Genomic DNA, 115,343 nt, shown 5'->3' with positions numbered 1-115,343 from the left:
TTTAACACCTTTGAGGCTTGGGATAGAGGCGACCGTTTCCAGGCACTCTTCCCTTGAAGCATAAGCGGTAGGCTTACGCTCTTGCGCGCACCCCTCGGCCGGGGTACACAGGGTCATTACAACTACAAACACGCTCATCATTTGCCAATACTCCTTTGCGAAGCCAAACGGCCTGATTAGGAAAACCGGCGCGATTCTGCACAGGTCGCTGTTAGCAAAACAATGGCACAAGGCTACCGCTTATCGGGAAGATGGCGAATTGCCTGTATCCAAATTTATACGAATGTAACCTGCTGTTTATAAAGCATTTTCCAAAGTGCCATTAGTTTAGGAAAGTTCCACACTGGCAGGTATTTTTTAATTTCTGTCGCCAAATTTTGGGCAGTGCCACCATGGCCAATTCATTACAAGAACAGCCTCTATCCCAGCCTGAAATGCAATAGACAATCTGTGAAACGCCTCGCAAATTCTATCAATCCCGCTGTTAGGCTTCTAAAACCAGCCGGCTTGCCAGTGCCTTGGCTTGGGCGGCTACGTCCGTTACGGCTGTGCTCTCCCACCATACGCCGCGCAACGGCGGGCCCAGGGCGAACAGCCTGGTCGAGGCCGTGCCTTGAGCGCTTATAACGGCGCCGCTCGGGCCAGCGCTGATCCCTAGCGCCAAGGGCCCCGGTACAACTAGGCCGCGTGTCAGCAGCTGCCTAGGTAAGGGTTTATCCACCTTGCGCCAGTCGTATTCGATACCGCTGGAGTTGATCAGCGCCGCGCCATGCACCTCGATGGCCCCCACTTGACCACGGGGGCGTAGGCGCAGCAACACGCCATCGTCACTGGCATAGGCGTTGAGCAAGGTAGCAGCGGTGACTTGCAAGCGCCCTGCCTCAATCAACCCGGCCAACAAGGCCGCGCCCTGAGGTGGGGAGCGGTGATGATGGCTTTCCCACCAGGGCCGCAAGTGGCGCACGAACTGCCGCCGCTGCCGGTCGTTAGCCTGGTGCCATAACCGCGCCACATGGGCACGGACCGTATCCAAGGGCGCTTGCCAATCTATGCCCTGAGCCTGGGCCAAGCGGCACTGCTTACGCAGGGCTCTGGCGCATTGCAAGGGCGTACGCGCCTGGCCGGTTGCAAGAAAGTCCGGCCAGGCCGGTGGTTGCCGGCGGGGCTGGGGCAATAGACCATGGCGGGAAATCACCTGGATGGGGCCGCGATGGCCAGCGCGCTCCAAAGACACCAGCGCATCGACCATGGTCAGCCCGGCACCCACTATCATCACCGACGCGTTGACAGGCAACTGCGCCATGGCGCTCACATCCCAAGGGTCCAGGCCCGTGAATTGACTGCCTTCAGGCGGGTCTCGGCGCCGGGTATGGGCCGCGGCGAACACCCCCGTGGCCAGCACAGCCTTGGGCGCCCACCAGCGCCCCGCGCCTTGAACCTCCACACACAGGCCGTTTTCCATGGGAAAAACATCAACGGCCTGGCCGCGAACGTGAATCAGAGCCGAGCCCGGCGCCGCCGCTTGGGCCTCAGCCAGCCGCTGCGCGGCATAGCCGCCAAACAGCCCCCGTGGCGGAAACAGCTGCGCTATGGGCACGTTTTGAGCCCAGGCTTGAGGCCAGCCGCCTGCGGCCAAATGCGCAGCCAACCAATGGGTAAGGTCGTCGGGCTGGTTTGGATCAACGCTCATGCGCGCGGCATTGGCGTTCAGGGTATGGCCCAGTTCGGTAGCACTATAGGCCTCCCCTCGGCCCAGTTCGGCCTGCGGCTCGATCACCCCGATACGGCGCGTACCGGGCAGGCGCAGCAACTGCATGGCCAGCAAGGCCCCGCTTAACCCACCGCCGATAATCAGTACATCGGCCTGGTTTACAGCCGGGCCTCGTTCAGTGGCATCAGTCATCGATAAAACGCCCTTGCGGTGGCCATGGGATCAAGCCCAGGCCGATCATGGAATCATTGCCATGGTACCCCCTCGTAGGCGCTGGCGGCAGCCAGCGAATAGGGTCTAGTGATAGGGCCGCAGGTTCGTCAGTTGGCACTGGCTGCTACAGGAGGGCGCCTTCAATGGGTATGCTTAGCCCTTTCAGTTAAAGGAAGGCGGCTATGTCCAACCTCGAGGCCCTGGCGGTGCTGGTCAATGTGCTGGGGGTATGGCTCACCGCCCGGCGTACGCCTTGGTGCTGGCCGGTGGGGGTGGTGGCGGTGCTGTTGTATGTGTGGATTTTCTACGAGGTGAAGCTGTACTCCGACATGCTGCTGCAGGTGGTATTTGCGCTGATGCAGGGCTACGGCTGGTGGCGTTGGCGCACTGGGCGGCTGGACCATGGTCGAGTGCGGGTGGAGCGCTTGCCCCTTACCCACGCGGTGGCCAGCCTGGGCCTGGCGGCGTTACTGGCCCTGTTGCTGGGTGCAGGCATGGCGCGCTTTACCGACGCTCAGGTGCCTTGGCTGGATGCAACCCTTACCGCCTACAGCCTGGTCGCCAGTTACTGGGCCGCTCGCAAGCACGTCGCCAGCTGGTGGCTGTGGATTGCGCTGGACGCTGTGTATGTGGGCCTGTATGCCTATAAGGAGCTGCCGCTGACCGCTGCCCTCTACGCAGGCTTTATCGCGCTGGCGATCTACGGGTTGCGCGCCTGGCGGCAGGACCTAACCGCTCAATCCAGCCAACCCGCCGCTGGGCACGCTTGAGCTTAGGCTTGGGGCATTGCCTGGGCTTGCCAAAGGGCTTCGAACAAGCCACCGCTGCGGCGCAGATGATCGGGGTGGCCGTCTTCGACAATGCACCCGGCCCGCATCACCAGCACCCGATCGAAGCTGGCGATGGTGGACAGCCGGTGCGCCACCGCAAGCACGGTGCGGCCTCGCATCAAATCCGTAAGCGCTGCCTGGATTACCGCTTCGGAGCGTGAATCCAAGGCAGCGGTGGCTTCGTCCAGAATCAGCACGGGGGCATCTTTCAAAAACGCCCGGGCAATGCCTAGCCGCTGCCGTTGCCCGCCGGAAAGCATCACGCCCCGCTCCCCTACCGGCGTGTCATAGCCCTTGGGTAACTGCTCTATAAAGTCATGGCAATAGGCGTTGCGCGCCGCGGCGTACACCTCTTCACGGGTAGCGTCGGGCCGGCCATAAAGGATGTTTTCATAGATGGTGCGGTTGAACAGCGCCGGTTCTTGAGGCACCACGGCGATTTGCCGGCGCAGGCTGTCCTGGCTCATTTGGCGAATGTCCCGGCCGTCGATACGGATCGCCCCGGTGGTCACGTCGTCTAGCCGTTGTAGCAGCCCGATCAAGGTTGTTTTGCCCGCTCCGGACGGGCCTACGATGCCTACTCGCTGCCCCGGCTCGATGTGCGCGTCCACCTCATCGAGCAGCCCCGCGCCACCGGGGTAGGCATAACTGACCTTGTCGATCTCGATGCCGCCCTGGCGCACCGGCCAATCCGCGTCGTGGTCGGGTAAGCCATGGGGCTGGGCGATGATGCCCAGGGTTTCGCCGATGGCGCCCAGGTGTTGGCTGGTATCCACCAACGCCAGGGCCAGGTCTCGCGAGCCATGCAAAATGCGGAACGTCAACGCGCTCACCAGCACCACGTCCCCGGCGGTAACCTCGCCCTGGGTCCACAGCCGGATCGCCCAGGCCAGCATGCCGCCAGCCATTACGGCCAGGCACAGGTCGTGGAACACCCGGGCTTTTTCCAAGTACAGCCAGCTACGCCGCTGCGCCAGGGCCTCGGCCTGGATTTTCTCATCCAGGCGCTCGCGTTCACGGGCACGGGCCGAGAACGCCTTGATGGTCCATACATTAGACACCAGGTCCACCAGTTCCCCACCTACGTTGGCCGCCTGGGCAGCAAAGCGTTGATGCTTGCCGCGCCCCCGTATGCCGAAGTAGGTGATGATCACCGCCACCAGCACCACGCAGGCCACCAGCGCCAAGGCCATCTCCGCGCCTACCGTGGCCAGTACAAGGATCGCGCCAACGAAGTCCACGCAGGGCGGGATGATTTTCCAGATAAACGCGCCATACACCGCCCCGGCGGCGCTACCGGTCGCGGAAATACGGCTACCCAGGGCGCCGGCGTAATGCTCGGCAAAGTAGCGCATGGGGTGGCCCGTCAGGTGGCTGAACAGGTCGACGCGCATATCGGCACAACTGGCGACCACGGCACGGCAGCCCAGCCAGCCCCCTAGACGCCAGAATACGTTTTCCAGGGCGATCAGGGCGATGAACAGGCAAAAGGGCAGCCACACTTGCGGGCTATGACGCCCTGCCTGGCTCATGGTGTCTACCAGCAGCTTCATGCCGTACTGCACGGCCACCGCACAACTGGCGCCGGCAACGATCAGCCCAACCAGGCTGGCATAGGACCACGGCCTTTGCCCCACGTAATGCCACAAGAAGCGCCCTGCGCCGCGAGATGGCATGGCCATGTTCATAGCGCTTGCAACTTCCGCTGCTCGTGCTGGCCGTAGGCAGGCCTGGCGCCATTAGGCGATGCAACGCCACAGCGCTGAGCCAGGCGCCGCAACGCCGCGGCGCTATCGGCATGCAGCGGCCGCTGTCCATGGCTGTCAGCAAACCCCAACAGCCCGGTTTCACAATGCCGGTCGTCGTCCCAGCCGGGGTAGTCGAGCACCGGGTACAGGCACACCCCCTCCAAGGGTACGCCCGCGGCCAATGCCTGGGCAGCCTGCTCGCCAATGTAATCCAGCCAAGGCGCGCGGTGCTCGCTCTCGTTGCCGGTTTCGGCAATGATCAAGGGCCTGCCATAGCGGGCGTGGGCCTCTCTGAGCATGCCAGCCAAGGGGCGAAAATGCCGGTCTCCCAGCGGAATCCGCGGGCCGTTAAGAAACCACTGGTTTTGCGGGTAAAAATTTATCCCCAAAATATCCAGGTACTCTGGGCGCCCACCCAGGCCTGGCCAAGCCTTGCCGCTAAGCAAGTCCCAGCCCTCGAATTGGGACAGCCGATACCGTTCAGCCGCTTCAGCATCGCCGGGCCTTCCTGGCATGGCCAGCACGTTGATCAAAGGGTCGGCCTGAACGAACCGCGCCCTGGGGTCCACCGCGCGAATGGCCTCAATCGCAGCGATGCTGGCCCGTACCAGTTGATGCTTGAGTTCCATCCCGCGGCCATTGCCACTGGGGCTGAAATACGCCACTTCCCCCCCTGCCCAGGCCCAGAACGAAATCTCGTTGATGGGGCAGTAATAGGGCACCGCGTCGCTGTGCTCGCGTACATGGGCCGCTACCGCCCCCGCCAGAGCGGCGAAGCGCTCAACGAAGGCCGGCCGCCACACGTCCAGGCCATCGGGGTAACCATAATGGCAAATGTCCCAGATGACCTGCATGCCGGTGGCCTGGGCAGCGCTTAATTGATGATCGAAACTCGCCCAGTCGAATACGCCTGGCCGTGGTTCCAGCAGGTGCCAGCGCAAGCCATCGCGCACCGTGTGAATGCCATGGGCGCGCAGGGCATGGTAATCCTGCGCGGCCCAGCGGTCGTGGCCAGTGCCGGCCAGCAAGTCGAGCCTTCGCCCGTCCCGCCTGCGGCAACTGGAACACTCGAAACCCCCCATCAGAAAACTGGAGAAGGTTTCAGGCCTGTGCATAGGCTTGCGCCCCTGCGTTCGCGTGACCGGGCTCGGCGGCTTCAAGCTTTTGGTACAAGGCCAAGGCCTGGCCAACCACTTGGTCCATGTTGTAGTACTTGTAAGTACCCAGCCGACCCAGGAAGGTCACGCCAGGGGTTTGGTCGCCCAAGGCTTTGTACTGTTGATACAGCTCGGCGTTTTCGGGCGCGGGTACCGGGTAGTAGGGGTCGCCCTCAGCGCTGGGGTATTCGTAGGTCAGGCTGGTGTGGGGGTGTTCCTGGCCGGTAAGATGCTTGTACTCGGTGATCCGGGTATAGGGCACCTCTTCGCTGGGGTAGTTGACCACCGAGACTGCCTGATACTGGGCCTGGGGCAGGGTCTTGTGCTCGAAACGCAGCGAGCGATACGGCAAGCGCCCCAGCTTAAAGCCGAAGTACTCATCCACCGGCCCGCAATACACCAAGTGCCCCCGTGGCAATTGCTGGTCAACCTCGGCAAAGTCCGTGCTCAGCAAAATGTCGATAGTGGGCTGATCGAGCATGCGCTCGAACATCTGGGTGTAGCCGTGCAGTGGCATGATCTGATGGGTATCGCCGAAATAACGGTCATCGGTATTGGTACGGGTAGGCACCCGCGCGGTAACCGAACGATCCAGCTCCGAAGGGTCACGCCCCCACTGCTTGCGGGTATAGCCGCGGAAGAACAGCTCGTACAACTCGCGCCCCACTTGGCCGACCACCACGTCCTCGGAGGTGCGTATTGGGTCCACCGACTCGGCCCGCTCGGCCAGGAAGGCCTGAGCGCCAGCTTCGTCAAGGTCCAGCCCATAGAGGGTGTTCAGGGTGGTGAGGTTGATCGGCACCGGCACCTGCTTGCCCCGCACTTCGGCCAGCACCCGGTGCTCATAGGGCCGCCACTCGGTGAAGTTGGACAGGTAATCGACGATGCGTTGGGCATTGGTATGGAAGATATGCGGCCCGTAGCGATGGACCATCACGCCAGCTTCATCCAAGTGATCGTAGGCGTTGCCGCCCACATGGTCACGGCGATCGACCAGCAACACGCGTTTGCCTAGCCCTACGGCCAGGCGTTCGGCCAGCACACTGCCGGCAAAGCCCGCGCCCACGATCACGTAGTCGTAAAACGGTTGATTGGTGTTGCCCGAGGCGGCATTGGCGCGGGCTTGGTCAAGGGTTATCCGAGGCATTGGATCTGCTCCATCATAGCGTTCCATGTATTGTCCCAGGACATTCCCTCAAGGGCGGCGTCGGCCTGCTGAAGCAGGCGCTGGGGGTTCTGGCGTTGGGCCAGGGCCTGTTCGACCCCGGCAATAAAGGCCTGAGGGTCGTCGGCGATGTGCACTACCTCGCTGTGCCCATAGGTACGCACCACGTCAGTAATGGACGTGGACACCACAGGGCAACCGCCAGCGAGGTATTCGGGGGTTTTGGTAGGGCTGATGAAGCGGGTAGCTTCGTTACGGGCGAAAGGCATGGTGGCCACGTCCCAACCGCCCAGATAGGCCGGCAACTGATCGTAGCTTTTGCCACCCAGGTAATGGATGTTCGGTAACTGGGGCAGCGAAGCGGGGTTGATCTTCACCACCGGCCCGAGGATCACCCACTGCCAATCTGGGCGTTGACGCGCGACCGCTTCCATCAAGGCAACATCGAAGCGCTCGTCGATCACACCAAAGAAGCCCAGCCGAGGGTGGGCGATACCCGCTTGGTCCTCGGGGTCGGCCAGGCCGGTGCGGGCCGTGCCGAAGTGCTGCACATCCACGCTGCTGGGCATGGCGTGGGCATTGGCGTGCTGGGTTTTCTTCGCTTCCCAGATACTTACGCCACCGGTGAACACCACATCGGCTTTCTTCAGTAGTTGTTTTTCACGGTCCATGAGTTCGGGTGGCGCGCCGTGGAAGGCCGAAAGCTCATCCATGCAGTCGTAGATGGTCACCTTCGGTTTAAGGTGCTCACTGAAGGTCAGGCTCATGGGGGTGAAATACCAGAGCAACAGCTCCGGATGGGGGTTGCTCTGAAGGTACTCGTTTAGCAGGCGGCGCAGCAACGCGTCCACCTGCGCAGGCTCAAGGCCTGCGGGCAAGCGTGGCGTGGCCACGATCACGCCGCTGGGTTGAGGAAACACATCCAGGGACGGTTCGGCGCCTTCAGCGGGCAAAGGTTCTTCGAAAAACAGTACGTCAAATGTACGCGCCATGCGTGACATCACATGCTGAGGGCGCTGATACACGAACCCCCACCGCAGGTGAGAAAGGCAAACCAATAGAGGGCGTGTGGCCTGGGCAGGCGCCAGGCCGGGGGCCTTTTCCTCGGCTACGGCGGCGTGTACGGGGAGTGGCTTCATTGTCATAAGCAGTATCCTAAAGAAGGGGCGCGATGTTGGCTCAGCAGCACGGCCCCTTCCCTGGCGCCTGACAGAACCGCGAAGGTTGCCGCCGTCGACATCCGTGCAGTGGATACCCTTACCTGTCCACTCGTTCATCTGGGTTTACAGCGAAGCGACGGATGACAACACCGTTCGCAAAGCCAAGGGAACTGTGGGCCCCATTCATCATTCCGTAACTATAGAAGCGACCTGTTGTTATCCCCCTGTAAGAAGCAGTGCTCGCCGACTCCTCTAATGTAAGCATCAAAGGGCGACATATGATTCTAGTTACGGGTGGGGCGGGCTACATCGGCGCTCACGCGGTTCTGGCACTGCTGGAAGCTGGTGAAGACGTGGTAGTACTGGATAACTTCTGCAATAGCAGCCGCGAAGCACTCAAGCGCATCGAGCGCCTGTGCGGGCGGCGCCCTGAGCTGGTGGTCGGCGACATCCGCGACCGCGCAGTGCTGGACAAACTCTTCGCCCGCTACCCCGTGGATGCGGTGATGCACTTTGCCGGCCTCAAAGCGGTGGGGGAAAGCGTTCGCGAGCCACTGCGTTATTACGATACCAACGTCAACGGCAGCATTACCTTGTGCCAGGCCATGGCCTTCGCGGGCGTATTCACCTTGGTGTTCAGTTCGTCGGCCACGGTGTATGGGGACTGTAAACAGATGCCCATCGACGAGCATACGCCTTGCGAATGCCCGACCAACCCCTACGGGCATTCAAAACTGATGACCGAACAGGTGCTGGGTAGCTTGGCGGCCTCCGACGAGCGCTGGCGCGTTGGCCTGTTGCGTTATTTCAACCCGGTTGGGGCGCACCCCTCAGGCCTGTTGGGTGAGTCTCCCCGGGCCATCCCCAACAACCTGCTGCCGTACCTGCTACGCGTGGCCAGTGGGCACCTGCCAGCGTTGCCGATTTTTGGCAACGACTACCCCACGCCCGACGGCACTGGGGTGCGGGACTATATCCACGTGGTAGACCTGGCCGCCGGCCACCTCAATACGTTGAATTACCTACGCCAGCACAGGGGCCTTCGCACTTGGAACCTGGGCACCGGCCTTGGGTATTCGGTGCTGGAGTTGGTGCATGCCTTCGAACGGGTCAGTGGTCAGCAGCTGGCGCTGGATATGCGTGAGCGTCGCCCTGGCGATGTGGCCCAATGCTGGGCCGACCCCTCCCGCGCGATGGCCGAACTGGGCTGGGCCGCCGAACGGGACCTGGACACCATGCTGGCCGATGCCTGGCGCTGGCAGCAGGCTAACCCCTTGGGTTATGTGGACGTGCCCCGTACCCAGCCGGTGGTTGCCCTGACCGACCTCGCCACTGGCCGCGCGGCCAGCTGAGGTTTTTGGCATTACTCCGCGCTTTCCAGTCCCAGGCGTTGCCTGGGACCTCAGGGCGTGCAACGTCTGCGGGTTATTCGACCAACGTCTCCAGCAGGCAACGCCGAACGTCTTCGGCCACCGATTGGGCCGCGGATGACACCCGAAGGCCTACCGCGAATTCAGGCAGCTCAGGAAGCCCGGCGTGATGGGAGAGCCTTATAAGGTCCTGGGGCACGGTCGAGGCCAGCCAGGCGGTGATTGAAAGACCCACGCGAACAGTAGAGGCGGTGGCCTCGAAGCTACCGTTTTCAAACAGTGTCCGCCATGGGATACCTGCATTCGCCAATGCCCCAAGCACGATCGGGTGCAAGACGCAGCGCTCGTCCACAAGCGACAAAGGCAGCGGCCTGGTTTGCCCTATATCGCTGGTACCGCTTCCTACCCATCGTTAAATTGCAGATACCGTCTTGGCCGTTACCTCGCAAGTGGAGCCATACCTCTCGTAGCAGCAGGCCTTGGCGCCAACCGCGCCGTTTCAATGCTTTGATGGCCGATGTGGTCATTTGCCCACCCTCCCAACCTACCCCTCCTCACCTTTGCCGTCGAGCATTCGGGCTTTGCAAGTGCCGCCAAACCTTTCACAATCTGGCCCCTTTTTTAACTGGGCCAGCGCTTGCCCGGCTTTATACGGGTAAGGCACGGCCTTGGATATGCCTTGCTGACGGAGTTGCCTATGAACAAGCAGGCCACGGGTGTGGATACACCTCAGGATACCGCGACAGTCGAAAGCCGTTGGGGGCAAGCAGACACTACTTGGATGCTAGGGCTATTCGGCACCGCCATAGGCGCCGGTACCTTGTTCTTGCCGATCAACGCAGGGGTGGGTGGCTTCTGGCCGCTTATGATACTGGCGGCATTGGCGTTCCCCATGACCTTTTACGCCCACCGGGGGCTGACTCGCTTTGTGCTATCCGGTCGCGAGGGCGCCGACATCACAGGCGTGGTGGAGCAGCACTTCGGCCGCCATGCCGGCGCGCTTATCACCCTGCTGTATTTCTTCGCCATTTTCCCGATTCTGCTGATCTACAGCGTGGCCCTGACCAATACCGTAGGCAGCTTCGTGGAACATCAACTGCACCTGAACCCACCCCCAAGGGCGGTGCTGGCGGCGCTGCTGATCGTCGGGCTGATGCTGGTGGTGCGCTGTGGCGAGGCAGCCATCGTCAAGGTGATGAGCCTGTTGGTTTACCCCTTTATCGCCGCTCTGGTACTGCTAGGGCTATTCTTGGTGCCCCACTGGACCGGTGGCATCTTGACCACCGCCAGCGTGGTGCCGCCTGCGTCTTCCCTGGTGCACACCCTGTGGCTGGCGATTCCGGTCATGGTGTTCTCGTTCAACCATTCCCCGATCATCTCGGCCTTCGCAGTGGACCGTAAGCGTGCCTGGGGCGCGAGCGCCGAGCCGCGTTGCAGCCGTATACTGGCCCGCGCCCACGGGTTAATGGTGATCACGGTGATGTTTTTCGTGTTCAGTTGCGTACTGGTGCTGTCCCCCGCGCAACTGGCCGAGGCCAAGGCGCAGAACCTGTCAATCCTCTCGTACCTGGCCAATCATTTCAGCAACCCCACCATCGCCTTTGCCGCGCCCATCATCGCCGTAGTGGCCATCGCCAAATCCTTCCTCGGCCACTATATCGGCGCCAATGAAGGGCTGCGCGGGCTGCTGGTCAAGGCCCGCGGGCAGGCCGGTGGCAAGGGGCAGGAGCGCATGATGGCACTGGCCATGGCGCTGGTGTGCTGGGGCGTGGCCACCCTGAACCCCAGCATCCTGGGCAATCGAGACCCTGGGCGGGCCGGTGATTGCGGCGATCCTGTTCCTGATGCCGATGTATGCCGTGCGGCGCGTGCCTGCTCTGCGCCAGTACGCCGGGCAGTGGTCCAACCTGTTCGTGGTGGTAGTAGGGCTGGTGGCGATTTCCGCGCTGGTGTATGCCTTGGTGTAACCTGATGTATCACCCCCTATGCAAGGAGCCCTACATGCAGGTTATACGCGCCGACTACACCGACCCTCGCCATGCCCGCGCCCTGGTTCAGGTACTGGACCTCTACGCCCAGGACCCCATGGGCGGCGGTCAGGCACTGCCGGCGCAAGTGCTGGCCGCGCTCCCCGGCGAATTGGCCAAGCGCCCGCAGGCGCTGAGTGTGCTGGCCTTTGATGGGGACACCCCGGTAGGGCTGGTGAATTGCTTTGAAGGGTTTTCCACCTTCGCCTGCCGCCCCTTGATGAACGTGCACGACGTGATGGTGATCGAGGGTTATCGGGGCCAGGGCATCAGCCACGCCATGCTTGAGCTTGCCGAAACCCTGGCCCGCGAGCGCGGCTGCTGCAAGATGACCTTGGAAGTGCTCGAAGGCAACACCCGGGCCCAGGCCGCCTACCGCAAGCTGGGCTACGGTGGCTATGAGCTGGTACCGGCCAATGGCAATGCGCTGTTCTGGCAGAAAACCCTGTAAAGGCAGGCCTGAAGGTTAAGCCGCTCGGAACGAACCGGCCAGATAAAGACCTCATACCTTGATACCTCAGCGGTAGCGGTCACTCTCACTCGACTGGATGGAGCCTCTTGCATGCGTTTCACCTATGCCCTTTCATTGCTTGCCGCCGGGGTGCTGGCCGCGGTGCCGGTTGCGCAGGGTTCGACCCTGATTTACTGCTCCGAAGCCAGCCCGGCCGGCTTCGACCCGGCCCAATACACCTCGGGCACGGAATTCGACGCCGCGGCAGAGACGGTCTTTAACCGCCTGGCGCAATTCAAGCGCGGCACTACCGAGTTGGAGCCTGGCCTGGCTACCCGTTGGGAGGTGAGCGCTGATGGCAAGACCTATACCTTCCACCTGCGCGAAGGGGTGAAGTTCCACACGACCGAGTACTTCACGCCCAGCCGGGACTTCAACGCCGATGACGTGCTGTTCACGTTTGAGCGAATGCTCGACAAGCAGCAGCCTTTCCGCCGGGCCTACCCCAGTGAGTTCCCGTACTTCACCGACATGGGGCTGGACCAGAACATCACCCAGGTGAAAAAAACCGACGACCATACCGTGGTGTTCATGCTCAAGGACACCGACGCAGCCTTCGTGGCGGACCTGGCCATGAGTTTTGCCTCCATCCAGTCGGCCGAGTACGCCGCGCAACTGCTCAAGGCGGGCCACCCCGAGCAACTGAACCTGCGCCCCATTGGCACCGGGCCGTTCGTGTTCGGCCGCTATCAGAAGGACGCGGTGATCCGCTACAAGGGCAACACTGCCTATTGGAAGCCCGAAGACGTAAAGCTCGATGAGCTGATCTTTGCCATTACCCCAGATGCCGCCACCCGCCTGCAAAAACTCAAGGCCGGCGAATGTCAGGTCAGCGGCTATGCGCGCCCGGCGGACCTGGTAGAGATGAAAAAAGACCCTAAGCTCCAGGTACTGGAGCAGCCTGGCTTCAACGTAGGCTTCCTGGCCTATAACACCCAACACCCACCGCTGGACAACCCCCAGGTGCGGCAGGCGTTGGACATGGCCATCAACAAGCAGGCCATCGTCAGCACCGTGTTCCAAGGCGCGGGCCAGGTCGCTCAGAACGTGATGCCGCCGACGCAATGGTCCTATGACGGCAGTATCAAGAGCGCACCCTACGACCCGGAAAAAGCCCGCCAGTTGCTAACCGCCGCCGGGGTCAAGCCGGGCACCGAGATTGCCCTCTGGGCCATGACCGTGCAGCGCGCCTCCAACCCCAACGCCCGTCAGTCCGCGCAAATGATCCAACAGGACTGGGCCAAGGTCGGCATCAAGGCGCGTATCGTCAGCTATGAATGGGGCGAGTACATCAAGCGCGCCAAGGCCGGTGAGCACGATGTGATGACCTATGGCTGGACTGGTGACAACGGCGACCCGGACAACTGGCTGGGCGTGCTCTATGGGTGCGGCGCCATCGGCGGCAGCAACTATGCGCGCTGGTGCAACAAAGACGTAGACGCCCTGCTGCACAAGGCCAAGGCCCTGAGCGATCGGGACCAACGCACCCAGCTGTACACCCGCGTGCAGCGGTTGATCCATGATCAGGTACCGGTCAGCCCCATGGCCCACTCCACCGTGGCCCAACCCATGAGTACCCAGGTGCATGGATTCAAAATCAACCCCTTCGGCGTCACTGGCTTCTATGGGGTAAGCCTGGACTGACTCACCCGGCATGGTGGCTTCGGCCAGCGTACGGGCGACGGGCTGTCAGGGTAAGGGCTCAACCCTGGCAGGCGCTGGCCGATAATAAAGCATTCGGCCAGCGCCCGGCCCTTCGCTTTATACGAGCCCTTCGATGCCAACGTTCAAGGCCCAAGCCGTTTCCCACCTGCAGATCACCCGCCGTACCGCCGGCTGGGTATGCCTGCTAGTAGGAGCCTTGTTCGCCATGGCGATCCTGACCTTGGTGGTCATCGCCAAGCGGGAGAACCTGCATCAGCAGGCGCACAGCGAATCCGACGCCCTGCGAGCGCTTAACGCAGACCTGGATTTGCTGAGCCGAGCCCTCAAAGACTACGCCTTCTGGAATGACGCCTACCTGCACCTGGGGCGTACGCCCCTGGACCTGGCCTGGGCATTCGAGGGTGATAACCTCGGGCCTTCCTTGTATGCCAACTACTCGTTGGAAGGTACCTTCGTATTGGGGCCGGCCTACGATCCGCGTTATGCGCTTATCCAGGGCCAGCTCAGCCAACAGTCGGCCCAGGACCTGGTCAGTGAAGACCTTCGCCCCTTGCTCGAACACGCCCGCCAGTTGGCCCAGAATGACAGCGTGGCCCATGGCTTTTATAGCGTCGGTGGCCAGCCCGCGGTGGTCTATGCCGCCGTGATCAAACCCAACCCCCTGCCCGCCCGCCTGACCCTGGCTGACTTGCCGCTGCTCGTGTTCGTAGATGTGTTGGACACCGCCAAACGCCAGCGCTGGGAGCACAATTATGGGCTGCATCGGTTACGCCTGGACCTGGGTAGCACCCGTGGCACCGGCCCACACCTGATGTTACAGGGAGACGCCGGTGGCCAGCTGCGGCTACGTTGGCAGGCGGAAAACCCAGGGGACAACTTTCTACACTCGATGCTGCCATTACTGGGCCTGACTGTCCTGGTGGTGGCGGCGTTTATCGGCTGGATGTACCGCTCCGCGCTCAAAGCCGCGACCTTGATCGACGCCAGCAAAACCCGCTTGGGCCTGAGTGAGGAACGCTTCCGGGCGGTAGCCGAAGCCAGCTCGGACTGGATCTGGGAAACCAACGCCGAGGGCCGGCTGGTGTACCTGTCGGAGCGGTTTTCTAGCCTGACCGGGTTTTGCATCCAACGCTGGCTCGGGCGGCCCCTGCATGAGTTGCTGGCGTTCGACGCCCACGCCTTCGAGGGCATGGCCTTGGAAGCGAGCGGCTCAGGCAATCGAAAACTCGAATGCACCCACCTCGACAGCCTTGGCCGGCAGCATTGGTGCAGTTTGTCCGCGCGAGCCATCCGCGATGGCGCACGCATCACTGGTTACCGCGGCACGGTTTCCGATGAGACCGCTGAAACCGAAGCCCGGGCGCATATCAAGCACCTGTCCCAACACGACGCCCTGACGGGCCTGGCCAACCGTAGCTACCTGCATGGGCATTTGCAGCAACGCCTGGGCAGCAGCTCTTCGCAGGAACACCCGCTGGTGGTACTGAGCCTGGACCTGGACCGCTTCAAGCCCATCAACGACACCCTAGGCCATGGTGCCGGCGACCAAGTGCTGCGGGAAATCGCCATGCGCTTGCGCCGAGCAGTGCGCGACGGCGACCTGGTCGCGCGCCTGGGTGGGGATGAGTTCGTGATCGTGTGCAGCGACCTGCCCACAGGCTTTGACGTGGAGCAGTTCTGCGCCCGCCTGTGTGACGCCGTGGCGCAACCGCTGGCGATAGAAAGCCACGAAGTGTGCGTGGGCATCAGCATCGGGGTGGTGATCGCGCCCGTGGAAGGCGCCCAGGCTAACGACTTGCTCCGCTATGCCGATATCGCGCTATACGAGGCCAAACATGCCGGCCGCAATAACTGGCAGTTGTATGCGGCCGAAATGAACCAGCGGGTGCTGGAGCGGCGCCAGGTTGAAACCGACCTTCGGCAGGCCCTGCGTGGCGATGAACTGTTCCTGGAGTACCAACCCCGTTACGACCTGGCCGCGGACCGCCTGGTGGCCGCCGAGGCCCTGGTACGTTGGCGCCACCCCCAGCGTGGCCTGTTGCCCCCCGCGCAGTTCATTCCGGTGGCCGAGGACTGCGGGCTGATCATTGCCCTGAGTGACTGGGTATTGAACAGTGCATGCCGGCAGGCAATGGCCTGGGCGCAGCCGTTGATGGTGTCGGTAAATCTTTCACCCGTGGAGTTTCAGCGCGGTGACCTGGTCGAGCGTGTACAGGCAGCGTTGATAGCTTCCGGCCTGCCAGCCTCTCGCCTGGAGTTGGAAATCACGGAGAGCACCTTGCTCGAAGATACCGACCAGGCCCTGCACACCCTGGAACGGCTTAAGGGCCTGGGCGTACGCCTGGCCATGGACGATTTCGGCACCGGTTATTCCTCCTTGAGCTACCTGCGGGCCTACCCTTTCGATGCCTTGAAAATCGACCGCAGTTTTATCCGCGACCTGGATGGGTCCGAACACAGCGGAGCGATCATCGAAGCTATCGTACGGCTCGGCAAGGCCCTGGGCATGACCGTCACTGCCGAGGGCATCGAAACCGCGGCGCAGTTGGAACAGCTGCGGCCCTTCTGCTGCGAGCAAGGCCAAGGGTTCCTGCTGGGCCGGCCGATGTCGTTGCAGTCTTTCACCGCGCTGGGCGCGGCGCCCGAGGTAGAGCATGCCAGCCCCAATCGACAGGTACCCTCCTACACCTGATCGCATAAGTATGGCCCGGCTCGGCTACTACGAGATAGTTGCGGCGGTAGTCAATTCGCTGGCTGGCGCCAGCTCCCACAGAGGGAAGTGGCGCCCGTCAATATCGCCTTGGCCCTGCCCACGCAAGCAGGGCATGCAAAAGGGCATAAGTCAGGCGACCACCTGTAACAAAATGCGCTACAGTTGTACGACGTCCGCTAACTGGCGACGATTACCACACACAACAATAAGGAACGCGGGTATGAATGCAGCGAAATGGCTTGGGGCTATGGCCTTTGTGTACGCAGGTGTCGTGAGCGCGGCCCAGCCGGCGCCCGAGCAAGCCGTGGCTAAAGCGGTGGACCAACTGACCCAAGCGATGTGGCATAAGGATATTGCCCAACTCAATGCCCTTACCGCCAGCAACCTCAGCTACGGCCACTCCAGCGGCAAGGTGCAAGATAAACAAGCCTTTATCGATGACATCGAAACCGGCCGCAGTGGCTTCAACCGGCTGGAGATGCAGAACCAGACCATTGTGATGTCCGGCGACACCGCCCTGGTGCGCAATCACTTTTCGGCCGAGGCGGTGAACAGCGGCAAGGTAGTGCCCACGGAGATTGAAAACTTCCAGGTGTGGCAAATGCAGCACGGTACGTGGCTGCTTATCGGTCGTCAGGCCTTTAAGTTCTAGATCCTTTACATATAGAGGCGGACGTATAGGTCGAACCTTGAAGTAGCGAGGCGCTCTGATCTTGCACTGCGGCCATCGCCGCCTCAAACGAGCACCTCGCCATGACCACAGCCACCGCGCCCACTGCCCTGCACAGGGTGATTACAACCCCGTTACTGATGCTGTTTATCTTGGGTGACGTATTAGGGGCCGGGGTGTACGCTCTGGCGGGTACCATCGCTGGGCGCGTGGGTGGGGCCATCTGGGCACCGTTGCTGATCGCCCTGTTCTTTGCACTGCTCACCGCCGCTTCCTATGCGGAGCTTGTGACCAAATACCCCCGGGCAGGTGGCGCGGCGGTATTCGCCGAGCGTGCCTTCGGCAAACCGATGTTGTCATTTTTGGTGGGCTTTTCCATGCTGGCCGCGGGCGTTACCAGCGCTGCCGGGTTGGCGGTGGCGTTTGGCGGCGATTACCTGGGCGCGTTCGTTCAGTGGCCGGCCAGTTGGGTCGCGGCAGGCTTTTTGGTCATTGTCGGGCTGCTCAATGCACGTGGAATCAAAGAATCCCTCAGCGCCAACCTGGTCATGACGCTTGTGGAACTCAGTGGCCTGCTGATGGTGGTCGCGGCGGCTGCCTGGTTCACCGTCGGTGGTCATGCGGTACCCGCCCGCTTGCTGGAGGTAGACGCCCAGGCACCAGCGGCGGCCATTCTCGGCGCCTCGCTATTGGCGTTTTATTCGTTCGTGGGCTTTGAAACCTCTGCCAACCTGGCCGAAGAAGTGCAGGACGTTAGCCGGGTCTACCCCAAGGCACTGTTCAGCGCGCTGCTGATCGCGGGGGTGATGTACCTGCTGGTGGGCGCTGGCGCGGCGCTGGTGTTGCCCGTTGACCAGCTCAAGGCGTCCAGCGCGCCCTTGATGGAAGTGATCAATGCGTCCGGCCTGGGTATTCCACCCCGCTGGTTCGCGGTGATCGCGCTGATCGCGGTGGCCAATGGCGCGCTGCTTACGATGATCATGGCCAGCCGCCTGGCCTATGGCATGGCCCGTGAGGGGTTGTTGCCGCGAGTACTTGGGCGCGTGATGCCACAGCGCGGTACCCCGGGCTGGGCCATTCTGGCCACTACCCTGGTTGCCATGGCCCTGACTTTTACCAGCACCCTGGAAATTCTTGCGCAAACCGTGGTGCTGTTGTTGCTGTTCGTGTTCCTCAGCACCAACGTGGCGGTATTGGTGCTCAAGCGCGATAAAGTAGCCACTGAGCATTTCAGCGTGCACTGGGTCTTCCCGGCCTTGGCGGTGCTGTCGTGCCTGCTGTTGTTGGCGCAGCAAACCCCGGCCACCTGGTTGCGGGCAGGTGTGATGTTAGCGGTGGGTTTGGTGTTGTATGGGGTCAGCCGTGGCGCAAGCAGGCCCGCAGCGTAACAAAGGGCTAAAAATCCACCTTTCCCCTACCCGCCTTGATACTGCCGCGCTTGCCCTTGGCATCCAGGCGGCGGGTTTTCGAGGCCCGGGTCGGCTTGGTAGGCCTCCGGGCCTTTTCCACATGGGTGGCCGAGAGAATCAACAGCCGTAATCGCTCCAGCGCATCCACCCGGTTTTGCTCCTGAGTGCGGTACTGCTGTGCCTTGATCACCACTACCCCGTCGCTGGTGATGCGGCTGTCGCGCAACGCGAGCAGGCGCTCCTTGAAAAAAGGCGGCAGTGACGAGGCCTGAATATCGAAGCGCAAGTGTACCGCGCTCGAGACCTTGTTCACGTTCTGCCCGCCCGCGCCCTGGGCACGGATAGCGTTAAGTTCGATTTCGCTGTCTGGCAATTGAACAGTATTTGAAATATCCAGCATGAGCCTGCCTGAGCTACGGCATAAGGGCCGCTACCTTACCTAAAGCCTGGCAGTTGACGCCAGCCGCGCCGTACCGGCCGCCTATCCCCTGTGTGAAACGCTGCTTGTCGGTTATACAACCGCTGATTCACCCCTTCTTAGGCTTATACACACTTTGCTCCATGGTTTGAGCATTTCCAAGCAAAGTGCATTGATTTAACGGAAGTTACGAATATGTGAGGTGTTTTCTTCCTTGTACACCCGGCAGAGCCCTAAGCAAAGAGGGGTTGATTCTGCTATACCTCATCCTGGGTCTCTTCGGATCCTATTTAGATGCCCGGCTATTTTCATTTAGGCCACTGGGTATCGCGCACGTCATCGGATGAAGGCAGGGGAGTAAATGGACAATATCGTAGTCGCCGACAAATCTACTTCCGAACTCACCGCGCGCGCGTGGGGGGATTTACAACTGCCACAGCCCGGGGTGGTGCAGATGCCCGTGGCGCCCGCGCAGGTAGCCAGCGTTTCTCGCAGTGGTCAGAACGCTATCGTCACGCTCAAGTCCGGTGAGCGGGTGACCGTTGGCAATTTCTTCAATGCCAGCGCCGAAGGCGTACGCAGCGACATGGTGTTCCAGGGCGAGGACGGTGTGCTGTGGCAAGCCCAGTACAGCGCCGAGGCCTTCAATGGGTTTAGCTTCACCCAACTTTCTGCCTTGGATGACCTGCTGGTAGGCGCCGGGGTTGTAGGCAGCGCCACGCCTGAATGGGCCATCGCCGGCCTGGGCGCCCTGGGGGCCGGGGGCGCAGGCGCGGCCGCGGCCAGTGGCTTGGCAGGTGGTGGCGGCGGTGGCGGCGGTGGTGCCGCACCCGCCGATACCACGGCCCCCGATGCCCCCAGCAATCTATTATTGGGCGGTGACGGCCTAGGCTTGACTGGGTTAGGTGAAGCTGGGGCCACGATCAATGTGTTCGATGCCTTCGATGCGGTACTGGCAACAGGTACGGTGGGGGCCGATGGTCGCTTTGCGGTCACGCTCAGCCGGGCCCAGCTCAATGGCCAGGCGCTGTCGGTGACGCAAACTGACGCCGCTGGCAATGCCTCACCGGCCGCTGGCTTGTTGGCCGCGGACGTAACCGCGCCTGATGCGCCTACGAGCGTGGTGATCGATGCCAGCGCACGTGTGCTCAGTGGCCGGGGTGAAGCTGGCGCGACGGTAAGCGTGCGCAGTGCCAGCGGCGCGCTGCTGGGTACGGCGGTGGTAGCAGCCGATGGTCAATTCACCGTTGCCCTCAGCAGTGCTCAACTCAATGGCGAAACGTTGGCCGTTGTTCAAACCGACGCTGCCGGCAACGCCTCCCCTGCCGCGAGCCTGATCGCCGCTGACGTGACTGCCCCCGCGGCGCCTATCAACCTCGCCCTGGACGCTACCGGCGGCGTGCTAAGCGGTAATGCCGAAGCCGGCGCCACCGTCACCGTGCGGGACGCCAATGGCACCGTATTGGGCACCGGTTTGGCCGCCGCTGACGGCACCTTTAGCCTCTCGCTGATCATCATTCCTGGCCCCGGTGCCAGCCTGGCGGTCAATGCCACGGACGCTGCCGGTAATGCCTCGGCCGATGCCAGTCTCAGTCTGCCCCTGGCACCTCTGGGCCCAGACGTTACCGCGCCAGCCATCGCTACCGATGTGGTCATCAGCGGCGATGGCATTTTGCTGAGCGGGCGTGGTGAGCCTGGCGCGCTAGTGACCCTGTTCGATGCCGCGGGCAATGTGCTGGTCACCGGCCAGGTGGCCGCCGACGGCACCTTCGACCTGCCTGTGATACCCGGTGTAATCAGCGGCCAAGTGTTGCAGCTTACCTTGACCGACGCCGCCGGCAATGTGTCGGCCAATCTGCCTATTCAAGCCCCGGACCTGAGCCAGCCGCCGGCACCCACCAATCTGGTGTTTAGTGCCGATGGCCTGAGCCTTAGCGGTTTCACCCGGCCCGGGGCGCGAATATTGATGCGCAACGCTGTTGGCCGAGTGGTGGGCGCGGGGCGTGCCGGCGCCGACGGCAACTTTACCTTGACGTTGGACGTGGCGTCTCTCGACGGCCAGGTATTCGACGTCACCGCCACCCTCGGCAACGGCAACAGTTCCTTGCAAGCCCTGGTCACCGCGCCAGACGTCACCCTGCCCTCTGCGCTCACCGACCTGGTGATCAGCAGCGACGGCCTGGCCCTGAGCGGCCAAGGCGAAGCCGGCGCCAGTGTTACCGTGGTCAACAGCGCGGGAGCCGTGATCGCCACCGGTACCGTAGCGGCCAATGGCACCTTCGTGGTAGCGCTCGCCCCGGCGGTAGCGGTTGGCGCCAGCGTGGGGGTGCGCCAGGCCGATGCTGCGGGGAACCTGTCAGTCGATAGCAGCGTGGCCGTGCCTGCCACCCTGCCCCCAGCCCCCGCCAGCTTGGCGCTAACCACCGATGGACTTAACCTGACCGGTACCGCCACCGCGGGGGCCACCGTGGAAGTGCGCAGCGCCGACGGTACGCTGCTGGGTAGCGTGACTGTCGCGGCCGACGGCACCTTCAGCGTGCCCCTGAGCAGCGCTCAGCTTAACGGCCAATTGTTGGACGTTACTGTACGCGGCGGCGCTAGCGGCACCTCCGTCACCGCCTTGGTTACAGCGGCGGACATCGTCGCCCCTGGCGGGGCCACGGGCCTTGCCATCAACCCCAACGGCGCGCTGCTCAGCGGCCGAGGCGAAGCCGGTGCCGCCGTTACGGTACGCGACCCCACTGGCACTGTAGTCGGTACCGGCACCGTGGGTGTCACGGGCAGCTTTGCGGTGCTGCTCAGCCCTGCCCAACTGAATGGCCAAGCCTTGCAGGTCAGCCTGGCAGACTCAGCAGGCAACACCGCCGTAGCCGCAAGCATCGGCGCGCCAGACCTGGACGGCCCGCTACTGCCGCAAAACCTGGCGCTGGATACCAGCGGCAGCCTGCTCACCGGCCTGGGTGAGGCCGGGGCCACCGTAACCGTACGCGATGCTACCGGTGTTGTGCTGGGCTCGGCAGTGGTAGACGCCGACAGTCGCTTCAGCGTGGCCCTCGCTACCCCGCAAGCCAATGGCCAGGCCCTGCAAGTGAGTGCGGTGGGCGCCACAGGCATTGCTTCATCCCTGGTGCCCTTCGTGGCGCCAGACGTGCAGCCGCCCGGCCCGGTCGCCAACCTGGCCATCGTCGGCCAGGGCCTGGTGCTGACCGGTACCGGCGAAGCAGGCGCCACGGTACGGGTGCTGGACGCCAGTGGTACAACCCTGGGCACCGGGCAAGTGGCCGCTGATGGCAGCTTTAGCGTGAGCCTGTCAGCGGCCCAAGTGCGCGCCGAGGCCTTGGAAGTACTGACCTCAGACGCCGCGGGTAACCTAAGCACGCCGGTGGCCTTTACCCCGCTGGACCTTACTGCACCGGCTCTACCGGGTGACCTGTCCATTTCCGCCAATGGCCGTATTGTCAGCGGCAGTGGCGAGCCGGGCGCCAGCGTGACCGTCAGCAATGCCGCAGGCGTTCCTATAGGGACGGGAAGTGTAGCGGCCAATGGCCGTTTCGATGTGACCTTGATCCAGGCGCAGGTCAACGGTCAGGCCTTAGGCGTAAGCCAGGCCGACGCCGCTGGCAACAGCACCACGGCCGCACCCTTGACCGCGCCAGACATTCTTGCCCCGGTCGCACCCACCGCGCTGGCAGTGGTCGACAACGGCAACACGCTGACCGGCGTGGGCGAGCCCCTTGCGCAACTGACCGTGCGTAGCCTGAACGGCACCGTGTTGGGTAGCGGTGCGGTCAACGCCGACGGCAGCTTTAGCGTTGCGCTCAGTGCGCCGCAGGTTAACGGCCAGGCCTTGCAAGTGGTGCAGGCCGATGGCCAAGGCAACCTCTCGCCCCTGGCCAGCGTCAGCGCCCCGGACACCAACGCACCGGCCACCGTGGGCGCGCTGGCGTTAAGCGGCAATGGCGCGATGCTTAGCGGAACCGGCGAGCCCGGCGCCACTGTCACCGTGCGCGATGCCACTGGCGCTGTAGTGGGCAGCGCCCCGGTAGACGTGAACGGCAATTTTAGCGTGGCCCTAACCCCCGCCCAGCTTAACGGCCAGGCCCTGAGCGTGGAACAGGCCGACCCCAGCGGTAACCTCTCCACGCCCGACACCCTCACCGCCAACGACCTGAGCGCCCCGGTAGCCCCCACGGTGCTCAGTTTGAGCGCCGACGGCCTGTCGGTTGTTGGGACCGCCGAAGCCAATAGCCGAGTGGACGTGCGCGACCTGGGCGGTAACCTGCTGGGCAGTGGCACCGCCAGCCCAACTGGTAGTTTTTCGGTCGACCTGAGCACCGCCCAACTCAATGGCCAAGGCCTGCAACTCACTGCGACCGACACTGCCGGTAACCGCTCGCAAACGCTTGCCACCAGCGCCCTGGACACTACGGCGCCGCCTGGCGTAACCAACCTGGTCATCAGCCCCGATGGCACGGCACTGTCAGGCCGGGGCGAAGCGGGCGCGCTGGTTACCGTGACCAACGCCGCCAACCTGGTGCTGGGCACAACCACGGTGGGCCCTGGCGGCGTATTCAGCTTGGCGCTTACACCGCCGGCGACCACCAATGACCTGCTCAGCGTGGTCGAAACCGACGCCGCCGGCAATTCCGCTTCACCGGCCACCCTCGCAGGGCCAGACGGCACTCAAGTGGTCACCCCTGGCAACCTGGTGCTGTCCTCGGACGGCTACACCCTGACCGGCACCGGGCTGGCAGGCACCACGGTCAACGCCACGGATGCCAGTGGCGGCACCCTGGGCACTGCCTTGGTGGGCAGCGGCGGCACCTTCCGCATGTTCCTGCGCTTCGCCCAGCTTAACGGCCAGTTGCTGCATGTGAGCGCGACCGATGCTGCCGGGCAAGGCTCGGTGGCCACAACCGTGCTGGCCAGCGACGTCACCGCGCCGGACGCGCCCCTGTCACTGGCCGTGATCAATGGTGGCGGTCTGGTTACGGGCCGCGGCGAGCCTGGGGCGAGCGTTACCGTCAGCGATGTCAATGCCACCGTGTTGGGTACAGCGATCGTGGGCAGCAATGGCAGCTTTACGTTGCCGCTCAACCCTGTCCAGCTCAACGGCCAGGCGCTCACCGCGGTGCAAACCGATGCCGCGGGCAATGTGTCCCAAGCCACCGCGTTCACCGCGCCAGACCTCCAAGGCCCGGCAGCGCCTACCGGCCTGGTCATCAACACCTACGGCACCGTGGTAGAGGGCTTGGGTGAAGCCGGGGCGACCGCTACCGTGCGCGACGCGGCGGGCACTGTTCTGGCAACCGCCACCGTGGACCAGAACGGCGCCTTCCAAGTGGTACTGCCCGTGGCCCAAAACACCGGCGCGGCGCTGTCGGTACAGCTGACCGATGCCGCGGGCAACGGATCGCCCAGCGCTACCGTCGGCACCCCGGACTTCACGCCCCCGGCCCCAGTAACGGGCCTGCTGATCAGCGCCGATGGCAGTAGCCTGTCAGGGCTTGGGGAGCCGGGCGCCCGGGTAAACATTATCAACGCCGCTGGCGCCCTGCTCGGCACCGCTGTGGTAGACCCCAATGGGGTATTCGCGGTAGCGCTGACGCCCCCTTCAACCAATGGCGAAACCCTGGGCGTTACCCAGGCCGATGCCAACGGCAACCCGTCGACAGCGGTCAACTTCGCCGCCCCGGACATCAGCCCACCGGCGGTGTTGAGCGCGGTGGTCATCAACGCCGATGGCGTGACCGTGACCGGCCAGGGCGAACCCGGCGCCACTGTGTTCGTGCGCGGCCTGGATGGAAGCGTGCTGGGCACTAGCCTGGTAGCCCGTGACGGTTCTTTCAGCGTGATCCTGACCAGCCCACAGGTGAACGCCCAGCCGTTGACCCTCAATCAGGAGGACCCACCCGGCAACGAGGGCCCCGCGGTAACCCTGCTGGCCCCGGATATTCAGGCCCCTGCCAGCCCCAGCGATCTGGTGATCAACGCCAGTGGCTTGCAGGTGGCGGGCCGCGCCGAGGCCGGTGCCTTGGTGACCCTGCGCGATGCGCAAGGCACGGTATTGGGCAACGCTCTGGTCAGTGCCGCGGGCAGCTTCGTGGCCACCCTGAACGCGCCCCAGCTCAATGGCCAAGTGCTCAACGTGATCGCCAGCGATGCGGCGGGCAACCTGTCGGCACCGGTCACGCTGACCGCCATTGACCTTACCCCACCCGCTGGCGCCAGCAGCCTGGCGGTCTCCGCTGACGGTGGCACCCTCACCGGGCTGGGCGAAGCGGGCTCCATCATCACCGCCAGCGCCGCCGACGGCACCCCGCTGGGTACCACGACCGTAGGCACCGATGGCCGCTTTAGCCTGGCGCTGGTGCCGGCCCCCGCGGCCGGTGATGCCTTGGCGGTGATTGCCAGTGATACCGCTGGCAATGCGTCAGCCGCGGCCCTGGTAATCGCCCCAGGTGCCCTGGCGCCAAGCACCGCCAGCAACCTGCTGTTAGGTAGTGATGGCCTTAACGTGACTGGGGTAGCCGATGCCGGGAACGTGGTGCGGGTGTACAACGCCACAGGCCAATTGCTTGGTACTGCCCTGGTAGGCAGTGACGGTACCTTTACCGCCCCCTTGCTGGCCGCCCAACTCAATGGCCAGGCGCTAACGGTGATCGCCACCTCCACCGATGGCATCGTGGCGCCAGCGGCTGCCTTGCTCGCTTCGGATGTAACCGCGCCCTTGCCAATCACCACCTTCAGCCTGGCCAGCGATGGCGCACGCCTCATCGGCTTCGGTGAAGCGGGCGCGACCTTGCGGGTTCTGGCCCAGGGTGGCTTGATTCTGGCCACCACCACGGTGAACGCAGACGGCGCCTTTGCCGCCACGCTGGTGCCGCCGCAACTGGCGGGCCAACCCTTGAGCCTTACCCTGGTGGATGCGGCAGGGAATGAATCCCTGGTTACCACCCTTACCGCGCCAGACCTGACCGCGCCCCCAACGGCTACCGGCCTTGGCCTGAGCCCGGACGGTGGCGTGCTTACGGGTAATGGGGAAGCCGGCGCAACGGTCGCGGTGCGAGACGCGACGGGCACCCTGCTGGGGACCGGCACGGTACGCCTGGACGGCACCTTCGAAGTGGCGATCATCCCTGCTCAGGCCAATGGGCAAACCTTGGCGGTCACCCTGGCCGACCCTGCGGGCAATACCTCGTTACCCGCCGCGGTCGTGGCCCTGGACACCACCGCGCCAGCGGCACTCACCGCCCTGGCCATAGGCGCGGACGGCGCCAGCATCACGGGCCGTGGCGAACCCGGCGCCCAGGTGACCATCACCGACGCCGCCGGTAACCCGGTAGGCACCGCCACGGTAGGCGGCACCGGGGCTTTTGCCGTGGTCTTGGGTACGCCCCTGCTCAATGCCGAAACCCTGACCTTTACCCAGCGGGACGGCGCGGGCAATGTGTCCCCGAGCGCGACGCTGATTACCCCAGACCTCACCCCGCCGGACCCACTGAGCAACGTGATCATCAATGACGCGGGGGCGGTAGTCAGCGGCAATGGCGAACCCGGGGCTACGGTCACTGTGCGCGATGGCGCCGGTACCTTGCTGGCCACCACACTGGTGCTGGCCGATGGCAGCTTCAGCGTGGCGCTGGCCACTGCGCAGATCAACCAGCAGGTGCTGAGCGTGCAACAGGCCGACCCGCCTGGGAACGTAAGCCCGCCGTTTGCCCTGCTCGCCCCAGACCTGACCCCGCCAGCGCCGCCAAGTAACCTGGCGATCAACGCAGCCGGTGATCAGCTCAGCGGCACGGGCGAACCTCTGGCGCAGGTACGGGTGACCCTGGCCGACGGCAGCCTGGTGGGCACCGGCAGCGTGGGTGCCACTGGCGCCTTCCAGATCACCTTCACCAACCCGGTGAACAATGGCCAGGCCCTGCTGGTGACGCTCACTGACAGCTCCGGCAACGTCTCGCCCATCGGCGCCTTGGGCGCGCCTGACAGCACCGCCCCGGCAGCGGTGACCGGCCTGGCCCTGGACACCGCTGGCAGCGTGCTTTCCGGCCTTGGCGAAGCGGGCACCCGCCTGGTGGTGACCAACGCCAATGGCGACCCCCTGGCGCTGGGAACCGTGGCCAGCGACGGCACCTTTGCCGTGGCCTTGAGTACGCCACAGCTCAATGGGCAAGTGCTACAGGTGGTGCAGCAAGACGCCACCGGCAACCCGTCGGTTGCCAGTCAACTGACCGCCCGTGACCTTACCCCACCCGCGGCCCCAGTCGTCACCGCACTGGCCAGCGATGGCCTAACCCTGACCGGCACCGGCGAAGCCAATGCCAGCGTACGGGTGCTGGGTGCCGATGGCTCAACCTTGAGCAACGCGACGGTAAACGCCGATGGCACCTGGGTCCTCAGGCTAAACAGCGTGCAGCTTAACGGCCAGGCCCTGACCCTCACTCAAGCCGATACCGCTGGCAACACCTCCGCCGCGGTGCCCTTCGTGGCCTCCGACACCACCGCGCCAGGCTTGGTGAATAACCTTGCGCTGAGTACCGATGGCCTGAGCCTGACCGGTACCGCCGAAGCCGGGGCCCTGGTAACAGTCACCGGCGCTAATGGCCTGCTCCTGGGCACGGTTCGCGCTGCGGTGGACAACACCTTCAGCCTGGTGTTGGGTAGCGCCCAGCTCAATGGCCAAACCCTGAACGTGGTGCAAACGGACTTGGCCAACAACACGTCTGGCAGCGCCAGCTTACAAGCCGCGGACCTTACGAGCCCGGTAGCGCCTACGGTCACCAGCCTGACCAACAGCGGCCTGCTGCTCAGTGGTACCGCCGAAGCGCTCAGCACGGTGACGGCGCGGGCCGCCGATGGTAGCCTGCTGGGCAGCGGCCAGGCAGGCAGTAACGGCCTCTACGCCATCACCCTGAACACCGCCCAGGCCAATGGTCAAGCCTTAAGCCTGGTGGCTCAGGACGTGGCGGGCAACCTGTCCGGCGTGCTGCCTTATACCGCCCCGGACACTACCGCGCCTGATGCAGTCACCGCCCTGGCGGTCAGCCGCGACTACACCACCCTGGCCGGCCGCGGCGAACCCGGCGCCCTGGTAACGGTGACCCTGGGTGCCCAAACCCTGGGCACCGCCACCGTGGGCGCCGACGGCACCTTTGTGATCACCCTGACCGGGCCTATCACGGCCAACGACACCCTAAGCGTGCGCCAGGCGGATGTGGCCGGAAACGCCTCGGTGGCTGAAACCCTGGTCGTTCCCCAGGTACCGCCACCCCTGGCGCCCACCGCGCTGGTACTCAGCGGCGATGGCCTAACCCTTAGCGGCAACGCTACCGCTGGCAGTACCGTGCGGGTGTACGGGACAGGGGGCTCGCTGTTGGGCAGCGCCGTAGCAGCCGCCAATGGCACGTTCAGCGTTGCGCTTTCCAGCGCGCAAACCAACGGCCAGGTACTGGACGCTACCGCCACCACCCAACCGGGTGGCGAGTCGGTGCCTACTGCCCTGGTGGCGCCAGACACCACTGCACCTGTCGCGCTCACCGACCTGGCCATCAACGGCACCGGCACCCTGGTGACTGCCCGCGGCGAGGTAGGCGCGACCGTGACCCTGCGCGCCCTGGACGGCAGCGTATTAAGTACAGCGGTGGTTGGCCCTTCGGGTAGCGTGAGCCTGACCCTCACCCCACCACAGGCCAATGGCCAAGGGCTGACGATCAGCCAGGCCGATGGCGCGGGCAATGCTTCGGCGGCCCAAAGCCTTACCGCGCCAGACATTACTCCACCCGCCGCGCCTACCCAGTTGGCCTTAAATGTGGCGGGGTTAGCCTTGACCGGCCGTGGTGAGGCAGGGGCAACCGCGCAAGTGCGCGACCCCACAGGCAACCTGCTGGGCAGCGCGGTGGTGGCGGGCGACGGTAGCTTCAGCGTGACCCTCAACAGCGCCCAGCTCAATGGCCAGGCATTGAGCGTTACCCTGACCGACCCGGCCAATAATGTGTCCCCTCCAGCCAACCTGGGCGCCGCCGACACCACGCCACCGGTTACCCTCAACAACCTGCAACTGAGCAGCAGTGGCCTGCAAGTGAGCGGCACTGGCGAAGCGGGCGCGACCATTACCATCAACAGCGCTGCCGGGGCGGTACTGGGCACGGGGGTGGTAGGGCCAACCGGTAGCTTTACCGTGCAACTGAGCGCCGCGCAGCTCAACGGCCAGGTACTGACGGTGCGGGAAACCGATGCGGCCGGCAACGCCCTGACCGGCAGCCTTACCGCGCCGGACGTGACCGCGCCTACCACGCCTCTGGACGTGGCTGTCGCCCCTGATGGCAGCGTGGTAACGGGTACTGGCGAGGTCGGCAGCCGCGCCAGTGTGTATGACGCCAATGGCACCCTGCTGGGCAGTGCCACGGTCGGCGCCAACGGGGCCTTTACGGTGGCCCTAAGCCTGGCGCAAGCCGATGGCCAGGCGCTGACGGTGCGCTTGACCGATGCCGCGGGCAATGGCTCGTCCTTGGCCAGCGTCACCGCGCCGGACATCACCCCACCGGCGGCCCCGGCCACGGCCGTGGTTAGCCCCAGCGGCACGCTGGTCAGTGGTACCGGCATTGCCGGGGCGCGGATTTTCGTGCGCAACGCCTTGGGAGTATTGCTAGGTACCGCCACGGTAGCGGCCAACGGCACCTGGGCGGCGACCTTGAGCCCAGCGCAGGTGGATAATCAGGCCTTGAGCGTGGTCCAAGCCGATGCCGCCGGCAACCTGTCCACGGCGCTGAGCGTGACCGCCCCGGACCTCACCCCTCCATCTGCGGCCACCGCCCTGGTGGTGGCCGCCGATGGCAACAGCCTTAGTGGCATCGGTGAAGCGGGCGCTACCGTCACGGTGCGCGGTGCCAGTGGCGCGGTACTGGGTACGGGGATCGTGGCCGCCAACGGCACCTTTACCCTGGCCCTCGGTAGCGCCCAGATCAACGGTGAGGCACTGAGCGTGGGCTTGGCCGATGCCCGTGGCAACCTGTCTGTGAGCAGCAGCGTTATTGCCCCGGATATCGACGCGAACCGCCCGGTGGTGGCCAGCGACAACTTGGCCACCGCCAGCGTAACCTTGGCCCCGGTGTTTACCACCCGCAACTACACCGACAGCTTTAGCACGGCGCTTACCGGCTTCAGCAAGGCCTTTACCTTCACGGTTGCCAGCGGCACCCGTGTGGACCCGCTACTGACGTTGACCACCGGCAGTGCCGCTGCCCTTTACAACGGCGCCACCTACACCTTGCAGGTGCAGGACGCCAGCGGCAACTGGGTGACCCTGGGCACGGCTCAAGGGGGCAGCCTGGTCAATGTATCGCTGCTGGCAGGCCAGGGGGTGCAGGTAGACATTGGCGCGCTGCTGGCAGGTAACTACCGGCTGGTGGTGGCCAGCAATGGCATTGGCGTGCTTACCAACGTCACCAGTAACCTGCAACTGGATATCACTAGCCTGACGCAATTTAGCGGCACCGCTGGCGCCTTGCTCAATGGCAACGTGATTACCGACGTGGGGGTGGACGGCACCGCTGACATCACCGGCCCTGACAACGGCGCAGTGGTGCAGGTGCTGCGTAACGGTGCCTTCATCAACACCGCCGGTGGCGTTACGGTGCAGGGCCAGTATGGCATCCTCACCATAGACGCACGGGGTAACTACACCTACGCCGCCAATGGCAGCACCGCGAGCGTGGGCAAGGTGGATGTGTTCACCTATCAACTGACCCACCCCAATGGCCTGAGCGACACCGCCAACCTCTATGTGCGTATCGACAGCCCGCAGGCCGCGGAGGTGTGGAACAGCGGCAACCTGGCGGCGCCCGCCACCGTGATGGACGCCACCTTCGACATTGCCAACTCTGCCCTGAGCCTGGCCAACAAGGTGACCTCCACCACCAGCCCCTTGGGTAGCGTTTCGGTCCTGCTGGGCGGCGGTTCGGGCAGCTTCAGCTTTAGCGTGGCCGCCGGTACCCTGAGCGACCTTACCCTTACCCTTTCGGCCACCAACCTGTTGTCGGTGCTGGGCTCAGTGGTGCTGGGCCTGTACAAGCTCAACCCGGCGACTGGCCAATACGTACTGGTAGGTACCTGGGGCGGCGCGGGCCTGGTGGGCCTAGGCGGTGGCGCGGTAGGGGTAACGGTAGACGACCAAACCGCCGGCACCTACCAAGTGCGTTTATCGGTAGGTGGCGTGGGCGTGCTAAGCACCGTGAACGTAGGGGTGGTCAATGTGGCGACCTATAACAACCAGTTCACGGTCAGCAATTACACCCCGGTCACCGGCAACCTACTGACCGATACCGCGGGTGGCGGTGCCGATGTACTGGGCTCTGCCTACACCCTGCTCAGTGTGCTGACCGCCGGTAACTACGTGATACCCGGCTACAACGGCACCGCCATCGCCGGCACCTACGGCACCCTGCTGGTTAAAGCCGATGGCAGCTATACCTATACCCTCAACCCCGGATTGACCGATGCAGCCATTGGCCGCCAGGACGTGTTCACCTACAACCTGACCCACCCCAACGGCACCGCGGACAGCGCCACCCTGACGGTTAACCTCAACCCTGCCGGGGCTGCGGTGACCAGTGCCAGCCTGGCCACCTTAAGCAGTACCCGCCTGGGCGAGGACCACGGCACGGCCCTGGCCGCCAGCGACGCGCTGACTGTCCAGGGCACTGACGGCAATGACACCTTGGACGGCTCACACGGCGGGGCGATCACCCTGATAGGTGGCGCGGGCAACGATACCTTGATCATCGTCGACCAGCGGTTTGCCTCGGTCGATGGCGGCAGCGGCACCGATACCCTGCTTTGGGCAGGCGGCGCGGCCACCATCGACCTGGGCAACCTGCACGGGCGTATCCACAACATCGAGGCCATCGACCTGAACACCACGGCGCCAGTAAGCCTGACCCTGGGCCTCTCGGACCTGCTCAGCGTGCTCTCGGCAGATGCCACTACCCTGCTGATCAAGGGCACCGCTCAGGACAGCCTGCACGTTACTGGGCACTGGCAGGCAGACGGTACCCAGCACTCAGCTGGCGTGAACTATCTTCAATACACCCCTCAAGAGGATCCGACCCACCACCTCTGGGTACAGAGTGGGATACAGATCGTGTGACATCGCCCTGCCCGCCCGTTGCCCTGACCTAAACGAAGGCAACAGGCGTGGCCCGGCACAACGGCCCATGGGCTCTCCGGGCGCCATGGTCGTGAAAAAACGACGGATATCAAGTAAGGGACAGCAGTGAATCGAAGGATAACTGGATGTTTGCGCCCGCCAGCCTGGTTGGCGCTGGCGGTGTTAACGACACACGTCTGTGCCCATGCCGCCCCACCTGACATCGACCCTGCCTTGCTGCGCATCAGCCCACGCCCTGATCGCCAGGCGGCTCAGGCGCCACGCTCGGCGCCCTCGGTGCGCAGCCCCATCGCCGAGGGCGGCTTTGACCTGAGCCAGGCCATTGCCCTGGCGGTGGAATGGCACCCGAGCATTACCCAGGCGGTCAGCCAGCTGTACCAGCAAGGCGAGGCCATCAACGCCGCCGAGGCCGGCTACCGGCCGCAGATCTCCGGCGGCGTGAAAGCCGGCGTGGACAGCGGCTACAACGGCGAGCGTGGTAGCCAGTCGCTGAGCCTGTCGCTCAAACAGATGCTGTATGACTTCGGCAAGGTCAGCAGCGCCGTGGACACCGCCCGCGCCCGCGCCGCACAGGCCCAGGCGCAGCTGTTGTTGGCCGTGGACCAAGTGGCCCGGGACACCGCCTATGCCTATGTGGAAATGCAGCGCTATCGGAGCCTGCTGGCCACGGCCGAAGACCAGGTACAAGGCCTGGGGCGTATCGTGGAGCTGGCCCGCCGGCGCAGCGACATGGGCGCCAGCACCCGCTCCGATGTGGTGCAAGCCCAGTCTCGGGTAGACGGCGGCCTGGCGACCCTGCAGGAATACCGCGCCGCCTATGCCCGCTGGCAAGCGACCCTGGCCAACCTGCTGGGCCGCGCGACCACGCCAGACGGCAGCGAAACCTACCCCCCAGCCTTGGCCAACGCCTGCCAGGCCGGCGAATCGGGCGGCGATACCCTGCCGGCGGTGCTGGCGGCCTTCGCCCAGCGCAACCAGGCCCAGGCCGAACTGGCCCAAGCCAGGGCCCAAGCGTTTCCCACGGTATCCCTGGAGCCCTCGGTGAATCATTACCTGGACAACGGCTACAACGAAGATAACCCCTACCTGGATCGCACCCAGGCGGGTATCTACCTGAACGTCGAAGTGCCCATCTACCAGGGTGGGGCCACCAGCGCCCGTAGCCGTGGCGCCAGCTATGCCTTAAGCGCCGCCGATGCCGCCGAGGACGCCGCCCGCTTGCAAGCGCGCCAAGGCTTGGCCGAAGCCCGAGTGCAAACCTTGAGCCTGGGCAACCGCCTTACCGCCTTGCAACAACGCCAGGGCCATATCAGTGAAGCCCGTGAGCTGTACGGGCATCAGTACCTGGAGCTGGGCACCCGGCCCCTGCTGGACCTGCTCAACGCTGAGCAGGAGATCTACCAGGCACGCTTCGACCTTACCAACACCGGCGCTGACCTGCGTCGGCTGCAAGTAGACTGCCTGTACAACAGTGGCGCCATGCGCCGCGCCTTTGCCCTGGAGGGGCGCAGCCTGCAAGGGGTGGAGGTATTGCCATGACTGACGTGAGCCCTGTTGCCCCACAGGTCGCGGCCAGCGGGTTGCCGCCTGTGGATTACGCACCCTGGAGGGAAGCGATTTTATTGGTGGCGCGGCATTACCGCCTGGACGTTTCCCCAGAAAGCGTGCGGTTGGCCTCGCTGAACCGGGACCAGCCCCTGGAACAGGTGATCCGGCAAATGGCGCGTCAGGCCGGGCTTACCGCCAAGTTCAGCGGCGCCGACGCCCGTGCCCTGAGCCGTTGGCGCATGCCGCTGGTCGTCGAACTGACCGATGGCCAGGTAGGCGTGGCGCAAGGGATCGGCGCAGAGGGTGAACTGGGGGTGGCGTTCAGTGGCGACCAAGGCCTGCAAAGCCGCCTGGCCTTGGCTGACCTGCCGGGCCAGCTGCGGCGGATCCTGGTGCTGCGCCCTAGCCGGCCCTTGGCGGATGCGCGCACCGATGAGCATATTCCACCTTACGACGAGCACTGGTTTCGCCGCATCGTACTGAGCGACCTTCGGCCTTATGGGCAGGTGATGCTGGCCTCGCTGGTGGCCAACCTGTTGGGCATGGCCGGTGTGCTGTTTTCCATGCAGGTGTACGACCGGGTGATACCGGCCGAATCGCTGCCCACCCTCTACGTGCTGTTTGGTGGAGTGATGCTGGCGGTGGCGTTTGATTTTCTGATGCGCCTGATGCGCCTACGCATCACCGATCTGCTGGGCAAGCGCGCTGACCTGCGGGTGTCGGATGTGGTGTACGGCCATGCCTTGCGCCTGCGCAATTCGGTACGGCCCCGCTCCACCGGTTCCTTCATTGCCCAGTTGCGGGAGCTGGAGCAGATCCGTGACCTGATCACCTCTAGCACCGCCACGGCTTTGGCCGATGTGCCGTTCTTTTTGCTGTTCGCCCTGGTGTTCTACCTGATCGGCGGGCCCTTGGTGATCATCCCCCTGGTGGCGCTGCTGGCCATGGTGATTCCCGGCGTACTGTGCCAGCGGCGCCTGGCGCGCCTGGCCAACGCCAACCTGCGCGAATCGGCCCTGCGCAACGCCATGCTGGTGGAGAGCATCCAGGGCCTGGACGACCTCAAAGGCTTGCAGGCCGAACAGCGCTTCCAGCAGCAATGGAACCGCTACAACGCCGCCTCCGCGCAAAGCAGCCTGCAACTGCGTACCCTCACCAATAGCCTGGTCACCTGGACCCAGAACGTGCAGAACGCAGTGTTCGCCGTGGTCATCGTGATAGGCGCGCCCATGGTGATTGACGGGGACATCACCACCGGCAGCCTGGTGGCGCTGTCGATGCTGGCGTCGCGGATGATGGCGCCCATGGCCCAGTTGACCCATGTGCTGACCCGCTGGCAGCAGGCCAAGGGCGCGCTGCAAGGGTTGGACAAACTCATGCGTTTGCCCATTGACCACCCCGAGGGCAGCAGCCGCGTACACCTACCCGCGATCCGCGGGGACTTCCAGCTGGCCCAGGCAACGTTCCGCTACAGCCCAGAAGCGCCAGTGGCGCTGACCGTCGACCAATTGCGCATTCGCCCTGGCGAGCGCATCGCCATTCTGGGCCGCAACGGCGCGGGCAAGTCCACCCTGCTCCAGGCCCTGGCCGGCAGTATGGACCTGGCCACCGGGAACATTACCCTGGACGGCATTGCCTTGAACCACATCGACCCGGCGGACCTGCGCCGTGACGTGGGCCTGCTGCTGCAACAGGCGCGCCTGTTCCATGGCACCCTGCGGGAAAACCTCACCCTCGGCGCTGGGCTTGCCAGCGATCAGGAACTGATCGCAGCCTTGGCGGCCACGGGTGCCCTGGACTTCGTGCGCCAATTGCCCAAGGGCCTGGACCACCTGCTGCATGAAGGCGGGCTGGGCTTGAGCGGTGGGCAGCGCCAGAGCCTGCTGATGGCACGCTTGCTGTTGCGCCAGCCACAGGTGCTGCTGCTGGACGAACCCACCGCGGCGCTGGATGACGTGACCGAACGCACGCTGCTCGAAGACCTGGCCAAATGGAGCCGTGGCCGCACCCTGGTGGTGGCGACCCACCGCGTCAGTGTGTTGCAGCTAGTGGAGCGGGTCATCGTGGTGGACAACGGCCGCATTCTGATCGACGACGCCCGGGATGCCGCCCTGGCCCAATTGCGCCAACCTGGAGGGCCACAGTGATGAAAGCTTCGACCGGTACCTCGCTGGCAACCTCGCCAGCCGGCACCCCTTCCTACCTGGACGGTAGCGACGATCGCGCCCTGACCCACTCCAGCTACGTGGTCGCCCTCACTGCCCTGATGCTGGCGGCCTTTATCGGCTGGGCCGCTACCTTCGAGGTAGTGGAAGTGTCCAACGGCACCGGTAAGGTGGTGCCCAGTTCCCGGGAGCAACTGATCCAGTCCCTTGAGGGGGGTATTCTGGCCTCCCTCAATGTAGCCGAAGGCGATGTGGTTCAGCGCGGCGACGTACTGGCCCAGTTGGACCCGACCAAGACCGAGTCCACCGTCGGAGAGAGTGAAGCCCGTTATCGCGCGGCCCTGGCCAGCGTGGTCCGGCTAAGGGCCGAGGCCAGTGACCAGGCACTGAGCTTTCCGCCTGCCCTGCAGACATCGGCAGAGCTGATACGCAGCGAAACCCAACTGTACAACAGCCGTCGGCGGGGGTTGGAGGCAACGCTGAACGGCATCAACGAATCCCTCAAGTTGGTGCGCAGCGAGCTGGCCATTACTGAAAACCTGGCCAAGATCGGTGCCTCTAGCCGAGTCGAAGTGATCCGCCTGAACCGGCAACGCTCGGAGCTCGAACTCAAGGCCAGCGAAGCGCGCTCAGAATACGTAGTGCGGGCTCGGGAGGAGTTGGCCAAGGCCAGCGCCGAGGCCGACAGCCTGGAGCAAGTGATACGGGGCCGGGCCGATTCGCTGTCGCGCCTGACCCTACGCTCGCCAGTGCGCGGCGTGGTCAAAGACATCGAGGTGACGACCCTGGGCGGAGTAGTGCCGCCCAACGGCCAACTGATGCAGATCGTGCCCATGGACGACCGCTTGCTGATCGAGGCGCGCATTGCCCCTCGGGACATTGCCTTCATTCACCCTGGGCAATCGGCCAAGGTGAAAATCACCGCTTATGACTATTCCATCTACGGCAGCCTGGACGGCACGGTAGCGAATATTTCACCGGACACCCTTCAGGACGAAGCCAAGCCGGACGTGTTCTATTACCGGGTGTACATCCGCACCGCCAGCGATGCCCTGCTTAACAAAGCCGGCACGGCCTTCCCTATCGTGCCCGGCATGATCGCCAGCGTGGACATTCGCACCGGCGCCAAGACCGTGCTCGATTACCTGCTAAAACCCCTCAACCGCGCCAAAGAGGCCCTGCGCGAGCGGTAGCGATATATCCCGTGTAGGAGCTGGCAAAGCCAGCGAACAGGGCCTTACGTGCCAGGCTGGGAACCCGATTCGCGAGCTTTGCTCGTTCCTACGGATTGAACGGCGCCCTCAGTTGGCCGCCAACTGGCTGCCATTGCCCTGCGTGGCTTGGAAGCGGGCCCATTCACGGGCGATTTCGTTGTAGGGCATAAAAATGCTTACCCGTGGCTGGCTGGCCAGGTCTGGGCGGCGCAGCCCTTGGAGGTCGCCCTTGGTCAGGTAGGCCACGTTGATCCCCACCGCATCGCCATCGGCGGCAAACACCGGCCCGCCAGACATACCCTTGGCCGTAGGGCCATTGTGGGTGGCGTAGAGCACGTTATCCGTGGTGCTCAAGCGGACCATGGCCGGCAGGGCCTGCCCCGCACCGGTAATAGGCACATACAACGAGTTAAACCCCACCGCCGTCAGTGTTTCGCCCGGGGTGTATTGGCGCCACTGGGGCGCACGCTCAGCCTTGTGACGGAAGAACTGCACGTCACCCCTGCCTTGGTACACCGAACCTGCCAGATAAGGCACGTGCTTGACCGTCACGGCGTAATCGTCATTCCACTGCACGGCGCTGCCCATCAGCATCAAAGGCAATGGCCCGCCGGAATGAACCACGAAGGCTTGGTCGTAAACAGGGTCCTTGAGATACGCGGTGGGCATTCCATTGCAGCCACTGAGCAGTGCGCAGGCTAAAAGAAAAGGTATTAAACGAAACATGATGGCTACTGGCTATAAGTTGAGGACGGGGGCGACTATGTCAGTGAGCCATCATGGGTACCAGCACCGACCGTCTGGATCCTAAGCGCAATAAAACCCCCTACGCTAAATTTCTGTCTCATTTAAATTCACTGCACCAACGGTACCACTGAAACACTTGATTTAGAGCGCTTTTAATGAGATTTATATCTGCTTTGCTTGGATCCTAAAAAGCTGACTAGAAGATCAGAAGATAGGATCCAGCCGAACGGTATATTAGCGCGCTAGATAATTATTCTGCCCGGCAACGCCGCCAAGAACTTGAGCCAATTGTCAGAGATATTTAACGCTGTGCCGGGCCGCCCCTGCGTTTATCCAATAAGCCATGCAAGCCCCTATGCGCTCGAATGAAGGCCAGTTAACATCCCCGTCGATTCCTGAGGCGCTGGTTGGCGCTTGAGCCAGATTCGCGCTACACCATGCCGACGGCACGTCTATGGCGAGCCGGTGGCGCCCCCTACCCTCTCTAGTAGCCCGACTTATGCGCCTGCCTTTGCGTCAGCCTCGTCGAAAGCCTGCTCGCCTGTTCCTGGCCGGCGCCGTACTGCTCGTGGTACTGGGCCTATGTGCGTGGCTGGCACGGCCACAACCCTTGCCCATGACGGTAATCAAGCCGGGGGCGGTGCCAGTACGGGTGGTTCAGGTGGCGGTGGCCGACGCGCCTCAATGGGTGTCGGCATTGGGCACGGTGGCCCCGCTGCAAAGCGTTACGGTGCGTGCCCAAGTGGATGGCATTCTTACGAAGGTATGGGTGCAAGAAGGGCAATTCGTGGAGAAGGGGCAATTGCTGGCCAGCATCGACGACAGGGCCCTGCGCGCCAGCGCCGACGAAGCCGCCGCCCTGGCCGCGCAAACCCGGGCGCGATTGAAGGTGGCTCAGGTGGACCTCAAGCGTTACACGGACCTCTCCCAGGACCGTGGTATCTCCCGCCAGCAGCTAGACCAGCAACAGGCGCTGTATGACCAACTGCGCGCCACCTTGCAAGGCAACGAAGCGGCCATGGCCGCGGTAACGGTGCAACTGTCCTATACCCAGATCCGCTCCCCACTGGCTGGGCGGGTGGGCATCCGTGCCGTGGATGAAGGCAATCTGCTTAGGGTCAGCGACGCCCAAGGGCTGTTCAGCGTGACCCAGATCGACCCCATCTCGGTGCAGTTCGCTGTGCCCCAGGCCTTGTTGCCCACCTTGCAAGGGCTGCTGCAACAAAAGGAACAGGCGCCGGTGCTGGCATACGCGGGTGGCGATATAAATGGCGATGCCAGCCTGGGCCAGGGGCGCTTGGGCCTGATCGACAACCAGGTGTCCAGCACCACCGGCACGGTTCGGGTCAAGGCGGCCTTCGACAACCCCCGCCAGTTACTGTGGCCTGGGCAATTGGTCAATGTGCGCTTGCAAACCCTGCTGCGGCGTAACGCGCTGGTGGTCCCCAATGTGGTGGTACAGCGCGGCCTTGAAGGGGCGTATGTGTACCGTGTCCGGGACGGGCGCGTAGACAGCGTGCCGATCAAGGTGGTGGACCAAACCCCCGAGCTCACCGTGGTAGAGGGGGTAGTCGCGGGGGATACGCTGGTCAGTGATGGCCAGTCGCGGCTCAAGCCGGGCGCCAAGGTGGAGGTGACGGCCGCGCCCGCGGAGGATACGCCCCCCACGGAGCCACAGCCATGAGCCGCCCGCGTTCGCTGTCGGCCTGGTGCATCGACCACCCTATCGCGACCTTGTTGCTGATGTTTGCTCTGGTGCTACTGGGGCTGATCGCCTTTCCCAAGCTACCGGTGGCGCCCCTGCCCCAAGCGGAATTCCCGACCATTCAGGTGATGGCGCAACTGCCCGGCGCCAGCCCCGAGACCATGGCCTCCTCCGTGGCCACGCCCCTGGAGGTGCAGTTCAGCGCCATTGCGGGGATCAGCCAGATGACCTCCACCAGCGCCCTGGGCTCCACCAGCCTCACGCTGATGTTCACCTTGGGCAAAAACATCGACGCCGCCGCCCAAGAGGTGCAGGCGGCCATCAACACCGCCGCCGGCCGCTTGCCCCAAGACCTGCCTAACCTGCCCACCTGGCGCAAGGTCAACCCTGCCGACAGCCCCGTGTTGATGCTGGGCATCAGCTCCACCCAACTTACCGGCCCGGCCCTGAGCGACCAGGTGGAAACCCTGCTGGCGCGGCAGATCAGCCAGATCGAAGGCGTAGGCCAGGTGAACATCACCGGCCAGCAGCGCCCCGCTATTCGAGTGCAGGCCCAGGCAGACAAGCTCGCCGCGGTGGGCATCACCCTGGCGGATTTGCGCGCCGTGATCCAGGCCAGCAGCTTGAACCTGGCCAAGGGCGCGCTCTACGGGGACAGCCGCATTTCTACCTTCTCGGCCAACGATCAGCTGTTCGCGCCTGAAGATTACGCGGCGCTGATCGTGGCCTATCGGGACGGCGCCCCGGTGCATATGAGCGACGTGGCCACGGTGGTCGCTGGAGCAGAGAATGACTATGTGCAAGCCTGGTCGCAAGCGCAGCCTGGGGTGAACCTGGTGATCGCGCGCCAGCCAGGGGCGAATATCGTCGAGACCGTGGACCGGGTACAGGCTGCCTTGCCAGGGCTCAAAGCCCTATTGCCCGCCTCGGTGAAGATCAACGTGCTGCAAGACCGCACCCAAACCATCCGCGCCTCGCTGCACGAGGTAGAGCTGACCCTGCTGATCGCCATCGGCCTGGTGATCGCGGTGATGGCGCTGTTCCTGCGTCAGCTGTCGGCCACCTTGATCGTGTGCGCGGTGTTGGGCGTGTCCCTGGTGGCAAGCTTTGCCTGGATGTACCTGCTGGGCTTTAGCCTTAACAACCTGACCCTGGTGGCTATCGTGATCGCCGTAGGCTTTGTGGTGGACGACGCTATCGTGGTGGTGGAGAACATCCACCGCTACCTGGAGCAAGGCATGGCCCGGCGGGAGGCGGCTATCCGCGGCAGCAGCGAGATCAGCTTCACCGTGGTGTCCATCAGCTTTTCGTTGATCGCCGCTTTTATTCCCCTGTTGTTCATGGGCGGCGTGGTAGGCCGGCTGTTCAAGGAGTTCGCCCTTACGGCTACGTCTACCATTCTGGTGTCGGTGCTGGTGTCCCTTACCCTGGCGCCCACCCTGGCCGCGCTTTTTATGAGCGCCCCCAACCATGGCAAGCACCAGAGCGGTGGCTTAGGCGCGCGGCTATTGGCAGGCTATGACCGTTGGCTGGGCAAGGCGCTGGACCATCAACGGCTGATGCTGGGGGTGTTCGGCGTATCGTTGGCCCTGGCCATCGCCGGCTATGTCTACATTCCAAAAGGGTTCTTCCCGGTACAGGACACAGGCTTCGTGGGCGGCATCACCGAGGCGGCCGCCGACACCTCCTACCCGGCCATGGTCAGTAAGCACCTGGCCTTGGCCAAGATCATCGCCAGCGACCCGGCGGTGCGTACTTACTCCCATTCGGTGGGTGTATCGGGCAGCAACCAGACCGTGGCCAATGGGCGCTTCTGGATTTCCCTCAAGCCTCGGAGGGAGCGGGACGTGGACGTAGGCGAATTCATCGACCGCATTCGCCCGCAACTGGCCCAAGTGCCGGGCATCGTGCTTTACCTGCGGGCAGGCCAGGACATCAACCTAAGCTCCGGGCCTAGCCGGGGCCAGTACCAGTACGTGCTCAAGAGTAACGACGGCGACGCGCTCAACCTCTGGGCCCAGCGCCTGACCGAGGCCCTGCGCGGCAACCCGGCCTTGCGTGACCTCTCCAACGACTTGCAACTGGGCGGCAGCATCACTCCGGTGCATATCGACCGCGCCGCCGCGGCGCGTTTCGGCTTGACCACCGAGGATGTGGATCACGCCCTGTACGACGCCTTCGGCCAGCGCCAGGTCAGTGAATTCCAAACCCAGACCAACCAGTACAAGGTAATACTGGAGCTGGACGCTGCCCAGCGCGGCAAGGCCGAGAGCCTGAACTACTTTTATTTGCGTTCGCCGCTGACCCAAGAGCGAGTGCCGCTGGCGGCCATTGCCCAGGTGGGCGAAGCCAAGACCGGGCCCTTATCCATCGCCCACGATGGCATGTTCCCGGCAGCCAACCTCTCCTTCAACCTGGCCCCCGGCGTTGCCTTGGGCGATGCGGTAACGGCGCTTGAGCACACTCAGCGCGAGCTGGGCATGCCGGCTACGCTCACCGGTACCTTCCAGGGCGCGGCTCAGGCGTTTCGTAGCTCCCTGGCTAGCCAACCCTGGTTGATCCTGGCGGCCCTGGTGGCGGTGTACATCATCCTGGGCGTGCTCTACGAAAGCCTGGTTCACCCGCTCACCATCATCTCCACCCTGCCCTCCGCGGGCCTGGGGGCGCTGGCCTTGTTGTGGGCCTTGGGCCAAAGTTTTTCCATCATGGCGCTGATCGGCCTGGTGCTGCTGATCGGTATCGTCAAGAAAAACGGCATTTTGCTGATCGACTTCGCCCTTGATGCCCAGCGCAACCAAGGCCTGGCGCCCAGAGAAGCGATCCGCCAAGCCTGCCTGACGCGGCTGCGGCCTATCGTAATGACCACCCTGGCCGCCCTGCTGGGCGCCGTGCCCCTGATGGTGGGCTATGGCGCGGGCGCCGAGTTGCGCCAGCCGTTGGGCATCGCGGTGGTAGGGGGGCTGCTGGTGAGCCAACTGCTGACCCTGTTCACCACGCCGATCATCTACCTGCAACTCGAAGGCCTGTTCCATGGCCGTAACCGCTCTAGGGGTACTTCTTCAGCGGTGGTCTAAACTCATGTTCACCTATGCAGTGGAGACGCTTTATGTGTGAACGCCATCCGCCACGCCACCCGATCTTTTGCCTGATCCCACCCTATTTGCTCGACCGCATTGCCTTGCACGGCAGCAAGCCGCAGCGCGAGGCGGCGCTACGCACCCGGGCCAAGGACAACACCTTCCGCTCCTTGCGCATGACCGCGCGGATCAGCCGGCCCGCCACCCCCCAGGCCGCTACGGCCTTCGTGGGCAAGCGGCGCTCGATCTATACCGCCAATGGCGATGAAGTATTGCCCGGCGCACTGGTGCGTGGGGAAGGCCAGCCCGCCAGTGGCGATGCCGCCGTGGACGAAGCCTATGATGGCCTGGGCGCGACCTTTGACTTCTTCGCCGACGTCTTTGACCGTAACTCCATCGACGATGCGGGCATGGCCCTGGACGCCACCGTGCACTTTGGCCAGGCCTATAACAACGCGTTCTGGAACTCGGCGCAGATGGTATTCGGCGACGGCGACGGCGAACTGTTCAACCGCTTCACACTGGCCCTGGACGTGATAGGCCATGAGCTGGCCCACGGGGTGACCGAGGACGAAGCCAGGCTGCAATACTTCAACCAGTCTGGCGCGCTCAATGAGTCCATGTCCGACGTGTTCGGCTCGCTGATCAAGCAATACGCCGGCAAGCAGCGGGCCAAAGACGCCGACTGGCTGATCGGCAAGGGCCTGTTCACCCGCAAGATCAACGGCCAGGCCCTACGCTCCATGAAGGCGCCTGGCACCGCCTTCGACGACAAGGTCTTGGGCAAAGACCCGCAGCCGGGCCATATGGACGATTTCGTGCACACCTTCGACGACAATGGCGGCGTGCATATCAACTCCGGCATTCCCAACCACGCGTTTTACCAGGTGGCCACGCGCCTGGGTGGCTACGCCTGGGAAGAAGCCGGGCGGGTCTGGTACGAAGCCCTGCGCGACCCCAGACTGCGCCCCAATACCGGTTTCTTGCGCTTCGCTCGCATTACCTTCGATGTGGCCGGGCGCCTGTACGGCACGGGCAAAAAGCCACAGCAGGCGGTCAAGGAAGGCTGGGCAGCGGTGGGGATCGCGCTATGATGGCCGCACCCTATTGAGGAGCCATTGCCATGCGCATCTCGTTCTGTGAAACCGGCGGCGCGGCCTTTTTTCCGGGCCTGAGCAAGCCCCGCACGCTGGAAGTAGACACCCTCCCCGATCCGGACCAGCGTGAGCTGCGCACGCTGGTAGAGGCGTCGCGGTTTTTTGCCCTGCCGCAAAGCCGACAGCCCACCCGCGCCTCAAGGGGCGCCCAGCACTACACCCTGACCGTCAGCGAAGGCGAACGCGAACACACCGTGTGCCTGCTGGCACCGGTGGAGGCCGGCCCCTTGAAAGGGCTGGTGCAGTGCGTGCGCAAGCATGTCAAACCCCCAGCCGCGGTGAGCTAAGATTGCGCCAAAATCCGCCTCTACCAGGGTGGTTACGTGAGGCGCGGTGCTGCGCGAAGTAAAACCCCACGGCGCCTTGCCTGTTTAATCTGGAGCTTCCATGCCGCGTTACCCTACTACCCCCGATGGCCGTTATTTCGTAGTGCGTGGGCGGCTATGGCGGTGCAGCAACCCGGCCCTGGCGGAAGCCGATCGCCAGGCGTTGGTCAATGACCTGATGGACGCTCGCCGCGCAGTGAAGGCGGCTAGGGCGGCAAATGACCCCGCCGCGCTGAAAGCGGCCCGTGCGCAGGTGCAAGCCGCCAAGGTGGGCCTGGGTGAGCGTGGTCCGGTGTGGTGGAGCGATGGCGCCGCGGACTTTAACCGCCACATGGCGAAGAACAGCCCCTATGCCGCCTGGTTCGAGGCTTTTGAGTAAGGTGGTATTGGGCCTAGACCCGCGCCAGGCTGTCTAAACCACGCTTTTCGTAAGGTATTTTTCTGGTTGCTGAAGCGCTTCCGCTCGTCGGGTTACCTTAGGTTTTCAGGAACACTTCGCGCCATCACGGGCCCACATACCATGCCGCGTTTATTTCCATGGAGCAGATCATGAAAGCGATTGTTTATAACGGCCCTCACGACGTTAGCGTTCAAAACGTACCCGATGCCCGTATCGAAAAGCCCACGGATGTGCTGGTGCGCGTAACCACCACTAACATTTGCGGCTCCGACTTGCACATGTACGAAGGCCGCACCAGCTTCGAAACCGGCCGCATCTTCGGCCACGAAAACATGGGTGAAGTCATTGCCGTAGGCCAGGGCGTGGACCGCGTAAAGGTCGGCGACCGCGTGTGCCTGCCGTTTAACATCGGTTGCGGTTTCTGCGCCAACTGCGAGAAAGGCCTGACTGGCTTCTGCCTGACCGCCAACCCAGGTAGCGCTGGTGCCGCCTATGGCTTCGCGGAAATGGGCCCTTACCAGGGTGGCCAGGCCGAACTGCTGCGTGTGCCTTACGGCGACTTCAACTGCCTGGTGCTGCCTGAGGACGCCCAGGAAAAAGAAGACGACTACGTGATGCTGTCGGACATCTTCCCCACCGGCTGGCACGCCACTGAACTGGCGGGCCTGATGCCAGGTGAAAGTATTGCCATCTACGGGGCTGGCCCTGTGGGCCTGATGGCTGCCCATGCCGCCATGATCAAAGGCGCCTCACAGGTATTCGTGGTAGACAACCACCCAGACCGCTTGAAGCTCGCCACCCAAATGGGCGCAATCGCGATCAACTCGGTAGAAAGCGAAGCCGTGGACCAGATCCTCAACTACACCAACGGCTTGGGTACTGACCGTGGCTGTGAATGCGTGGGCTACCAGTGCTGCGACAAACATGGCCATGAAGCCAACCACCTGACCATGAACAACTTGGTCGCCTCTACCAAGGCCACGGGGGGTATCGGTGTCGTGGGCGTGTTCGTACCTCAGGACCCAGGCGCCCAGAGCGACCTGGCCAAAGAAGGCAAAATGGCCTTCGACTTCGGCTCGTTCTGGTTCAAAGGCCAGTCCATCCGTACCGGCCAGGCTAACGTGAAACAGTACAATCGCCGCCTGGCCGAGCTGATCCACCACGGCCGCGCCAACCCGTCACAGATTATCTCCCACCGCCTGAGCCTGACCCAGGGCCCAGACGCCTACAAGCACTTCGATAACCGTGATGCAGGCTGGACTAAAGTGGTACTCAAGCCTGCGGCCTAAGGCCCCTGCCTCCAGCGCTGCTAGCTTAGCGGCGCTGTTATTGAGTCAGGTCCTTGATCAAGGCCTGACTCTCTATCGTGGAAATGCCTACCAAAGCAGCCCGTAACACCTCTGGCTCCGTTCGGTATTTCAACGGCGTATAGCCGAAGGTATTTGCGCTATTGAAAGGGGTGATCCAGTCACGCTTTTGCCAAACCCGCTGTCCGTTCTGAGTCATCACCGCTGTAGCAGCTATTTTTGGATACATCACGCTACTAAAGCCCTGAGTAAGGGCAAACCCCCAATCCGCCACTGTTAATTGCACAACGCCGTCCGCAGGGTCGTTCTCGCCTACTACTTTAAAGCGCCCAGTGACCGCCAGTTGGTCTTCGAAACTCTTCTTGAGTAATACGCCTAGGTCAATACCGGCGCTGCTCATGTTATGCAGGATCGCTTGGGAAGTTGGCATAGCCGCTAGCTCGCCAGCTTTCATACCCGCTGCCAGTCCAGCGCCGCTCAATGCTGCCTGACCCAGCTTGGATGCCCCCATTGCAGCCCCAGCCGCGACCCCAGCCCCTGCTCCAAGGGCGGCGCCCCATGCTTGTTCGCGGCCGATGTAATTGAATTCCTTTACCGACCATATGACCGGTAGCACCTTAACCGTTCGTATGGGTGGATGAGCTTCGGCCTCGAACCGTTGGTTGCCACAGCCGGCGAGTACCAACCCAGCTAACAGTACCACTGCTACGTTTTTTATAAACATCCTTGATCCCTAAATTCGACGTACCGCTTGTTGTGTCAGGTGACGCATGCGCGCCCAGCACGTATTTGTCGACTTTCTAACGGAAAGCTTTAGGGGTACGGCACTCTACGCGGTTACGTTGCTGAACGAGATAAGGTGGGGTTGCCTAATTCGGCTGCACGTTATAAGCACGCCGCTGTCTGAATGATTGCAAAGATAATTATCCAGACATGAGGCATTTATGACCGACCCACGCAATATCGCACACGATAAAAAAGTGCAGGAAGAGAAGAAGCACAACCACGAAGAAATCGCGCCTGATGCCGTGCACGAGCCGCAACCGGGCATGAAGCCTAAGCTGAAAGAACACGACAAGCACGAAGACGAAAACGCTTGATACCCGTGTAGGTTTGCGGGGGTTTACCTTAACCCCCCAGACACCTCCAGGTGGCTACCGGACGTATAAGAAGCGGCATCACTGAGCAGCCAAAGCACGGCCTCAGCCACTTCATCGGCCGTTCCAGGCCGGCCTAAGGGCGTATTGACGCCTCGCTCCCATGCGCGCCCTGGCTGACCGCCGGAGGCATGAATGTCGGTGTCGATCAAGCCTGGGCGAACCGCGTTGACCCGTATGCCTTCAGGGCCAAGCTCTTTGGCTAACCCCGTGACCAAGGTATCGACTGCGGCTTTACTGCCTGCGTAGTCCACGTACTCCCCAGGAGAACCCAGCACAGCGGCCATTGAGGTCACTAGCACCAAGGAGCCGCCTTCGCCGCCACGGCTTTTCATCATGCGCCGTGCGGCTTCGCGTGCGCACAGGTAAGGGCCGAGCACATTGACATTGAACATCTGCTGCAAGCGTTCCAGGGGCATGTCCGCCAGCATCGACGGTGGCGCGACTATCCCAGCGTTGACTACAGCGCCAGTAAGGGCGCCCAGGCGGTCGGCTTCAGCGAACATCCGCAATACGTCCGCTTCCACGGCTACATTACCTTGCACCGCCCGCGCTTGGCCGCCAGCGCCCTCTATATGGGTAACCACCTCATCGGCGGCGGCCTGGTTGTTCAGGTAATTGACCATCACGGCCCAGCCCGCGGCAGCGGCCTTGATGGCGGTGGCCCGGCCAATGCCACGACTGGCACCGGTGATCAGCAGCACAGGGGGTGTCATCGTATTGTTCCTCAAACGCTTATACACGGCTGAACAAGCCTAGCGCACCTGCGTAAGGGGCGCGCATTCCGGGCCCTACCCCTCCCCCAGACGGTAGCCCACGCCCGGTTCGGTCACGATAAACCGGGGTGCTGTGGCATCGTCGTTGAGCTTACGGCGCAGGTGGCCTACCACAATGCGCAGGTAATGGCTTTTGTCGGCATGGCTGGGGCCCCACACATCGGTAAGCAGCTGGTGCTGGGTAATCAGCCGCCCTGGGTAGCGAGCCAGCAGCCAGAGTACGGCGTACTCCTTGCGGGTGAGCTCTACCTCCTGGCCGGCCAGGGTTACCCGACGGGCATTGGCGTCGATGCGCAACGGGCCTACCTCGACGGTGGCTTCGGTACTGGGCACCCCGGTGGCTACCCGTAACAGGGCGCGCACCCGGGCGAGAAATTCCTGAATACCGAAGGGTTTGGTCACGTAGTCGTTGGCGCCTGCGTCCAGCGCCTGCACCTTTTGCGCTTCGCTGGCCCGCACCGACAGCACGATCACCGGCACGCTAGACCAACCACGGACCTCCCGCAGCACCTCCTGGCCATCCAGGTCAGGCAGGCCAAGGTCCAGCACGATCAGGTCAGGGCGGGCCAATGCGGCCTGGGTCAAGCCGTCGGTACCGGTGGCCGCCTCGATCACTTGATAACCTTGGGAAGCCAAGCTGATGCGTAGAAACTTGCGGATCTGCGGTTCATCGTCCACAACCAGCACGGTGGCTTTATCGCTCATGGGGGTTCACGTGTCTGCCGATGGCTGGGAAGGTAATGGCAGCCGCAGGGCGATACAAGTGCCTTGGCCCTCGATGCCTGGCCCAACGTCCACATGGCCGCCATGGGCGCCCACCATGCCTTGGCAAATCGCCAGGCCTAGGCCGGTGCCCTGGCCACCTCGGTCGCCCCGGGCAACGGTGTAAAACATGTCAAAGATCTTCGCCCGCTCATCCTCTGGAATGCCGGGCCCTTGATCCTTGACGCTGAACACTAAGCACTCACTTGCCACCGCTGCCGCTATTTCAATGCGCCCATGGGGTGGCGAAAAGCGCGCGGCGTTTTCAATCACGTTCACCAAGGCTTGCTCGATCAGCGCCGCATGTACATACAACAACGGCAAGGCTGGAGGCGAGATTACCGCCACCGACAAGGGTTGCAACAGCGTACGCAGGCGGCCTACCGCGCTGCCCAGAATGTCCCCCGGCGCGACCCAATCCCGCGCCAGCTTCAACGCGCCATGGCCCAGGCGGGTCATGTCCAGCAGGTTCTGGATGTAGCGGTCCAGCCGTTCAGCCTCGGCCTGGGTGCCTTGGAGCAGATCCAGGCGGTCGGCGGGGCTGATCACTTCACCTAAGGTCAACAGGCTGTCGATACTGCCGCGCATGGCGGTCAGAGGTGTGCGCAGGTCGTGGGACACCGATGCCAGCAAGGCGCTGCGCAGTTGCTCGGTTTCCCCATGCAGCCGGGCGGCTTCCAGATCTTGGGCGAGGTTGGCACGTGCCAGGGCTTGAGCAAGCGGTTGGCTTAGGGCCGCCAATAGCCGCCGTTGCTGGCCGTTCAGGGCGCCCTCGCGCTGCTCGGCCACGGCCACCAACGCCAACACTTGCCCTTCCAGTGCTACCGGCCACCACCACCAGCGCCCCGAGGGCAAGGTACCGGTGCCTTTGCCAGCGGGCTGATCGTGGCGCCAGGCCCAGTCCGCGGCGGCGCGTTCGGTTTCCTGATAGGCCTGGGTGCTTTGCCGCGCCCCAGGCGGAGCCTCCAGCAAGCGGATGTCCAGGCCGCTCCAGCCTTGCAGGTGGTGGCTGGCGGCACTGAGTACCGCCTGGCGATCGGTGGCGGCAGCCAGGCTACGGCACAGCTCCAGCAACTGCGCGGTTTGCGCCTGGGCTTCACGCAGGGCACTGAGTTGACGCCGTTGCCGCGCGGCGAGGTTACCGGTGAGCGCAGCCATCAGCAGAAAGAACAGCAGCGTGAGCACGTCCTCTTCCCGCTGGATACGCAGCGAAAAGTTAGGCGGTATAAACAAAAAATCGTAGGCCACAAAGGACAATACCGCGCTGGCCAACGCAGGCCCCAGGCTACTGCGCACCGCCACCAGTAGCACCGCGGCCAGGAACACCAGGGAGATGTTAGGCAGCGCCATTACCTGGGCCACGCCCCAGGCAAGCCCGCTGGCAAAAGCGGTGGCTACAAGGGCCAGCCCGTAGTCTCGCCAGCGCCAGGTCCAGCCGGGCCGCGCCACACGCGCAGCGGCGGTATCGGTACGGTTGAGCACGTTGATCTCCAGCCCCTGCGCCTCCCCTAACAGGCGCGCTGACAGCCCCCGGCGAGGCCAGCGGCGACGGGACTGGCCCACCAACAGCACACTGGCGCGGCGGTCGGCGGCATGCTGCACTAAGGTACGGGCCACGCCGCTTGCGCGTAGCACCACGACCTCCGCGCCAAGGCGCTCGGCGAGCTGTTGGGCCTGATGCAAGTGCTGGCGAGCCTCCTCGCTGTGCGCTTTACCGTCGTCCACATGCACCAGGGACCAAGGCACGTGGCGGTTTTGCGCAACCCGGCTGGCATGGCGCACCAGGCGTTCGGCCTGGGCATCGCCCTTCACCCCTACCAACAGGCGGCCACGTACTGTTGGGGCGGCCTGGCCCAAACGTTGGTAGCCTTGGGTCAAGTCCGCGTCCACCTGGGCGGCGGCGGTCTGCATGGCCAGTTCGCGCAGGGCACTTAAATTGGTTTGGGTAAAAAACGCCTCGATGGCTGCCCGAGCCTGTTCGGGCACGTACACTTTGCCGTCACGCAGCCGCTCCAGCAGCTCACGGGGCGGCAGGTCCACCAGTAGTAACTCATCAGCCCCTTGCAGCACCCAGTCCGGCACGGTTTCCCGCACCCGTACACCGGTGATGCCCAGTACCTGGTCGTTGAGGCTTTCCAAATGCTGCACGTTGACCGTGGTGTACACATCAATGCCTGCGGCCAGCAGCTCTTGCACGTCCTGCCACCGCTTGGCATGGCGGCTGCCGGGGACGTTGCTGTGGGCCAGCTCATCGACCAATGCCAGCCTCGGCGCGGCGTCAAGTAGCCCATCGAGGTCCATTTCCTCGATGGGCAGGTCGCGGTAGCTCACCCGCCGCAAGGGTTGCTGCGCCAGGCCGGCGAGCAAGGCTTCGGTTTCCGCCCGGCCGTGGGTTTCCACGACCCCCGCCAGCACCTGCATGCCCTGGCGCTGTTGGGCATGGGCGGCTTGCAACATCGCGTAGGTTTTACCCACGCCTGGAGCGGCGCCCAGGAACACTTTCAGGCGGCCACGGCCAATGCGAGGCAAGGCGGCTAGCAAGGCATCGGCGCGGCCTGCGTCACTCATCAAAAGGGCTCGCTATGGTCAGGGTTGGGAAGGCATGGCTTGCAGGGCAAGGTTCAACGCCAGCACATTAACCACAGGTGGGCCAAACAGTGAAGTGTCTGTGTGCTGGGCAATCAGCGCCCGTACCTGTTGCTCCGGCAGGTGCCGGGCCGCCGCCACACGGGCGGCCTGGTAATCAGCGGCCACCGGCGACAGGTGAGGGTCCAGCCCGCTGCCGCTGGTGGTGAGCAGCGCCAGGGGCACCGGCCCTTGGCCATCGACGTATAAGGCGTCTGCGGCGCCCTTCACGCGCTCGGCCAGGGCAGGGTTGCTCGGCGCCAGGTTGCTGGCACCACTGGCCACGGTGGCGTAATCCCCCGCCGACGGCCGGGGCTGGAACCACTTGGCATCGGTAAAGCCTTGGGCAATCAAGGCCGAGCCACTGGGTTTGCCCATGGCGTCGTACACCAGGCTGCCGTTGGCCTGTTCCGGGAAGGCCACTTGGGCGATGCCGGTCACCGCCAGTGGATAAACGATGCCGGTGATCAGGGTCATCAGCAGCACCAGGGCAAACGCGGGGCGTAACAAGGTGATCATGTGCAAAGCTCCAATAAGGGATCAAGCCAGGTGCAAGGCGCTCAACAACAGGTCGATGGCCTTGATGCCCAGGAACGGCACCACCAGCCCGCCCAGGCCGTAGATCAGCAGGTTGCGGCGCAGCAAATGAGCAGCGCTGGCGGCTTGCACCCTCACCCCGCGCAGGGCCAGGGGAATCAGCGCAACGATGATCAAGGCATTGAAAATGATCGCCGAAAGGATGGCGCTACGCGGGCTGGCCAGCCCCATCACGTTCAGTACGCCTAGCTGCGGGTAGATAGCCGCGAACAGCGCCGGCAGGATGGCAAAGTACTTGGCCACGTCGTTGGCGATGGAAAAGGTAGTAAGCGCGCCACGGGTCACCAGCAGCTCCTTGCCGATGCGCACCACATCCAGCAGCTTGGTGGGGTCGCTGTCCAGGTCCACCATGTTGGCGGCCTCACGGGCGGCCTGGGTACCGTCGTTCATGGCCATGCCCACGTCGGCCTGGGCCAGGGCTGGGGCGTCGTTGGCGCCGTCGCCGCACATGGCGACCAGGCGGCCATCGCCCTGCTCGCTGCGAATACGCGCCAGCTTCTTCTCCGGCGTGGCTTCGGCGATCACGTCGTCCACGCCCGCTTCGGCGGCGATGGCCGCGGCGGTGAGGGGGTTGTCCCCTGTCACCATCACCGTGCGAATACCCAGCTGACGCAATTCCTCAAAGCGCTCGCGAATACCCGGCTTGACCACGTCCTTAAGGTGGATGGCGCCCAACAGGCGCTGGTCCCGGCATACCAACAAGGGTGTGCCGCCGCTTTGGGCGATGTTGTCCACTTCCCGGGCCAGGGCCGCGGGCAGCTCCAGGCGGGTCATGTCCACATAGGCCAGCAAGGAATCCACCGCCCCCTTGCGGTACTGTTCTTGCCCGTAGTCCACCCCCGAGAGCCGGGTTTGTGCGCTAAAAGCCACAGGCGTGAAGGTAGCGGTGGCGGGCTCTTCCATGCTGTGCAAGCGGCGCAGGAACTCCACGATGGACTTGCCTTCGGCGGTTTCATCCCCCAGCGACGCCAGCAAGGCACCTCGGGCCAACTCCATGGCCGTCACCCCAGGGGCGGCGTAGAGCGCGCTGCAACGGCGGTTACCGAAGGTGATGGTGCCGGTTTTATCCAGCAGCAGCACGTGCACGTCCCCTGCGGCTTCCACCGCCCGGCCGGATTTAGCGATCACGTTTAGCCGCACCAGGCGGTCCATGCCGGCAATACCGATGGCCGAGAGCAGGCCGCCGATGGTGGTAGGAATCAAGGTCACTAACAGCGCCACCAGGAACACCAGCGGCAAGCTGCCGCCGGAGAACCGGGCGAAGGGTTGCAGGGTGACGACCACCAGCAGGAAGATCAGCGTCAGGCCAATGAGCAGGATATCCAGGGCCACTTCGTTGGGGGTTTTCTGCCGACGGGCGCCTTCTACCAAGGCAATCATCCGGTCCAGGGTGGATTCACCCGGCTCGGTGGTCATGCGCACCACCAGCCAGTCCGACACCACCTGGGTATTACCGGTGACCGCCGAGCGATCGCCGCCGGATTCCCGAATCACTGGCGCGGACTCACCAGTGATGGCCGCTTCGTTGACCGCGGCGATACCTTCGATCACCTCGCCATCACCGGGGATCATCTGCCCGGCTTCGACCCGCACCACGTCCCCCTTGCGCAGGTCAGTGGCCGGTACGCTTTCGTACAGCCCACCGGCCATGCGTCTACGTGCTTCCAGGCCTTGGCTGCCAGCCTTAAGGCTATCGGCGCGGGCCTTGCCACGGCCCTCCGCGAGGGCTTCTGCAAAGTTAGCGAACAGCACGGTGAACCACAGCCACAAGGCAATCTGCACCGCGATACCGGTGGGTACGGCCGGGTCAGGCACGGTGCAGAGCACGGTGGTCAGTACAGCGGTGAGCTCCACCACCAACATGACTGGCGAGCGCTTGAGCTGGCGTGGGTCGAGCTTGACGAACGCCTGTACCAACGCCGGGCGCCACAGGGCGCTCATGGACGTTTTAGCCAGCGTTTGAACCTTGGGTGTCACTTGGATAGTCATGATGTTCCAGGCCTCAGAAACCCAAACTCAGGTGCTCAGCGATCGGTCCCAGCGCCAGGGCGGGAAGAAATGTCAGCCCACCTACCAGCAAGAGGGTGACCGTCAGCAGCACCGTGAACAGGACCCCATGGGTGGGGAAAGTATTGCCATTGATCGGCGCTGCGTTCTTCATGGCCAGGCTCCCGGCCAACGCCAGTACCGGCAGGATGTAACCGAACCGGCCCAGCAGCATGGCCAGCCCCAGCATCAGGTTATGGAACGCGGTATTAACGCTCAGGCCACCGAAGGCCGAGCCGTTGTTGGCCGTGGCCGAGGTGTAGGCGTAGAGCAGTTGGCTAAACCCATGGGCGCCTGGGTTGCTCACGCTGGCCGCCGGCCCTGGTAGCGAGGCGGCAATAGCACCCAGCACCAGCACGCCCAGTGGCATCACCAACAGCGTGACCACCAGCAGTTGCACCTCCCGGGCCTGGAGTTTCTTGCCCAGGTATTCCGGCGTGCGGCCAATCATTAACCCGGCCAGAAACACCGCGATCAACACGTTCAGTAGCATGCCGTACAGGCCCGCGCCCACGCCGCCGAACACCACTTCGCCCAGCATCATGTTGGCCATGGCCACCATGCCGCTCAAGGGGTTAAGGCTGTCGTGCATGGCGTTGACCGAACCATTGGACGCCGCCGTGGTGGTGACCGACCAGAGCACGCTGGCGGTGGTGCCGAAGCGGCTTTCCTTGCCTTCCAGTGGCGCGGTTTGCTCGACCAGGGGCAGGTTCAGGGTAGGGTTGGGCTGGTATTCGGCCCACAGCGAAACCGCGCCGCCGATCAACAGCAACGCCGTCATGCACGCGATGATCGCGCGGCTCTGGCGCAGGTCTTTCACGTAATGGCCGAAGGTGAACACCAGCGCGGCGGGAATCATAATGATCGACGCCAGCTCCAACAGGTTGCTCAGGGCGGTAGGGTTTTCGAAGGGGTGGGTGGAGTTCATACCAAAGAAGCCGCCGCCATTGGTACCCAACTGCTTGATAGCGATCTGGCTAGCCGCCGGCCCCAAGGGAATGACCTGGTCCACTCCTTGTAGCGTAACCGCATGAACATAATGCGCCAGGGTTTGCGGCACCCCTTGCCATACCAGCGCCAAGGCCAGCAGCAGGCACAGCGGCAGCAAGCCATACAGCGTGGCCCGGGTCATGTCGGCCCAGAAGTTACCAATGGCGTGCGCCGAACGCCGACCAATGCCGCGGCATAGAGCAACCAGCACGGCCAGGCCGGTGGCCGCACTGACGAAGTTCTGCACGGTCAACCCGGCCATCTGGCTCAGGTACGACAGCGATGCCTCACCGCTGTAGGCCTGCCAGTTGGTGTTGGTCATAAAGCTGACCGCCGTGTTGAACGCCAGGGTCCACTCCATGCCGGGGAAATGCTGGTCATTGAGCGGCAGCGCGCCTTGGCACATCAGCAGCACCCACAACACCACAAAGCCTGCGGCGTTGAACGCCAGCAGCGCCAGGGCGTACTTTTGCCAGCTTTGCTCGGCATTGGCATCCACGCCCGCCACGCGGTAGCAGCCCCGCTCCACCGGCCCCAGCACCGGCGACAACCAGGTGCGCTGGCCTTCCATCACCTTGTAATAGAACCGCCCCAGCCAAGGCGCCGGTAACAACACTGCCGCAAGAAAGGCCAGGATCAAGCCATAGTCGTAACCGTGCATGGCCTACCCCCGATCCGCGCGCAATAGCGCAACCAGCAGGTAGGCGAACAGGCCCATGGCAAGGAACAGCGAAATCCAGTCCAGAACAGTCATTGCAATCTCCAGGTTGCGGTGAGCGCCGCTTGGCCTGAAGTGTCTGCGCGCTGGGCGTAAAGTCTCTAGAGCGGGCCAGGTGGGCCGGCATAAAGAATGCGTAATTTTCAACCATCGGCGCGACGGCGCTTTACAGGCCCCGTGCTTGAGCGCCTCCAATACCTAGCCTTTGCCCATAACGCCCGGCGCGTTATGCTGGCTGCCACTTTATGTCTTCAGGCTGCGGTCGACGACTCCCCTTTGCTGCCAACCTGGGCTTCGCCATGACCCTACGCTGTTCATTTGCACTGCTCTTCACTGCCGCCCTTTGCCCCCTGGCCGCCCAGGCCAATGGCATGGTGCAACCCGGCTGGGCGCCCATCGCTGAACAAGCGCTGGGGGAAATCCGCGCGGCGGTGCTGCGGGCGCAACCGGCCGCCGTCAAAGCCAGCCAGAACGCCGCGCGGCCTGGCACTGCCCAGCCGGTGATCGACGGCTTTATCGCGGCCCAAGGCTCAGGCACAGCCGTGGACGCCGCCAATGGCCGGCTGGACCAACTGCTGGCGCCCTTGGGGCTTGTGCCCCGCAACCCATCTGGGGCGCCCGGCAACGGCGCCGACCGCGTGGCCCAAGCCTTTAGCTTGGGCAATGCCACCGCGCAATTGGCCGAGAGTGTGTATGGCGGTGCACCCGGTGGCGCCGCTTATGCCGCGTGGTGGGCCTATCGGCAGCCTGGGGCTACCCCGGAGCAAGCGGTGGCGGTGGGCTGGCTGGCCGGTACCGGTATCTGGGCCGCGCAAAACGATGCCAACGGCCTTGGCGTTACCCCTCAGCTGAGCCAGCGCACCAGCCTGGCCGCGGCCTTGGGTGGCGTTGCGGTAGCCGCCGCGGGTGGCGACGACAACGCCCTGCGCGGCCTGTTTTTCGACACAGGCGCGGCGGTGTTGATACAAGACGGCGCTCAGGTGTACTGCCTATCTGCAACCCTGCAATGCCAACAGCCTTTCGCTAAAGCCGCCAAGCTGGAGGCCGACCCGCCCAACCTGCCCAAACCTGTCGGCGCCTTGCCCTTGAACGCGGGGTGGGCTCTGGCCTGGCAATGGACGAGCCCGCCCACTCAAGGGGTGTTCTACCCTGCCGTGGCGCTTACCCAAGCCATGCCCCCGGCTGTACCTGAAACCGCCGCGCTACCCCAGGCACAAACAGCGCAGGCCACCGCTACAACCGGCACCCGCTATGCGTGCACCAAAGGCGCCGACACCCGCGCCATCTGGGTCGAACCCGGGGAGCCGGGCACCAATTCGGTGTGCAAAACCCTTTACCAGGTCGACCAAACCCGCGCCGTGCTGTGGAATGCCAAGCAGCATTCGCACGTGTGCCAGGCCAAGGCTCAGGCGCAGGTTGATCGGGAAAAAGCGCGGGGGTATCAGTGTGGGGTAGTTGGGCGCTAGGGTCAGCCCTCAGTGGGCTGCACTAGCGCCAACACCGCCTCAATAAAAGCACCTGGCGCTTCCTGCGGCACGTTATGCCCTATCCCGGCTAGCACTTCGCGCTGGTACGGCCCGGTAAAGTGTTTGGCGCTGTGGTCTTCAAAGGGTGCGGGGGCCACGCCGTCGTTGCCACCTTCAAGCACATAGGTGGGCACGCTGATAACCGGTTGCTGGGCCAGTTGGGCTTCGATGGCTTGATAGGCGGGGTCTCCCGGTACCAGGCCGAAGCGGTGGCGGTAGGAGTGCACCACCACCTCGACGAAATCTGGATTGGCGAAGGACTGGGCGGTGTGGGCGAAGGTGCGTTCACCGAAGGACCATTGCGGCGACCACAAGCGCCATAGCAAACGGCAGAAGGCGTCGCGGTTGGCCTCCAGCCCCGCTCGGCCGCGCTCGCCGTGCAGGTAATACTGGTACCACAGCTGATGCTCTACGTCCGGCAGGGCAGGCGTGTTCGCCTGGGCGATGTTTTGCAGGTTATACCCAGTGCCAGCACTCACCAAGCCGCGCACCCGCTCTGGCCATAGCGCGGCCACCACGCAGGCGGCCCGGCCACCCCAGTCGTAACCGCCAAGCACGGCCTGCTCGATCTCCAGGGCATCGAGCAGGGCCAGCAAGTCTGCGCCCAAGGCGGCCTGCTCCCCCGACCTGGGCGTATCGGTGCTTAAAAAGCGTGTAGGGCCATACCCACGCAGCCAAGGAATCACGCAGCGCAACCCCTCGGCCGCCAGTGGCTTGGCTACAGCCTCGTAGGCCTGTACGTCATAGGGAAAACCATGCAGCAGCACCACCGGCGTACCCTCGCTGGGGCCTACTTCCAGGTAGGCCATCTCAAGAACACCTGCTGTTACCTTTTTCATAAGGGGCTCCGCGTTGGCCGGGGTTTGGTCAGCTCTTGAAAATATCCACTCATCGGTACCACGAGTTCACCCGCGGCCGAGCACTGCTAGCCGCTGTCGGCACGCATGCCAATCGGTTCGTTAATATGGAGCTATAACGTTGAGCCTGTCCTAGGCACTATCGCTTATCTGCCCTTGGCGCGGCCTAAAGGCTGCCACTCACCCCTGCCGCGCTTGCAACTCGATAAACAACGCCTCCACCTTTTCCCGCGCCCAGGGAGTTTTGCGCAGGAACGTCAGGCTGGACTTGATGCTCGGGTCGTTCTTGAAGCAGCGGATATCCACCCGCTTGGCAAGCTCCGGCCAACCGTGGTGGGCCACCAGTTCGGTCAGCAATTGTTCGAGGGTAATGCCGTGAAGCGGATTGTTCGCAGGCTGGGTCATGGGCAGGTAACAGGCAGGGATCAATAAGCCGCAGCTTAGTGCAACCGAGCGTACAAGGCCATGGTTGGAGGCCTTAAGGCGCGGCAGGGCACAAACTGCTTGCACAACCGTCGCTTTCGGATAGTATCTGGTATACCGTAATACGAAGAACCATTTGAACCGTTGAGTTCGTTAGCACAAGGGGAATCACTGTGGGCTTTGAAATCCGCAAGATCGTCACGTACACCGAGCAAACCTTTATCGAAGGCGGCAAAGCTGCAGACAAGCCGGTGACCATGGTCGGGCTGGCCGTGGTGATCAAAAACCCTTGGGTGGGGGCCTTCGTGGAAGACCTCAAGCCGCAGATCAAAGCCAATTGCTCTGAGTTGGGCGCCTTGATGGTCGAGCAGCTCACGGCAGCCATTGGCGGTGCCGGGCGCATCGAGGCTTACGGCAAAGCGGCGGTGGTAGGTGCTGACGGCGAGATCGAGCATGCCTCGGCGGTGATCCACACCCTGCGCTTTGGCAATCACTACCGCGAGGCGGTACAAGCCAAGAGCTACCTAAGCTTCACCAACAAGCGCGGCGCCCCTGGCACGTCGATTCAGGTCCCTATGATGCACAAGGATGACGAAGGCTTGCGCTCGCACTACATCACCCTGGAAATGAAAATCGAAGACGCACCCCGCGCCGACGAGATCGTAGTGGTGCTGGGCGCGGCCGATGGCGGTCGGCTGCACCCCAGGATCGGCAATCGTTACATGGACCACGAAGAGCTGGCCGCGGAAAAGGCGCAGCAGTGATGAACGCCCAGGCCACTGAGTGGACAGCCGCGGGCACCGCGTTCCAGGTGACCGGGGAGGGCGAGCCCGTGGTGCTGATTCACGGGGTAGGCCTGACCAAGGACATGTGGGCCGGCCAGGTGGTCGGCCTGGCCGGTAGCTACCAAGTGATCACGTACGACATGCTGGGCCATGGCGAAAGCGCCATGCCCCACGCCGATACTGGCCTGGAAGGCTATGCCGACCAGTTGGCGGAGTTGCTGGCTCATCTGGAGGTTGACCGGGCCCACGTGGTGGGGTTTTCCATGGGTGGGCTGGTGGCGCGCGCCTTCGCCTTGCATTACCCCGCCCGGCTGGTGTCGCTGGTGGTGCTCAACAGCGTATTTGCCCGCACCCCCGAACAGCGCGCAGGCGTGGTGGAGCGTACCCGCCAGGCGGCGCGGTTCGGCCCCAACGCCAACGCCGAAGCGGCCCTCGCCCGGTGGTTCAGCCAGGAATACCTGGCCGCCAGCCATGCACAGGTGGACACCCTCCGCCGGACCTTGGCCAGCAACGACCCCCAGGGTTACCTCACCACCTATAGCCTGTTCGCCACCCAGGATATGTATCGCGCCGATGACCTGCCCTCCCTCACCGTGCCCACCCTGGTGGCTACCGGCGAGCTGGACGCGGGGTCCACGCCGGAGATGGCTCGCCAACTGGCGGCGCGGATCCCCGGGGCACAGGTGGCGGTACTGCCGGAACAACGCCATATGATGCCGGTGGAGGCGCCACGGCTGGTCAACCAGCTGTTGACGCGCTTCCTGGCCAACGTCAATTGCCTGCGCACGCAGGCCGAGGGGAATGTCGCATGACCCTGGTTCGATTTCAGATGTGCATCGCCGGCCAGTGGGAGGATGCCAGCTCTGGGCGTACCTTCCAGAGCCTGGACCCTTCCACCGGCCAGGCCTGGGCAGAGTTGCCCGACGCCGACGAAGCCGATGTGGACCGCGCCGTACAAGCCGCGCAGCAGGCCTTCGAAGGCAGCGCCTGGCGCGGGCTGACAGCCACCGCCCGAGGCAAGCTGCTGCGCCGCCTGGGGGATTTGATCGCCGACCATAAAGAGGCGCTGGCCCAGCTGGAAAGCCGCGATAACGGCAAGCTTATCCGCGAAACCCGTGGCCAGGTGGGTTACCTGCCTGAGTTCTTCCACTACACCGCAGGCCTTGCCGATAAGCTCGAAGGTGGCACCCTGCCCCTGGACAAGCCTGACCTGTTTGCCTATACCGTGCACGAACCGCTGGGCGTGGTAGCCGGGATCATCCCCTGGAATAGCCCGCTGTACCTGACCGCCATCAAGCTGGCGCCGGCCCTGGCGGCGGGCAACACCGTGGTGCTCAAGCCCTCCGAGCACGCCTCGGCCACCCTGCTGGAACTGGCCCGGCTGGCCCTTGAAGCAGGTATTCCACCGGGCGTGGTGAATGTGGTCACCGGTTACGGCCCGTCCACCGGCGCGGCGCTGGTACGCCACCCACTGGTGCGCAAAGTCGCCTTCACCGGTGGCGCCGCCACAGCCCGGCATGTAGTGCGCGGCACGGCGGAAAACTTCGCCAAGCTGTCCCTGGAGCTCGGCGGCAAGTCGCCGAATATCATCTTTGCCGATGCCGACCTGGACAGCGCCATCAACGGCGTGATCGCCGGCATCTATGCCGCCTCCGGCCAGAGCTGCGTCGCAGGCTCGCGCCTGCTGGTGCAAGATGAGATCTACGACACCTTCGTCGAGCGGCTAGTCGAGCGCGCCCAACGCATCGCCATCGGCGCGCCACGGGAAGACGCCACGGAAATGGGCCCCATGGCCACCGAGCAGCAATTGGCGGTGGTGGAAGGCCTGGTGGCCGACGCCGTAGCCGAGGGCGCCACGTTGCGCATGGGGGGCAAACGTCCGGCAATCGACAGCCAGGGCTGGTACTACGAGCCCACGCTGTTCGAATGCGACCGCCACTCGATGAAAATCATGCAGGAAGAAGTGTTTGGCCCCGTGGCATCGGTGATTCGCTTTTCCACCGAGGCCGAGGCCTTGGAACTGGCCAACGATTCCCAATATGGCTTGGCCGCGGGCATCTGGACCCGCGACCTTGGCCGTGCCCACCGCCTGGCCAGGGACATACGCTCAGGGATCATCTGGGTCAATACCTACCGCGCGGTCAGCGCCATGGCGCCGATCGGCGGGTTCAAGAACAGCGGCTATGGCCGGGAAAGCGGCATCGATTCGGTGCTGGCCTATACCGAGCTGAAAACCGTATGGATCAACCTGTCTCAGGCACCGATGCCAGACCCCTTTGTAATGCGTTAAGAGAACCCCGACCATGATCGAAGCCCAAGTGTACAAAGAGGTAATGGCGTCGTTTCCCTCCGGCGTGACCGTGGTCACGACCCTAGACAGCGAAGGCGCCCTGGTAGGCCTGACTGCCAGTGCATTCAGCGCGTTGTCGCTCGACCCTGCCCTGGTATTGTTCTGCCCCAATTACGCCTCCGATACCTACCCCGTGCTGCGTGAGAGCAAGCGCTTTGCCATTCATTTGCTCTCTGGCGAGCAGCAAGCCGAGGCTTATGCCTTCGCGGGCAAAGGCAAGGATAAAGCCCAGCACCTGCAGTGGACCTTGAGCGCGCTGGGCAACCCCCTGCTCGACGGCGCCACGGCCATCATCGAGTGCGAGCTGTGGCGTGAATACGATGGCGGTGACCACGCAATCATCGTAGGCGCCGTGCAGAACCTGATGCTGCCCAGCGAGCCGGTTACGCCGATGATCTATCACCGCGGCAAGCTGGGCGCCCTGCCCGCCTTCTGTTAACCCACAGTTGGCCATCGAGCAGGCAGCGGTGGCCGTTTTTCTGACCTCAGGTGGCCTTATGACCAGCCTTTTTCGTGAACAGGCGTTTATCGCCGGAGCGTGGCGAAGCGCGCACAGCGAGCAGCAGCGCCAGGCCGTTTACAACCCAGCCACCGGGGCATTGCTGGGCCATGTGCCCGAGTTTGGCGGCGCCGAGGCCCGTGAGGCCATCAGCGCGGCCGAAGCGGCCTTACCGGCTTGGCGGGGGCGCACCGCTGCAGAACGTGCCATGGTGCTCAAACGTTGGCATGGGCTGCTGCTGGAACACTGCGATGCGTTGGCCGCGCTGCTAGTGGCCGAACAAGGCAAACCCCTGACCGAGGCACGGGGGGAAATTCTTTATGCCGCAAGCTTTGTGGAGTGGTTCGCCGAGGAAGCGCGCAGGGTGTACGGGGACATCATCCCTAGCCATAAGCCAGGGGCGCGCATCTTGGTAACCAAGGCACCGGTGGGGGTGGTGGCGGCCATCACACCGTGGAACTTCCCTGCGGCCATGGTCACCCGCAAGGTCGCCCCTGCCTTGGCCGCAGGCTGCACCTGCATCCTCAAACCCGCGCCGGACACGCCCTTCACGGCCCTGGCATTGGCGGCGCTGGCCGAGCAGGCTGGGGTACCGGCGGGCGTGCTCAATGTGATCACCGGCGACGCGGTGGCCATCGGTGCCGAGCTTACGGGCAGCGCTGTGGTGCGCAAGTTGTCCTTCACCGGCTCCACGGCGGTGGGCAAGCACTTGATGGCCCTGTGTGCGCCCACCCTTAAAAAGCTATCACTGGAGCTGGGCGGCAATGCGCCTTTTATCGTGTTCGACGACGCCGACCTGGAAGCGGCCGTAGAAGGCGCGCTGCACGCCAAGTTTCGTAATGCCGGGCAAACCTGCGTGTGTGTGAACCGCTTTTTGATACAAAGCGGTATTCACGACCGCTTCGTGGCGCGGCTGGCCGAGCGGATGGGGGAATTGGTGGTGGGTGAAGGTACCCAACCTGGGGTGACCCAGGGGCCCTTGATCAACCAGGGCGCCCTGAGCAAGGTCGAGCAACACATTGCTGATGCCCTGGAACACGGCGCGACCCTGGTACGTGGCGGCGAGCGTCATCCGTTAGGCCAGGGGTTCTTCCAGCCTACCTTGATCACCGGGGTTACCCGCGCCATGCGGGTGGCGGGCGAAGAAACCTTCGGCCCTCTGGCGGCGGTCTTTACCTTCAGCGATGAAGCCCAGGCCCTGGCCATGGCCAACGACACCGATTCAGGCCTTGCCGCCTACTGCTATACCCGCGACCTGGGGCGGGCGTTTCGCCTGAGCGAGGGGCTGGAGTACGCCATGGTGGGCATCAATGAAGGGCTGATTTCAACGGAGGTGGCGCCTTTTGGCGGCATCAAAAGCTCTGGGCTGGGCCGCGAAGGTTCGCGCTATGGCATCGAAGATTATCTGGACGTGCGATATACGCTCATGGGTGGCCTTGGCAACGGCTAGGCTATGAACAGCCGCCAGCGCGAGAACAGTTGAGCTTACGGCCTGCCAATGAAAAGATACGCACCTTCGCTTTAGCTTTGCTGACAAGAGCCTTTCATGAAACGCACGCCACTCGACGACAGCTTCAAGGTCAACCGTAATCCCGTGACACTGCGCGAGATCGTGCTCGATAAACTGCGCAGCGCCATCATGAACTTCCAACTGCTGCCCGGTGATCGCCTGGTGGAGCGAGACCTGTGCGACCGCCTGGGCGTAAGCCGCACCTCGGTGCGCGAAGCGCTGCGCCACCTGGAATCCGAAGGCCTGGTGGAATTCGCCGACGCCAAGGGCCCAAGGGTTGCGATCATTACCCTGGAGGACGCCTGCAATATCTACGAGCTGCGCGCGGCCCTCGAAGGGCTGATCGTGCAACTGTTCACCCTGCGCGCCAAGCCCAAGCATATCCGCGCCTTGGAAAAAGCCTTGGAAGTGAACCGTCAGGCATTGGAAGAAGCCGAGCTGCCCCAGGTGCTGGACTCGGTGCAGGGCTTCTATGACGTGCTGCTGGAGGGCTCGGGCAACCATGTAGCCGCCACTCAGCTGCGCCAGTTGCAGGCCCGCATCAGCTACCTGCGCGCCACCTCCGTGTCCCAGAAAAACCGCCGCGGGGCCAGCAATCAGGAAATGCAGCGCATGGTCGAGGCGATCAAAAGTGGGGACCCGCAGGCGGCCTTCCAAGCCTCGGTGGATCATGTTCATGCCGCTGCCCGAGTGGCGCTGGACTACCTGCGGCAGAAGCAGGAAGGCGCACCCAAGCCGCGCGACATGATCGAGCCGTTCGCCGTGCCTCAACCGGCCGTGGCCAACTGATATGGCCCTGCCCCGCTTCTGCCCACAGTGCGGCGGGGCCGGCCTCAGCCACCGCTGCCCACCGGGCGATACTCACCCGCGGTTGATGTGCCAAGGTTGCGGTTACATTCATTACGTAAACCCTAAGGTGATTGCCGGCTGCATCGTTGAACACGACGGCCGCTACCTGCTATGCCAGCGCGCCATCGCCCCGCGCCCCGGCAGTTGGACGCTACCGGCAGGTTTTATGGAAGCCGGTGAAACCACCGAGCAGGCGGCGTTGCGCGAGCTGTGGGAAGAGAGCGGCGTAACGGCGCGGATCATCGCCCCTTACTCGATCTTCAGCGTGCCGCGCATCAGCGAGGTGTACATCCTGTTTCGCGCCGAGCTGTTGAGCATGAGCCACAGCTATGGCGAAGAATCCCTGGACCGACGCTTGTTCCTGCCCGAGGACATTCCTTGGGAAAACATTTCCTACCCCGCCATCCGGCAGATTCTGGAGCGCTATATCCAGGAGCGCAGCGCTGGGGTCTATGGGCTGTATATGGGCAACGACGAAGACGGCCAGGTGCATTTCGTGCGTTAGTACAAAGCATCTGCAGCACCCCCGTAGCAGCCTGGCTTGCCAGCGGCTCCATCCAACACCGTGGTGCGGCCTGGCCCGAGCAAGCTCGGTTGCTACGAAGGTTATGGGCCCTTACACCCCCTCCACGATCACGATTTTCGCCACGCTCGCCCCTTCTCGATGCCCCGCGGCTGCCTGGTACTCCGGCGAGCGATAGCAAGCCAGCGCCTGCTCGTAGGTATCGAACTCGATCACCACGGTGCGCTGGGCGGCCGGGCCGTTTTCCACCGCTTCGCAGCGGCCCCCCCTGGCCAGAAACCGCCCGCCATAGCGGGTGAAAGCCTCAGGGGCACGGCGGGTGTACTGCGTGTACTGCTCCGGGTCGGTAATGTCTACCTGAGCGATCCAATAGCCTTTCATAGCTGCTCCTGTGCGGTGATTTTAGTAATATGGTATACCACGATACAGACCCATAAGCATAAGGGAACGCCCATGGCTTTCGACAGCATTGAATCCATTCTCGACGACTATCGCCAAGGCAAAATGGTGCTGATGGTCGATGATGAAGACCGCGAAAACGAAGGCGACCTGCTGCTGGCGGCAGACTGCTGCAACGCTGCGGCGATCAATTTCATGGCCAGGGAAGCACGCGGGTTGATCTGCCTGACCTTGACCGAGGAGCATTGCCAGCGCCTGGGGCTAGAGCAAATGGTCCCGATTAACGGCAGCGGCTTCAGCACGGCCTTTACCGTCTCCATCGAAGCCGCGACTGGCGTGTCCACGGGTATCTCCGCCGCTGACCGCGCGCGCACCGTGGCCGCGGCGGTGGCCCCGGATGCCACGGCCGAAGACATCGTTCAGCCAGGGCATATTTTCCCGGTTCGGGCCCGTGATGGCGGCGTACTCACCCGTGCCGGCCATACCGAAGCCGGGTGCGACCTGGCGCGCCTGGCTGGGTTTAGCCCCTCGTCGGTGATCGTGGAAGTGATGAACGACGACGGTAGCATGGCCCGCCGCCCAGACCTAGAAACCTTCGCCCGCAAACATGGCATCCGCATGGGCACCATCGCTGACCTGATCCACCATCGGCTGAGCACCGAGCATACGGTACGGCGCATTGGCGAACGGGAACTGCCCACCGTGCATGGCACTTTCCGCCTGCTCAGCTATGAAGACCGCATCACCGGTGGCGTGCACATGGCCATGGTGATGGGCCAGCCCCTGCGCGGCCAACCGACGTTGGTGCGCGTTCATGCCATTGACCCCTTGCGCGATCTGGTGGGGGCTCAATACACCGGCCCGGCCAATTGGACCCTCTGGGCCGCGCTACAGAAAGTCGCCGAAGCCGGTCACGGTGTCGTGGTCATCCTGGCTCACCATGAGTCGTCCCAGGCACTCCTTGAACGGGTACCGCACCTGACCCAGGCACCCAAGCGTTTTACCCCAGGCGCTACCCGCACCTATTCAGAAACCGGCACTGGCGCGCAAATCCTGCAAGACCTGGGCGTCGGCAAAATTCGCCACCTTGGCCCCCCTATCAAATACAACGGCCTGGCCGGTTACGACCTTGAAGTGGTGGAAAACCTGCCGTTCGCAGATGCATAGCAAGAAGCCCTTGTGCAAAGTTTGGAATACCATAATATGATATTCCATCAGACCAGAAGATCAGGCAGCCGCCTTCGATCCCTGGCCTGATGCCGATCCAGTCCTGCTCAGGCTCGCTGGACCACTGCTCCCGAAAGACGCGGGTGCAACAGCCCGCATAAACACAATAAAAGCGAGGGCGTACACATGGTGTTCAAAAAACAGGCTATTGCGGCGTGCGTCGCCGGTTTGCTGGCCCTGGGCAGCGCGGCCTGCAGCGCGGACGACACCTTAAGCTTCGTAAGCTGGGGTGGCTCGACCCAAGACGCCCAGCGCGATGCCTGGGCAGGCCCATTCAGCAAAGCCAGTGGCGTGAACGTGGTGATGGATGGTCCTACCGACTACGGCAAGCTTAAAGCCATGGTCGAGAGCGGGAACGTGCAGTGGGACGTGGTAGACGTAGAGGCCGACTTTGCGCTGCGCGCGGCTGCCGAAGGCTTGCTCGAGCCGCTGGACTTCTCAGTGATCAAGCGCGATACCCTGGACCCTCGCTTCGTGTCCGAAAGCGGCGTGGGCTCGTTCTACTTCTCCTTCGTGCTCGGCTACAACCAAGGCAAGCTGGGCAACAACGCTCCGCAAGACTGGACAGCGTTGTTCGACACCGCCAAATACCCCGGCAAGCGCGCGTTATACAAGTGGCCCAGCCCTGGCGTGCTTGAGCTGGCACTGCTGGCCGATGGCGTAGCGGCAGACAAACTCTACCCCCTGGACCTGGACCGCGCCTTCAAGAAGCTCGATACCATCAAGCCTAATATCGTGTGGTGGGGCGGCGGCGCCCAGTCTCAGCAACTGCTCGCTTCCGGCGAGGCAGCCCTGGGGCAGTTCTGGAATGGCCGCGTGCACGCCCTGCAACAGGACGGCGCGCCAGTGGGCGTGAGCTGGAAGCAGAACCTGGTGATGGCGGACTTTCTAGTGATCCCTAAGGGCGCCAAGCACAAAACCGCCGCCATGCAGTTCCTGGCCACCGCCAGTAGCGCCAAGGGTCAGGCAGACTTCTCGAACCTCACCGCCTACGCCCCGGTGAACACCGACAGCATCGCTCAGCTCGACTCCACTCTGGCGCCTAACCTGCCTACGGCCTATGTGAAGGATCAGATCACCCTCGACTACGCCTACTGGGCCAAGAACGGCCCGGCTATCGCGACACGGTGGAACGAATGGCTAGTCAAGTGAACCGCCCAACCCCGGCGCCCTCGCCGGTAGCGCAGGGCACAGCGCCTGATCGCTCAGGCGCCGCCCAAGGGGAGCGGCGCTGGCGAGGCAGCGGTAACCTGCTGCCGGCCCTGGCCTTCCTGGGGCTGTTTTTCTTCGCGCCGCTCATTGGCCTGTTGCTGCGTGGGGTGCTTGAGCCTACCCCTGGCCTGGCGAACTATGAGCAACTGTTCGCCAACTCAGCCTACGCCCGGGTACTGCTCAATACCTTCTCGGTGGCAGGCCTGGTCACGCTGTTCAGTGTGCTATTGGGCTTTCCCCTGGCCTGGATGATTACGCTGGTTCCCAAAGGGTGGGGCCGTTGGCTGCTCAACATTGTGCTGCTGTCGATGTGGACCAGCCTGCTGGCACGCACCTACGCCTGGCTGGTGCTATTGCAGGCTTCGGGGGTGATCAACAAGGCGCTGATGGCCCTAGGGGTGATCGACCAGCCGCTGGAGATGGTGCACAACCTGACCGGCGTGGTGATCGGCATGACCTACATCATGATCCCCTTCATCGTGCTGCCCCTACAGGCCACCATGCAAGCCATCGATCCCATGGTGATTCAAGCCGGTGCCATTTGCGGCGCCACCCCTTGTACCGCGTTCATTCGGGTGTTCTTGCCACTGTGCCGGCCGGGGTTGTTCTCTGGCGCGCTGATGGTGTTCGTAATGTCCCTGGGGTACTACGTGACCCCCGCCCTGTTGGGCGGTGCCCAGAACATGATGCTGCCGGAGTTCATCGTGCAGCAGGTGCAGTCCTTCCTCAACTGGGGCTTGGCCAGCGCGGCAGCCGCCCTGCTGGTACTGATCACCCTAGTGCTGTTCTACGTCTACCTGAAACTGCAACCGGAGTCCCCGGTCGGTTCGGCCAATGGGAGGTAATGCACATGCTGCTGACCGCTAATGCCATGGGCCCGCGCCTGCGCTGGGGCCTGTACCTGTCTACCGGGGTCATCGCGCTGCTGTTATTGCTGCCGGTGGTGTTTATTGTGTTGCTCTCGTTCGGCTCGTCACAGTGGCTGGTGTTCCCGCCGCCGGGCTGGACACTTAAATGGTATGGGCAGTTTTTCGCCAACGCCGAATGGATGGCCGCTGCCTGGTCGAGCCTGAAGGTGGCGCTGCTGACCACGGTGTTCGCCGTAGCCTTGGGCGTACCTACCGCCTTTGCCTTGGTACGCGGGCGGTTCATGGGCCGGGAGCTGCTGTACGCGCTGTTCACGCTGCCGATGATCGTGCCCCTGGTGATCATCGCGGTGGCGGTCTATGCGCTGTTTCTCAAGCTGGGGCTGACCGGCACGCTGTTTTCCTTCGTGGTCAGCCATGTGATCGTGGCGTTGCCTTTTACCATCATCTCGATCATCAACTCGCTGAAACTGTTCGACCGCTCTATCGAGGACGCCGCGGTGATTTGCGGGGCCTCGCGGTTGCAGGCGATCGTACGGGTGACCTTCCCCGGCATTCGCCCAGGCTTGGTGGCCGGTGCCTTGTTTGCCTTTTTGGTGTCCTGGGATGAAGTGGTGCTTAGCGTGATGATGGCAAGCCCTACCCTGCAAACCTTGCCGGTAAAGATGTGGACCACCCTGCGCCAGGACCTGACCCCTGTGATCGCCGTGGCCTCGACGCTGCTGATCGCCCTGTCGGTACTGGTAATGCTAATCGCCACTGGCCTACGCCGGCGTAATGACGCCCGTGCCCTGGAGCTGCAATGAACGCCATTCTCAAGCCCAACGCCCCCAGCACCCTGGTCAGCCTGCGCCAGTTGAACAAGCATTACGGCAACTTTACGGCCGTGGCCAACCTTTCGTTAGCGATCGAAGACGGTGAGTTTCTAACGTTCCTGGGCTCCAGTGGGTCGGGTAAAAGTACAACGCTGTCGATGCTGGCCGGTTTCGAAACGCCCAGCTCGGGGGAAATCGAAGTCGCGGGCCGCTCGCTGGTGAACGTGCCGCCGCACAAGCGCGATATCGGCATGGTATTCCAGCGTTATTCGCTATTCCCGCATATGTCAGTACGCGACAACATCGCCTTCCCCTTGACCATTCGCAAATTACCCATGGCCGAGCGTGACAAGCGTGTCGATGCCATGCTCAAGCTGGTACAGCTGGAAGCCTTTGCCCATCGACGCCCAGGGCAGCTATCAGGCGGCCAACAGCAACGGGTGGCCATCGCCCGCGCCCTGGTGTACGAGCCGCGCATTCTACTGATGGACGAGCCTTTGGGTGCCTTGGACAAAAAACTGCGCGAAGACTTGCAAGACGAACTGCGCCACCTGCACCGGCGCCTGGGCATCACCATTGTGTACGTGACCCACGACCAGGAGGAAGCCATGCGCCTGTCCCAGCGCATCGCGATCTTCAGCCATGGCAAGGTGGTCGGCCTGGGCAGCGGTATGGAGCTGTACCAAAACCCGCCCAATGCCTTCGTGGCGTCGTTCCTAGGGAGTTCCAACTTTCTTAAGGTCAGCGCCATGGGCAATGCCAGCGCGGTATTCGAAGGCCAGCCATTGAGCCTACGCCCCGCGACCCAAGGCCAGCCCGGGCAGCCATTGTTGCTGATGGTACGGCCGGAAAAAGCCTTGGCCTTAAGCTTGGCCGCCGCCCAGGCCACGCCCTTGCCCGCAGGCTGGAACGAGGTGCCGGCCACGGTCAGCGAAGTGTTGTTCCTGGGGGAAAGCCAAACCTGCGCGGCCGTCACGCCCGGCGGTACCGCCATGACCGTCAAGGCGTTGTCCGCCAGCGGCATGGCCCTCACCCCTGGCGAGACGATCCGTGTGCGCTGGGCCGCCAGCGATGCGTGCGTGTACAGCGAGTGGGCCGAGGCGGATTTGAAGAAAGGGTAAGCCTGGTAGCAGAACCCGTAGCCGGCCTTGGCCGGCCAGGCTGCTACGGTATGGCCTGTATGTCCCGTAGCAGCCGAGCTTGCTCGCGACCAGATTCAACACGGTGTTGAGGCGGTCGCGGCAGCACGCCTACGCGTTAGCCCGCCACCGCCAACGCCCGCGCCTGGCGCCGGGCTTTTACCGCTGCCTGGTCATAGGCCAGCCAGAAATACAGCGGGGCGGTAACCACTACGCCCACTACCCAGGACAGGTCCGCGCCGGGCACCAGGTTGGCGTAAGGCCCTACGAAGAGCGCGGTGTTGGCGAACGGTAATTGGGCGACGATGCCCACGGCGTAGGCGGCAATCGCGTAGCCGTCGAAGCGGCCATAGAGCCCGCCGTCCGCGCGAAACAGTGAAGGCACGTCATAAAAGCCGTACTTGATCAGGTAGAAGTCGATCAGGTTAATGCAGGCCCAAGGCACCAGAATCAACAACAGCGCCAGAATCAGCCCAATGAACTGGCTGATAAAGTCTGCCGAGGCCCCCAGCGCGGTAAAGCAGCAGGCCGCCAATACCACCGTGGACAGCAGCACCTTTACCTTGACGCTTGGCGTCCAGCCAGCGGCGAAGGTCTGGATGGAGGTGATGATCGACAGCACCGCCCCATAGAGGTTGAGCGCGTTGTGGCTAATGATGTTGAGCAGGAACAACACCATCAATACCGGCCCCAGGGCGCCAGTGGCCTGCTCCACCGCTTGCATGGCTTCGGTTCCTGGCGCGCTGGCCAGCACCACCACCGCGCCGAAGGAGAACGACAGAATCGTGCCCAGGGTTGCGCCCAGGTAAGTCGCGATAAAGGGCTTCCACACGCCCACTGACGGCGGCAGGTAGCGGGAGTAGTCACTGGTGTAAGGCGAGAAGCTGATCTGCCAGATCACCCCCAGCGACAAGGTGGCGATAAACCCGCTGAGGTTGAAAGCCCCTCGGCTGAGAAAGTCCGCTGGCAGGGGCTGGCTGAGCACCATGGCAAAGCCAGCTAACAACGCCAGGCCCATTACCCAGGTACCCAGGCGGTTGAGCGCATGGATAAACCGATAGCCCACCACGCCAATGGCCGTGGCCGCCAGGGCGCCTGCGACGATACCCCAGTGCAGCGGCACCGCGGGGGCCAGGCTATGAATGGATTTACCCGCCAGCACGATGTTGGAAATGAAGAAGCCCACGTAGATCAGCGCCGTGAAGAACACGATCAGCAGCGCGCCGTAGCGGCCGAATTGCCCGCGGCTTTGCACCATTTGTGGAATACCCAGCCGTGGCCCCTGGGCCGATGCCAAAGCGATGACTACGCCACCGAGCAGGTTGCCCAGCACGATCGCCAGCAGGCCCCAAGCCAGGTTCAGATGGAACACTTGAATCACCATGGCCCCGGTGACGATGGGCAAAGGCGCGATATTGGTGCTGAACCACAGGGTAAAAAGGTCGCGAACGCTGCCGTGGCGGGCGCTGAGCGGTACCTGATCCACCGTATGGTTTTCGATCAGGGTGGAGGGGGTCTGTTCAGACATGGGTGATCTCGCGTTTGTCTGGTTGTTGTAATTGTATGAAGCCAAACCTGGAGGCCTTCGAGACTGCCTCCAATGAAATACACCGTATTATGGTATTCCAAGAATCTCAAGCGTGTTTTGAATGAACGGGCCGGTCGAATGCCTTTATAGGCGCCTCTGCGAGTCGATCGAACCCCCAGAACCGCTGGCAAGGCGCACTACTAGAGGAAAAGGCCAACAGCAGGTTTTGTTTATTTCCATAGTGCGCCAACCTCCCGGCACAAGGCATAAACACCTTGCGATAAACCATATTATGGTATACCAATGTATCGGCAGGTAGCGTCACACACCGCAGACCCGAATTCGGATGTCCTCACAGTGCCGCCTGATAACGCCACTGGCGGCATGAACAAAAAGCATAGGTAGCCCGAGATGAAATTTTCGCTTTTCGTACACATGGAGCGCTGGGACGAACAGGTCAGCCATCGGCAACTGTTCGAAGACCTGACTGAACTGACCCTTATGGCCGAGGCCGGAGGTTTTAGTACCGTGTGGATCGGCGAGCACCACGCCATGGAATACACCATCTCGCCCAGCCCCATGCCGCTGTTGGCCTACCTGGCCGCCCGCACCACCACCATTCGCCTGGGCGCTGGTACCATCATCGCGCCTTTCTGGCACCCCTTGCGCGTAGCGGGTGAATGCGCCTTGCTGGATGTGATCAGCAACGGCCGCATGGAAGTAGGCCTGGCGCGGGGGGCTTATCAAGTAGAGTTCGATCGCATGGCCGGTGGGCTAGCCGCCACCAGCGGTGGCAACCATTTGCGCGAGATGGTCCCGGTAGTGCGCAAGCTATGGGAAGGCGACTACGCGCACGACGGGGACCTCTGGAAATTCCCCACCTCCACCAGCGTGCCTAAACCTATCAACACGCCGCCTATCTGGATCGCAGCCCGTGACCCGGACTCCCATAACTTCGCGGTCAAACATGGCTGCAACGTAATGGTCACGCCGCTGATGAAAGGCGATGAAGAAGTGGTAGATTTGAAAAACAAATTCGACGCCGCCTTGGCCAATAACCCCGAGGTACCGCGCCCACAATTAATGGTGCTGCGTCACACTCACGTGCACAGCGAAAGCGAGCCTGAAGGCTGGAAGGTCGGTGCAACCGCAATCTCCCGCTTTTACCGGACCTTCGATGCCTGGTTCGGTAACAAGCAAACACCTGTCAATGGCTTCCTGGCGCCAAGCCCGGAAGAGAAGTTTGCCGAGCGGCCCGAATTCCAGTTGGACAACATTCGCAAGAACACCATGATCGGCACCCCCAAAGAGGTGATCGCACGCATCCGCCACTACCAGGAATTGGGTGTGGACGAGTTCAGCTTCTGGTGCGACAACAGTTTGCCCCACACCGAGAAGAAAAAATCCCTGGCGTTGTTTATCGAACAGGTAGTGCCGGCGTTTAAATGAGCTTGCCCTGCCCCTGGAACGGGGCAGCCACGGCCTGATGGCCTTATCGGCTCGGGAAGGGTTGAAGCCTTGGGTACACCGAGGTGACAACGGGCCAGATGCCCCTACCTGCGGTAATACCTTGCCCGCTATTCGAACGTTCGAACGCGGCGGTCGAGCGTGTTGCTAAATCAATGGGGGGCGGCCGGCCCTCCTACCTCCAGAAGCGATGCTCACGCTGAAGCGTCCATGTGGCGCTTGAGCTGTTCCCGGGCTCTGGACAAGCGCGAGCGCACGGTACCAATGGGCACACCCAGCATCGAGGCGGTGTCTTGGTAGTTTCCGTCCATCTCCAGGCTCACTTCCAGCACCCGCTGCATATTGATCGGCAGTCGGCCTATGGCCTTCACCGCGCGGTCCAGTTGGCGCGAGCCATCGACCTGATGGCCAATGTCACCGCTGTGTGTCACGTCAGCATGCAACTGATCTTCCCAACTTTCTTGATAGGGCTGGTTGTACAAGCGACGGAAGTGATTGCGTACCAGGTTCAGCGCGATGCCACACAACCAGGTTTGCGGTTTGCTCGTTCCTTGGAACTTATGCTCGTTGCGGATCGCCTCAAGGAATGTGCATTGCAGGATGTCGTCGACGTCATCAGGGTTCATGACACGCTTTTGAATGAACGCCCGTAACATTTGAACCTGGTCGCTAGTGAGCTGACCGATGCCGACTGAAACCTGTGGGGTGAACGCGATGTTGGCTTGCATGGGGCTGACCTTCCATTGGGATTGGCAGTTTTCTATAGCGACAGCCGTGCCAACTTCATCATGGCGCTCAACCCATTGTTTTAAATAAGAAAAGTATCTTTACACGGTCATAGGCCGTGCAAGTTCTTGCGCAGGTGCCTCCACTGGCCTACAGGTTTTGGCACAACTGACGTTTTTACCTGCGTTCAGTGACTTAGGATGGAACCGGCACCTATCGTGCGCCACTCAGGGGGGGTCAGGACTCACCCAGACGTGCGCCATGAGAATCCCATCCGCTCCCCTAACACCGCTGCATCTGCCGCCGGCTGCCCCTCAGGCCAAGCCCAGCAGGGTTGTGCCTTTGCGCCCAGGGATGGTGAATGAGGACAACACGGCCAAGGGCATTGCAGATGCCGATCGCGAGGTAGCTGAGCAGGGTAATGCCTTAATACGGCAAGACAGTGCTGTTTCCCTCAATGCCTTCCATTCTCAGAATGCCCAGGCGGAAAAATTCAAGGAGAAGCTCAACGGGGAGCTTGCCGCCAGCCAACACTCGCGTAATGGCCAACTGCGTAATCGCTTTCAGAACCGGCAAGGTTTTTCAGCCAAGCAGATGCTTGAGCAAATAATGAAAGACTGCAGGGGCAACCCTTATATAGCAGTAGATGCCCTTAAGCGGGCCGCTGAGGAAGCCTACGGGGAAAACCCGAACGACAACTCCGAGCACGAGTTTTTCCACGAGCAGATTGCGTTGGTGGTAAAGGAATACGGTTACCCCCCTAAGCGCACTAGCGTCCTGGGGAAAATCCCTAACCCGCCACGCACGCAGGCCTCTGCCAAAAAAAATGGCACGCGGGCCATTTACTCCGCTGTGATCGGCAGCCCGCTCAGTGTTGTCGCGCTGGTGGACGCCCTGATCAACGAAGCTCGGGAATATGGCAACTTCGAACACTCGCTGAGCGAAATACGTAGTGAGCTGGCAGCCGACCTGGCCAGCGCGGCGGTCTCCAACGTGGTGAGTAAAGCGCGGCCGCAAATGAAAGGCATGGCCACCGCAAAGGATGTGGCCACGTTGCTGCGCGAATGCGAGCACTTGCTCGGGCGCATGCGTACCAAAAACCCTGGCATGCGTATCGAGGCCCTGGCCTTGCTCAAGCACATGCTCACGCTAATGGCCAAGACCATGGAACCTGATCAAACCCGCACCCTGGTTGAGCTGCTCGGCGGCAAAGGGCTGCGCAACCAAATGGCCTGCCTTAATGAAATCAGGCGAATTTTGCAGTACGCCCTACCCGTGCGGTTATGGCCTAACAGAGACCACCTGCAACAGGTACGGGACAACTTAAGCCTGCTCAGCACCAAGATGACGAGTGAGGAACAACAACTCGCCAAGGAGAACCTTGTATGGAGCGTGTGATCAATGTTCTAAACGGTATCGCCCTGGCCGCGATGCGCCGCTCGGAAATCGTCGGTGCGTTCGTGGTCATTGCCATCGTGTTCATGATGATCACCCCTATGCCCACCATGCTGGTGGACGTGCTGATCGCCATCAACATTTGCATTTCCTGCCTGCTGATCATGCTGGCCATGCACCTGCCCCGGCCACTGGCGTTCTCGACCTTCCCGGCGGTACTGCTGCTGACCACCATGTTCCGTCTGGCACTGTCGATTTCCACGACCCGCTTGATCTTGCTCAATCAGGATGCCGGGCATATCGTCGAGGCTTTTGGCCAGTTCGTGGTAGGCGGTAACCTGGCCGTAGGCATGGTGATCTTCCTGATCCTCACGGTGGTGAACTTCCTGGTGATCACCAAGGGTTCGGAGCGGGTAGCCGAAGTGGGCGCGCGCTTTACCCTCGATGCCATGCCTGGCAAGCAGATGTCCATCGACAGTGACCTGCGGGCCAACCTGATCACCGTACAAGAAGCCCGTACCCGGCGCTCCGAACTGGGCAAGGAAAGCCAGTTGTTCGGCGCCATGGATGGGGCCATGAAGTTCGTCAACGGCGATGCCATCGCCAGTTTGATTATCGTAGCCATCAACATGATCGGCGGGATCACCATCGGTGTGATGCAGCACAATATGGCCGCGGGCGATGCCCTTCAGTTGTATACCGTACTGACCATCGGTGACGGCCTGATCGCGCAGATTCCGGCACTGCTGATCTCGGTTACCTGCGGTATCGTCATCACCCGCGTCCCTAACGGTGACACCTCCGCCCCAAGTAATATCGGCCGCGAGATCGCCGAGCAGATCACCAGTCAACCCAAGGCCTGGATCATCGCCTCGGTAGCCATGCTGGGCTTTGCCGCGCTGCCTGGCATGCCCACCACGGTGTTTATCGTAATCGCCATCATTTGCGGTGTAGGCGGCGCCTTGCAGTTGCATCGCGCCCGGCCTGAGGTAGAAAGCCGCAGCGACGCCGTCGACCCCGACAAAAATACGACCGAAGACTTGCGCGTGTTCTCCCCCAGCCGGCAGTTCATGTTGCAGTTTCACCCCAGCCAGGACCAAGCCCTGGTGGACGCGCTGGTCAGTGAAATCCGCCAACGGCGTAACAGCCTAGTGGTCCACTACGGGTTGACCCTGCCCTCGTTCATCATCGAATACTCCAACCTGTTGGCCCCGGACGAATTCAGGTTCTCGGTCTATGAAGTGCCCATGCTGCGGGCCACCTTCACCCCAGAACAGGTAGCGTTGGAAATGCGTACGCTGGAGCAAGAGGTCCCAGAGACGGCACTGGTGGGGGCCGCCGAGCGCGCAGAGGCGGACTTCTATTGGGTGCCGGCCAGTGAAGGCCCAGCGTTCAACGATTCTGTAACGGCGCATGCGTTGATTCTTGAGCGCATGGAACGCGCACTGCACGCCTGCGGGCCTAAGTTCATTGGCCTGCAAGAAGCCCGGGCGATCATCAGCTGGCTGGAAACCGAACAGCCTGAGGTCGCCCAGGAGATGCAACGGGCCATCCCGCTGGCGCGCTTCGCTGCCGTGCTGCAACGCTTGGCCGCTGAATGTGTGCCACTGCGCGCTGTGCGGCTGATCGCCGAGACCCTGATCGAGCATGGCCAGTACGAGCGAGAAATCACCGCATTGGCCGACTATGTGCGGATCGCCCTGAAATCCCAGCTGTACCATCAATACGCAGGCCCGGAAGGCTTGCTGGTGTGGCTGCTAACCCCGGAGAGCGAAAGCGTGCTGCGCGATGGCCTTCGCCAAACCCAGACCGAAACCTTCTTTGCCCTGAACAACGAAACCAGCCAATTGCTGGTGCAGCAGTTGCACATGGCCTTCCCGGTGCGGGCACTGGATAAAGCCGTGCTGCTGGTAGCGCAAGACCTTCGCGCTCCGCTGCGTACCTTGCTCCAAGAAGAATTTCACCATGTACCGGTCATGTCGTTCGCCGAGATTGGCGCCACCTCACAGGTAAAAGTGATGGGCCGGTTCGAACTTGAAGATGAAACCGCCGCTTTGGACAACCCTTATGCAGCCTGACGGGAGCGCACGCGACATGTTCGAGTTACGGGTGTTGAGCGGGCTGCATCAAGGGGCCGCGCTGCCCTTGGTGGGTGAGCAGTGGACGATCGGGGCCGATGACGAATTGGACCTGGCGCTGCACGACCCAGGCGTTGCCAGGCAACATTGCCGGCTACAGCGCGAAGGCGAGCAGTGGTCACTCAATGCCGAAGAAGGTACCGTGGTCGATGGCGAAGGCCATGCCCACCCGGCCACGGCCTTGCAACCCAATACCCCCTTTGCCCTGGGGCCGGTCTGGCTGGCTTTGTGCGCCGCGGACCAGGCCTGGCCAGCGGTACCGGCGCCGCCAGCCAAAGGCCCCATTGAGCAGCCAGCGGAGCCTGGCGCAGACGCCACTGAACGCCCCGCGGCAAGCCCTCGCCCGTCGATCTTCAGCCGCCTTAGCCTAATAGTAGTGGGCGCATTGATTGGGGTTGTAGGCAGTGCCTGGAGCCTGTCCTACAGTGTGTCCTCCACCGATTCGGCCAAAGGCGCACTAGCCGTTCAGGAAAAAGCCATGCCGGCCCCGGCACGCCCGGATGACCATCGCACCCTGCTCAGCGCCGATCAGGCCGCGGCCAAACTGCGCACCTTGCTCAGCGAGCGGCTGCTCAACGAAGTGACCGTGGAGCAAACCCCGCAAGGCATAGTGCTGCACGGTACCCTTCAGGATGAAGCACGCCTGGTCTACAACCGGATGATGCAGCGCTTTGGCGACCTCTATAAAACCCCCATCGCGGTGGTTGACGAGGTCTCCAAAGGTACCTCTGCCCTGCCCTTCGTGATCGTGCAGATCCTCTCTGGCCCCCATGCGCATTTGGTCACCGCCGAAGGCAAACGCTTGTACATCGGTGACGAACTGGACGGCTTACGCCTGACCCGGATTGACGACGGCCGGGTGGAGTTCGAAGGCGACCGCCACTATGAGGTGAACTGGTGAATGCCGAGCTGCAAGCCTGGACGCGCGCCCAGGCTACGCGCCTGGCCAACTTCACGGCCGTTCGGGTCAGTGGGCGAGTCAGCGCGGTCAGCGGCATCCTGCTTGAGTGCCAGGTACCGGCAGCCAAGGTGGGCGAGCTGTGCGAGGTGACCAAATCCGACGGCAGCCTGCTGCTGGCCGAAGTCGTAGGTTTTACCCGGGATTGCACCCTGCTCAGTGCGTTGGGCACACCTGAAGGCATCCAAGTCAATGCCACCATTCGCCCATTGGGCATGGCCCACCGCATTGGCGTGGACGAGCGGCTGCTGGGCAGCGTACTCGATGGCTTCGGTCGGCCCTTGGTCGGTACCGAAGGCGCGTTCGCCGGCCCCAATGACACGCGTGAAACCGTTCCAGTGATCGCCGATGCCATTCCACCCACCCAACGGCCACGTATCACTACCGCACTGCCCACCGGCATCCGCGCCATCGACAGTGCCATCCTGCTCGGGGAAGGCCAGCGTGTGGGCCTGTTCGCCGGCGCCGGCTGCGGTAAAACCACGCTGATGGCTGAACTGGCCCGCAACATGGGGTGCGATGTCATCGTATTTGGGCTCATTGGTGAACGTGGCAGGGAACTGCGCGAGTTTCTCGACCACGAATTGGACGATACCCTGCGGCGGCGCTCGGTACTGGTCTGCGCTACCTCGGACCGCTCCAGCATGGAACGCGCCCGTGCCGCCTTTACCGCCACGGCCATTGCCGAGGCTTACCGGGCCAAAGGCCTGAAGGTGCTGCTGTTGATCGACTCGCTCACCCGCTTCGCCCGTGCCCAACGTGAGATCGGTATCGCCGCTGGCGAGCCGTTGGGCCGTGGCGGGTTGCCGCCTTCGGTGTACACCCTGCTGCCCAGGCTGGTGGAGCGCGCGGGCATGAGCGAGGCAGGCTCTATTACCGCGTTGTACACCGTGCTGATCGAGCAAGACTCCATGAACGACCCGGTGGCCGATGAAGTGCGTTCGCTACTCGACGGCCACATTGTGCTGTCGCGCAAGCTGGCTGAGCGCGGGCACTACCCGGCCATCGACGTACAAGCCAGCATCAGCCGTATCCTGAGCAACGTGACCGGCCGCGAGCATCAGCAGGCCAACAACCGCCTGCGCCGGCTGATGGCCGCCTACCGCCAGGTTGAAATGCTGCTACGCCTGGGTGAATACCAACCTGGCGGTGACCCGGTCACCGACTGCGCGGTGAACCTCAACGGGCCAATCAATGCCTTTCTTCAGCAAGACCTGCGTGAACCGGTACCCCTGGAAGACACCCTTGACGCCCTGATGCGCCTGACCTCACAGCTACCGGAGTAAGCATGGAAGAGCCCCTGGAAGTCGACCCGCAACAAGCGGCCCTGGAAGAGGTAATCCGCATCCTCACGCCCTTGCGGCAACATCGCCAGGCCAGCGCCGAGCGCCAGCAGCGCCAGGCCGAGCGCGAGCTGGTTCTGGAGCGTGAACGCCTGGTCCAGTCACGCATCGACGTTACTGAAGAAAGCGCCCGCCAGGTGGAACAGCGCCAGGCGCTCAAAGACGAGCACTTGAACCAGGCGACGACCCTTACGTCGATTGACCGTTGGCATGACCGGGAGCGCAGCATGCTTGACCAGCTGTCGCGGTTGCGCCAGGGCGTCGTGCTGCAAGACCAGGCGGTACACACCCAACAGCAAGTGGTGCTCGACGCTCAACGCGATGCCAAGGCCGCCCAACGTGCCGTGGAAAAGCTCGCTTGCCTGGCCGAGGCTATAAACGATGAAAGCTGAACACCGCCCCCCGGCTCCACCACGGCAAGTACCCGTGCCGGCCCCTGCTTCACCCGCTCCCGCTGACCAAGACCGTGCAGCCGCCGCGGTGCCGCGGCGCGATACCGAGCGCCCCCGTGGCCCCTCCATGCGGTTGGAGCCTGAACCTATCGTTAACGCCGACGGGCAGTTTTTCGCTCAGTTGATCTTCCCCGTAGGCGAAGGCCCTGATCAACACGGTTTTGGTGGCGGGGCGATTGCCTTGCCATTGCAAAGCGAGGCTGTGCCTGCCGAGCTGGTGGACGAACTCGCGCAATGCCTGGCCAAAGCGCCGCAGGTTCCCTTCAACGTTACGCTATTGATGCCCAACCTTGGCCGTGTGGAGGTATCCGCCACCCCTCAGGATGGCCATTGGGGCGTAGAGCTGGCCTTTGCTCGCCGTGAAGTGTTGCGCCGGCTGCGGCCCAAGGCGCGGGAATGTGAGTCTGCCCTGGCGTCGGCCTTGGGGCAGCCTGTGGCGCTTACACTGCTCGATGAGGTGTGTGCTTGAACCTGCGCAAGGTCAATGCAGAACTGGCCCAGGCTTCGCGCGCATTGGGCGCAGGCCTGTACTTGCCCTATGCCGAGGCAGGCGTGAGTGGCAGCTTGACGCTTCGCCCGGCCTTGACCGACGTACCTACCGCTGACGGAACGTGGTTCGATAGCGCGGTGGGGCCGTTCTGGCTCAGCGATGCCGCTGGGCTGCTCGGCCTGCTTAGCGCAAGCCCGGTGGTGGTCGCGGGCCAGGCCGAGCCTTGGTATTGGCAGTTCATCAGCCAGCAGTTGAACCCGGTCGTAGGCCAAGCCTTGGCACCGTTGGCGCCGCTACAAGGCCAAGCGCCTGGTGGCCCGCTTGTTCAGTGCCGCGTGGAGGTAAGCCGGGGCAACGAGGTGGTGCATGGGTTTTTGCACGCGTGCCCCGGTACCCTATTGGCGTGGTTGCACGCCGCAGGGTGGCAGCCACTGTACGAAACACTGGCCGAAAGCTTTACCCTGCCCACCCCACTGGTGCTGGGGCTGGCCAGCCTGACCTTGGAGCAATTGACTTCTCTACGCCCGGGCGACGTACTATTGCCGCAACAGGGGCTGTTCGACCCCCAAGGCCACGGGCTGCTCGCCTTGGGAGGCCGTTACTGGGCCGCTTATACCACTAGCCACGACAGCCGGCTTTCGCTGACGTTGAGTCATGAGGAACACCCCACGCATGAATAACCACGACGACACCCAGGTCGATGAGCCTGAGGATGAAATGGACTACAGCGCCGAGGAAACGACGCAGCAGTACGCCAATGAGCACAGCGAGCACTATGAAGGCTATGACGAACAGGCTGAGCACCCAGGCCTGCATGCCCAGGCCGCGCCAGCGCTTGACAGCCTGGCGCAACTGCCGCTGGAGCTCACCCTGCGCTGCGGCCAGATCCACCTGACCCTGGGTGAGCTGCGCCGGTTGGGCAGCGGCACTGTGCTGGACGTCGCCGGTGTCACGCCAGGCTTTGCCACCCTGTGTCACGGTGAGCGCGTGGTGGCCGAAGGCGAATTGGTGGACGTGGACGGTCGGCTGGGCCTGCAAATTACCCGGATGGCGTTGCCTTCATGATCATGGATGGGGTAAACCCCGTTCTCCTGGCGCTGTTTCTCGGTGGCCTGTCGCTGATCCCCTTCCTGCTGATCGTGTGCACGGCCTTTCTCAAGATTGCCATGACCTTGCTCATCACCCGCAACGCCATTGGCGTGCAGCAAGTACCGCCGAACATGGCGGTGTACGGCATTGCCCTGGCGGCAACGCTGTTCGTGATGGCGCCGGTTGCCCATGAGATCGGGCAACGGGTCAAGGCGCATCCCCTTGACATGTCCTCTACCGAGAAGCTGCAAGCCAGCGCCGGTGGTGTAATCGGCCCCATGCAGGCCTTTATGACCCGTAACACCGACCCTGAAATCTCCGCCCACCTGCTGGAAAATACCCAGCGCATGTGGCCCAAGGAGCTGGCCGACCAAGCCACTCGCAACGATCTGCTGTTGGCCATCCCGGCCTTTGTACTGTCTGAATTGCAAGCAGGGTTTCAGATCGGCTTTCTGATTTATATCCCGTTCATCGTGATCGACCTGATCATTTCCAACCTGTTGCTTGCACTGGGGATGCAGATGGTTTCCCCCATGACGATCTCGCTGCCGCTCAAGCTGTTGCTCTTCGTACTGGTCAACGGCTGGACGCGGTTACTCGACAGCCTGTTCTATTCGTATATGTGAGGCGGTCATGGAAGCGTTGGCGCTGTTCAAGCAAGGCATGATCCTGGTGGTAATCCTCACCGCGCCGCCGCTGGCGGTAGCCGTACTGGTGGGCGTGGCCACCTCGCTGCTGCAAGCGCTCATGCAGATTCAGGATCAAACCCTGCCATTTGGCATCAAGCTGGCGGCGGTAGGCCTGACCCTGGCGATGACCGGGCGCTGGATCGGCGTTGAGCTGATCCAGTTCATCAATATGGCCTTCGACCTGATCGCCCGCTCCGGCGGGGCCCATTAGATGCCGTTGCCCTTTGACGCGCAGCATTTGCTCCAACTGATGGCGGGCGTGGCACTGGCCATGGCGCGGTTGCTGCCGTGCATGATGTTGGTGCCCGCCTTTTGCTTCAAACACCTCAAAGGCCCCCTGCGTTACGCCGTGGTGATCGCGGTGGCATTGATCCCCGCGCCAGCGATCAGTGAAGTGTTCAAAGGCCAGGACGACATAATTGCCATTATCGGGCTGCTGCTCAAAGAGGGTGTGCTGGGCATCTTGCTGGGTATGCTGCTCTACGCGCCCTTCTGGATGTTCGCCTCGGTCGGGGCCCTGCTCGACAGCCAGCGTGGTGCCTTGAGCGGCGGCCAGTTGAACCCCGCATTGGGCCCGGACGCCACGCCCTTGGGGGAGCTGTTTCAAGAAACCCTGATCATGCTGGTGATCCTCTCCGGTGGGCTGACGCTGATCCTCCAGGTGATCTGGGACAGTTACCTGATCTGGCCGCCCAATGCCTGGCTGCCGGTGATGACCATCGAAGGCATGGACGTATTTCTGGAGCAGATCAATCAAACCCTGCAGCACATGATGCTCTATGCCGCGCCCTTTATTGGCTTGCTGTTGCTGATTGAGGCAGCGCTGGCCATCATCGGCCTGTATGCCCAGCAACTGAACGTATCGATCCTGTCGATGCCCGCCAAAAGCATGGCGGGCTTGGCCTTCCTGCTGATTTACCTGCCCACCCTGCTAGAGTTGGGCAACGGGCAAATCCAGAAACTGGCGGACCTTAAAGCCCTGCTTGGCGTAATGGTACAGGTGCCTTAGCCATGGCGGAAAAAACAGAGAAAGCCACACCCAAGCAGATGCGCGACGCTCGGGAAAAAGGCCAGGTCGCGCAGAGCCAGGACTTAAGCAAGTTGCTGGTGCTGATGGTGGTCAGTGAGGTCACCTTGGGTTTGGCCGATCAGAGCATGGCCAAGCTGGAGCATTTGCTGGGTGTTGGCCTGGCGGCCACTGGCAAGTCTTTTAATACCGTGGTGGGCCCTTTGGCCGAAGAAGCCATCACGGTGTTGCTTGGGTTTATTCTGCTGAGCGTAGGGGTGGCGGTGATGATGCGCCTGATCGGCGGCTGGGTACAGATCGGCTTTTTGTTCGCGCCCAAGGCCCTGAAGTTCGACCTTAAGAAAATCGACCCCTTCTCCCATGCCAAACAAATGTTCACCGCCCAGAACCTCACTAACCTGTTGCTGAGCTTGCTCAAGGCCGTGGCCATCTCGGCCACCCTTTACACCGTGGTCAAGCCCGAACTTGGCGCGCTGATCCTGTTGGCCAACTCGGACCTCACTACCTACTGGCACGCATTGCTAGAGTTGTTCCGGCACATTCTGCGCACCGTGCTAGGGTTGCTGCTGGTGATTGGCGGCCTGGACTTCGCCATGCAGAAGTATTTTCACGCCAAAAAGCTGCGCATGAGCCACGAGGACATCAAGAACGAATACAAGCAGTCCGAGGGCGACCCCCACGTTAAAGGTCACCGTAAGCAACTGGCCCACGAGCTGCTGAACCAGGCGCCCTCATCCGCCGCCCCGCCCAAGGCCGTGGAGGATGCTGACATGGTGGTGGTCAACCCTACCCACTATGCCGTTGCCTTGTATTACCGCCCTGGCAAGACCCCGCTGCCGCGTATTCACTGCAAGGGTGAAGATGCACAAGCGCTGGATATGATCCAGCGGGCCAAGGATGCGAAGGTTCCAGTGGTGCAGAGTATCTGGCTGGCCCGTACGCTTTATAAGGTAGCGGCTGGGCGGTATATCCCGAGGTCTACGTTGCTGGCGGTGGCGAATATCTATCAGGTGGTCAAGCAGCTGGACGAAGTGACGGATGAGGTTATTCGGATAGAGGACTAGTTTGGCTGTTGCTTCGAGGGTGAAGGGCGGCTAGTCGTTGGCGTGCATATCCGATGTGCGTGCGGGCGTGACAGGATGCCTGGCTCGCACAGCCGTTCTCACTCCTGCTCAAGCAAATGCTCCAACCCCGCCAACGTCAACTGCGCGACACGGATAGGATCAAGCGCCCGCCCCTCCCTGGGCGGCTCCGGCAGGGCATGCCAAATCACAAAATCTTGCCGGGTATCGAAGAACAAAAAATACTGATCATACCGGTCCACTTCACGAAAGCGCCGCACCAACGCCTGTTTAAGCTGCTCAGGGCTAAGCACCTGGCTTTCTACGTGAAGGGCCATGCCCCAGTGACGATGTTCGCGGCAACTGACAAAGCATACGCCCTTGTCGATCAGCCAAGCCGCGGAGCGTTCCGCCAACACCTGAGTGTAGAAGGCGTGCTTGTCCGCGACTCGTATCATTGCGCTCAATCCTTCAACGGAACCACGGTGTAATCCACCTTAGGGTCCTGGTCATTGAGGCCCTGGCGCATGTCCTGGGGCCACCAGATCACCAACTGGCGATCATTGGAATCCGGCCGTTTGCAGGCATAACCCACGCACCCCTGACGGCCAGCACAGCCAGCCAGGATCAACAACGCGACAGCCACGGCTATACAACGCAGAGGCATCATTGGGCAGTTCTCCGAAGCAGTGATGGGCGGCCTTGAGCCGAGTTCTTCAACGATTGTTGAGGCTGGCGCAGGGCCACGTAGATTTCACTTTCCGCGCCGGGCTGCAACCAGGCACTAGGCCAGGCACCTACGCCCATGACCCAACGGCCACCACAGCGGCTTTCATCAATGCGTAGCGGCTTGGGCGTATCGTTTCTGGCCACCACCACCGCTACACCCCACTCTTTATGGGAGAACCACTGGGAGCGTGAACGATCCAGCACCAGCCCGTTGGCCGGGTCGCAGAGGGTGTCCGGCTCGAACGGCAAGGACGTAGACAAGGTGAAGCCTGCGGGGGACATCCCATTGAGCAATTGGGTAAAGGCCGTGGTGATTTCGCCACGGGTTGGCTGCACAAAACCATCCCGGCGATTGTCGATGCGGTTCATCTGGTCATCGATATCGTGGGGGTTACCGTTTTCCACATAACGGGCCGGGTCCACCTGGTCACCGATCAAGCGTGGAGTAAGGATGAACAGGCGCTCGCGCTGGCTCAACTCACGGCTGCGGGATTGGAACAGCAGCTTGCCGATGTAGGGAATATCTCCCAGCAAAGGTATTTTGTTGATGCGGTCGTTGGCTTCCAGCCCGTGGAACCCGCCGATCACCAACGAACCACGCTCGGCAATAACCGCTTGGGTGCTTACGTTGCCACGGCGCACCGCGGGCTGTTCATCGTTGATCTGGGAGACGTCGATCTGGCCGTCCTCGATGTCCACGATCAACTGCACCTGCGATTTGCCGCCTTTCTCTAATGCCCGGGGTATCACCTGCAAGCTGGTACCGGCGGTGATGGGCGCGATATTGGCCACCCGTTCCGACAGCGCGGTGAGGTATTCGGTACGGCTGAAGTCGATCACCGCCGGCTGGTTTTCCAAGGTCAGGATCGACGGGTTGCCGATGATGGACGCCGAGCCGTTACCTTCCAGCGCACGCAAGTCAGCGGAGAATTTACCCGCGTCCTGAATGAACAAGGTAGAGCTTGCGCCGGCTTCCAAGAGGTTGGCACCGCCGCTCACGCTGCCAGCATTGAAGTTCCAGCGGCTGGCCAACTGAGCCAGCTCATTACGGTCGATGTCCAGGATCACCGCGTCAATCTCGATCACATTGCGAGCGACGTCCAGTTGCTTGATCACCTGTTCATACATAGGCCGACGCTTGGGCAGGTCGTAGATCAACACGGCGTTATTACGCACGTCTGCGCTGACCCGAATCTTCGCCCGGGTGGCGCGTTCGTCCTTGCCCTTGCGACTCGAGCTGCTGCCCAAGACCTGGTCCAGGCCGCTTTCCAAGGCGCCCATGTCGGTATCGTCACCGAAGCCACCGCTGCTAAGCCCCAGCATGCCGCCAACGGAGGTACCCGAAGCCGTACCGGTCGCTACACGCTGCGGGCTTACGCCATTGATAGACTCGCCACGGGACCGGCTTTCCAGCAGCTCTTGGAGGATGCTCGCCACACCCGCGACGTTCAGCTGCTGGTCGCGATAATGGATAGTGCGATCGGCGGCGTTGGCGTACTTGAGCGAGAACACCATCACGTCTTGCTTCTCGGCTTTCTCCTGGGGTTCGACCTTGCGGCTGTAATCACGGATGAAGTCTACATATTTGGCCGGGCCACGGACCAGCACCAGGCCCTCATCGGGCAGTACACCCCAGCCGAAGCGTGGGTCGAGCAGGCCAAGGTCGGTGAGCGCCTGCTGCATGTCGTCCACCGCATCCGATGACACCTCGATGCGGGCAGTGGTTTGGTCTGAAGAGGGGCTCACATACAGGGTGTCGTTGTACACGAACCACTGGAAATGATGTTCCTGGCCGAGGCGGTCGAGGAACGCCTCGGGGCTGGAAGCGCGTACCCGCCCGTCGACTACCGCATCCATCGCCGGCATGTCCAGGGCCATGCCGAACTCCTTGGCGAAGTCACCCAGGGCCGTGTTCAAGCTGGTCTGTCGAGCATCGTAAGCATAGGCGGTGTGCTTCCAACTGTCGGGCACCACCGCCCAGGTTTGCTGGCTGATCAGTAACACTAACCAAGGCAGCCACATTACAGCCTTTCGCATTTAACGCTCCCAGGAGCCGGCATCGAGAATGAAGTGGCAGGGACCCTCCCCGCCACTCCCAGAGCTTACGCGTGGTTACTGAATGCCATCAAGGATGGCTTTGGTGATGCCGTGCTTGGCGCGCAGGGATTCATTTATAAGGGTGTTGGCCATCTGGGTTTTGCGAGAGGCATCGTTGAACGCCATCATGTCTTCCACGGTGCCGCTTTCGCTTGCCTCCAATTCGGCGTGGTCCATGTCCGACTGGGCGTCTTGGTACAGATGGTCGAGGCGGTTTTGCAGGGCTTTGATGCTGAGCATGGCAGGGCTCCTTATTAAGGTTCCCCACTAAGTGGCGTCTAGCAAGGCCTCGGTTCCATGCTCGCTGCCCAGGGCAGCCGGCGCATCGGGGCGAGGGATCGGCAAGCCATCACGCAGGCTCTGCCAATCCAGGTCGAAGGCACCACTGGTGTGACTGAGGGTCAAGGCCAGGGGCGCCATGGCACTGCTCGATTGCACCTCCCAGAACTGCGCGAAGCGACTTTCGGCTACCCACGCCCGCACCACCGGCTCCAGGTCGGGATGGCAAATCAAGGTCGCGGTAGAGGCGATGGGTTGGCTTGCCGCCAGGGCGCGCAATACTGCACGGGTGCGCTCTGGCAGGCCCGCGGCGTCGAGCAGGCGCCCCAAGGCTTCATTGAGCAAGTGTTCAACCGTGCCCAGCGCCTGCTGCCGATACATAGCCCGTTCGTGTTCGAACCCCTGGAGAAATTCGTTGGCGCCTGCCCAGAACGCCCCTATCGCCAGGGTAATCTGGCGTTGAGCTTCTTGCTCGGCGGCAGCCAGAATAGCGGCGGCCTGCCGCTCGGCATGGGCCAGAACGTGTTGCGCCCCCCGCGCGGCGTCCACGTGTTCATGGCGCAGGATCGGCTCCTGCAACACCGGCATGCCTAGCGTCAACGTGCGTTTAGCCAGCATCGGATACCTCCGCGTGCTCAGGTTGATTGGCCGCTACTCGCCACAACACTGCAGGCCATAGGGTTTTGAGCTTGCCTGGCGCAGCGGCGGTCAGCACCCAATCCGCGCCTGGCACCCAGGCGTGAACAGGCACGGGCAGTTCCAGGCGCAGCCTGTGCCAGTACCGCGCCCCTAGCCAGCCACCGAGCAGCACTTCAGCTTCCGGCTCCTGCCCATCGAGCCACAAACCTGGGCGCAACGCCTTGGCCAAGCTGCGGCACCAAGGCTTGTGTTCATCAGTGTGGCCACGGCTTGGCCGCCCTGGGGAGCAGATTTGCTCCACCAAGGCCAGGGCCAAGTGTCGCTGTGCTTGCGGTAGGCCCAGCCAATGCAGCAAATCTGGGTGTGGCGCGGGTGGCTGCGGGGCGTCCATGCCTGCAAAGCGCATAAACACCTCCGGCCGTTGCCGCGCCAGCTGTTCACAATCTGTAAGTGTTAACCCTGTGTGCTCGGCAAACCGGGAACGCCAGCTTCCATGGGCGTGCCCCCAGGCATCGCACCACCACTGCACCCATGCTTGAGTGGAGTCGGCTGACATCACACGCGGCTCGGCAAGTTGGTGCCGCTACCGCGACGTGGTATCACCCGCCCAAGCACCGCGGAGCGCCAGTCAGCCCGCAGCAGCAGTGCAATGATCCCGATCAGCACTACCAGCCCTACCGGGGCTAGCCAGACCATGCGCTTCCAGAAGCCGATCTGCTCGCTATCAATGCGGAATGGGCCCAAGCTTACCCACTGCTGGCTGTCATGAAATTCAGCCGCAGGCACGAACACGATGGAGAATTTGCGTGAATCTGGTGTAGCGCCCCCACTGACCATGCCAGGGATACTACTGGCGACCATTTGCTGAATCCGACCACGTACGCTGTCTGGGTCCAGCGAAGCATTGTGTTTGATAAACACGGCTGCTGACGCCGGCTGCACCGGCTCACCCGGCGCAACCCGTTCAGGCAGTACCACGTGCACGCGGGCAACCACTACGCCGTCTATTTGTGAAAGGGTCGCTTCCAATTCCTGAGACAGCGCATAGATGTACCGCGCGCGCTCTTCCAGCGGGGTAGAAATCACCCCTTCTTTCTTGAAGATTTCACCCAGGCTAGTGCGCGCCCGGCGCGGCAAGCCCGCGGCATCCAGCACCCGCACCGCGCGGTTGATCTGGCCGCTGTCTACCGCGACTACCGCGCCGGTTTTTTCAGTACGTTTATGGGCTTCGATGCTCTGCTCGGCCAGCGACGCGATCACATCGTTGGCGTCCTGCTCGGACAGCCCGCTGAACAGGTCGGTTTGCTGGCCGCAACCGCTCAATAGAACGGTGCATCCCAGTAGCATTGCCATAAGCCATTTCACGAGGCGCGCACCTATTGCAGGTTGGTCAACTTATCGAGGGTCTGGCCGATCTTGTTAACCACCTTGGTGGTCACCGCGGTTTGTAGCGAATACTCCGATAACGAACGGCTCATCTCGGTAAGGTCAGTAGGGTCATCGGCCTGGGTAGCGTGTTTCATATGGCGCATGGCCTGCTGCGAGAGCTTGTCGCTGGACTGCACCCGGTCAGCCAGCGCCCCTGCCAAGGCAGCGGGCAACATGGCTTGTGGCGCGGCGACGCTTGCCACTTGCATGGCAGTAGAGAAGAGGTCGGCGTCCGCCTGTGAAGGCTCATGGACCAAACCCTGATCAAGATCGATATGGGGTTCTTTGAATTTACCAACGTGCGAAATGGTCATGAAGCCTCCAGTAGACGGTGCCGAAAGGTGTATCAGCTCAGTGCGGACGAGGCACCAGTACCTTGCTGCATCATTTGCATCAATGCCTGTACAGCCTGGTTGGCGGTACTGGCCAATCGCTGTTGGTCGCCCGCGCCGCCTTGCTGCTCGCCACCCTCGAGCTTGCTCAGCAAGGTTTCCAGCAGATACGCCAACTGCTTGGCATCAGGGCCACCGGTCGATAGGTCGCCACCCGCGGTCGGGGTGCTGCCACCACCCAAGCCGCCGTTACCGCCCAGGCCGCCCAAACCTTCCCCCAAACCACCTTGGCCACCACCGGCAGAATCGTTACCAATCTTGCCCATCAACATGCCAATGGCCTTATTCACCTGGCTGGTTTCATCACCATTAAGGTGGCTATCACTTTCGGTGCCTCCTTGATTTGTCAACTCTTGCGTCCAAGAGCCGGACTTATCAGGCGGTGGGAACTCACTTGGATTGGCATCCATGAACTTGGCGATTTGGCTCATCAAGTCTTCGGAGCCTTTGGCGATGTCCGATCCACCTTTTCCATCCGACTTGATCGCATTGCCCAGTTGCCCATTAAGGAGCGCCTGGAGCAGTTGCATCAGCAGGTCTTGCACACCACCACCCGCGCCACTGGCGCCACCGGCGCTGTCCGCACCGCCCACGCCACCTTGACCGGCACCGGCGGCCTGCCCCGCGCTAGGGTTTTCACCTAGCAGTTTCTTGATCAACGCCTCCAGCCCTTCTTGCACCTGGTGCTTAGAACCGGTGTTGAACTGGTCTTGCATAGGCATCTGTTCAGCGACCGCCTTGCCCAGAGGCGAATTGTGATCAAGCTTACCGCCACCGGCTTTCATCAGCTGATCTACCAGCGCAGAGAGGATGGCCTTCAAGCCCTGAGGCTGGTCAGCCCCCTTAGTGGACTCGGTCGAAAGCACTCGGCCCATCTGTAGGTCCGAGGTGCCCATGTGCGGGGTGTTGAGTGCGGAAATCGACATATTCATAGGGTCTTGTCCTTCAAGTGGTCGATCTTGCCCTACCTTGAGTAGGGCCAAGGATCAAGCGTGGTGGATCAGTAGCTGATGCCTTTGGCGTTCTGGGCAGTGGCGCTGATCTTCTTGTTGGCGGAGTCTTCACGGCCGGACTGGATGGCGTTAAGCACATCCATTTGCTGCTTGCGCGCGGTTTCCTGGGCTTGCAGACCGATCAGCGCCGCCTGGTTCTTGTCAGACATTTCGCTAGCTTCGCGCTGGGCTTTTACCGCTTCGGTGCTGCCGGTACCCTGAGTCAAAGCTTTTTGGTCGTCGTAGCCGGCCTTGGTTTGATTGACCCCCTGCGAGAACTGGCCGCCGGTGTTGACAATATCCTGCGCGAAACCGGTGAAACCAGTATTAGGGTTATTAACTGGACCTGGCATGATGGTGTTCCTCTAGGACTTTAAGTGGGTACCAACGTCATCGTTTGGTGCCGATAGGTGGCGCGCTTTTCTGTATCGGTTCCATCGCCGCGAGAGAAACTTCAAAACATTTTTCGTCGCAGGGCCTGAAGTGTTCCTACGCGTACCGAGCGCACGCGGCATAAGGGAACCATCCTGTTCCACCCACCACTCAGCAGCTCACTTACAGTTCAACGGACAGGTAGGCTGCTATGCGCGTAACCTCTCAAACGCCTGGCATGGGCGACGTCGCTGACCCCAGCGCTGGTTTCACCGAAAAGCCCTTACTTGGGCAACCCACCGGCGGTAACCTGGCCCCCCGCAACGGATCCGGTGGTATGGTCCAGTTTGGCTGTGTCACCACAACGGACCTGAAAAATGCCCTTCAAGGCCGGGCGGATTCCGCTAACGGGAGCGACACGGCATCCCTGATCAAGCAATTGATCGGCGTGCTGGGGCGCATGCAACCTGCCGCTGGTGCCCAGCCTGGTACACCAGTGAACCAGCCCCAGGGCACGGGCCAAACCACGAGTACCCAACCTCGCGCTCCAGTTACTAACGAAAAACCTGTACCACAGGGCGCCGACCCTTCGTTTCTGGATAATTCAGAATACTCCTCGCCTAAAGAGCTGAAAAAATACGACGCCGTGGTAGCCCATTTACCCCCCGAGCAGCGAGAGCAGGCGGCCAAGGAGCTGAATCGCCCATTGGCCGCGGCGAAAATGGCGGCCAATGGCAGCAAGAACCCTGACGACATCGCACAAGCCAAGCAAGCCAGCGAGTTCATCAAGGCAAACCCTGCTCTTCAACAAGCCCTTGACACCTCTCGCCACGGTGGAACAGCAGACGGTAAGATTTCCAAGAACGATTACAAGTCGTTCATCAAAAACATGGAAAAAGCCGCGGGCGCTGCGTCGAATGACGTAAAGGAGTACCAGAAAAAGAACCCCAACGCCGACCCTCAGTCCTTGGCCATGGTGGGCTCGGCAGCCTTGTTGCGGGCTAACGAACCCTTGGCTAAAGCCGGTGATGCAGATGATAAGAAGGTCGATAAATACATCACCGATAAAGCGCTAGTGGGGATTCAGAAAGACAACCCAGGCCTGTCCTCTGCGCTCAAGCAATCGGCCAAGACCTTCTCAGAGCCGGGCTTTCTGAAGATGCTGGATCAGGGCGGTTTCGAAGGCCAGGACCTGGCGCTACACAACCCCGACAAGAAAATCAGCACCAAGAACATCGACCAATGGATCAAAAAGCAGGCGCCCACCAATGGCGGCGAATTCGCCTCGATGATGAGCGATGCCGCTACGCGCAATGCGGTGGCAAAGGTGGACATCAGCCACCTAAACGAAGATGTATTCAAAAACCCGAACAAGTACAGCGGGGCTGAAAAAGCAGCCGTGATGGTCAAGCTGCAGGAAACCCAGGAGCAAGTGGACGGCGGCGGCAAGCTGCGTAAGGTTGAAAAAACGTCCAAGGCCTTAAGCGAGAAAATCGCCCAATTGCAACAGGACCCAGACGTCAAAGCCTGGATGAACGCCGAGGTACCCAAGCAATCCCAGGCCATGATTGCCAAGGACCCGAACCTGAGCGCCGCTGTTAACCAACGGCTGGACGATATCAAGTCCGGGAAAGCGTTGGAAAAAGACATGAAAGCAGCCGAGGACGAAGCGGCCAACGAAGGCAAAAAACCTGAAGAGGCGGACTACAGTAAGGCACTGGGCAGCATGGACGCCGAGCTGCAACTGCAAGGCGACGTGAACAAGGGCAAGGGTGTACCTGTCAGCAGCACCGCAGTGCTTGAGGGCCGCAAGGACCTGAGAGACAAAATCGATGCGTCTTACAGAGCCAATTTTGTGGACGGCAAGGCCGCGCAAAGCGCGCTGAAAAAAGACCAGAAATCCGATCCTCAAGAAGTGTTGGCCCTGACAGACGCCAAAAAAGCCGCCTACGATTCTGCCCTGGGTGAACAAGCGACCGCTGCGTACCAAGGTGGCTACGCCGAAGCCACTATGTCGGCCTTGCTCACCACGAAAAAGGGCGTGGAGGTACTCAATGAGCTGAAGAAGGCCGGTACGCTACCCAAGGACGCGGACGTTACCAAAATGACGGGTAAACAGATGTATGGCCAGCTCAGGGATAACCTAGATAAACAGACCTCAGGGGTTCAGGGGGGCGCATTCTCCAAGATGGCCACGGCCGGGGGCGGTGTCTATAGTGTGGCGAACCTGTTGAGCGTGAAGAAGATGATGGATAACGGTGACGAGGCCGGAGCAGCCAAAGCCGTTTATGATGGCGTGCGGGGTGCCTCGGCACTGGGCAACCTGGGCTACAACGCAGTTGCTCAAACGGCGGGCAAGGAGGCCTCGGCAGGGCTCGGGCGCATGGCGGCCAGCGCGGTGGCTACCCGCGTCGGGATCATGGTAGGGGCCGAAGCCACAGGCTTGGCGGCCGCCGCGGCCATTGGCGCCGCCGCGGGGCCCATAGGCTGGGCCATCGACGCCGCAATGGCGATCGGCTTTGGTATCAAGGCGATCATCGATGCGGTGAACAAGCACAAGCGTCAGGAAACGTTCGACCATAACGTGGACCCGACCTTGGAACAGTTTGGCATTCCCAAGGCCCACTAAAGCATGGGCTAGAGGTCTAGTTCCTTCATGCGGTGGTAAAGCGTTCGACGCGGTACAGCCAGTTCTCGGCTGACCGCGTCGATGCAATGCTTGTTACGCTTGAGCGACTCCTGAATCAGTACCCGCTCAATTAGCCGCAGCTGCGATTTCAAAGCGGTGCTCGGCCCCTGGGCGCTGGTTTCATCGCCGAGCAACGGCAACTTGAGGACAAAGCGTTTGGCGGCGGATTTAAGCTCGCGAATATTGCCCGGCCAGTCATGGTTGAGCAGCACCTGGCATATGCTGGGGTCGGCCTTTTGCATTGCTACCCCCATGTCTGTACCTATGCGCTCCACCAAGTGGTGAAACAACGGCAGAATACGTTCGCGCTGTTGACGCAGCGGCGGCAGTCTGAGGGTTAGTACGTTAAGGCGAAAATACAGGTCACGGCGAAACGCGCCCTGCTCTACCAGCTCGTCCAGTGATCGCTGGGCCGAGGCGATGACACAGATGTCCAGCGCAACCGGTTCGGTAGACCCCAGGCGCTCCAATACGCGAGACTCCAACACGCGCAGCAGTTTCGCTTGCAGCGCCAAAGGCATGCTGTCGAGTTCGTCCAAATACAGCGTGCCGCCCTGTGCGGCTTCTATATACCCCTTGCGCGAGCGCTCGGCGCCAGTAAAGGCACCGCTAACTACACCAAAGAGTTCGCTTTCGCACAGCGATTCTGGAATGGCGGCGCAGTTCATGGCCACGAATGGCCCCCTGCGCCCAGAGAGGACGTGAATTCGCTGGGCCAAGGTATCCTTGCCTGAGCCTGTTTCACCTGCCACCAGCAAGTCGATACCCAGCTCGGACAAGCTGCGGGCAATCACATCCAAACTCGATGTGCTTTGGCCTAGCGTCAGTTCATCGTCCAGCAAGTCGTACTCGCCCATTGTTCACCTCGATAGGGAAATAACCTCAACGTCAAAATCCCTTTCGTGGCTGGCGATCCGATCAGACGCCCAATTCCTTCATACGGTGGTAGAGGGTGCGCTTGGGTATCTCAAGCTCTTGAATCACCAAGTCTAGGCTGTGCTTATGACGCTTGAGCGCATCTTGGATCAATAACCGCTCAATGACCCTTAGCTGAGACTTCAAGCCCGGTTCAGCCGGCTCGTGGGGCGCCTCCACAGGCCCCCCTCCTAACAATGGGAAGCCCAGCACAAAGCGTTTAGCGGCGGATTTGAGCTCCCGGATATTGCCAGGCCATGCGTGACTCAACAGCACTTGAACAAGCTGGTTATCCAAGGTAGAGACTGGGCGATTCAGCTCGGCCGCCAAGGCATGGGTGAACTGGTCGAACAAGGGCAAGATCCGCTCACGTTGAGTACGCAGCGCAGGCAGCTTCAACGTAACCATGTTCAATCTGAACAGCAGGTCGCGCCTAAAAGCCCCTTGTTCCACCAGTGCATCCAAGGACCGCTGGCTTGAAGCGATGACATGTAGATTAACCGGTACAAACGTGGTCGAGCCAAGCCGTTCCACGCCCCTCACCTCAAGCACACGCAGCAGCTTCGCCTGAAGCGACAGCGGCATGCTGTCGATCTCATCCAGGTAAAGCGTGCCACCGTCGGACGCTTCGATATAACCCTGCCGGGTACGACAGGCGCCCGTGAAGGCGCCACTGGTAGCCCCAAAAAGCTGGCTTTCGGCCAAGGCTTCAGGGATTGCAGCGCAATTGATACCCACGAACGCCCCAGGTCGCCCTGACCGATCGTGGATGTGCTTTGCCAGCGTGTCCTTGCCTGTACCCGTTTCTCCGAAAAGCAGTAAGTCAATATCAAAATTATTAGAGTTAAGAAGACTGGGGTGTATGTTGAGCGAAACCTCTGGATTATCGGTAACAGCTGCAACTATAGCGACTTCGTCTTTCATTGACATCCCTCACCATGCGGGCCGTCGGCAGTGTATAACCGCCTCGCAGAGAACGTCAACAATCCGATCCACATAAAAAATGGTAAAAAATCGAAGTGATGTCATATTGCCTTGATTTATTTAAAACAAGAGATTCAAACGATCATTTGATTTCCTGCCTCTGCCTAATCGGTATGTAAAATCTCTTTAAAAATCGTAAAAAAATTGTAAAAATCCTTTATTTTCAATGGTTTAAAATATTTACCACGTAAAACATTTTATTGCTATGAATTTTTTTTATTCATTTAAATCGGAGCCTCTTATTTTATTATTTTAAACTTATAGGTGTGCACTTAATGTGTTTTTAGAAACCCTCGAACAGTTACCGGCGCGTTTCAACTTGGCTATAACTTGCCAATTAAGTTATCCATAAGCCATTTTGTAGTTTGTGCTAATACCAAACTACAAAAAAAATCAGGGCAGACATTTTGGCGATGCCAACTTAAGTCAAAATTGTGACAACTTGTTTAATATTAGGGTGATGAGGGAAAAATCCTCTATCCCTTTGTATTTATGGGGAAATCCCCTGATTTGGATCCGCCCTGTCTGTGGGCTTGGGGCGTTATTACACCGGTGACACACTGGTGAAACGAGTCGATATGCGCCGCAGTTGCCAATTTCGCAAGGTCAAACATTCCACTAAATGTAACAAGATTCATGAAACCCATAGGCAGGGCATCCAAGGGGTGCTGGCAAACGTTTGCAACCTATTCAAAAATGTAACTCCCAAGACACATTCTTTAAATCTTGGAAAGGCACTGGTTATATCTACAGTACTTTATAGGCCGCTCGTCGCTTCAAGGAACGCCGACCACCGCGATAGCCCTTGTGGATGGCAGCACCGCGCCTGGGTCCAATGGGGCCTCGACAGGTGCATTGAGTGCAGCCACCAGAGGTTGCCGCAACGCTACCGGCACGAGCAAATGGCCTGGCCCTTCTTGGGTGGTGCCCTTCAGATACGCAGGGTTTAGCTGCCTCAAGGTTTTCTCGGGCACGCCAGAAGCCGCTGACAGCTGCTGCAGGTCAACCGGATGAGTCAGGGGGACTTGGATGAAATATGGCTCGTCACGCACGGGCCGTAACCGTACCCCGTGGGCCTGGGGTGCGTTAACGATGATCGAAAGCGCCAGCAGCCTAGGTACGTAGTTCGTGGTCTCCTGTGGCAGGCGCAAGTGCCAGTAGTCTGTAGGTAGCCCCTTGCGGCGATTGGCGTCCATCGCTCGCGCTACCGTGCCCTCCCCTGCGTTGTAGGCCGCCAAGGCCAGCAACCAATCTCCGTCGAACACCGTATGCAGCCGCTGTAAATGATCCATGGCCGCTACCGTCGAGGCCATCACATCTCGGCGCCCGTCATAGCTTGCGGTACGCCGTAATCCTACGTCCGTAGCAGTGGCGGGCATGAACTGCCACAGACCCACCGCTTGGCGCACCGAGACCGCCGTGGGGTTGTACGAACTTTCAATCATTGGCAGCAGTGCCAGCTCCCGGGGCAAGCCCCGGCTGTCAAGGCTTTGCACGATGAAATGCAAGTAAGGGCTTGCTCTGCCACTGGCATTGGAAAGGTAACCTGGATTTGCCACCAGCCATCCTATTTGCTGGTTGATACGGCTATTAGGAGCAGTTTGCTTCCAGAGGCTTGCGTTTCGGCCGATACGGCCCCAAAGGCCCTCGCCCGTGCCCGCCGCGGCCCAGCTCGCGTCCGTGTATGCAGGCTCGTCCAACCGCACGGGTGAAGGTTCGGCAGCGCTCGCCCCGCGCATTGCCAGCCGTGGAGAACGCGCATCCGGCAACTCCACGGGTGCATAGCCCTGACACCCTGCGCATAAGGCGATAGCCAGTGCTAAACCGGCACGGGCTCGGCCAGCCCATTGGGTAGCCCCCAACAGCTGATTGGAAAAGGACATAATCGCGAACACCTTGACGAGAACGACCCTAAGTGGCCGCAAGGTGCAAACGGTTCCTCTTTCCTGCCGCGGCTCAAAGGTGGGGTGCTTCACACAGAAAAAAACGAAAGACGGTGGAACCGACTTTCGCTTGGAACCACACAGGTTAGGCAGGGCACGCATCGCGCCTGTGCGTAAGCCCCGATGGCCCAAACGATGAGCTCCCGTTCCGATACCCCGCGCTCCCGGCCAACCGCGAGGGCATCGCAACAGAGAGCACTGAATTGAATGGCTACCTGGGCTTAACGCGGGCTCTTTGCGTGCATGGCAACGACAGGCTCACCAAGGGCGGTAGCGTTCATGAGCCTTCGGCGCGGATCAAGGCCGTGAAGCGACCTCGTCTAAATGATCAAGCAGGTCTAGCGGGTCTTCATACACACGCAGTGCCCCTGCCCGCTCCAGTTCGCTGATGTCATACCCCCCGGAGAGCAAGCCGATGCCCGTTGCCTTACAGCGCCTGGCAGCCAACATGTCCCAAATGGCATCGCCGATGACCAGGCACTCTTCAATGGGTACGTCCAGTTTGCGCGCGGCGGCCAGAAACAGATCAGGGTCGGGTTTGCCATATTGCACATCATCCCGAGTGACGATGTTGATGTCGTCAATATCCAAGCCGAGGGCCTTAAGGTTGATCTTGGCGGTGGACACCTCGCCGCTGGTGGCGATGCACCATTTCAAGCCTTCCTTGGTCAACTGCTCCAGTAGCTTCACGGCCCCTGGAAGTTCGATGATCTGGCCTTGCAGCGCTTCGTAGGCTTCAGCGTGCTTGGCGCTCAGGCGTTCGGCCTGGGCGTCGTCGATCGTCATGCCCGTTTCGCGACACAGACTTTTGAGCATCAACCCACCGCTCATGCCGATCTTGCGGTGTATGCGCCACATGGCCAGGGGAATCTCCTCGGCATCCAAGGCCTGCTTCCAGGCGGCGACGTTCTGGTAAACGCTGTCGGTGAGTGTGCCATCGAGGTCGAACAGAAATGAGGTTTGCGGGCGCATAAAGGGTTGGCTCTCTCTAGGTGTCGCTGTATCGAAGCTCTTTCGAAAGCCTGGGGCGCTGGGCGTTCAGTCTGTTGCAGCCAAAGCGTAGGCTGAGCTACCCCGAATACGGTTGCTGGAAAAACGAATAAGCATCTGCGTTCGAAAACCCTTGCATACGCTTGCTCGGGTTCTGGCCAGAAGGCAGCCGTGAACGCGCTGCCGCCCCTGAGCGGCGGCAACTTGGCTGGCCAGCGTGCTCAGGCTCATGGGCCTAGTCCTTTGCCCAGCGTATTCAATAGCGCCGGGTTTGCTTTCCACTGCAATGCTCGGAACAATGGCTGCACGTGTTACTGCTCATGGCAGTTCAACGGACGCACGGCCACCCCGCCTGCCGTGCAGACCTCAAGGAAACCGAGTATGACCGCACGAGCTGTAATCAACGCTTCGATCAGCCCCAAGGGCAGCCTTGAAACCCTGTCTCAACGTGAAGTGCAGCAGCTGAGCCAGGCTGGTTCCGGCACCATTTATACGCTTTTTCGCCAGTGCGCCCTGGCCATCCTGAATACCGGCGCCCACGTGGACAATGCCAAAACCATTCTAGACGCATACAAAGACTTCGAATTACGTATTCATCAGCAGGACCGAGGCGTTCGCTTGGAACTGCTCAATGCCCCGGCCGACGCTTTTGTGGACGGGGAAATGATCGCCAGCACGCGCGAAATGCTATTCAGCGCGCTGCGCGATATCGTGTATACCAAGAGCGAACTCGACAGCCAGCGCATAGACCTGAGCGACTCTCAGGGCATCACCGATTACGTGTTTCACCTGCTGCGTAATGCCCGCACGTTGCGCGCCGGGTTGGAGCCGAAGATGGTGGTGTGCTGGGGCGGCCACTCCATCAGCACCGACGAATACAAGTACACCAAAAAGGTGGGCCATGAACTGGGCCTTCGCAAGCTGGACATTTGCACCGGCTGTGGCCCTGGCGTGATGAAAGGCCCGATGAAAGGCGCCACTATCTCCCATGCCAAGCAACGCCTGAGCGGGGGCCGTTACCTCGGGCTCACCGAGCCGGGGATCATTGCCGCCGAGGCACCCAACCCTATTGTCAACGAACTGGTGATCCTACCAGATATTGAAAAACGCTTGGAAGCCTTTGTGCGCGTGGGTCACGGCATCATTGTATTCCCCGGTGGCGCTGGCACGGCCGAAGAGTTGCTTTACCTGCTGGGCATTCTGATGCACCCCGACAACCGGGAACTGCCTTTCCCGCTGTTGCTTACCGGCCCGCTCAGCGCGGCGGCTTACTTCGAACAGCTCCATGCCTTTATCGGCGCGACCCTGGGCCCAGAAGCCCAGGCGCTGTACAGCATCGTATTCGATGACCCGGCCGAAGTGGCACGGCAAATGGCCCAAGGCTTGCGCGAGGTCAAGCAGTTTCGTCGCGAGCGTAACGACGCCTTCCACTTCAACTGGCTGCTGCGCATCGAAGAAAGCTTCCAACGGCCATTCGACCCTACCCATGCCAACATGGCCGCCTTGGAACTCAACCGGCACGTGCCTGCTCACCAACTGGCCGCCAACTTGCGACGGGCGTTTTCTGGCATCGTGGCGGGCAATGTGAAAGAACATGGCATACGCCTGATTGAAGCCCATGGGCCCTATGAGATCCATGGCGACCCAAGCATCCTGCAGCCGCTGGATAAACTGCTGCGCGCCTTTGTGGACCAACACCGGATGAAACTCCCCGGTGGCGAGGCTTATGTACCCTGCTACCGGGTGGTCCAGTGACCTGCGTTGCCGCTGCGCGGTGGGCGCCGCAGAGTGTCACACCCTTTAGGAAGCCTTGATATGATCGAAATTCGCCCAATGCTGCCCGAGGATTTTGCGCGCTTTTGGCCTACTTTCCATGCCGTGGCCGGCGCGCGTGAAACCTATGCTTACGATCCTGACCTGAGCGAAGCCCAAGCCCAAGCGCTCTGGCTGGACCTTCCAACCTATACCTTGATAGCTGAAGAAGACGGCGTGCTGCTGGGGAGCTATTACCTCAAGCCCAATACCGCTGGGCCGGGCAACCATGTGTGCAATTGCGGCTACATGGTGACCGAAGCGGCCCGCGGCCGTGGGGTAGCGCGTTTGATGTGCGAGCATTCCCAACGCTTGGCCCAAGACAGCGGTTTCTTAGCCATGCAGTTCAACTCGGTGGTGGCCACCAACGAGGTTGCGGTTGGTCTCTGGCAAAAGCTGGGGTTCGACGTGGTCGGGCGGTTACCCAAGGCATTCCGCCATGCCCAGCATGGCTTGGTGGACTGCTTGGTGATGTACAAATGGCTAGTTCCCGCTATCGATGCGTCTACCGGTGACCCTGGCCCCCTGTTGATAGGGCGCAAGAATATCGAGAATCTGGTGTCCAGCCAGCGTCGGCGTTAGGGCCTTTTTGCCCTTCGAGGGGTGTATTGAGTGAGGCGTTTTACAGGCCATCCAAGGCCGTAAAACGTCATCAACTGGATAGACACCCGCCAGCCGCAACGCCTTGCTGATCGCGCAGGCAATCGCGGCCTCATATAAGTACGGCATTGACCTTTCCGGCCCGCCCTAGGGTAGAGGCTTATCTACCTGGGGAAGTCCGCAATGCCTACGCCTGAACTGCCTTTTTTTCATGAACAGGTCCTGAGCGCGCGCTTCAGCCGCCAGGTTGAACACCTGACACAGACCGGCACACTGAGCGCCACTGAACAGCGCGCCCTGATTTCACTCGTACAACACGATCATGACCCAGCGCTAGGGCGTAGAGACCGCTTTGTTCCCGCGCCGGACACCATCCTGGCGCCCCAATTGCACGGCGCCTTGGTGCTGGGCTTACCCCACGCGGCGCGGGTTTACCTGTTCAGCCTGGCCCACGGCCTGGACGTTTATGCTAACCGGCAACTCATGATCCAACGCCTGGGCGCTCAGGGCGTTGACACTGAAGGCCTGGCTTTAGAATTGGTAGAAGGTCAGGTGTTTCGCGCCCAAGCCGAGCACTACCTGGTACATCGCGCAGGCGGCTTGGCAAGGGCAGCCGATGCACTAGCCACGTTGCCCAGGCTCGAGCCCGCTGCTTTTACAACCGAGGATGAACCCTCGGCAATGCTGCTAAAAGCCCTCGATACCTTCTGGGAGGCCGGAGCGCCCCGGCAAACCCACCAGCAGCTTTTGCGTCAGGTATACCTGGCAGGCTTTTGGCAAGCGCTGTTCATTGCGCGTCAGCAATCACCCCACTCCGGCGCCACCGCTCTGCTACAGGCCAGCCCCCACATGTCGGCCCTGAGCTGGGCACGTTTGTGCTTGCAGGACGGTGCCGAGCAGGTGCCTTTGGCTGGGGTGCTGGTGTGGTCGCTACCCGGGCAAGCTGGCCGTTGCCTTTATCGCCCCGACACAGGGGTGACATGGTACCCCAGTGAGGCCGCGCTACTGGCTGACCAAGCCGCCCAAGACACGGCGCCCCTCTCTTTGAGCGCGGCTCGCCAAGCGCGTTGGCGATCGGCTGGGAATCCAAACCTGATAGTGGTACCGGTGCAAGATGATCCCTTTAATCGGGCCCTGGATGAAATCCGCGCTACGCAAAATGCGGACGTCTACGATGCCTTGCTCACACATCAAGGCGCGGCCCCGGCATTGCGGACAGTCCTGGTCGAAGATGCCATGGACATACGCGCACGTGTGGACCGGCACCTGCGAAAACTGGACCCTAGCGTGCGCTGGGCGAACCTGACCGTACCGGCACTTGCACCAGCACCAGACCCCAAGTCCCTGCCAGATCAGCCCAGTGGAATGCTGGCGGGTCTGGCGCAGGTAAGCGATAGCCGTGAGGCCATAGCCTTGGCCCAACCAGGGGTTGCCCAGGTACTCGACAGCCTGCTGGTGCCTTGGCTCACTGTGGTAGACGAGCAGCTTACGCCACAAGGAGTGACCCTTACCTTCGATAGCGAGGACGGCGAGCGTACGTTACCGCTGGACGAACTCCTTCTAGAGCGAGTAAGCGGACAGCAAACAGGCCCGCTTCCCCCTAGGGTCATAATAGAGGCCTCCGAGGGGAACGTGCTGGCTGGCTTTGATGCCGCTATCCTGGAAACCTGCCTTGAACAAAGCGTTGCACAGTTCGCCACGCGCTATCAAGGGCAGTTGGACTGCCTTTATCACCATGGTCATCGCATCAATGAGGCCTGGGTGGAGGCCAATGCTGTTATGACGCAAACCCTTGAATGGGTTCTGCGTGCCGACCTTGCCCTTGCGGTACAGGACGGAACAATAGGCCCTGAGGTGCTGAGCTTGCTACAAACCGCATTGGACGGCGGCAGTGGCGCTCAGGCGTATGGCATCGACTTGATCATCAGTGACCAGGGCGCCGTGCGCTTGGCTGACGTGGTGGCGCTACAACTAAGACCCTCGGCCAGTACACCAAGTACCTCGGGCTCTGTGCTGTTCTGGTCTGCGGCGCTAGGCCTGCAAGTGGCGCCAAGCCTCGCTGCCTTGGGTGAGCGTATTGTTCAGCAACTTAGCCAACCCGGCCTGGATAATCCATGGCTCGACTTGCTGCCCAATGTAGACAGAGCGTTACTGCGGAGGCTGCACAGCCCAGCGGTGCCCGCCCTCATCACAGCTCAGTATTGGGCAATGGAAGGTGGTCTGGTTCACCGCCTGTATAAAAGCGCACATGGCCGCCGGCAAGAACAAAGCCTGAAACTTATGCAACTGTTGCGCACCAGTCGGTTCAATGCGGCTACCGTGCGTGTATTACTGGACAGCGTGGCACTGAATGACAGGCTTGCCACGGCCATACACCGCATTGCGCTCGGCTGGGTCGACCGGCAAGCGTTCGACGTATTGCCCGCTTGGCTACGCGCCGCCACTCCCGAGGATAAACATCGGTTCATCCACTATTTACACGCCTGCGCCCGGGTGGCCTCCCCCGAGGTCGACTATCTGGAAGGTCTGCCGACCGTGGAAGCCTTCGCCCAACAAGAAGTGCAACGGCAATTAACCGCCGACGGCTTCGACTCGTCAGTGGACCCCCAGCAAATCCGTATTACCAGCCGGGCTTATGTGCCAGCACTGGTGGCTATCGGTAACCTGCCTTCGGCCATCCCAGCAGCGGTTACGGTTCACGAACAAAGCTTGAGCGAAGCAATGCTCCAACCCAGTGCCTGGTTACGAGAGACTCTGACCCTTAGCCGGGATGACAGCGGCATCATTCCCCCACGGCTTACCTCCAACTACGTACGCGGGCTAGTGCGACAGCTCGACTGCGGCGGCCGTTACCGGCGGTTGCTGCAAAACAACCTGGGGCCGGACAGTCCCACGTTCGACTCGCGCCGAGAGCGCTTTATTCGGCAAATGCGCACGCAGATGCTCATGACAGGCTTTGCGCTAAAACTACAAGGGTCACTGAGCCCAGCGGCGTTCAGCCTGATCGAGCAGTTGGCTCAAGCCCCAGATGCTCAGGCAAGACGTGACGCCGGTATAAGCAGTGTAATGCTGTCACTGATACAAGTGCGTGCCCTGCCTGGTCAGAGCGCTGATACCTGCGAGGGAACCTACCTGCTGGAACAGCCCGGCAATACTGGCCCAGTGGTCATGTTCATGCTTTACGCGCGCCGTGCGGCTTTTGTCGAATACCCTGGCCGGGCCGCGTTCGAGCTGGCCTTGCATAGCGACATAGAGCTGCAGGCTCTTCTGCTGGAACGCATCGAGCGCCCGCGTCGGCCAATCTATGCTAACGGCGGTTTCACCCGGCCTCATATCAACCGAGTGTTGCCCGAAGCGATCAGCGATGCCATTACTCCGGTTGCCCCAGCACACTGGCTAACACCGCCGGTACTGGGCAATGCCTATCACCATCTCTACCAAGACAATCTGGCCCTGCTCTTGAGTATGGCCGAGGCACAGACGGTTAGCGCCGAGGAAGCCCGCTGGCAAGACTTCCGCTACTTGATCGGCCTGGCGGTGGAACAGGGCAGCATGTTCCTGCCTTTTCCTTTCGCGGCAGTGATCGGTCTCTGGCAGAGCAGCCAATTGGCAGGCGCGGCATGGGCTGCGGCGCGCAATCGCAAATGGGGTCAGGCGCTATCGGAAATGCTCGCGGCAATGACCAACGTGCTTGCCTTCACTGGGCTCACCGGCTCCATGAGGCGCCCGGGTGAAACCTTCGCCTGGAGCCTGTCAAGCGCACTACCCGCCGACTTGCGCCAACGCTTGACGACCCTGGAAATCACTGGCGAGGATCTATCTCAACTTACGCCCGTGCCCTCAATGCCGTTGTACCGCAAAGGCAACGCGCACTACGCGAGCGTTGAAGGCAAGGTATTCCGGGTAGGCCTGCAGGCCAATCAATGGCATATCCTCGATTTGGACGGCCAATGGGGCCCACCAATCAAGCTAAACATCGACAATCGCTGGCAGTTAGACCTGAGCTTGCGTGGCGGCGGCACCGCCTTCAGCCGCTACCGCCGCGAACGCGTGCTCGATTCACTTAGCCATCAATTCGTGATCACTGAACGCGGGCTACGTGAAATCCGCCGCTTCAAGCCCACCCATGCACTACAGCTGCAGCGCAGCCTGAGTCAGGCACAACGGCTATTGCTTGAGGCGCAGCGCAAATTACGGCAACCGGTAGCTATCAGCGCGCATACCCGTGCGGTACTGGAAGATACCTTTGGCCCAGGCCAAGTTACTCCTGCCCTCGTTAAGCGTTTGCACCAGAAGCTGGAGAGCATCTACGTAGAAGCCGTGGGCACCTCACTACGGGACGGGGATCGCTGGGTGTTGTGCTCGGCCACACCCGGTAATGAGTTGAATTTGGCGTTCATCGTCACGTCCGACCCAGGCCGGCGGATCTTCTTGAGTGACACCTTCTTTGACCCGGCCAGCGTAACGCCAGTGTCAGCTGAGGCTCTACAGCAAGGCTTCGATCCCTTGGGCTACTTACAATCCACGGTATTGATTCATGAGCTGTCGCACTGGAGCCTGCGCACCGATGACTTTAGCTACCTGGGCTTGAACACCCCTTACTTCGATTTGGTAGAACCCAGTGTGTGGCAGACCCACCAAGTAAAGATGGAAGCCGAGCGCCGCAGGCTGAGCCATGACACGCCCGCCAGCGGCCTATTCACCACACTGGCAGCCGATCAGCTGTCTTCGGCCGATCGCTCGACACTACGACGCCTGCTTAAACTTACCAAACAACCCGACCTGGCTGGTGCCATCAGAACCTATCAAGCAGACGCCGCGGTACGCAACGAGGTGATCCTGAACAATGCCGATTCCATTACGTGGTTAGCGCTGCAACTGGGCCGCGATGCTGCGCCGGTGCTGGAAACTTGGGTTTAGCAGAAGCGTGTTCTGTCATTGACTTGAGCAGGGGGGGTGGAAATCGACGCAGCGCCAAGCCTACGCCGACGGCTGGCGCAGATCAGGCAGCCGCTGTGGTTTTTAGTGATGCTTGTGAAACCCGTTGCGGTTATACCAGTCCTATACAAAATCCAGAAAAAAGGATTGTTTATGAACCGGCAAGTTGCTACCGCAGCCTCGGGCACGGCTGTCAATCTTGTGGCCGTCAATGGCCCAGAAGCAATAGATATCGAACAGCAGCTGCGGCGCTTGCTGAAGGCCGGCCGGACCGTTCTGCCCTTGCCAGGCAGCGGTCAGACCCTCCAACGCTGGCGCGCGCTGGCCGAGATCGCGGCGGTGGATTTGTCCCTGGCAAAACTTTTCGAAAGCCATACCGACGCGCTGGCGATCATGGCAGAACTGGTGCCTGGTACTACGCCCTATTCTGGCCTATGGGCAGTATGGGCAGCCGAACCGCCCAATGCTCGAGTGCAAGCAGAGCCATCAGGGCCTGGGCAATTGCGCCTGACCGGTACCAAAGCCTGGTGCTCAGGCGCCGCTCAGGTCGACAATGCACTACTCACGGTATGGGGACCGCAAGGCGAGCGCTGGCTGGCGGCAGTCAAGTTACGTCAGCCAAACGTGAGCGTGGTAAAAGGTGCCTGGCAGGCTGTAGGCATGGCCGCTACCGCAAGCCTAGACGTGCAGTTCGAGGGTGTGGTGGCTGAGCGTGTGGGCGATACCGATGGCTACCTGAAACGCCCTGGCTTTTGGCAAGGGGGCGGCGGCATCGCCGCCTGCTGGTATGGCGCAGCGGCACGCTTGGGAGAATACTTGCGTAGCAGTGCCCAGCACGACCCCCATACGTTGGCTCATTTGGGCGCGGTGGATGCACACTTGACCTCTGCGGCCGCTGACTTGCGTGCCTGTGCTCAGTGGATTGATCAACACCCTGACGCCCATGCCGAATTGCCCGTGCGCAGGGTTCGGGCTCAGATAGAACAGACGGTAGAGCAGGTGCTGCGCCACCTAGGCCGCGCCTTAGGTGCCACGCCCTTCTGCCGTAACCGGCATTTCGCGCAGCTGGCGGCGGACCTTCCGGTTTTCGTGCGCCAAAGCCATGCCGAGCGGGACCTGGCCGCCCTAGGGGGCCTAAGCCGAGCACAGCCTCAGGCTCAGGAGTGGCGCCTATGAGCGAGCCTGAGAACCTTATTCAAACCACGGGCACGCCCCTGGCCGCCTGGCAGGGTTCGCACAAGCTTGCCAGTGTGCCCTTTATCGAGCTAACGGCGCTGATACCGCCTAAAAGCCGCCTGGTCGTCGTTGCGCCTCATCCAGATGACGAGGTCATCGCCTGCGGGGGCCTGCTGGCCGCGATGGCCGAGCATCGCCCGCTTCTATTGCTGATTTCGGTGACTGATGGTGAAGGCAGCCACCCTGGCTCTACTCAGTGGTCACCGGACCGGTTGCGCCAGGCTCGGGAGAAAGAAAGTGCCGCCGCGTTGGAAGCCATTGGCCTACGTGAGGGTGCCTACGCCTGGAAGCGTTTGCATCGGCCAGACAGCCAAGTAGCAATTGACGAAGCAGGCTTGATTGCGGACTTAAAAACCCTGCTCACACCAGAGGACCGCGTATTTACGACGTGGGCACACGACGGCCATTGCGACCATGAGGCGGTGGCGCGCGCTTGCCTGGAGGCGGCTGCGAACGTTGGCGCCACCGTTGTGGAAATTCCGGTATGGGCCTGGCATTGGGCGGCTCCCGAAGACGACCGCCTGCCATGGGACCGCGCCTATCGTTTGCCCCTGACCGAGGCTTGGCTGGCACGCAAGCGTGCGGCTATCCATGCCCACCATAGCCAGCTTCAACCCGACCCTACTACGGGGGCCGAACCTGTGCTTAGTGACCAGGCTTTGCAGCGTTGGCTTCAGCCCTTCGAGATGGTGTTTGTATGATCGACGCTGAAGATTACTTCGACAACCTGTACAACAATAACCCGGACCCTTGGGCTTACCGCCAGCGCTGGTACGAGAAACGCAAGCGCGAGCTGACCCTAGCCTGCCTGCCCCGCCAGCGCTACGCCCGTGCCTTCGAACCGGGCTGCTCCAACGGTGAACTCAGCCTAGCATTGGCAACGCGTTGCGAGCAGTTGCTCTGCACGGACCTTAATACCCAGGCAGTAGGGTTGGCCCGCCAGCGGCTAAGCCATTGCCCGGGGATAACCGTTGAGCAGCGCGCGTTACCTGAAGGATGGCCACCAGGCAAATTCGACCTGATTGTATTGAGTGAGATCGGTTACTACCTGTCGGCCCGTGATTGGGAAACCGTTTCGCTACGGGCGGGGCAAAGCCTGGCAGCTAACGGCACTCTGCTGGCCTGTCATTGGCTGCACCCTATCGAGGGTTGCGTGATGGATGGGCTGGAAGTTCATCGGGTGCTGGCTGAAGTGTTGGCATTCAAACCGTGGATTCGCCACCAGGAAAAAGACTTCATTCTAGAACTCTGGAGCCGCCAGCCGGTGGGCTTTGACTTAAACGAGGTAGTTGTATGATTGGCGTTCTGGTCCCCGTACATAACGAGGAGCAACTGCTGGGCGCCTGTCTGGCGTCGGTGCTGAAGGCAGCAACACATCCACGTTTGGAAGGCGAACCCGTAGAGGTGCTGGCGGTGCTCGATGCCTGCACCGATGGGTCTGAAGCCATCGCCACTGCCTTGGGCGTGCCCACGTTGAGCGTTAATAGTCGAAATGTTGGTCATACCCGAGGCGTAGGCGCAAGCTACCTGTTAGGCCGGGGTGCACGCTGGTTGGCCAGCACTGATGCCGATAGCCTGGTGGGCGAAGACTGGCTGTTCCAACAACTGCAGTTTGGCGCCGAGGCTGTATGTGGAACAGTGCATGTGGAAGACTGGCGCGGGCACTCCGAAAGCGTGCAAGCGACTTACCTGGCCAATTACCAGGCACGCGAGGGGCACCGGCACATCCATGGGGCCAACCTTGGTATCTGTGCCCAGGCCTACCGACGCGTTGGCGGCTTCCGCCCCTTGAGCGCCCACGAGGACGTGCATTTGGTAGAAGACCTTGAACGCAGTGGCGCACGTATCGTTTGGACACACCTAAACAAAGTAGTGACCAGCGCGCGCTTTGATTGCCGGGCACAGGGCGGTTTCAGTGATTACCTCAAGAGCCTGGCCGCGAGCGCTTCCCCCTGAGGTCGGGCTTGCCAGCGTTAAGCTAGGTCAGTCAACCCACCACTACGTGAGGCACAAATCGACTTGTGTCCTTAGTGATAAGCGTGCTGTCCTCGCGGATGCCTATTCCCGAAGCAAGGTCCCCGATCACCCAGGATCCTACCAATGCGTAGCTGTCGGCAAACTTCGGTAACGGGGCGAACGCCTGCAGCACATAAGGCGCGTCGGTATAGGGCCCGTCCTCAGCCAGATGATTGCCAGTGGCCGTACGCAGTTCCACATTAGCCCCTTCCCGGGAGAAGAACGGCTTGCGCACCCAGCCCTTGGCTAAAGCCGCTCGGGGATTGCTGTCTATATAGGTAGGCAGCAGGTTCGGGTGGCCCTCATTGAATTCCCATAACAGCGCCAACATGCCCTTGTTGCTCAGGATGGCTTTCCAGGCCGGCTCAACGAACTGAGTGTCACAGCCGGGAACCGCGGCGCCGAAAGCTTCCTGGAATATATGCTCCCAGGCATGAAGCTTGAACAGTCGCTCTATCCACTGGCCGTTGAGGTCGACAAAGCGGCCTTCGGCAGTCAGACCGATGTCTTCGATATCGATATGCCGAGCATCGATCCCCGCCTGGGTAGCCATGGCGCGCATGAAATCTGTGGTACCCCGGTCTTCGATCGAGCCGGACATGGCAGCGAAGTAAAAGGGTGCATCCTTGGGAAAGGCGCCAAATGCCTGCACCAGATCCTCAGCCATGCTGTTGAACTGGGTCGCTGCTTGAGGCAACACCCCACGCTGGATCTGCTCCTCCAGCCATAAAAGCTGAACCGATGCCGCTTCGAACAGTGAGGTAGGCGTATCTGCGTTGAATTCATAGCACTTGGCCGGGCCGGTGCCGTTGTAGGCAAAATCGAAACGCCCGTACAGGTGAGGGTGGCCCTCTTTCCAGGAGGTACGCACCAAGTCAAAGAACGTCGACGGGATGGCAAGGCGTGTAAGCAACGCCTCGCTGTTCACTACCCGGTCCACAAGGTCCATGCACAGCTCATGCAATTCTTGGGTAGGCCTTTCAAGATCCTGGGTCACCTGCTGTTCAGTAAACAGGTAGTACCCACGCTCGTCCCAGTAGGGTTCGCCGTCTATGGTATGGAAAGCAAACCCCTGGGCTTCTACCGTTTCCCGCCAACCTGCGCGCTCTTGGACCCGCACCTTCTTCACACCCTGCCCTCCTGCTAACGCTTAACCACCTGAACTGAAGCCGCCACCAGAACTCCTGCCACCCCAGCCGCCACGAGCGGTGGCTTGCTGACCGAAGCCGCCACGGGAAATAGTCGAGCCTACATTGCTGCCGTTGTTGCCTAAACTGCGCCCCAAGGTAGAACGGGGGTAGGCCCCGACGCCGCTGCTACGTGCCTGGTTAGAGCGGCCAAAGGTTTTACCTTGCTCGATCTGTCGCGCGAGCGTGGAGGAACCATAGGCGCCGCGAGAATCCCGAGTATCGTAGATCGGCTGGCTGTAATAACGGTTGTTATTGCCGAACCCCGAAATCATATGGCCGATCAGCAACCCAGTGAGCAACCCATTGCCATCCCAGCCACTGTGCCCTACCTGCTGCCCAGCTTGGGCCTGAGCCTGTTCAACCTCTGCCTTGGGCAGATTACCGGACATAGCCAGCTCGAAACCGCCCATCTTGGGCATGAATTTACCATCGGAGGTTGCCTGGCAGTAACCTTCCACGAAATCTGCATCGCATGACGCCTGATCGTCATAAGTAGGCGCGGTTTTACGATGCTCCGACAACGCCTGAATGTAAGCATCAGAACATACGTCTACCGGCACCTTGGCTTCTGAACACTCCTGCACGGACTTATAACTTTGCTTGACCGAGTAGGCCACGGTTTCGTCGGGCTTGCTGCATCCGGCCAGCGCCAGCGGTAGCGTACCGGCCAGCACCAGATGTACTGAGCTGCGCGCTCTCATAAATCTCTCCTATGGCTCAAGCGGAGGGCGTCATGCACGCCGAATTCAACAGGCCGACGCTGATCGCTACGGAGGCTGCATAGATGGCTGCGGCCAGCTCACCCTGTGCGATACGGGTAGACAAACCCTTGAGAACACGGCTGGTGACGAAAAACGCCAGCAGCTGCACAACCGCGGCGATCAACACCCACACCACAAAGTCCAGCACGCTCACGCTGTAGGAAATGATACTGCTTGCTGGCAGCGCGAAACCGATAAGCGAGCCACCCAACGCGATAGCCGCGGCGGGGTTGTTCGCGCGGATCAGTTCGAATTCCTTGTGTGGCGTAATGCGCGTATACACAAACTGAAACAGGGCAAACAGCAGCGCCGCTACTAGGATATACAGTACGAAACCGAAAACCGCGGTCGCATTGAGCGATAGGCGCAGCGCATCTAGCATAGGGAATTCCTTATCAGAGGATGGTGATGTCGGTAAGTTGAAGCGATACACCTACGGCAGTGGTCAGGGAAACGTCACCCTCGGCGTTTTCCTCGACCGAGAACAGCAAAAACTCCCGCCTGTTGGTCAAGCCCATGTTACGGGCGTAAAGCATGCTGTTATGGCTAACCTGGTAGGCCTCTTCAGGGTTGACTACCTGCTCAGTGAGCGGCGTAAGCTCGGTTTGCCCTTCTTCGCTGCCCCACTGGCGGGCATACTCGGCGCCCTCGAGTGTGTAATACGGCATGCCGATTTTCGCGCGCGGCCCTACCAGGCGCTGCAGTTCTTGCTCGCTGGCGATAGTGGTCACCGCGTGATAACCGAACAAGATCACGTCCTCTACATCGTTCGGCCCAGGGCCATTGGTTACGAACTGTACGAAGTGGTCGCCGCTGTCCAGATAACAACGCACCAACTGCTTAGCCTGCCCCAAGTCAATAGTGCCAATAGCCCACACTTTATCATCGGCAGGCACTACCACATCGGACTCACCCTTCAACAAGGCCCTAAGGTTAGGGCTAAAGCAGATCATCCGCCCCGGCCCGATGCCAAGAGGTGCAGGCGCCATGCTTAAGGTTCCCGGCCCTTGGATGGAGGGCTTGGGCGCTTGTAGCCCTAACGCCCGCTTTAACCAGCTCATCACATTCTCCTGCTAAGTGCCATGGGCAAGCATGGCGGTTCCCGAGGCCTGCTTATACACCCCGGCCTCAGGCTACCAATTTCTTTGAATGCATCAGCCACCCTACCAATACGCCGGCGAACGCACCGAACAAATGCGATTCAAAAGAAACGCCAGGTACCGGAATGAAGCCAAACACTAGCCCGCTATAGGTCATCACTACCAGGATCGCGATCACTACACTGAGTATACTTCGCTCGTACCAGCCCCTAGCCAACACATAAGCCCAAAGACCGAAAATCAAGCCACTGGCGCCTACGTGCAGGCTGGAACGTCCCAGTGCCCACACCAATAGGCCACCGATTATACAAATGAGCGACGCGACCCTGAGATAGCGCTCCACGCCTTCGGTCATTACCAACCAGCTGAGAATGGCCAGTGGCAGCATGTTACTCAACAAGTGCCGAACCGAACCATGAAGCCAAGGCGCAAATATTACGCCCTGTAACCCGCCTAGGGTTCGAGGGTAGATGCCGTGCTGAATCAAGCTGTTACCAGTGAGGGTATTGACGACTTGCACCCCTACCAACACCACCAGTATGCCCAACACCACCTTAAGCCTTCGTCCCATGTGCCCTGCTGTCTATCTAGCGATGCTGAACAAAGGCAGGCCTTTCTCAGCCCACCTGTTCGGCGAAAGATTACTGAGCGGCATTTCCAGCTTGCCTGGCCTTCAAGCGAGCGAGCACATCATCGGTGCCGCCAGTTTTTGCCCCGATGCCTGCTTGCTGTAGGCGCCGTTCCAAATCTCCACCGCTGGCAGCATCCGCCAGTTCCTGGGCCGCTTCAAGGCGGGCATCCTGGGCATCCTGACGCTCCTTGATACGCGCCAGCGAACCTACGGCCGTTTCCAGCTTGCCGTTGGCACCACCGGTTGCCGCGGCAGTCGCAACGCGTGCCTGCTGCACGGTCTCACGCGCTTTGGCCATTTCGATCTGTTGCTTGAGGCCTTTGATCTGGGCGTCTGCCTTGGTCACTTGGGCCTGCAGGGTTTCAACCTGTTTCCCAAACTGGTCGGCCAGCAGCTTTTCCTGATCACGCAAGCCTTCAAGCTCAGCTACCTTGCTGGCGCACTCGGTTGCCAGGCCCTCCTCGCCCTTGTTAAGCGCAGCCATGGCTTTGTTTTCCCAACTGGCGATGTCCGAGGCATAACCCTCCAGGCGTTGATGAGACAGCTTCTGCCGCGCCTTGATTTCAATCAATCCATTGCGAGCCTTCAGCACAGCCGCATCGGCATCTCGGTGTTCCTGCTCAAGGATACGAATGGCGTTGGCATCGACGATGGCTTCACCCACTTCGGATGCGCCACCACGCAAGGCAGTGGCGATTTTTTTCCAAACACTCATGTATGTACTCCTGCCCAGGGGGCGATTCAAATGTTGAAATGATCTTCGAAGGCGTCCACAGCGCGGATCACGTTGTCAGCCAGGGTAAGGATTTCCTGCACGATTACGGTAAGGTCCGATGCCGAACTCAAAGCGCCGAACATGCAGTACACCTCCGTACTGTTACCTAAGGTTTCGATGCCCACCGAAGACAATGGGAATAGATCCCGATTGCGCAGCACCAGGTTGTTGAAAGCCGCCAGGTCCTTGACCTTGTTTACTTCCACCAAGGTGGTATCGACCAGGATCTGATCGCCGGAGACGGCGATATAAATCGGCAGGTCCCCATGCTCGTGCATGGTCAAAGCCAGGCTCTGACCTCCCCCTTGCTCCACCGTAACCCTATCGGACGTCACCATCTCTAGCTCGGCCAAGGCTTTGCGTAGCGACTCAGGGGTCCAATTGCTGTTTTGCGTCATGAAGTTCTCCAATTTGATCCTTTCACCCAAAAAGGGCTGCCTTAATGCCTTTTCAATGCCGCGCAGGGCTTGGGCGTTTTCCGGAAGAATCCAAAACTCCCGTTTGACCAAGCCTGCCTCAGCCAGCCGCTGACGCATGCTGCGCACGTAATCGGCGGAAGTCTTAGGCTTGCTGGCAGATCCAGCAGGCCCTGTGCTGGTGGTTTTTCTAGACGGCATTCGATGAGCCCTGATCTTTATCTGAGCTGCACACTACGCCCACGCAGCCTTCCTCGCAATCTTTCATGTAAGGTTTTTGATCCATTACATGTAAGGGTTTGTTACAGCGTTGCCGCTCGCTGGTGGAGCGCAGGTTGTAGAACGCGTTATTACAGGCCCGCAAGATTGTCTCCAAGCCCTACGGCCCAGACCATGGGTAAACGGCGCTGCTAATTAACGCTGCTTATCTAAGACATCATAGAAGGGACGCTGCACATGCACCATGAACCTCATGACTGGGCCTGGCTGGCCGCTTGGTTGGAACAAAATTGGATTGCGCTGTATGCAGGTTTGCTAGCGGGCATTATCGCCGCGCTGCGGGTCATCTATGCCGAAGGTACTTGGCGGCATATGTTTACCGAGACCCTGTTATGCGGCGTATTTGGATTAGCTTGTAGCTATGGACTGGAGCTGCTGGGGATCGACAACAGCTCTGCGCCCTTCTTTGGGGGCATGATTGGCCTTCTAGGCGTCAAGGCCATCCGCGCCACCGCACTGCGCCTGTGCATCCGCCATGCCACCAAGCGTTAGTGCCGGGCGCGAAAAAGCGTTTGATCAGGTGGCTGCGACCATGCGGTCGA

The 115,343-nt window shown here is 61.8% G+C and carries 97 protein-coding genes and 1 pseudogene (2 of these 98 only partly in view); 54 read left to right on the top strand and 44 right to left on the bottom strand.

What is annotated here, in order from left to right; translation table 11 throughout:
* Together ACWKV4_RS05450 and ACWKV4_RS05445 are read right to left on the bottom strand one after the other, a co-directional pair.
* Window positions 1-141, bottom strand: partial view of a hypothetical protein gene (locus ACWKV4_RS05450; RefSeq protein ID WP_483830705.1) — the 5' portion only. Its footprint begins 123 nt before the window's first position; 141 of the gene's 264 nt are visible here — the first part of the coding sequence; its start codon is at window positions 139-141; the stop codon falls past the left edge of the window.
* A 343-nt stretch (window positions 142-484) separates the two neighbouring features.
* On the bottom strand, window positions 485-1,903 hold the full coding sequence (locus ACWKV4_RS05445) for an FAD/NAD(P)-binding protein (RefSeq protein WP_483830706.1): 1,419 nt from the start codon (window positions 1,901-1,903) through the stop codon (window positions 485-487).
* 203 nt (window positions 1,904-2,106) lie between these two features.
* Between ACWKV4_RS05445 and pnuC the strand changes: the two genes are divergently transcribed.
* Entirely contained in the window at window positions 2,107-2,694 is a 588-nt protein-coding gene (gene pnuC, locus ACWKV4_RS05440) for a nicotinamide riboside transporter PnuC (protein WP_483830707.1), read from the top strand.
* A gap of 2 nt (window positions 2,695-2,696) precedes the next feature.
* On the opposite strand, the gene ACWKV4_RS05435 is transcribed toward pnuC, so the two are convergent.
* From ACWKV4_RS05435 to ACWKV4_RS05420, 4 genes are read right to left on the bottom strand one after another with little or no spacing between them, the layout of a single operon-like run.
* Window positions 2,697-4,436: an ABC transporter ATP-binding protein gene (locus tag ACWKV4_RS05435; RefSeq protein WP_483830708.1), complete on the bottom strand. Its 1,740-nt coding sequence runs from the start codon at window positions 4,434-4,436 to the stop codon at window positions 2,697-2,699.
* Window positions 4,437-4,438: 2 nt separating this feature from the next.
* Window positions 4,439-5,617 carry a beta-galactosidase gene (locus tag ACWKV4_RS05430; protein WP_483830709.1) on the bottom strand — a complete coding sequence of 393 codons (1,179 nt, stop codon included), beginning with the start codon at window positions 5,615-5,617 and terminating at the stop codon, window positions 4,439-4,441.
* Window positions 5,604-6,806 (bottom strand): UDP-galactopyranose mutase, encoded by a 1,203-nt coding sequence (glf, locus tag ACWKV4_RS05425; protein WP_483830710.1) that lies wholly within the window; start codon window positions 6,804-6,806, stop codon window positions 5,604-5,606. The genes ACWKV4_RS05430 and glf overlap by 14 nt, the downstream gene beginning before the upstream one ends.
* The gene (locus tag ACWKV4_RS05420) at window positions 6,794-7,969 is read right to left on the bottom strand and encodes a glycosyltransferase family 1 protein (RefSeq protein ID WP_483830711.1); all 1,176 of its coding nucleotides are present in this window, start codon (window positions 7,967-7,969) and stop codon (window positions 6,794-6,796) included. The genes glf and ACWKV4_RS05420 overlap by 13 nt, the downstream gene beginning before the upstream one ends.
* 293 nt (window positions 7,970-8,262) lie before the next feature.
* On the opposite strand from ACWKV4_RS05420, the gene galE reads away from it, so the two are divergent.
* On the top strand, window positions 8,263-9,336 hold the full coding sequence (gene galE, locus ACWKV4_RS05415) for a UDP-glucose 4-epimerase GalE (RefSeq protein WP_483830712.1): 1,074 nt from the start codon (window positions 8,263-8,265) through the stop codon (window positions 9,334-9,336).
* Window positions 9,337-9,409: 73 nt separating this feature from the next.
* Here galE and ACWKV4_RS05410 read toward each other — a convergent pair whose 3' ends face one another.
* Entirely contained in the window at window positions 9,410-9,688 is a 279-nt protein-coding gene (locus ACWKV4_RS05410) for a type 2 periplasmic-binding domain-containing protein (RefSeq protein WP_483830713.1), read from the bottom strand.
* Window positions 9,689-10,051: 363 nt separating this feature from the next.
* On the opposite strand from ACWKV4_RS05410, the pseudogene ACWKV4_RS05405 reads away from it, so the two are divergent.
* The 6 genes and pseudogenes from ACWKV4_RS05405 to ACWKV4_RS05380 all read left to right on the top strand — a co-directional run bounded on the left by ACWKV4_RS05405 (window position 10,052) and on the right by ACWKV4_RS05380 (window position 18,328).
* Window positions 10,052-11,321 (top strand): annotated as a pseudogene (locus tag ACWKV4_RS05405) (aromatic amino acid transport family protein).
* A 34-nt stretch (window positions 11,322-11,355) separates the two neighbouring features.
* Entirely contained in the window at window positions 11,356-11,832 is a 477-nt protein-coding gene (locus ACWKV4_RS05400) for a GNAT family N-acetyltransferase (protein ID WP_483830714.1), read from the top strand.
* A gap of 111 nt (window positions 11,833-11,943) precedes the next feature.
* Window positions 11,944-13,536, top strand: a complete 1,593-nt coding sequence (locus ACWKV4_RS05395) for an ABC transporter substrate-binding protein (protein WP_483830715.1) — start codon at window positions 11,944-11,946, stop codon at window positions 13,534-13,536.
* 133 nt (window positions 13,537-13,669) lie between these two features.
* Complete coding sequence (locus tag ACWKV4_RS05390; RefSeq protein WP_483830716.1) at window positions 13,670-16,249, top strand: bifunctional diguanylate cyclase/phosphodiesterase; 2,580 nt, start codon at window positions 13,670-13,672, stop codon at window positions 16,247-16,249.
* 268 nt (window positions 16,250-16,517) lie between these two features.
* A complete protein-coding gene (locus ACWKV4_RS05385; protein ID WP_483830913.1) occupies window positions 16,518-16,922 on the top strand; it encodes a nuclear transport factor 2 family protein in 405 nt (134 codons plus the stop codon).
* Window positions 16,923-17,023: 101 nt separating this feature from the next.
* Window positions 17,024-18,328, top strand: a complete 1,305-nt coding sequence (locus ACWKV4_RS05380; protein ID WP_483830717.1) for an APC family permease — start codon at window positions 17,024-17,026, stop codon at window positions 18,326-18,328.
* A 7-nt stretch (window positions 18,329-18,335) separates the two neighbouring features.
* Here the strand turns inward: ACWKV4_RS05380 and arfB are convergent, their stop codons facing one another.
* Window positions 18,336-18,749: an alternative ribosome rescue aminoacyl-tRNA hydrolase ArfB gene (gene arfB, locus ACWKV4_RS05375; protein ID WP_483830718.1), complete on the bottom strand. Its 414-nt coding sequence runs from the start codon at window positions 18,747-18,749 to the stop codon at window positions 18,336-18,338.
* A 379-nt stretch (window positions 18,750-19,128) separates the two neighbouring features.
* Here arfB and ACWKV4_RS05370 point away from each other — a divergent pair, with 379 nt between their 5' ends.
* From ACWKV4_RS05370 to ACWKV4_RS05355, 4 genes are all read left to right on the top strand, one after another.
* Window positions 19,129-31,917, top strand: a complete 12,789-nt coding sequence (locus ACWKV4_RS05370; protein WP_483830719.1) for a BapA/Bap/LapF family large adhesin — start codon at window positions 19,129-19,131, stop codon at window positions 31,915-31,917.
* 174 nt (window positions 31,918-32,091) lie between these two features.
* Window positions 32,092-33,477, top strand: a complete 1,386-nt coding sequence (locus tag ACWKV4_RS05365; protein ID WP_483830914.1) for a TolC family outer membrane protein — start codon at window positions 32,092-32,094, stop codon at window positions 33,475-33,477.
* Entirely contained in the window at window positions 33,474-35,633 is a 2,160-nt protein-coding gene (locus tag ACWKV4_RS05360) for a type I secretion system permease/ATPase (protein ID WP_483830720.1), read from the top strand. Before ACWKV4_RS05365 ends, ACWKV4_RS05360 begins: the two co-directional genes overlap by 4 nt.
* On the top strand, window positions 35,633-36,844 hold the full coding sequence (locus ACWKV4_RS05355) for an HlyD family type I secretion periplasmic adaptor subunit (protein WP_483830721.1): 1,212 nt from the start codon (window positions 35,633-35,635) through the stop codon (window positions 36,842-36,844). Before ACWKV4_RS05360 ends, ACWKV4_RS05355 begins: the two co-directional genes overlap by 1 nt.
* 108 nt (window positions 36,845-36,952) lie before the next feature.
* On the opposite strand, the gene ACWKV4_RS05350 is transcribed toward ACWKV4_RS05355, so the two are convergent.
* A complete protein-coding gene (locus ACWKV4_RS05350; protein WP_483830722.1) occupies window positions 36,953-37,534 on the bottom strand; it encodes a serine protease in 582 nt (193 codons plus the stop codon).
* Window positions 37,535-38,111: 577 nt separating this feature from the next.
* Between ACWKV4_RS05350 and ACWKV4_RS05345 the strand changes: the two genes are divergently transcribed.
* The 6 genes from ACWKV4_RS05345 (at window position 38,112) to ACWKV4_RS05320 (ending at window position 45,566) form a co-directional block, all read left to right on the top strand.
* A complete protein-coding gene (locus tag ACWKV4_RS05345; RefSeq protein WP_483830723.1) occupies window positions 38,112-39,296 on the top strand; it encodes an efflux RND transporter periplasmic adaptor subunit in 1,185 nt (394 codons plus the stop codon).
* On the top strand, window positions 39,293-42,391 hold the full coding sequence (locus ACWKV4_RS05340; protein ID WP_483830724.1) for a multidrug efflux RND transporter permease subunit: 3,099 nt from the start codon (window positions 39,293-39,295) through the stop codon (window positions 42,389-42,391). The genes ACWKV4_RS05345 and ACWKV4_RS05340 overlap by 4 nt, the downstream gene beginning before the upstream one ends.
* Window positions 42,392-42,423: 32 nt before the next feature.
* Window positions 42,424-43,488: a M4 family metallopeptidase gene (locus tag ACWKV4_RS05335; RefSeq protein ID WP_483830725.1), complete on the top strand. Its 1,065-nt coding sequence runs from the start codon at window positions 42,424-42,426 to the stop codon at window positions 43,486-43,488.
* A gap of 29 nt (window positions 43,489-43,517) precedes the next feature.
* Entirely contained in the window at window positions 43,518-43,838 is a 321-nt protein-coding gene (locus tag ACWKV4_RS05330; protein ID WP_483830726.1) for a protealysin inhibitor emfourin, read from the top strand.
* Window positions 43,839-43,938: 100 nt separating this feature from the next.
* Window positions 43,939-44,256, top strand: a complete 318-nt coding sequence (locus tag ACWKV4_RS05325; protein ID WP_483830727.1) for a hypothetical protein — start codon at window positions 43,939-43,941, stop codon at window positions 44,254-44,256.
* A 170-nt stretch (window positions 44,257-44,426) separates the two neighbouring features.
* Window positions 44,427-45,566 carry a glutathione-independent formaldehyde dehydrogenase gene (locus tag ACWKV4_RS05320; protein ID WP_483830728.1) on the top strand — a complete coding sequence of 380 codons (1,140 nt, stop codon included), beginning with the start codon at window positions 44,427-44,429 and terminating at the stop codon, window positions 45,564-45,566.
* Window positions 45,567-45,603: 37 nt separating this feature from the next.
* On the opposite strand, the gene ACWKV4_RS05315 is transcribed toward ACWKV4_RS05320, so the two are convergent.
* Window positions 45,604-46,014 carry a hypothetical protein gene (locus ACWKV4_RS05315; protein WP_483830729.1) on the bottom strand — a complete coding sequence of 137 codons (411 nt, stop codon included), beginning with the start codon at window positions 46,012-46,014 and terminating at the stop codon, window positions 45,604-45,606.
* A 514-nt stretch (window positions 46,015-46,528) separates the two neighbouring features.
* Between ACWKV4_RS05315 and ACWKV4_RS05310 the strand changes: the two genes are divergently transcribed.
* Window positions 46,529-46,684 (top strand): hypothetical protein, encoded by a 156-nt coding sequence (locus ACWKV4_RS05310; RefSeq protein ID WP_483830730.1) that lies wholly within the window; start codon window positions 46,529-46,531, stop codon window positions 46,682-46,684.
* A gap of 23 nt (window positions 46,685-46,707) precedes the next feature.
* Here ACWKV4_RS05310 and ACWKV4_RS05305 read toward each other — a convergent pair whose 3' ends face one another.
* The 7 genes from ACWKV4_RS05305 to ACWKV4_RS05275 form a co-directional block, all read right to left on the bottom strand.
* Window positions 46,708-47,457 carry an SDR family oxidoreductase gene (locus ACWKV4_RS05305; protein ID WP_483830731.1) on the bottom strand — a complete coding sequence of 250 codons (750 nt, stop codon included), beginning with the start codon at window positions 47,455-47,457 and terminating at the stop codon, window positions 46,708-46,710.
* 75 nt (window positions 47,458-47,532) lie between these two features.
* Window positions 47,533-48,222 (bottom strand): response regulator, encoded by a 690-nt coding sequence (locus tag ACWKV4_RS05300; protein ID WP_483830732.1) that lies wholly within the window; start codon window positions 48,220-48,222, stop codon window positions 47,533-47,535.
* A 6-nt stretch (window positions 48,223-48,228) separates the two neighbouring features.
* Window positions 48,229-50,847, bottom strand: coding sequence for a DUF4118 domain-containing protein (locus ACWKV4_RS05295; protein ID WP_483830733.1), 2,619 nt, complete (start codon window positions 50,845-50,847; stop codon window positions 48,229-48,231).
* A gap of 18 nt (window positions 50,848-50,865) precedes the next feature.
* Window positions 50,866-51,423, bottom strand: a complete 558-nt coding sequence (kdpC, locus tag ACWKV4_RS05290; RefSeq protein ID WP_483830734.1) for a potassium-transporting ATPase subunit KdpC — start codon at window positions 51,421-51,423, stop codon at window positions 50,866-50,868.
* Between the two features lie 21 nt (window positions 51,424-51,444).
* Window positions 51,445-53,490 (bottom strand): potassium-transporting ATPase subunit KdpB, encoded by a 2,046-nt coding sequence (gene kdpB / locus ACWKV4_RS05285; protein ID WP_483830735.1) that lies wholly within the window; start codon window positions 53,488-53,490, stop codon window positions 51,445-51,447.
* Between the two features lie 13 nt (window positions 53,491-53,503).
* On the bottom strand, window positions 53,504-55,198 hold the full coding sequence (gene kdpA, locus ACWKV4_RS05280) for a potassium-transporting ATPase subunit KdpA (RefSeq protein WP_483830736.1): 1,695 nt from the start codon (window positions 55,196-55,198) through the stop codon (window positions 53,504-53,506).
* Window positions 55,199-55,201: 3 nt separating this feature from the next.
* On the bottom strand, window positions 55,202-55,291 hold the full coding sequence (locus ACWKV4_RS05275) for a K(+)-transporting ATPase subunit F (protein ID WP_483830737.1): 90 nt from the start codon (window positions 55,289-55,291) through the stop codon (window positions 55,202-55,204).
* A gap of 263 nt (window positions 55,292-55,554) precedes the next feature.
* Between ACWKV4_RS05275 and ACWKV4_RS05270 the strand changes: the two genes are divergently transcribed.
* On the top strand, window positions 55,555-56,721 hold the full coding sequence (locus ACWKV4_RS05270) for a hypothetical protein (protein WP_483830738.1): 1,167 nt from the start codon (window positions 55,555-55,557) through the stop codon (window positions 56,719-56,721).
* Between the two features lie 2 nt (window positions 56,722-56,723).
* On the opposite strand, the gene ACWKV4_RS05265 is transcribed toward ACWKV4_RS05270, so the two are convergent.
* Together ACWKV4_RS05265 and ACWKV4_RS05260 are read right to left on the bottom strand one after the other, a co-directional pair.
* The gene (locus tag ACWKV4_RS05265; RefSeq protein WP_483830739.1) at window positions 56,724-57,620 is read right to left on the bottom strand and encodes an alpha/beta fold hydrolase; all 897 of its coding nucleotides are present in this window, start codon (window positions 57,618-57,620) and stop codon (window positions 56,724-56,726) included.
* Window positions 57,621-57,818: 198 nt separating this feature from the next.
* Window positions 57,819-58,043, bottom strand: coding sequence for a VF530 family protein (locus tag ACWKV4_RS05260; RefSeq protein ID WP_483830740.1), 225 nt, complete (start codon window positions 58,041-58,043; stop codon window positions 57,819-57,821).
* Between the two features lie 191 nt (window positions 58,044-58,234).
* On the opposite strand from ACWKV4_RS05260, the gene ACWKV4_RS05255 reads away from it, so the two are divergent.
* From ACWKV4_RS05255 to ACWKV4_RS05225, 7 genes are all read left to right on the top strand, one after another.
* On the top strand, window positions 58,235-58,825 hold the full coding sequence (locus tag ACWKV4_RS05255; RefSeq protein WP_483830741.1) for an amino acid synthesis family protein: 591 nt from the start codon (window positions 58,235-58,237) through the stop codon (window positions 58,823-58,825).
* On the top strand, window positions 58,825-59,658 hold the full coding sequence (locus ACWKV4_RS05250; protein WP_483830742.1) for an alpha/beta fold hydrolase: 834 nt from the start codon (window positions 58,825-58,827) through the stop codon (window positions 59,656-59,658). The genes ACWKV4_RS05255 and ACWKV4_RS05250 overlap by 1 nt, the downstream gene beginning before the upstream one ends.
* Complete coding sequence (locus tag ACWKV4_RS05245; protein ID WP_483830743.1) at window positions 59,655-61,136, top strand: aldehyde dehydrogenase; 1,482 nt, start codon at window positions 59,655-59,657, stop codon at window positions 61,134-61,136. Before ACWKV4_RS05250 ends, ACWKV4_RS05245 begins: the two co-directional genes overlap by 4 nt.
* 13 nt (window positions 61,137-61,149) lie before the next feature.
* The gene (locus ACWKV4_RS05240; protein ID WP_483830744.1) at window positions 61,150-61,635 is read left to right on the top strand and encodes a flavin reductase family protein; all 486 of its coding nucleotides are present in this window, start codon (window positions 61,150-61,152) and stop codon (window positions 61,633-61,635) included.
* 58 nt (window positions 61,636-61,693) lie between these two features.
* Window positions 61,694-63,145, top strand: a complete 1,452-nt coding sequence (locus ACWKV4_RS05235) for an NAD-dependent succinate-semialdehyde dehydrogenase (RefSeq protein ID WP_483830745.1) — start codon at window positions 61,694-61,696, stop codon at window positions 63,143-63,145.
* Between the two features lie 96 nt (window positions 63,146-63,241).
* A complete protein-coding gene (locus ACWKV4_RS05230; protein ID WP_483830746.1) occupies window positions 63,242-63,994 on the top strand; it encodes a GntR family transcriptional regulator in 753 nt (250 codons plus the stop codon).
* 1 nt (window position 63,995) lies between these two features.
* Window positions 63,996-64,559, top strand: a complete 564-nt coding sequence (locus ACWKV4_RS05225) for an NUDIX hydrolase (protein WP_483830747.1) — start codon at window positions 63,996-63,998, stop codon at window positions 64,557-64,559.
* Window positions 64,560-64,670: 111 nt separating this feature from the next.
* Here ACWKV4_RS05225 and ACWKV4_RS05220 read toward each other — a convergent pair whose 3' ends face one another.
* Window positions 64,671-64,958, bottom strand: a complete 288-nt coding sequence (locus tag ACWKV4_RS05220) for a DUF1330 domain-containing protein (RefSeq protein ID WP_483830748.1) — start codon at window positions 64,956-64,958, stop codon at window positions 64,671-64,673.
* A 72-nt stretch (window positions 64,959-65,030) separates the two neighbouring features.
* Here ACWKV4_RS05220 and ribBA point away from each other — a divergent pair, with 72 nt between their 5' ends.
* The 5 genes from ribBA to ACWKV4_RS05195 all read left to right on the top strand — a co-directional run bounded on the left by ribBA (window position 65,031) and on the right by ACWKV4_RS05195 (window position 70,217).
* Window positions 65,031-66,143, top strand: coding sequence for a bifunctional 3,4-dihydroxy-2-butanone-4-phosphate synthase/GTP cyclohydrolase II (ribBA, locus tag ACWKV4_RS05215; RefSeq protein WP_483830749.1), 1,113 nt, complete (start codon window positions 65,031-65,033; stop codon window positions 66,141-66,143).
* Between the two features lie 186 nt (window positions 66,144-66,329).
* Complete coding sequence (locus tag ACWKV4_RS05210; RefSeq protein WP_483830750.1) at window positions 66,330-67,355, top strand: ABC transporter substrate-binding protein; 1,026 nt, start codon at window positions 66,330-66,332, stop codon at window positions 67,353-67,355.
* Complete coding sequence (locus ACWKV4_RS05205) at window positions 67,340-68,260, top strand: ABC transporter permease (protein ID WP_483830751.1); 921 nt, start codon at window positions 67,340-67,342, stop codon at window positions 68,258-68,260. The genes ACWKV4_RS05210 and ACWKV4_RS05205 overlap by 16 nt, the downstream gene beginning before the upstream one ends.
* A 5-nt stretch (window positions 68,261-68,265) precedes the next feature.
* Entirely contained in the window at window positions 68,266-69,087 is an 822-nt protein-coding gene (locus ACWKV4_RS05200; RefSeq protein WP_483830752.1) for an ABC transporter permease, read from the top strand.
* A complete protein-coding gene (locus ACWKV4_RS05195; RefSeq protein WP_483830753.1) occupies window positions 69,084-70,217 on the top strand; it encodes an ABC transporter ATP-binding protein in 1,134 nt (377 codons plus the stop codon). The genes ACWKV4_RS05200 and ACWKV4_RS05195 overlap by 4 nt, the downstream gene beginning before the upstream one ends.
* Before the next feature lie 136 nt (window positions 70,218-70,353).
* Here the strand turns inward: ACWKV4_RS05195 and ACWKV4_RS05190 are convergent, their stop codons facing one another.
* Window positions 70,354-71,763, bottom strand: a complete 1,410-nt coding sequence (locus ACWKV4_RS05190) for a purine-cytosine permease family protein (RefSeq protein ID WP_483830754.1) — start codon at window positions 71,761-71,763, stop codon at window positions 70,354-70,356.
* 411 nt (window positions 71,764-72,174) lie between these two features.
* Between ACWKV4_RS05190 and ACWKV4_RS05185 the strand changes: the two genes are divergently transcribed.
* Window positions 72,175-73,212 (top strand): LLM class flavin-dependent oxidoreductase, encoded by a 1,038-nt coding sequence (locus ACWKV4_RS05185; RefSeq protein ID WP_483830755.1) that lies wholly within the window; start codon window positions 72,175-72,177, stop codon window positions 73,210-73,212.
* 212 nt (window positions 73,213-73,424) lie between these two features.
* Here ACWKV4_RS05185 and ACWKV4_RS05180 read toward each other — a convergent pair whose 3' ends face one another.
* Window positions 73,425-73,958: an RNA polymerase sigma factor gene (locus ACWKV4_RS05180; RefSeq protein WP_483830756.1), complete on the bottom strand. Its 534-nt coding sequence runs from the start codon at window positions 73,956-73,958 to the stop codon at window positions 73,425-73,427.
* Window positions 73,959-74,292: 334 nt separating this feature from the next.
* On the opposite strand from ACWKV4_RS05180, the gene ACWKV4_RS05175 reads away from it, so the two are divergent.
* Genes ACWKV4_RS05175 through sctU form a run of 12 tightly spaced genes read left to right on the top strand, consistent with a single transcriptional unit; the run spans window position 74,293 to window position 84,601 of the window.
* Window positions 74,293-75,354, top strand: coding sequence for a hypothetical protein (locus ACWKV4_RS05175; RefSeq protein WP_483839543.1), 1,062 nt, complete (start codon window positions 74,293-74,295; stop codon window positions 75,352-75,354).
* The gene (sctV, locus tag ACWKV4_RS05170; protein ID WP_483830758.1) at window positions 75,342-77,429 is read left to right on the top strand and encodes a type III secretion system export apparatus subunit SctV; all 2,088 of its coding nucleotides are present in this window, start codon (window positions 75,342-75,344) and stop codon (window positions 77,427-77,429) included. Before ACWKV4_RS05175 ends, sctV begins: the two co-directional genes overlap by 13 nt.
* Window positions 77,430-77,445: 16 nt before the next feature.
* The gene (locus ACWKV4_RS05165; protein ID WP_483830759.1) at window positions 77,446-78,390 is read left to right on the top strand and encodes an FHA domain-containing protein; all 945 of its coding nucleotides are present in this window, start codon (window positions 77,446-77,448) and stop codon (window positions 78,388-78,390) included.
* Complete coding sequence (locus ACWKV4_RS05160; protein WP_483830760.1) at window positions 78,387-79,733, top strand: FliI/YscN family ATPase; 1,347 nt, start codon at window positions 78,387-78,389, stop codon at window positions 79,731-79,733. The genes ACWKV4_RS05165 and ACWKV4_RS05160 overlap by 4 nt, the downstream gene beginning before the upstream one ends.
* A 2-nt stretch (window positions 79,734-79,735) precedes the next feature.
* Complete coding sequence (locus tag ACWKV4_RS05155; RefSeq protein WP_483830761.1) at window positions 79,736-80,182, top strand: type III secretion protein; 447 nt, start codon at window positions 79,736-79,738, stop codon at window positions 80,180-80,182.
* Window positions 80,172-80,711, top strand: a complete 540-nt coding sequence (locus tag ACWKV4_RS05150) for a type III secretion system HrpP C-terminal domain-containing protein (protein WP_483830762.1) — start codon at window positions 80,172-80,174, stop codon at window positions 80,709-80,711. The genes ACWKV4_RS05155 and ACWKV4_RS05150 overlap by 11 nt, the downstream gene beginning before the upstream one ends.
* A complete protein-coding gene (locus ACWKV4_RS05145) occupies window positions 80,702-81,412 on the top strand; it encodes a type III secretion system protein (RefSeq protein WP_483830763.1) in 711 nt (236 codons plus the stop codon). Before ACWKV4_RS05150 ends, ACWKV4_RS05145 begins: the two co-directional genes overlap by 10 nt.
* On the top strand, window positions 81,405-81,797 hold the full coding sequence (locus tag ACWKV4_RS05140) for a FliM/FliN family flagellar motor switch protein (RefSeq protein WP_483830764.1): 393 nt from the start codon (window positions 81,405-81,407) through the stop codon (window positions 81,795-81,797). Before ACWKV4_RS05145 ends, ACWKV4_RS05140 begins: the two co-directional genes overlap by 8 nt.
* The gene (gene sctR / locus ACWKV4_RS05135; RefSeq protein ID WP_483830765.1) at window positions 81,794-82,447 is read left to right on the top strand and encodes a type III secretion system export apparatus subunit SctR; all 654 of its coding nucleotides are present in this window, start codon (window positions 81,794-81,796) and stop codon (window positions 82,445-82,447) included. The genes ACWKV4_RS05140 and sctR overlap by 4 nt, the downstream gene beginning before the upstream one ends.
* 7 nt (window positions 82,448-82,454) lie before the next feature.
* Window positions 82,455-82,721 (top strand): type III secretion system export apparatus subunit SctS, encoded by a 267-nt coding sequence (gene sctS / locus ACWKV4_RS05130; protein WP_483830766.1) that lies wholly within the window; start codon window positions 82,455-82,457, stop codon window positions 82,719-82,721.
* Window positions 82,722-82,727: 6 nt separating this feature from the next.
* Entirely contained in the window at window positions 82,728-83,519 is a 792-nt protein-coding gene (gene sctT / locus ACWKV4_RS05125) for a type III secretion system export apparatus subunit SctT (RefSeq protein WP_483830915.1), read from the top strand.
* Window positions 83,520-83,521: 2 nt separating this feature from the next.
* Window positions 83,522-84,601, top strand: a complete 1,080-nt coding sequence (gene sctU, locus ACWKV4_RS05120) for a type III secretion system export apparatus subunit SctU (RefSeq protein ID WP_483830767.1) — start codon at window positions 83,522-83,524, stop codon at window positions 84,599-84,601.
* A gap of 98 nt (window positions 84,602-84,699) precedes the next feature.
* Here sctU and ACWKV4_RS05115 read toward each other — a convergent pair whose 3' ends face one another.
* The 10 genes from ACWKV4_RS05115 to ACWKV4_RS05070 all read right to left on the bottom strand — a co-directional run bounded on the left by ACWKV4_RS05115 (window position 84,700) and on the right by ACWKV4_RS05070 (window position 91,507).
* Complete coding sequence (locus ACWKV4_RS05115) at window positions 84,700-85,056, bottom strand: type III secretion protein HrpV (protein WP_483830768.1); 357 nt, start codon at window positions 85,054-85,056, stop codon at window positions 84,700-84,702.
* A 5-nt stretch (window positions 85,057-85,061) separates the two neighbouring features.
* A complete protein-coding gene (hrpT, locus tag ACWKV4_RS05110; protein ID WP_483830916.1) occupies window positions 85,062-85,265 on the bottom strand; it encodes an HrpT family type III secretion system protein in 204 nt (67 codons plus the stop codon).
* A complete protein-coding gene (gene sctC / locus ACWKV4_RS05105) occupies window positions 85,265-87,364 on the bottom strand; it encodes a type III secretion system outer membrane ring subunit SctC (RefSeq protein ID WP_483830769.1) in 2,100 nt (699 codons plus the stop codon). The genes hrpT and sctC overlap by 1 nt, the downstream gene beginning before the upstream one ends.
* A gap of 75 nt (window positions 87,365-87,439) precedes the next feature.
* On the bottom strand, window positions 87,440-87,664 hold the full coding sequence (locus ACWKV4_RS05100; protein ID WP_483830770.1) for a type III secretion protein: 225 nt from the start codon (window positions 87,662-87,664) through the stop codon (window positions 87,440-87,442).
* A gap of 27 nt (window positions 87,665-87,691) precedes the next feature.
* Entirely contained in the window at window positions 87,692-88,321 is a 630-nt protein-coding gene (gene sctL / locus ACWKV4_RS05095; protein WP_483830771.1) for a type III secretion system stator protein SctL, read from the bottom strand.
* The gene (locus ACWKV4_RS05090) at window positions 88,311-88,748 is read right to left on the bottom strand and encodes a type III secretion protein (protein WP_483830772.1); all 438 of its coding nucleotides are present in this window, start codon (window positions 88,746-88,748) and stop codon (window positions 88,311-88,313) included. The genes sctL and ACWKV4_RS05090 overlap by 11 nt, the downstream gene beginning before the upstream one ends.
* 149 nt (window positions 88,749-88,897) lie before the next feature.
* Window positions 88,898-89,707 carry a type III secretion system inner membrane ring lipoprotein SctJ gene (gene sctJ / locus ACWKV4_RS05085; protein ID WP_483830773.1) on the bottom strand — a complete coding sequence of 270 codons (810 nt, stop codon included), beginning with the start codon at window positions 89,705-89,707 and terminating at the stop codon, window positions 88,898-88,900.
* Between the two features lie 11 nt (window positions 89,708-89,718).
* Complete coding sequence (gene sctI / locus ACWKV4_RS05080) at window positions 89,719-90,084, bottom strand: type III secretion system inner rod subunit SctI (RefSeq protein ID WP_483830774.1); 366 nt, start codon at window positions 90,082-90,084, stop codon at window positions 89,719-89,721.
* 32 nt (window positions 90,085-90,116) lie between these two features.
* On the bottom strand, window positions 90,117-91,094 hold the full coding sequence (locus ACWKV4_RS05075) for a hypothetical protein (protein ID WP_483830775.1): 978 nt from the start codon (window positions 91,092-91,094) through the stop codon (window positions 90,117-90,119).
* Window positions 91,095-91,162: 68 nt separating this feature from the next.
* Window positions 91,163-91,507, bottom strand: coding sequence for a type III secretion system major pilin HrpA (locus ACWKV4_RS05070; protein WP_483830776.1), 345 nt, complete (start codon window positions 91,505-91,507; stop codon window positions 91,163-91,165).
* A gap of 230 nt (window positions 91,508-91,737) precedes the next feature.
* Here ACWKV4_RS05070 and ACWKV4_RS05065 point away from each other — a divergent pair, with 230 nt between their 5' ends.
* Window positions 91,738-94,155 (top strand): type III effector HrpK domain-containing protein, encoded by a 2,418-nt coding sequence (locus ACWKV4_RS05065; RefSeq protein WP_483830777.1) that lies wholly within the window; start codon window positions 91,738-91,740, stop codon window positions 94,153-94,155.
* 8 nt (window positions 94,156-94,163) lie between these two features.
* Here ACWKV4_RS05065 and ACWKV4_RS05060 read toward each other — a convergent pair whose 3' ends face one another.
* From ACWKV4_RS05060 to ACWKV4_RS05045, 4 genes are all read right to left on the bottom strand, one after another.
* Window positions 94,164-95,072, bottom strand: a complete 909-nt coding sequence (locus ACWKV4_RS05060; protein ID WP_483830778.1) for a sigma 54-interacting transcriptional regulator — start codon at window positions 95,070-95,072, stop codon at window positions 94,164-94,166.
* A 61-nt stretch (window positions 95,073-95,133) separates the two neighbouring features.
* Window positions 95,134-96,054 (bottom strand): sigma 54-interacting transcriptional regulator, encoded by a 921-nt coding sequence (locus ACWKV4_RS05055; RefSeq protein ID WP_483830779.1) that lies wholly within the window; start codon window positions 96,052-96,054, stop codon window positions 95,134-95,136.
* An 836-nt stretch (window positions 96,055-96,890) separates the two neighbouring features.
* Window positions 96,891-97,997 (bottom strand): transglycosylase SLT domain-containing protein, encoded by a 1,107-nt coding sequence (locus ACWKV4_RS05050; protein ID WP_483830780.1) that lies wholly within the window; start codon window positions 97,995-97,997, stop codon window positions 96,891-96,893.
* A gap of 357 nt (window positions 97,998-98,354) precedes the next feature.
* A complete protein-coding gene (locus tag ACWKV4_RS05045) occupies window positions 98,355-99,029 on the bottom strand; it encodes an HAD family hydrolase (RefSeq protein ID WP_483830781.1) in 675 nt (224 codons plus the stop codon).
* A gap of 399 nt (window positions 99,030-99,428) precedes the next feature.
* On the opposite strand from ACWKV4_RS05045, the gene ppnN reads away from it, so the two are divergent.
* The 7 genes from ppnN to ACWKV4_RS05010 all read left to right on the top strand — a co-directional run bounded on the left by ppnN (window position 99,429) and on the right by ACWKV4_RS05010 (window position 109,589).
* The gene (gene ppnN / locus ACWKV4_RS05040) at window positions 99,429-100,802 is read left to right on the top strand and encodes a nucleotide 5'-monophosphate nucleosidase PpnN (protein ID WP_483830782.1); all 1,374 of its coding nucleotides are present in this window, start codon (window positions 99,429-99,431) and stop codon (window positions 100,800-100,802) included.
* A gap of 60 nt (window positions 100,803-100,862) precedes the next feature.
* Window positions 100,863-101,441: an N-acetyltransferase family protein gene (locus ACWKV4_RS05035; protein ID WP_483830783.1), complete on the top strand. Its 579-nt coding sequence runs from the start codon at window positions 100,863-100,865 to the stop codon at window positions 101,439-101,441.
* Between the two features lie 201 nt (window positions 101,442-101,642).
* Window positions 101,643-106,379, top strand: coding sequence for a dermonecrotic toxin domain-containing protein (locus ACWKV4_RS05030; RefSeq protein ID WP_483830784.1), 4,737 nt, complete (start codon window positions 101,643-101,645; stop codon window positions 106,377-106,379).
* 171 nt (window positions 106,380-106,550) lie between these two features.
* Window positions 106,551-107,573 carry an acyl-CoA dehydrogenase family protein gene (locus ACWKV4_RS05025; protein WP_483830785.1) on the top strand — a complete coding sequence of 341 codons (1,023 nt, stop codon included), beginning with the start codon at window positions 106,551-106,553 and terminating at the stop codon, window positions 107,571-107,573.
* A complete protein-coding gene (locus ACWKV4_RS05020; protein WP_483830786.1) occupies window positions 107,570-108,334 on the top strand; it encodes a PIG-L deacetylase family protein in 765 nt (254 codons plus the stop codon). Before ACWKV4_RS05025 ends, ACWKV4_RS05020 begins: the two co-directional genes overlap by 4 nt.
* On the top strand, window positions 108,331-108,930 hold the full coding sequence (locus ACWKV4_RS05015) for a class I SAM-dependent methyltransferase (protein ID WP_483830787.1): 600 nt from the start codon (window positions 108,331-108,333) through the stop codon (window positions 108,928-108,930). Before ACWKV4_RS05020 ends, ACWKV4_RS05015 begins: the two co-directional genes overlap by 4 nt.
* The gene (locus ACWKV4_RS05010) at window positions 108,927-109,589 is read left to right on the top strand and encodes a glycosyltransferase family 2 protein (protein ID WP_483830788.1); all 663 of its coding nucleotides are present in this window, start codon (window positions 108,927-108,929) and stop codon (window positions 109,587-109,589) included. The genes ACWKV4_RS05015 and ACWKV4_RS05010 overlap by 4 nt, the downstream gene beginning before the upstream one ends.
* A 31-nt stretch (window positions 109,590-109,620) precedes the next feature.
* Here the strand turns inward: ACWKV4_RS05010 and ACWKV4_RS05005 are convergent, their stop codons facing one another.
* From ACWKV4_RS05005 to ACWKV4_RS04975, 7 genes are all read right to left on the bottom strand, one after another.
* Window positions 109,621-110,778 (bottom strand): glutathionylspermidine synthase family protein, encoded by a 1,158-nt coding sequence (locus tag ACWKV4_RS05005; RefSeq protein WP_483830789.1) that lies wholly within the window; start codon window positions 110,776-110,778, stop codon window positions 109,621-109,623.
* Between the two features lie 21 nt (window positions 110,779-110,799).
* The gene (locus ACWKV4_RS05000) at window positions 110,800-111,540 is read right to left on the bottom strand and encodes a DUF1190 domain-containing protein (RefSeq protein WP_483830790.1); all 741 of its coding nucleotides are present in this window, start codon (window positions 111,538-111,540) and stop codon (window positions 110,800-110,802) included.
* 16 nt (window positions 111,541-111,556) lie between these two features.
* The gene (locus ACWKV4_RS04995; protein WP_483830791.1) at window positions 111,557-111,982 is read right to left on the bottom strand and encodes a DUF350 domain-containing protein; all 426 of its coding nucleotides are present in this window, start codon (window positions 111,980-111,982) and stop codon (window positions 111,557-111,559) included.
* A gap of 13 nt (window positions 111,983-111,995) precedes the next feature.
* The gene (locus ACWKV4_RS04990) at window positions 111,996-112,661 is read right to left on the bottom strand and encodes a DUF2491 family protein (protein ID WP_483830792.1); all 666 of its coding nucleotides are present in this window, start codon (window positions 112,659-112,661) and stop codon (window positions 111,996-111,998) included.
* Window positions 112,662-112,728: 67 nt separating this feature from the next.
* Complete coding sequence (locus ACWKV4_RS04985) at window positions 112,729-113,271, bottom strand: rhomboid family intramembrane serine protease (RefSeq protein WP_483830793.1); 543 nt, start codon at window positions 113,269-113,271, stop codon at window positions 112,729-112,731.
* 70 nt (window positions 113,272-113,341) lie between these two features.
* Entirely contained in the window at window positions 113,342-114,046 is a 705-nt protein-coding gene (locus ACWKV4_RS04980) for a PspA/IM30 family protein (RefSeq protein ID WP_483830794.1), read from the bottom strand.
* A 26-nt stretch (window positions 114,047-114,072) separates the two neighbouring features.
* Window positions 114,073-114,723, bottom strand: coding sequence for a YjfI family protein (locus tag ACWKV4_RS04975; RefSeq protein ID WP_483830795.1), 651 nt, complete (start codon window positions 114,721-114,723; stop codon window positions 114,073-114,075).
* A gap of 255 nt (window positions 114,724-114,978) precedes the next feature.
* Here ACWKV4_RS04975 and ACWKV4_RS04970 point away from each other — a divergent pair, with 255 nt between their 5' ends.
* Window positions 114,979-115,293, top strand: a complete 315-nt coding sequence (locus ACWKV4_RS04970; protein ID WP_483830796.1) for a phage holin, lambda family — start codon at window positions 114,979-114,981, stop codon at window positions 115,291-115,293.
* A 24-nt stretch (window positions 115,294-115,317) separates the two neighbouring features.
* Here ACWKV4_RS04970 and ACWKV4_RS04965 read toward each other — a convergent pair whose 3' ends face one another.
* A protein-coding gene (locus tag ACWKV4_RS04965; protein WP_483830797.1) for a helix-turn-helix domain-containing protein crosses the window boundary here: on the bottom strand, window positions 115,318-115,343 show its 3' portion. 304 nt of this gene lie beyond the right edge of the window; the window shows 26 of its 330 coding nt (coding positions 305-330); its start codon lies beyond the right edge, outside the window; its stop codon occupies window positions 115,318-115,320.

This window comes from Pseudomonas artemisiae (assembly GCF_057128685.1).
Note: the sequence above shows the minus strand (reverse complement) of the source record. Positions and strands in the feature narration are given on the sequence as shown.

Excerpts from the sequence above, each read along its gene's own strand:
- ACWKV4_RS05445 (WP_483830706.1), bottom strand. The coding sequence starts at position 1,903 with ATGACTGATGCCACTGAACGAGGCCCGGCTGTAAACCAGGCCGATGTA.
- pnuC (WP_483830707.1), top strand. The coding sequence starts at position 2,107 with ATGTCCAACCTCGAGGCCCTGGCGGTGCTGGTCAATGTGCTGGGGGTA.
- ACWKV4_RS05435 (WP_483830708.1), bottom strand. The coding sequence starts at position 4,436 with ATGGCCATGCCATCTCGCGGCGCAGGGCGCTTCTTGTGGCATTACGTG.
- ACWKV4_RS05430 (WP_483830709.1), bottom strand. The coding sequence starts at position 5,617 with ATGCACAGGCCTGAAACCTTCTCCAGTTTTCTGATGGGGGGTTTCGAG.
- glf (WP_483830710.1), bottom strand. The coding sequence starts at position 6,806 with ATGCCTCGGATAACCCTTGACCAAGCCCGCGCCAATGCCGCCTCGGGC.
- ACWKV4_RS05420 (WP_483830711.1), bottom strand. The coding sequence starts at position 7,969 with ATGACAATGAAGCCACTCCCCGTACACGCCGCCGTAGCCGAGGAAAAG.
- galE (WP_483830712.1), top strand. The coding sequence starts at position 8,263 with ATGATTCTAGTTACGGGTGGGGCGGGCTACATCGGCGCTCACGCGGTT.
- ACWKV4_RS05400 (WP_483830714.1), top strand. The coding sequence starts at position 11,356 with ATGCAGGTTATACGCGCCGACTACACCGACCCTCGCCATGCCCGCGCC.
- ACWKV4_RS05395 (WP_483830715.1), top strand. The coding sequence starts at position 11,944 with ATGCGTTTCACCTATGCCCTTTCATTGCTTGCCGCCGGGGTGCTGGCC.
- ACWKV4_RS05390 (WP_483830716.1), top strand. The coding sequence starts at position 13,670 with ATGCCAACGTTCAAGGCCCAAGCCGTTTCCCACCTGCAGATCACCCGC.
- ACWKV4_RS05385 (WP_483830913.1), top strand. The coding sequence starts at position 16,518 with ATGGCCTTTGTGTACGCAGGTGTCGTGAGCGCGGCCCAGCCGGCGCCC.
- ACWKV4_RS05380 (WP_483830717.1), top strand. The coding sequence starts at position 17,024 with ATGACCACAGCCACCGCGCCCACTGCCCTGCACAGGGTGATTACAACC.
- arfB (WP_483830718.1), bottom strand. The coding sequence starts at position 18,749 with ATGCTGGATATTTCAAATACTGTTCAATTGCCAGACAGCGAAATCGAA.
- ACWKV4_RS05370 (WP_483830719.1), top strand. The coding sequence starts at position 19,129 with ATGGACAATATCGTAGTCGCCGACAAATCTACTTCCGAACTCACCGCG.
- ACWKV4_RS05360 (WP_483830720.1), top strand. The coding sequence starts at position 33,474 with ATGACTGACGTGAGCCCTGTTGCCCCACAGGTCGCGGCCAGCGGGTTG.
- ACWKV4_RS05355 (WP_483830721.1), top strand. The coding sequence starts at position 35,633 with ATGAAAGCTTCGACCGGTACCTCGCTGGCAACCTCGCCAGCCGGCACC.
- ACWKV4_RS05350 (WP_483830722.1), bottom strand. The coding sequence starts at position 37,534 with ATGCCCACCGCGTATCTCAAGGACCCTGTTTACGACCAAGCCTTCGTG.
- ACWKV4_RS05345 (WP_483830723.1), top strand. The coding sequence starts at position 38,112 with ATGCGCCTGCCTTTGCGTCAGCCTCGTCGAAAGCCTGCTCGCCTGTTC.
- ACWKV4_RS05340 (WP_483830724.1), top strand. The coding sequence starts at position 39,293 with ATGAGCCGCCCGCGTTCGCTGTCGGCCTGGTGCATCGACCACCCTATC.
- ACWKV4_RS05335 (WP_483830725.1), top strand. The coding sequence starts at position 42,424 with ATGTGTGAACGCCATCCGCCACGCCACCCGATCTTTTGCCTGATCCCA.
- ACWKV4_RS05330 (WP_483830726.1), top strand. The coding sequence starts at position 43,518 with ATGCGCATCTCGTTCTGTGAAACCGGCGGCGCGGCCTTTTTTCCGGGC.
- ACWKV4_RS05325 (WP_483830727.1), top strand. The coding sequence starts at position 43,939 with ATGCCGCGTTACCCTACTACCCCCGATGGCCGTTATTTCGTAGTGCGT.
- ACWKV4_RS05320 (WP_483830728.1), top strand. The coding sequence starts at position 44,427 with ATGAAAGCGATTGTTTATAACGGCCCTCACGACGTTAGCGTTCAAAAC.
- ACWKV4_RS05315 (WP_483830729.1), bottom strand. The coding sequence starts at position 46,014 with ATGCCAACTTCCCAAGCGATCCTGCATAACATGAGCAGCGCCGGTATT.
- ACWKV4_RS05310 (WP_483830730.1), top strand. The coding sequence starts at position 46,529 with ATGACCGACCCACGCAATATCGCACACGATAAAAAAGTGCAGGAAGAG.
- ACWKV4_RS05305 (WP_483830731.1), bottom strand. The coding sequence starts at position 47,457 with ATGACACCCCCTGTGCTGCTGATCACCGGTGCCAGTCGTGGCATTGGC.
- ACWKV4_RS05300 (WP_483830732.1), bottom strand. The coding sequence starts at position 48,222 with ATGAGCGATAAAGCCACCGTGCTGGTTGTGGACGATGAACCGCAGATC.
- ACWKV4_RS05295 (WP_483830733.1), bottom strand. The coding sequence starts at position 50,847 with ATGAGTGACGCAGGCCGCGCCGATGCCTTGCTAGCCGCCTTGCCTCGC.
- kdpC (WP_483830734.1), bottom strand. The coding sequence starts at position 51,423 with ATGATCACCTTGTTACGCCCCGCGTTTGCCCTGGTGCTGCTGATGACC.
- kdpB (WP_483830735.1), bottom strand. The coding sequence starts at position 53,490 with ATGACTATCCAAGTGACACCCAAGGTTCAAACGCTGGCTAAAACGTCC.
- kdpA (WP_483830736.1), bottom strand. The coding sequence starts at position 55,198 with ATGCACGGTTACGACTATGGCTTGATCCTGGCCTTTCTTGCGGCAGTG.
- ACWKV4_RS05275 (WP_483830737.1), bottom strand. The coding sequence starts at position 55,291 with ATGACTGTTCTGGACTGGATTTCGCTGTTCCTTGCCATGGGCCTGTTC.
- ACWKV4_RS05270 (WP_483830738.1), top strand. The coding sequence starts at position 55,555 with ATGACCCTACGCTGTTCATTTGCACTGCTCTTCACTGCCGCCCTTTGC.
- ACWKV4_RS05265 (WP_483830739.1), bottom strand. The coding sequence starts at position 57,620 with ATGAAAAAGGTAACAGCAGGTGTTCTTGAGATGGCCTACCTGGAAGTA.
- ACWKV4_RS05260 (WP_483830740.1), bottom strand. The coding sequence starts at position 58,043 with ATGACCCAGCCTGCGAACAATCCGCTTCACGGCATTACCCTCGAACAA.
- ACWKV4_RS05250 (WP_483830742.1), top strand. The coding sequence starts at position 58,825 with ATGAACGCCCAGGCCACTGAGTGGACAGCCGCGGGCACCGCGTTCCAG.
- ACWKV4_RS05245 (WP_483830743.1), top strand. The coding sequence starts at position 59,655 with ATGACCCTGGTTCGATTTCAGATGTGCATCGCCGGCCAGTGGGAGGAT.
- ACWKV4_RS05240 (WP_483830744.1), top strand. The coding sequence starts at position 61,150 with ATGATCGAAGCCCAAGTGTACAAAGAGGTAATGGCGTCGTTTCCCTCC.
- ACWKV4_RS05235 (WP_483830745.1), top strand. The coding sequence starts at position 61,694 with ATGACCAGCCTTTTTCGTGAACAGGCGTTTATCGCCGGAGCGTGGCGA.
- ACWKV4_RS05230 (WP_483830746.1), top strand. The coding sequence starts at position 63,242 with ATGAAACGCACGCCACTCGACGACAGCTTCAAGGTCAACCGTAATCCC.
- ACWKV4_RS05225 (WP_483830747.1), top strand. The coding sequence starts at position 63,996 with ATGGCCCTGCCCCGCTTCTGCCCACAGTGCGGCGGGGCCGGCCTCAGC.
- ACWKV4_RS05220 (WP_483830748.1), bottom strand. The coding sequence starts at position 64,958 with ATGAAAGGCTATTGGATCGCTCAGGTAGACATTACCGACCCGGAGCAG.
- ribBA (WP_483830749.1), top strand. The coding sequence starts at position 65,031 with ATGGCTTTCGACAGCATTGAATCCATTCTCGACGACTATCGCCAAGGC.
- ACWKV4_RS05210 (WP_483830750.1), top strand. The coding sequence starts at position 66,330 with ATGGTGTTCAAAAAACAGGCTATTGCGGCGTGCGTCGCCGGTTTGCTG.
- ACWKV4_RS05205 (WP_483830751.1), top strand. The coding sequence starts at position 67,340 with ATGGCTAGTCAAGTGAACCGCCCAACCCCGGCGCCCTCGCCGGTAGCG.
- ACWKV4_RS05200 (WP_483830752.1), top strand. The coding sequence starts at position 68,266 with ATGCTGCTGACCGCTAATGCCATGGGCCCGCGCCTGCGCTGGGGCCTG.
- ACWKV4_RS05195 (WP_483830753.1), top strand. The coding sequence starts at position 69,084 with ATGAACGCCATTCTCAAGCCCAACGCCCCCAGCACCCTGGTCAGCCTG.
- ACWKV4_RS05190 (WP_483830754.1), bottom strand. The coding sequence starts at position 71,763 with ATGTCTGAACAGACCCCCTCCACCCTGATCGAAAACCATACGGTGGAT.
- ACWKV4_RS05185 (WP_483830755.1), top strand. The coding sequence starts at position 72,175 with ATGAAATTTTCGCTTTTCGTACACATGGAGCGCTGGGACGAACAGGTC.
- ACWKV4_RS05180 (WP_483830756.1), bottom strand. The coding sequence starts at position 73,958 with ATGCAAGCCAACATCGCGTTCACCCCACAGGTTTCAGTCGGCATCGGT.
- sctV (WP_483830758.1), top strand. The coding sequence starts at position 75,342 with ATGGAGCGTGTGATCAATGTTCTAAACGGTATCGCCCTGGCCGCGATG.
- ACWKV4_RS05165 (WP_483830759.1), top strand. The coding sequence starts at position 77,446 with ATGTTCGAGTTACGGGTGTTGAGCGGGCTGCATCAAGGGGCCGCGCTG.
- ACWKV4_RS05155 (WP_483830761.1), top strand. The coding sequence starts at position 79,736 with ATGGAAGAGCCCCTGGAAGTCGACCCGCAACAAGCGGCCCTGGAAGAG.
- ACWKV4_RS05150 (WP_483830762.1), top strand. The coding sequence starts at position 80,172 with ATGAAAGCTGAACACCGCCCCCCGGCTCCACCACGGCAAGTACCCGTG.
- ACWKV4_RS05140 (WP_483830764.1), top strand. The coding sequence starts at position 81,405 with ATGAATAACCACGACGACACCCAGGTCGATGAGCCTGAGGATGAAATG.
- sctR (WP_483830765.1), top strand. The coding sequence starts at position 81,794 with ATGATCATGGATGGGGTAAACCCCGTTCTCCTGGCGCTGTTTCTCGGT.
- sctS (WP_483830766.1), top strand. The coding sequence starts at position 82,455 with ATGGAAGCGTTGGCGCTGTTCAAGCAAGGCATGATCCTGGTGGTAATC.
- sctU (WP_483830767.1), top strand. The coding sequence starts at position 83,522 with ATGGCGGAAAAAACAGAGAAAGCCACACCCAAGCAGATGCGCGACGCT.
- ACWKV4_RS05115 (WP_483830768.1), bottom strand. The coding sequence starts at position 85,056 with ATGATACGAGTCGCGGACAAGCACGCCTTCTACACTCAGGTGTTGGCG.
- hrpT (WP_483830916.1), bottom strand. The coding sequence starts at position 85,265 with ATGCCTCTGCGTTGTATAGCCGTGGCTGTCGCGTTGTTGATCCTGGCT.
- sctC (WP_483830769.1), bottom strand. The coding sequence starts at position 87,364 with ATGCGAAAGGCTGTAATGTGGCTGCCTTGGTTAGTGTTACTGATCAGC.
- ACWKV4_RS05100 (WP_483830770.1), bottom strand. The coding sequence starts at position 87,664 with ATGCTCAGCATCAAAGCCCTGCAAAACCGCCTCGACCATCTGTACCAA.
- sctL (WP_483830771.1), bottom strand. The coding sequence starts at position 88,321 with ATGCTGGCTAAACGCACGTTGACGCTAGGCATGCCGGTGTTGCAGGAG.
- ACWKV4_RS05090 (WP_483830772.1), bottom strand. The coding sequence starts at position 88,748 with ATGCGCTTTGCAGGCATGGACGCCCCGCAGCCACCCGCGCCACACCCA.
- sctI (WP_483830774.1), bottom strand. The coding sequence starts at position 90,084 with ATGACCATTTCGCACGTTGGTAAATTCAAAGAACCCCATATCGATCTT.
- ACWKV4_RS05075 (WP_483830775.1), bottom strand. The coding sequence starts at position 91,094 with ATGAATATGTCGATTTCCGCACTCAACACCCCGCACATGGGCACCTCG.
- ACWKV4_RS05070 (WP_483830776.1), bottom strand. The coding sequence starts at position 91,507 with ATGCCAGGTCCAGTTAATAACCCTAATACTGGTTTCACCGGTTTCGCG.
- ACWKV4_RS05065 (WP_483830777.1), top strand. The coding sequence starts at position 91,738 with ATGCGCGTAACCTCTCAAACGCCTGGCATGGGCGACGTCGCTGACCCC.
- ACWKV4_RS05060 (WP_483830778.1), bottom strand. The coding sequence starts at position 95,072 with ATGGGCGAGTACGACTTGCTGGACGATGAACTGACGCTAGGCCAAAGC.
- ACWKV4_RS05055 (WP_483830779.1), bottom strand. The coding sequence starts at position 96,054 with ATGAAAGACGAAGTCGCTATAGTTGCAGCTGTTACCGATAATCCAGAG.
- ACWKV4_RS05050 (WP_483830780.1), bottom strand. The coding sequence starts at position 97,997 with ATGTCCTTTTCCAATCAGCTGTTGGGGGCTACCCAATGGGCTGGCCGA.
- ACWKV4_RS05045 (WP_483830781.1), bottom strand. The coding sequence starts at position 99,029 with ATGCGCCCGCAAACCTCATTTCTGTTCGACCTCGATGGCACACTCACC.
- ppnN (WP_483830782.1), top strand. The coding sequence starts at position 99,429 with ATGACCGCACGAGCTGTAATCAACGCTTCGATCAGCCCCAAGGGCAGC.
- ACWKV4_RS05035 (WP_483830783.1), top strand. The coding sequence starts at position 100,863 with ATGATCGAAATTCGCCCAATGCTGCCCGAGGATTTTGCGCGCTTTTGG.
- ACWKV4_RS05030 (WP_483830784.1), top strand. The coding sequence starts at position 101,643 with ATGCCTACGCCTGAACTGCCTTTTTTTCATGAACAGGTCCTGAGCGCG.
- ACWKV4_RS05025 (WP_483830785.1), top strand. The coding sequence starts at position 106,551 with ATGAACCGGCAAGTTGCTACCGCAGCCTCGGGCACGGCTGTCAATCTT.
- ACWKV4_RS05020 (WP_483830786.1), top strand. The coding sequence starts at position 107,570 with ATGAGCGAGCCTGAGAACCTTATTCAAACCACGGGCACGCCCCTGGCC.
- ACWKV4_RS05015 (WP_483830787.1), top strand. The coding sequence starts at position 108,331 with ATGATCGACGCTGAAGATTACTTCGACAACCTGTACAACAATAACCCG.
- ACWKV4_RS05010 (WP_483830788.1), top strand. The coding sequence starts at position 108,927 with ATGATTGGCGTTCTGGTCCCCGTACATAACGAGGAGCAACTGCTGGGC.
- ACWKV4_RS05000 (WP_483830790.1), bottom strand. The coding sequence starts at position 111,540 with ATGAGAGCGCGCAGCTCAGTACATCTGGTGCTGGCCGGTACGCTACCG.
- ACWKV4_RS04995 (WP_483830791.1), bottom strand. The coding sequence starts at position 111,982 with ATGCTAGATGCGCTGCGCCTATCGCTCAATGCGACCGCGGTTTTCGGT.
- ACWKV4_RS04990 (WP_483830792.1), bottom strand. The coding sequence starts at position 112,661 with ATGAGCTGGTTAAAGCGGGCGTTAGGGCTACAAGCGCCCAAGCCCTCC.
- ACWKV4_RS04985 (WP_483830793.1), bottom strand. The coding sequence starts at position 113,271 with ATGGGACGAAGGCTTAAGGTGGTGTTGGGCATACTGGTGGTGTTGGTA.
- ACWKV4_RS04980 (WP_483830794.1), bottom strand. The coding sequence starts at position 114,046 with ATGAGTGTTTGGAAAAAAATCGCCACTGCCTTGCGTGGTGGCGCATCC.
- ACWKV4_RS04975 (WP_483830795.1), bottom strand. The coding sequence starts at position 114,723 with ATGCCGTCTAGAAAAACCACCAGCACAGGGCCTGCTGGATCTGCCAGC.
- ACWKV4_RS04970 (WP_483830796.1), top strand. The coding sequence starts at position 114,979 with ATGCACCATGAACCTCATGACTGGGCCTGGCTGGCCGCTTGGTTGGAA.